This window comes from Streptomyces diacarni, assembly GCF_003323715.1.
GTDB classification, from domain to species: Bacteria; Actinomycetota; Actinomycetes; order Streptomycetales; family Streptomycetaceae; genus Streptomyces; species Streptomyces diacarni.
On sequence record NZ_QOIN01000071.1, the window covers coordinates 1 to 115343 of the forward strand.

Here is a 115343-nt window from a genome sequence, read left to right on the forward strand (position 1 = left end):
AAGCCCTCCTCTGCCTCGCCCGCCGCAGAGCCGACGTGCTCTACGCCATGCTCCGCGACGGCACCTTCTACCAGCCCCAACCCGCCCCAGCCCCTTGACCAAACAGATAGGGGCACCCCCCCCGGCGGCGGGGGGCGTCCTCGTGTGCGGGGGCGTCCTCGCATGGGTGGTGCGGGGAGGGCGTCAGCGGGGGGAGGCGGCGAGGTAGTGCAGTACGGCCTGGACGCGGCGGTGGACGGCGGTGGTGCGGGGGATGTCGAGCTTCTCGAAGAGCGCGGCGGTGTGCTTCTCCACCGCGCGCTGCGAGATGCCCAGGCGCGCGGCGATGGCCGCGTTGGTCAGGCCCGCGGCCATGTGTCCGAGCACCTCGTCCTCGCGGGGCGTGAGCGCGTCGCGTCCGGGCCCGGCCCGCAGGAGGCGGGAGATGACGTCGGGGTCCAGGGCGGTGCCGCCGGCGACGACGCGGTGCAGCGCGTCGACGAACTCGTCGACATCGAGCACCCGGTCCTTGAGCAGGTAGCCGATGCCGGCGGGCCCGTCGGCGAGGAGGCTGTGGGCGTAGCTGGTCTCGATGTACTGGGAGAACAGCAGGATCCCGAGCCCGGGGTGGCGCCCGCGCAGCGCGACGGCGGCGCGCAGCCCCTCGTCGCGGTGTGTGGGCGGCATCCGGATGTCGGCCACGACGGCGTCGGGCCGGGTCCGCTCGACGGCCTCGTACAGCGCCTCCGGGTCGCCGACGGCGGCGCTCACCTCCAGGCCGCGGTCGGTGAGGAGTCCGACCAGCCCTTCCCGCAGGACGGCGGCGTCCTCGGCGACGACCAGGCGCAGTGGCGGTCCTTCCGTCCTTCCGGTCACGTCGTCTCCCCCTGGGGTGCGAGCGGCAGGCGGACCGTCGCCGTGGTCGGTCCGCCTGCCGGGCTGTCGAGGGACAGTGTGCCGTCCACGGTGCGTACCCGCTCGGCGAGGCCGCGCAGCCCCGAGGAGGTGCCGGTTCCCGCGGGGCGCACGGCGGCTCCGCCGCGTCCGTCGTCCTCGACGACGAGGACGAGCATCCGGCCGTCCTCCTCGGTGCGGGCGCTGACGGCGATGTGTCCCGCGCCGGCGTGGCGGGCGGCGTTGGCCAGGAGTTCGGCCGCGCAGAAGTAGGCGATGGTCTCGACGGCCTCGGGCGGGCGCGGCGTCTTGGGCAGCGCGGTGCGCAGGTCGACGCGGAGGGCGGGGGTCTCGATGTCGGAGCTGAGAGAGGCCAGGGCGGGGGCGAGCCCGTTGTCGAGGACGGGCGGATGGATGCCGCGCACGAGGTCGCGCAGTTCGGCCAGCGCCGTGCGGGCGTTGCCGAGTGACTGGTCGAGGAGGTGACGGGCCTTGTCGGCCTCGGCAGGGGAGGGTTCGGGCGCGCTCAGCGCCGCGCGGGCGCGGGTGAGCGCCATGGCGAGGGCGACGATGCGCACCTGGGCACCGTCGTGCAGGTCGCGTTCGATGCGGCGCAGGGTGGCGGCGGCGTCGCGTACGGCAAGGGCGCGCGTCTCCTCCAGGTCGTGGACGCGTTCGGCGAGGCGGAGCGGGGCCAGCAGGGTGCGGGCCAGCAGCCGGACGGCAGCGGTCAGCCTGCGCGCGGCCCACTCGGCGAGCACCAGCACGAGGAGCCCGGCGGCGGCGACAGCCCAGACGCGCGGCCAGGTGTCGAGGGGTGTGGCGCCGGTGAGTTCGAGCCCGTCGTGCCCGTTCTGGTGCACGGCGCGGAACCACAGCGGGTAGGACAGCAGCGCCAGCCCGTAGAGCCGCACGGGTAGGTGCACGGCGAACAGCAGCGCGCCGAGCGGCGCGTTGAGGACGGCGAACGCCGCGCACCGCCACGTCGCGCCGTCGTGTGCGGCGCGCAGCGGCCCGGGGCGCGGGGGTGACGGGACGTCCTCACCGAGCAGGCCGCGCACGAGCAGGCGTTGCAGGTCGGTGAGGGCGCGGACCGCCGTCAGGGCGAGGGAGAGGACGGGGATCCCCGCCCTGGTCACACAGAGCACGGCGCCGAGCGCGACCAGCGCGAGCGCGGGCAGACCCAGCAGCGCGGGCACGAGCCCCGCCGCCGCGTACGCGGCGGCGCGCAGCGCCTTCCGCGTCGCGGGGGCGGGGGGCGTGTCGTCAGAGGCGGTCGCAGTCACGGGACTCGTCTTCGTGGGTGGGGTAGTCGCGAGCCATCCTGGTGCACGGCTCGTTGGTGCACCGCCGGGGCACCCGGCCGCGCGGGCCCTCGTGCACCGTACGGTCAACGCGCACGCCCGCCTGCACCGTACGGTCAACGCGCACGCCCGCCTGCACCGTACGGTCAACGGGGCAGCGCTCGCCGCAGATGCCCCGGTACCGGTGCCAGGGTCGCCAGGAGTGCGAGGGCCAGCACGCCGCCACCGAGGCCCGCCCACGCGGTGGCCGGCAGGGCGGCGAGGGAGGCGTCCGCGGCCTCGCCCAGGGGCAGGGTCACCGCGAGGGCCACGGCGGTGCCCGCGCCGAAGCCCGCGCAGGCGATCGTCACCGCCTCCACGGCCCGCACCCGCACGACCTGCCAGGACGCGGCTCCCACCGAGCGCAGCAGGGCGACCTCGCGGCGGCGTTCGGCGCTGAGCATCACCAGCGTGTTGACGGCGGCGAGGGCGGCGAAAGCGGCGTAGAGGACGGTCGCGAACAGGTCGACCCACGACGGTTCCGCCGCGTGCGCGAGCGCCGCCAGCTTGACCAGCGTGAAGGCGACGACCAGCGCCACGGGGGTGACGGCGGAGGACAATCGCCTCGCCTGCGCTGCGAGTTGCGCGAAGGCCAGCTGTGTCGCGGCTCCCCCGCCCAGCGCGCGCGGCGCCGTGACCACGCGCAGGGGCCAGGACAGCAGCAGCGCCGCCGCCCGCGTCAGGACCGGGCCCGCGCACCCGACGGCGACCAGGTGGGCGAGCAGGACGAGCGGCAGGTGCTCGCCGACGTCCTCGCGCGGGCCCGCCGCGGTGACCGCCGTCAACAGCGCGGCACCGCACAGCGCGACGAGCGCCAAGGCGCCCCGCACCACGCCCGTCACCGTCAGCCCGCGCCGCGCCCCCGCCGTCTCGGACAGGGCGTCGGAGGGGCGGGCGCGTGCGGCCCGGTGCGCGGCGAGCAGTCCGCCGAGCTGCGAGGTGACGACCAGCACGCCGCAGGCCGCCAGCGCGGGCGGCCAGCCGACGAGGAGCGGCACGCCGTCCGGTACCAGCCCGTGCGCGGCCATCCCCGTCAGCCAGCCGCGCGCCAGCAGCCCGCCCAGTGCGTAGCCGAGGGGCAGCGCGGGCAGGGCGGTGCACAGCGCCTCGACGGCGACCGCGCGCCGGATCTGCCACGGCACCGCGCCCACCGCCCGCAGCAGGGCGTGCTCGCGGGCCCGCTGGGCCACCGCGAGCGCCATCACCAGCGCGATGACGAAGAGCGAGAGGTAGACGGTCACCACCGTGAACCCCGCCCCCATGGCGGTCAGCTGCTCGCGGACGGCGGCCCGGCGCACCCCGGAGGCCGTCCGCAGCATCGCCACGGAGGCGGTCACGACGGTGGCGGACAGCACCAGCACGGAGAACACCCCGGCGAACGCGACGGGCCGCGCCCGCACCGAGGCCCGCGCGAGTCCGTTCGTCATACGGCCACCTCCGACGCGTACGCCCCGGCCGCGCCCGCCGGCGCCCCCGGCCCCACACCGGCGGGGCCCGCAGCGACCGGGCCCGCACCCCGCCCGGCACCCGCCCCCGCCCGTCCCGCCAGTGACCGCATACGTGCGGCGATCCGCGCGGCGGCGGCCGCACCGGGCTCCCACCCCCCGGTCTCGGCCAGCTCCTCCACCACCCGGCCCTCGGCCAGGAACAGCACGCGGTCGGCGTAGGTGGCGGCCACCGGGTCGTGGGTGACCATCAGCACCGTCGCGCCCGAGGTGTCCACCGACGTGCGCAGCAGGGCGAGCACGTGCTCGGCGGTGGCCGGGTCGAGGGCGCCCGTCGGCTCGTCGGCGCAGATCAGCTCGGGTTTCGTGATCAGGGCGCGGGCGAGGGCGACGCGCTGCTGCTGGCCTCCGGAGAGTTCGGCGGGGCGGCTGCGGGCGCGGTCGCCGAGGCCGACGCGGGAGAGCGCGTCCACGGCGCGGGCCCGGTCCGCGCGCCCCGCGCCGCCCCCGGCCAGCCGCAGGGGCAGCCGTACGTTCTGCTCGGCCGTGAGGGCGGGGAGCAGGTTGAACGACTGGAAGACGAAGCCGACCCGCTCGCGGCGCAGCCTGGTCAGGGCGCGCCCGCCCATCCTGGTCAGCTCGTCCCCGCCGAGCCGCACACTGCCCCCGCTCGGCCGGTCCAGGCCGACCGCGCACTGGAGCAGGGTGCTCTTGCCGGAGCCCGAGGGGCCCATCACGGCGGTGAAGCTGCCCCGTGGCAGCGTCACGTCCACGCCGTCCAGCGCCCGCACCCGCTGCCGCCGCCGCCCGTAGCTGCGGGTGACCCCCGTCATGACGAGGGCGGGCGCACCGCCGTGGCCGCCGTCGTTGTCTCGCCTGTTCCTCATGGGCACGACGCTACGAACGCGCGGGCCGCGCCACGAGGGAGCCGCCACCCGTATCGGGGGTTCGGAATCACCGAACCCCCGCACCGAACCCCCGCCCCTTACGCCTGGAGCAGTTCCGCCAGCGCGAGCAGGCCCGTGACGCGCAGATCGGGGGCCGGCGTGTCCCACGCGGCCCACAGGTGGCCCCACGGGCCCCTGACGAGGTGGCAGGTGCGCAGTCCCGCGGCGCGGGCCGGGCCCACGTCGCGGGAGGGGTGGTCGCCGACGTAGAGGGTGGCGGCCGGCGCGCTGCCGGTGGTGGAAAGGACGCGGGCGAAGAAGGCGGGGTCCGGCTTGGCGCAGCCCCACTCCTCGGAGGTGGAGACCGTGGCGGCGGGCAGGTCCATCGCGCGCAGCAGGGCGCCCGCGCGGGCCGTCTGGTTGCCCGCGACGTGCACGGCGACGCCGGCCGCCGCCAGCGCGGTGAGGGCCGGGCGCACGTCCTCGTACAGGTCGGACTCGTCCAGGTGTTCGCCGCGCCCGGCAGCCTCCCGCGCGGCGCGCTCGGCGTCCACGTCGATCCCGGGTCTGGCCAGGCGCAGCGCCTCCTGGTTGTCCCGCCCCTGCGCGACGACCGCGCCGACGAGCGCGGACAGCGTGTGCCGGGGCACGCCCAGCCAGTCCGCCCACGACCCCCAGTAGCGGTCGTCGCGCACGAGCGTCTCGCCGACGTCGAGGACGACGGTGGTGATGCCGGTCAGGTCGGGTTTCACAGCCAGCCGTTTCTGCGGAACGCGCGGTGCATGGCCACGCAGGCCACGGCGATGACGACGAGGACCAGCGGATAGCCGAACACCCAGTCGAGTTCCGGCATGTGGTCGAAGTTCATGCCGTAGATCCCGCACACCATCGTCGGCACGGCGACGATGGCGACCCACGCGCTGATCTTGCGCATGCCCTCGTTCTGCGCCGTGGACACCTGCGCCAGGTGCGCCTGGAGGATGGAGTCGAGGAGGGCGTCGAAGGACGCGATCTGATCTGTGACGCGCACCAGGTGGTCGGCGACGTCCCGGAAGTACTTGCGTATCTCCGCGTCGATCAGCCGGTTCGGGCGGGAGGAGAGCAGCTCCAGCGGGCGGGCGAGCGGCTGCGTGGCGCGCTTGAGTTCGAGCAGCTCCCGCTTCAGCTGGTGGATGCGGCCCGTCTCGAAGGCGCCGCCGCCCCGCGCGGAAGGGGCCTGCGGCGCGAACACGGCGCTCTCCAGGTCGTCGATGTCGGTCTGCACCTCGTCGGCGACCAGCAGATAGTCGTCGACGACCTGGTCGGCGACCGCGTGCAGCACCGCGGCGGGGCCCTGCGCCAGCCGCTCCGGATCGGCCTCCAACGCCTCCCGCACCGGGCCGAGCGAACCGTGCCTGCCGTGCCGCACGGTGATCACGAAGTCGGCGCCGGCGAAGACGACGATCTCGCCGGTGTCCACCACCTCGCTGGTCGTCGTCAGCTCCTCGTGCTCCGCGTAGCTGACCGTCTTGAAGACCGCGAACATCATCTCGCCGCCGCTGCCCGACTGCGAGGCGAACCACTCGGCCTTCGGCCGCTGGTGCGGCTCGATCGCGTTCTCCACCGCCAGCGGATGCAGCCCGAACAGTTCGGTGACGCCCTCGAACTCCGCCTCCGACGGCTCGTGCAGCCCGATCCACACGAAACCGCCCCCGCCCGCACCGCCCGTGCCCGCACCTGCGGCGGCGGCGCGGCCCTTGCGGACGCAGGCCAGCGCCTCCTCGACGCCGCACTCGGCCATCAGCCGCGTGCCCTCGCTGTCGTAGGCGACACAGCTGACCACCGAGGTGCCCAGCGGCGAGCGCACCGGGTGGGAGAGGTCCACCGAGGGACGCGGCAGGCGGGGCCGCACCACCCGGCGCAGGCTGCGCACCACCGGGACCGTGGGCATGTGGGGGCTCCTCGGCTTCCTCGTCGTCGTCGGTCTCCCCCAACTGTGCCCGCAAATCGCGCCCGAATGCGCGGGCCTCGCCCGTACTCCCCCGGGGGTACCGGCGGGTAGGGGGCGTGCGCCCGGCGGAGTAACCCGCGCTCGTCCTTCCGCCCGACGCGCGCGAGTGCCGCGGGGTCCACCCTGGGGGACGCGGGCCACGCCTGCGCGCGAGCGCGCACCCACGGGGCAGTCCACGCGCGAAGAAGGGAGGGGTTCGGATGGCCGCGACCACGACACCCACGGTCTCCCGCGACCTGACGACGTTCGGGGCCCGCTGGGCGGACGCCGAACTGCACGGCGACGTCCCCGGCTTGGAGGCCCTGCTGACCGACGACTTCGTGGCCGTCGGGCCGCGCGGCTTCCTGCTGGACAAACGAGGCTGGCTGGCACGGTACGAGACGGGGGCGCTGGTGCACGACCTGTTCACCTGGCGCACCGAACACCTGCGCCGCCACGGCGACGGCGCCGTCCTCCTCGGCGTCCAGAGCCAGCAGTCCGTCTACGAGGGCCGCGACGTCGACGGCCACTTCCGCGCCACCCACCACCTCACCACGGCGGCCTCCGCGGTCCCCTCCGCAGGAACGTCCGCCACCGTGCGCCCCGCCTGGCGCCTGGCCGCGCTCCACCTCTCACCGATCGAGGGAACCCCACCCGAGTCGCTGGCGGGCACACCCGGGCCCGTCACCGGCCGCCGCGACTGAACGCGCGGACGACCTCCCGGATGACGGCGCCGAGCACCGTGCGGAAGAACCACCTCACGCCGTCAGTTCCCGAGCGCGCTCCTGGGTGAGATAGGCGTCGGTGGCCTCCATGTCCTGGAGAGTGGCGGGACGGCGGGAGAGGAACCCGGTGCGCAGGAAGTCGTCACCGGTCAGCGCGTTGAGGTTCCAGTTGGCCACCGTGCGCGCCTTGGCCGTGAAGGTCGGCAGGGCCATCAGGTGGTAGCCGCGCGCGATGACCTGGGCGGGGAAGCCCGAGACCTCGTAACCCAGCGGCCTGGCGACCGCGTCGGTGCCCCCGAGATCGACGACCAGCCCCAGGTCCCTGTGCCGGTAGGGCGTCATCGGCTCCCCGCGCAGGGTGGCGAGCAGATTGCGCGCCATGTGCTTGCCCTGGCGGCTGGCGTGCTGCGCCGTCGGCGGGCAGACCGCGCCGCCGACCTTCGTCAGGTCCGGTACGGCCGCCGCGTCGCCGAGCGCGTACAGCCCCCGGTGCCCCGGCACGGTGAAGTCGGCGTTCACCACCAGGCGGCCCTTCATCGTCTCCGCGTCGAGCATGCCGATGAGCGGGCTCGCGGCGACACCGGCCGTCCAGATGAGCGTCCGCGACGGCAGCACCCGGTTGTCGGTGAGCGTGATCCGCCGCTCCTCCGCCTTGGCGACGGAGACACCCAGCGACACGTCCGTACCCCGCTCCCGCAGGATCTGCTGCGCGCGCCGGCCCAGCCGCGCCCCCAGCTCCGGCATCAGCTTCGGCGCGATGTCGAGCAGATGCCATCTGATCAGGTCGGGGTCGAGCCGTGGATAGCGGCGGGCGGCGGAGTTGGTGAGCCGCTGGAGGCACGCCACCGTCTCCGTGCCCGCGTAACCGCCGCCGACGACCACGAACTGCAGCCGCTCGGCCTTCTCCTGCTCGTTGGTGCTGGCCGCGGCCAGGTCGAGCTGGGCGATGACGTGGTCGCGCACGTACGCGGCCTCGGCGAGCGTCTTCATGCCGCGGGCCTGCTGGGTGAGGCCCGGGATGTCGAAGCTGCGGGTGACGCTGCCGGGGGTGAGGACCAGGTGGTCGTAGCGGTAGTTCTGCGTCTCCCCGCTGATCAGCCGCACGACGCACACCTTGTCGTGGGTGTCGACGCCGATGACCATGCCGGGGATGATCGAGGTGCGGTGCAGCAGCCTGCGCAGCGGCGGTGCGACGGACTGCGGGGTGAGCACCCCGGCGGCCACCTGGGGCAGCAGCGGCAGGTACAGCTGGTAGCTGGCAGGGGTGACGAGGGCGATCTCCGCCTCTTCGGGCCGCAGACCACTCTCCAGCCCGCGTGCGCACTCGACTCCGGCGAAGCCGCCGCCGACGATCAGAATTCTGGTTCGCTCCATGGCTGCACCCGCAACGGTTGGCGTGCGTATGGGCGTACTTGCCCTTTTCGTCCTCCCGGACAGCCTGGCACGGGGCGGCGGGGGTCGCCACCGCTGCCGGCACCGCACAGGGCGCGGGCCGACGCAACCCCGCCCCCACGCCGACCCTCACCCTGTGCGACCGGCCGTCACACGGACGGCCCCGTCACCGTCCGACGTCGGAGCCGTCCTCGGGCCACACCGCGACGACCGAGGGCCGCACGTACTTGCCAGGACCGTCGGGCCAGCTGGAGGCGGGCTTCTCGACGGAAGCGCCGTCCACCTCGCCCGGGTGCTGGACCGCGACGAGGACGCGCCGGTCCTGCACCAGCGGCCCGCACGTCTCCGCGCCCGTCGGTACCGTCAGGAACTGCCGCACCTGGCCGCGCCGCCGACCGGCGGTGGCGACACCGAACAGCCCGTCGTGTGAACCCAGCTCGTTGCCGTCCGTGGACAGCCACAGGTTGCCGTAGCCGTCGAAGGTGACGTTGTCCGGGCAGGAGATCGGGCTCACCTCGTCCTTGGGGAAGCCACCGAAGTACGTGCCCGGGTCCTCGGGGTCGCCGCACACCAGGAAGAGGCGCCACGAGAAGCGCAGCGACTGGGGATCGTCCCCGCGCTCGGCGAACTCCAGCACCTGCCCGTGCTTGTTGGCCCGGCGCGGGTTCGCCTCGTCGGGGCCCGCCTTGCCCGCCGCGCCCCGGTCGGTGTTGTTGGTCAGCGCCACGTACACCCGCCCCGTACGCGGGGAGGGCTCGATGTCCTCGGGGCGGTCCATCTTGGTGGCGCCCGCCTTGTCGGCCGCCAGCCGCGTGAAGACGTACACCTCCTCCGCGCTCATGCCCTCCACGAACGACCTGTCGCCCGCTGCCAGCGGAATCCACCGGCCGGTGCCGTCGAACTCGCCGTCCTCGGGCAGGGTGCCCCTCCCGTCGATCTCGTCGGCGGGGCTGTTCCCCGAGAGCCTGGCCACGTAGAGGGTGCCCTCGTCCAGCAGGGACAGGTTGTGGCGGCGGTCCTCGGCGCTCCGGCCGCGGCGCATCGTCTTCTTCGAGACGAACTTGTAGAAGTAGTCGAAGCGCTCGTCGTCGCCCATGTAGACGACCGCGTGCCCGTCCCGGGTCAGCCGCGGCTGCGCCGCCTCGTGCTTGAAGCGGCCGAGCGCGGTGTGCTTGCGGGGCGTGGAGTCGGGGTCGTACGGGTCGACCTCGACGACCCAGCCGAAACGGTGGACCTCGTTGGGCTCCTTCGTCAGGTCGAACCGGTCGTCGAACCGCTCCCAGCGCCGCTGGCTCGCCCCGCCGACGACGCCGTACCGCTTGAGCGCGGCCGCCCGCTGAGGGTTCGTGACCTGCTCGGCGTGGGCGAAGTACTGGTTGAAGTTCTCCTCACCTGAGAGCACCGTGCCCCACGGGGTGGTGCCGCCCGAACAGTTGTTGAGGGTGCCCAGCACCCGGCGCCCGCGCGGGTCAGCGGAGGTGCGCAGCAGCCGGCTGCCCGCCGCGGGGCCCGTCACCTCGAACGGCGTGGTGGCGGTGATCCGCCGGTTGAGCGGGTGGCGCGGCACGGCCCGCAGCGCGCCGGTACGGTGCTGTCCCGCGACGGCGACCACGGACAGGCCGTGCGCCGCCCAGGCGATCTCCACCTGCTCCCTGGTGGGCTTCTCCGGGTCGTACCCCGCGAACATCAACTCCTCGTTCGTGTACTCGTGGTTGGCCACCAGCAGCTGGTCGGCGCCGCCCCTGTGCCCGGCGCCACCACGGGTGCCGCCCCGGGAGTGCAGGGGCAGCAGCGTGAGGAAGTCGTTGTTGTAGCCGAACTGGCCGGCTTGCGCCTCGGCGCTCTGCCGCGTCGGATCGAAGGCGGGGGCCCCGCGCAGAATCGGTTCTCCCCACCGGATCACCACGTTCTGCCCGTACCCCTCGGGAACGGTCACCGCGTCGGCCGTGTTCGGCGCCACGGGTGTGAAGCGCAGCCCCTTGGCGGCCTTGCCGTGGTGGGGTTCGCCGTGCCGCGGGGCCTCACCGTGCCTGCCGCCCTCGCCCGTCGGGGCAGCCGCGGAGGCCGGTGCCGCGCCGGGGCCCGCCAGCGCGCCGGCGCCCACCGCTGTCGCGGTCCCCACCACGGCACCGGCGCGCAGCACCGAACGGCGCGAGAGGGCGCGGGCGATGACATCCCCCGCGTACTCGTTCGCACTGGTGTTGGGCACCTCGTGGAAGCAGGCGTCACCGCAGCGGTAGCGGCAGGTCATCGCTGATCTGCCACCCGGGTGCGAGGTGAGCAGCGGCAACGGCTTTCGCATCGTCATCCTCCGGTCTGTGCGTCGTACGCCGCCGCGACGCTAGGCCCGCGGGCACTCCCGCGTATGACGCCGGAGTGAACCCCGGCTGAACAGGCCACCGGCTGCGCCCCGAAGCAGCGCGGGGAACCGCGCGACCAGCCACGATCCACCCGCCGACCGCCCACCGCGGACAGTCGCGTCCCGTGCCGGAAGACGATCCGCGGGCGGCGATCAGCAGGCACTGATCAGCAGGCACTGATCAGCAGACAGTGATCAGCAGGCAGATGTCTTCCCGGCACGGTGGAGGACAGGGAGCGGAGGTCTACAGCGGCGGCGCGGCGTCGCCGTCGCCCTCCTCGTCCCAGGCCAGCCGCACGGCCTCCGTGTGGGCGATCGTCTCGCCGATCCAGTCGGGTGCGAGCGCGGTCTTCGCATAATCGCGGGCGCACGGCAGACACGCGTACGCGCTGCCGCCGGGCCCCGAGCCCGTCTCGATGATCGCGATCAGCGCCCGGTGCCGCACCGGCAGATCGCAGCGGCAACACGTGCCCGGGTTGGGCCCTTCGGCCTGCATCCCGCCACCTCCTTCACCGTCACTGGCGTCGCTTCGTCGCCACATTGCACACGACGCACCCGGCGTTTCACCGTGCGTCACGTCGCGGCGCGGCGGCCTCCGCGGCGGCCAGCCTCCCCCTTACGGGGCCAACGCTCCCCGCAGGCCACATCGTGCCCGCGTCGCACCGGTTTTTGTGCGTTGTCGTCGTCTTCGTGCCGACGCGTAGCCGTTTGATGACCGTTGTTCTTCCTCCGCGACGCCCCCCGTCGCGGGTGACACCCGCCGCCCCGCCTTGACGCGGGCCGCGGGGTGCGGGGCGGGAAAAGGGGTGGCGGGCGGCCGATAGGATTCGGGTATGGCGGCCACTGGATCAGAGCAGGCGGGGCCGAAGGCGTACTACGTCTCGACCCCCATTTACTACGTGAACGACGCTCCCCACCTGGGCCACGCCTATACGACCGTCGCGGGCGACGTGCTCACCCGCTGGCACCGCCAGCGCGGCGAGAAGGTGTGGTACCTCACCGGCACGGACGAGCACGGTCAGAAGATCATGCGCACCGCGGAGGCCAACGGGGTCAGCCCGCAGGAGTGGTGCGACAGGCTCGTCGAGGAGTCCTGGAAACCCCTGTGGGAGCACCTCAGGATCGCGAACGACGACTTCATCCGCACGACGGAGAAACGCCACACCGACCGCGTCCGGGAGTTCGTCCAGGACCTCTACGACCGGGGTGAGATCTACCAGGGCGGCTACGAGGGCCCGTACTGCGTGCCCTGCGAGGAGTACAAGACCTACGGGGAACTCCTCGACGGTGAGGGCGAGTACGAGGGGCTCCAGCTGTGCCCCATCCACAAGAAGCCCGTGGAGATGCTGAAGGAGGAGAACTACTTCTTCAAGCTCTCCGCCTACGGCGAGCGGCTGCTGGCCCACTACGAGGCGCACCCGGAGTTCATCCAGCCCGAGTCGGCACGCAACGAGGTCGTGCAGTTCGTGCGCCAGGGCCTGGAGGACCTGTCGATCTCGCGCTCCACGTTCGACTGGGGCGTCAAGATCCCCTGGGACGACAAGCACGTCATCTACGTGTGGATCGACGCGCTCCTCAACTACGCCACCGCCGTCGGCTACGGAAGCGACCAGAAGAAGTTCGAGGAGACCTTCCCCGCCGACGTGCACCTGGTCGGCAAGGACATCCTCCGCTTCCACGCCGTGATCTGGCCCGCCATGCTGATGGCGAACGGCCTGCCGCTGCCCAAGCGCATCGCCGCCAACGGCTGGCTGATGGTCGGCGGCGAGAAGATGTCCAAGTCGAACCTGACGGGCATCTCCCCGCACGAGCTGACCGACCACTTCGGCGTCGACGCCTACCGCTGGTACTTCCTGCGGGCCATCGTCTTCGGCCAGGACGGCTCCTTCTCCTGGGAGGACTTCTCCGCGCGCTACACCAGCGAGCTGGCCAACGACTACGGCAACCTCGCCTCGCGCGTGGCCGCCATGGTCGGCAAGTACTTCGACGGAACGCTGCCGGAGCCGGCCGCGCACGGCGAGGCCGAGCAGGCCATCGCCGACGGCCTGACCACGGCCGTACGGGACGCGGACGAGAAGCTCGGGGAGCACCTCGACTTCGCGGGCGGCATCGCCGCGGTCTTCGACTTCATCAAGCAGGTCAACGGCTACCTGACCGAGCAGGCGCCGTGGAAGGTCGCCAAGGACACCTCCGCGGAGGCGCAGGAGCGGCTGGCCACCATCCTCTACACCGCCGCCGAGTCGCTGCGCGCCTGCACGGTGCTGCTCAACGCGGTGATGCCGGAGTCCAGCGCCAAGCTGTGGGAGTCCCTCGGCGCCGAGCCCGCCCTGGGCGCCCTCGCCGACCAGCCCCTCGCCGACGCGGGCCGCTGGGGCCAGCTCCCCGCCGGCACGAAGGTCACCAAGGGCGCGGCCCTCTTCCCGCGGTTGGAAGAGACGAAGTAGAGCTCGCAGGCCGCGCGGGAAGAACCGGGGGTCTGGGGGCCGCCCCCAGAAAACGCAGCCCGCGGCTGGAGGAGACGAAGCAGCGGCGCCGCGTCGTGAGCCGAAGCCGTCGCGTCCCCGCGGACGCGACGGCTTCGCTCGTCCAGGGTCGAAGCGCGGGACTCTCAGCCAGGCACCCGGCCAAGGCTCGTGACGACGATCCTGATGACCGTCTCCTCGATCACGTAGAGGACGCGGTAGTCACCACTGTGCAGGCGGCGGACGTCCGTCGAGCCGAAGGCGAAGGAGCCCCGGGGGCGCGGGTTCTCGCCGAGTGCGTCAACCGCCTCGTAGACCGCGGCCAGACCCTGGGGGTCCTCCTTGAGGAACCGCACGGCCGCGTTGGTGGCCCGCGGCTCCCAGATGATCTCGTACGCCACTACCGGAGCCCCAGCATCCTTCCCACTTCCTCGTGTGGGGTGCCGCTCTCCGGCGTCCCCTCGGCCTTCCGACGCTCGTATTCGGCCAGCGCCAGCGCGTCTTCGAAGTCCTCTATCACCTGCGGTGACACGAGCAGCGCGGCCACGTGTCCGTGATCGGTGAGGGCGATGGTCTCCCGCGCGTGCGCCGCGCGGCGCACGAGGTCACCGAGTTGGGACCGGGCGGCGCTGATGGCGATCTCCGTCATGAGTCACATGATTCCCCAACATTCATCTTGTGGTCAATCGGGAAAGCGATGAGCCCCGTCCGAACCGGTGCCTCTTCCGCCGATCGGACAGCACGTCGTGGACCCGGACGCGCGTCAGTCCCCGTAGACCGGCAGGCACGCCGTGTCGACGGGTTGCGTGAAGGGAGCGGGAAGCAGCAGTTCGTCGCCGTACTTGCCGCGCAACCGGCCCTGGTACTCGCCGTCCCGCGGGTGGGTGAAGAGCGCCCAGTCGCCGCCGCGCGGGTCGAGGACCAGCAGGGTGCGCACGCCCGCCGCCGCGTACCAGCCGTTCTTGGCGCTGACGTCTTTCGCCTTCTCCGACTTGGAGATCACCTCGACGGCCAGTTCGACGTCACCGGGGTCGACGAGCCATTCGTCGTCCTCCTTGCACTCGATGGGCAGGACGACGAGGTCGGGGGTGCAGTAGTCCTCCGGGTCGCCGGGCAGGGCGATGGAGGACATCTCATAGGCGTCGAGTCCTTCCGGGAGCTGTGATGAGAGCTGCCGGATAAGCCTCTTGACCGTTCCCGCGTGCTTGCCGCGCGAGGTCGGGGACATCACGAGTTTCCCTCCCAGGATCTCCACGCGCAGACCGGTCGCCCTCTCGATCTCCTCCGCGACCTCGCGCAGATTGCCGGGACGGGGGCTCAGGGCGGGCACCGTCATGGCTGTTCGCCTCCACGTGGTGGCAGGACGGGCTGCGTACGGGCCCACAGTAGCGGGCACACCACCAGCCCGGGTCCCTCTTCGGTCGAGGGGCCCGGGCCCGTGGGGCGTCCGCGGCGGCGGAAGGCCGCGCGCTACTGCGCGGGCTTCGCCTGCGGGGGCTTGCGCACCGACAGGTGCAGCTCGCGCAGCCGCTTGTCGTCGACCTCGCTGGGGGCGCCCATCATCAGGTCGAGGGCGTTGTTGTTGAGGGGGAAGGCGATGGTCTCGCGGATGTTGGGCTCGTCGGCGAGCAGCATCACGATGCGGTCGACGCCGGGGGCGATGCCGCCGTGCGGCGGGGCGCCGAACTGGAAGGCGCGGAGCATGCCGCCGAAGTCGCGCTCGACGTCCTCCTTGGAGTAGCCGGCGATCCCGAACGCCTCGAACATGATCTCCGGCTCGTGGTTCCTGATCGCGCCGGACGACAGCTCGACGCCGTTGCAGACGATGTCGTACTGCCAGGCGAGGATGTCCAGCGGGTCCTTGGTGCGCAGCGCCTCCAGGCCGCCCTGCGGCATGGAGAACGGGTTGTGCGAGAACTCGATCTCGCCGGTCTCCTCGTCCTTCTCGAACATCGGGAAGTCGACGATCCAGCAGAAGCGGAAGACGTTCTCCTCGAAGTGTCCGGCGCGCCGGGCGGCCTCGACGCGGACCGCGCCCATGATCGTGGAGACCTCGTCGAACTCCCCGGCCCCGAAGAAGACCGCGTGCCCCGGTGCCAGGCCGAGCGCCTCCGTCAGCGCCTTGACGTCGTCCTCGGTGAGGAACTTCGCGATCGGGCCAGACAGCGAGCCGTCCTCGGCGACCCGCACCCAGGCCAGGCCCTTGGCGCCCTGCTCGACGGCGAAGTCGCCGAGGGAGTCGAAGAACTTGCGCGGCTGGGACGCCGTGTCCGGCACCGGGAGCGCACGCACGTGCTTGTCGGCGAACGCCTTGAAGCCGGATCCCGCGAACAGGTCGGAGACGTCGGCCAGCTCCAGCCGGGCGCGCAGGTCCGGCTTGTCGGAGCCGTACTTGACCATGGCCTCGCGGAACGGGATCCGCGGGAAGGGGGAGGTGACCTCGCGGCCCTCGCCCAGCTCCTGGAACAGCTCGGTCATCAGCGTCTCGATGACGGCGAAGACGTCCTCCTGCTCGACGAAGCTCATCTCCATGTCGAGCTGGTAGAACTCGCCGGGCGAGCGGTCGGCGCGGGCGTCCTCGTCGCGGAAGCAGGGCGCGATCTGGAAGTAGCGGTCGAACCCGGCGATCATCAGCAGCTGCTTGAACTGCTGCGGCGCCTGCGGCAGCGCGTAGAACCTGCCCGGGTGGATGCGGGAGGGCACCAGGAAGTCGCGGGCGCCCTCGGGCGAGGTGGCCGACAGGATCGGGGTGGCCAGCTCGTTGAATCCCTGGGCCACCATCTTCTCGCGGATCTTCGCGATGACCTGCGAGCGCAGCATGATGTTGCGGTGCATGCGCTCGCGGCGCAGGTCGAGGAAGCGGTACTCCAGACGCCGCTCCTCGTTGACGCCGTCCTCGGCGTTGATGGTGAAGGGGATCTGCTCGGCGCCGCCCAGCACCTCCACCTGGGAGACCTCGACCTCGATCTCGCCGGTGGGCAGCTCGGGGTTGACGTTCTCGGCGCCGCGCGCGGTGACCGTGCCGTCCACCCGCACGACGGTCTCCTTGGACAGCGAGCTGAGCTTGGCGTCCACCTCACTGGACTCGTCACGGACGACGAGCTGCACGATGCCGTAGTGGTCGCGCAGATCGATGAAGAGGATGCCGCCCAGGTTCCGACGATTGTGCAGCCAGCCGCTGAGGCGGACGTCAGTGCCGACGTCCGTGGCGCGAAGCTGGCCGCAGGTGTGGGACCGGTACCGATGCATCATTCATCCAAGTCGTTCGGCGCAGGGGTCACAGTGGAATACCCCTCAGAGTACCGCCCTGGGCTACCCTGCCTCGCCCCCGTTTCCGCAACCAGACGGACTCTGCATAAAGTGGTGCAATGCGCACCGACGACGCCCTGGCAGCCCTGGGCGCGGGCCTGTGGACCTGGGACGAAGCCACAGGTCTGGTGACGCTCGACAACCGCGCGGCGCGGCTGCTGGGAGTCGACGACTCCGCGGTCGCGGGACCGGGGGGCCCGGCGGTACCTTCCGGCCCGGCCGGACCCGCCGATCCGTCGGGCCCCGCCGACTCGGCGGGACCGACCGTAGCGCCCTCGCCGCCCGGGACTCCGCCCGGGGACGGGCGCCCTGCGGCGGGTCCCGCGCCCCGCACCGAGACCCACCTCACGCTCCCGGGCAGCGCCGTCCGCTCCCACCTGCACGCCGTCGACTACGTGGGCTTCCAGGGCATCGTCACGCTCGCGCTCGCCGAGGAGACCACCGCCGAGGCGCTGCTGCGGGTGGTGGACGCGGACGGTGCGGTCGTCGGCACCGTGCGCACCGTCGTACGCCCCGCGCCGCGCGCGCCCGCCGGCACCGGGCAGCGGGAAGAGGGCGCGCCAGGGCTCGTCGGCCTCGTGTACGCGGTGCCGGAACCGGAGGAGCGCCCCGAACAGCAGGCGGCGGGTCCGCTGACCCGCGCGGCCCCCAGCGGCGACCCGGGCGGCTACAGCGGCCATGGCGGCCACGGGCGGGACGTGGACGGGCCGCAGGGGCGCGGCACCGCGGCCGCGTGGGACTGGCGCCGCAACCGCGAGGCGTTCCTGCTGGACGCGGGGCGGGCGCTGGCCGAGGCGTACACCACAGCGGACGTGCTGCGGGTCGCCGCGTCGCTGGCCATGCCCGGCTTCTCGCCCGACGCGCTCGCCGTCTTCTGCGTCAGCGGCGACCAGCTCACCGTCTACGGCGCCTCACCCGGCGCCCCGGCGCGGCCCGGCTACCCCTACGGACCAGGGCACCCGTACGGGCCCGGGGGCGGCCTCGGCCCGCCCGGCAGCGGGGCCCGCCTGCGGCTGACGGACGACGACCCGGCCGCCGAGGCCGTGCGCACCGGCCGCGCCCTCTACCTGCTCGACCCGCGGGAGTACGCGGACCGGTTCCCCGCCGCGCGCCCCGCCGAGACCCAGCCAGGGCGCACCGCCTGGGCCTTCCTGCCGCTGACCGTCGCGGGCCGCACCATCGGCGCCTGGATGGCGGCCTTCGCCCAGCCCGTCGCCTTCACCCCGGACGAGCGCGCCGTGCTGACCACCGTCGCCCGGATGCTCGCCCAGTCGCTGTCGCGAGCGCTGCTGAACGAATCGGAGCGCGAGCTGTCCGCCCGGCTCCAGCGGGCGATGCGGCCCGCCCACAGCCCGGCCGTCCCCGGCATGGACCTTGCGGCTCGCTACGTGCCCACCGGCGGCGGCCTCCAGATCGGCGGCGACTGGTACGACGTGATCCCCCTGCCCTCGGGCAGAACCGCCCTGGTCATCGGCGACGTGCAGGGCCACGACGTGCGGGCCGCGGGCATCATGGGCCAGCTGCGGGTGGCCGTGCGGGCCTACGCCTCGGAGGGCCACCACCCCGACGCGGTACTCTCCCGCGCCTCCCGCTTCCTGCACGGCATGGGCGCCGGCGAACGCGTCAACGCGCCCCCGCCCTCGGCCCCCGCCGAAGAGGCGGCCGGATTCCCGCCCGAGGCCGGAACGGGCCAGGAGGAACCGGAGACCGCAGACCCGCGCTTCGCCACCTGCCTCTACGTGGAGGTCGACCCCGCCACCGGCACCCTGGACGTCGCCCGCGCGGGACACCCCGACCCGGCCGTCCAGCTCCCCGACGGGCCGATGATGGTGCGCCCCACCGCGGGCGGCCTCCCGCTCGGCATCGAACCCGACACCGACTATCCGGTCACCCGGCTCGTCCTGGAGCCCGGTGAACGGCTGCTGATGTGCACCGACGGGCTGCTGGAGGCCGGCGGGCACGACCAGGAGGCCGGCTGGGAGCGGATCAACGAGGTCGTCGAGGGGCTGCGCACGCGGCCGGACGACGGCGAGGCGGAGACCGGCCCCGAACCCGGCCTCGAACAGGTGGCCGACGCGCTGCTCCGCGCGGCGCACGGCGACGAGTGCGGCACACCGGCGCGTACGGCGGCTCCCCCGCTCACCCCCCGGCGCGAGGACGACATCGCGCTGCTGCTCCTGGCGCGCGGCGCCCGCGCCGGAAGCCTGACGGGCGGCGGGACGCCCGTCTCGGCGCGGCGCACCGTGATGCAGGTCGCGCAGGCCCAGCCCGACCGGATCGCCACCGCCCGGCACCAGCTGCGCGACCTGCTGCACGACTGGGCCGACCCGGAGCAGGTGGACGGCGCGGTGCTGATGCTGTCCGAGATGCTGACCAACGTGCTCGTGCACACGGACGGGGACGCGACGCTGGTCGCCCAGATCACCGCACCGCGCGCCAGGACCACGACCGGCACCGGGACCACGGCCGGCACCGGGGGCACGGCCGGCACCGGGGGCACGGAGAGTGGCGCGGAGCGCGGTGAGGGGGGCGGTACCCAGGAGCGCACGCTGCGGGTCAACGTCTCCGATGCCAGCGACGAGCTGCCGCACCGCCGCAGCCCCGGCGAGCTGGCGTCCTCGGGGCGGGGTCTGATGCTGCTGGGCATGCTCGCCGACCGGTGGGGCGTGGACCCGCGGGGCGAGGGCAAGTGCATCTGGTTCGAGATGCAGGAGGCCGACCCGGCGGCGAAGGACGTCGAGGAGGCGGCGGAGCCGTCCCTGGACCAGTGGGAGGCCTGGGACCTCTCGGCCCTCGACGAGGACTGACCCGGGGTCGGGTCGGGTCGGGTCGGGTCGGGTCGGGGGCGCTCTAGCCGTACATGCGCCGCATCGCGAAGTCCACCATCTCCTCCACCGCCTTGGCGTCGAAGACCACGCGGTGCTCCCCCTCCATGTCGAGCACGAAGCCGTACCCCGACGGCAGCAGGTCGAGGACCTCGGCGCCGGTGATGACGAAGTACTTCGACTCCTTGCCCGCGTAGGCGCGCAGCTCCTTGAGGGTGGTGAACATCGGGATGACCGGCTGCTGGGTGTTGTGCAGGGCGAGGAAGCCGGGGGTGTCGCCGCGCGGGCAGTACACCTTGGAGGAGGAGAAGACGCCCTGGAAGTCCTCCGCGCTCAGCGACCCGGTGGTGAAACCGCGGACCGCCTCCTGGAGGGAGGGCGGGGAGGGCTCGGGGTAGAACGGCTGCTGCTGCTGCGGTCCCGGCTGGCCGTAGGGAGGAGGCGCCCCCTGCTGCGCGCCGTAGGGGGGCGGGGCCTGCTGGTATCCGTGCCCGCTGTGTCCGCCGTGCCCACTGTGCCCACCATGGCCGCCGTGCCCTTGCCCGGGCGGGGCACCGGTCTGGTCGTAGCCGTACATACCGAAAGAGTATCCAGTCACAGATGGACGGCGAGGGGTTGCTTCTTATTACCGACGGGTAGCATCATCGAAGGAGCTACCGACAAGTACGAGCGAGTCATTACGGAGCCGTCGCCATGGGGCATTACAAGTCGAATCTCCGCGACATCGAGTTCAACCTCTTCGAGGTGCTCGGGCGCGATGCGGTGTACGGCACCGGACCGTTCGCGGAGATGGACGTCGAGACCGCCAAGAGTGTCCTCGCCGAGATCGCCCGCCTCGCCGAGAACGAGCTGGCCGCGTCCTACGAGGAGGGCGACCGCACGCCGCCCGTCTTCGACCCGGAGACCAACACCGCGCCGGTCCCGGCCGCCTTCAAGAAGAGCTACCAGGCCTACATGGACGCCGAGTGGTGGCGCCTGGGCATCCCCGAGGAGATCGGCGGCACCACCGCGCCCCGCTCCCTGCTGTGGGGCTTCGCCGAGACCATCCTGGGCGCCAACCCGGCCGTGTGGATGTACGCCTCCGGCCCGGCGTTCGCCGGCGTGCTCCACGAGGAGGGCACCGAGGAGCAGCACAAGGTCGCCGCGCTGATGGCCGAGAGGCAGTGGGGCTCCACCATGGTGCTCACCGAGCCGGACGCCGGCTCGGACGTGGGCGCGGGCCGCACCAAGGCCGTCCAGCAGGACGACGGCACCTGGCACATCGAGGGCGTCAAGCGCTTCATCACCTCCGGTGAGCACGACATGTCCGAGAACATCGTGCACTTCGTCCTCGCCCGCCCCGAGGGCCACGGCCCCGGCACCAAGGGCCTGTCGCTGTTCATCGTGCCCAAGTACGACTTCGACTGGGAGACCGGCGAGCTGGGCGAGCGCAACGGCGTCCACGCCACCAACGTCGAGCACAAGATGGGCCTGAAGGTCTCCAACACCTGCGAGATGACCTTCGGCGCCAACGCTCCGGCCAAGGGCTGGCTGCTGGGCGAGAAGCACGACGGCATCCGCCAGATGTTCAAGATCATCGAGTTCGCGCGGATGATGGTCGGCACCAAGGCGATCGCCACCCTGTCCACCGGCTACCTCAACGCCCTGGAGTACGCCAAGGAGCGCGTCCAGGGCGCCGACCTGGCGCAGTTCACCGACAAGACCGCCCCCCGGGTCACCATCACCCACCACCCGGACGTGCGGCGCTCGCTGCTGACGCAGAAGGCGTACGCGGAGGGCATGCGCGCTCTCGTCCTCTACACCGCCACCGTGCAGGACGAGATCATCGTCAAGGAGGCCGCCGGCGAGGACGCCTCCGCCGCGCACCGCCTCAACGACCTGCTGCTGCCCATCGTCAAGGGCTACGGCTCGGAGAAGTCCTACGAGCAGCTCGCGCAGTCCCTGCAGACGCTCGGCGGCTCCGGGTACCTGCAGGAGTACCCGATCGAGCAGTACATCCGCGACGCCAAGATCGACACCCTCTACGAGGGCACCACCGCGATCCAGGGCCAGGACTTCTTCTTCCGCAAGGTCGTCCGCGACCAGGGCCAGGCCCTCACCGCGCTCTCCGAGGAGATCAAGAAGTTCCTCGCCGAGGCCGAGGGCGGCGAGGAGCTCGCCGGGGCCCGCGACCAGCTCGCCAAGGCCGCCGGTGACCTGGAGGCCATCGTCGGCACCATGCTGACCGACCTGGCCGCCACCGAGAAGGACGTCAAGTCGATCTACAAGGTCGGCCTGAACACCACCCGCTTCCTGCTGGCCGCCGGCGACGTCGTCATCGGCTACCTGCTGCTGCGCGGCGCGGCCGTCGCCGCCGGGAAGTTGTCCGGCGGCGACGCCAAGACCCTGCCCTCCAAGGACGTGCCCTTCTACCAGGGCAAGATCGCCGCGGCGAAGTTCTTCGCGGCGAACGTGCTGCCGCAGATCGCCGTCCAGCGCGAGCTGGCCGACGCGGTGGACCTGTCGGTCATGGAGCTGGACGAGAACGCCTTCTGAGCCGTCCGGCACCCGTCGAAGCCGTACGCCCCGCTCCCACCCCCACGGGAGCGGGGCGTCCGCATCGTGAAAGGCGCCGTTAAGGTGGGGGTATGAGCGATGCCATGCCGTTCGACCGTGCCCACACCGACGGTCTGCTGTCCTTCCTCGCCGCGAGCCCCTCGCCCTACCACGCGGTGGCGAACGCGGCCGCCGAACTGGAGAAGGCCGGCTTCCGACAGGTACGGGAGACCGAGGCGTGGGACGCGAGCACCGGCGGCAAGTACGTGCTGCGCGGCGGCGCGCTGATCGCCTGGTACGTGCCCGAGGGGGCGACACCCGCCACCCCGTTCCGCATCGTCGGCGCCCACACCGACTCGCCCAACCTGCGGGTCAAGCCCGTGCCCGACACCGGGGCGGCCGGCTGGCGCCAGGTCGCCGTCGAGGTCTACGGCGGTGCCCTCCTCAACACCTGGCTCGACCGCGACCTCGGCCTCAGCGGCCGGATCACCCTGCGCGACGGCGCCAGCCACCTGGTGAACGTCGACCGTCCCCTGCTGCGCGTGCCGCAGCTGGCCATCCACCTCGACCGCCAGGTCAACGAGGGCCTCAAGCTGGAACGCCAGCGCCACATGACGCCGATCTGGGGCCTCGGGCAGGCCCGTGAAGGCGACCTGGTGCGCTTCGTCGCCCAGGAGAGCGGCCTCGACGCGGACGCCGTCGCCGGCTGGGACCTGATGGCCCACAGCGTCGAGGCCCCCGCCTACCTGGGCCGCGAGGGGGAACTCGCCGCGGGCCCCCGGATGGACAACCTGCTGTCCGTGCACGCCGGCGTCGCCGCGCTCACCGCCGCCGCCACGGGCGAAGGGCCGCAGCCCACCGCCATCCCCGTACTAGCCGCCTTCGACCACGAGGAGAACGGCAGCCAGTCCGACACCGGCGCCCAAGGGCCCCTGCTGGGCTCGGTGCTGGAGCGCTCCGTCTTCGCCCGCGGCGGCGTCTACGAGGACCGGGCCCGCGCCTGGGCCGGCACCGTGTGCCTGTCCTCCGACACCGGGCACGCCGTACACCCCAACTATGCCGAGCGGCACGAGCCCGGCCACCACCCGATGCCCAACGGCGGCCCGATCCTCAAGATCAACGTCAACCAGCGCTACTCCACCGACGGCAGCGGCCGCGCCCTGTTCGCCGCCGCCTGCGAACGCGCGGGGGTGCCGTGGCAGAGCTTCGTCTCCCACAACGACATGCCGTGCGGCACCACCATCGGGCCCATCACCGCGGCCCGGCACGGCATCACCACCGTCGACATCGGCGTCGCCATCCTGTCCATGCACTCGGCCCGCGAACTGTGCGGCACCCAGGACCCCTACCTGCTGGCCAACTGCCTGACGGCGTTCTTGGCCGAGTGAGGCGCCCAAGTCGGTCTTTTGTCAGGGCAGTTCGGTGTAGGGGCGTATGGAGCGCGTCTCGTTCTGCAGCCGTATGCGGTTGTCTCCCGGCGAGGCGGGCAGCTCCAGCGCTCGGTCCAGCAGCGGGCCCAGGCGCCCGCAGTGTGAGGTGCGGGGCGCCGCGAACCTACGGTCCTCCATAGCGGGGAGACGTCCCGGCTCGGGAGCACTCACCCCTGTGAGCGTCAGCTGAACCGGTGCGTCCGCACTGCCTATGGCACAGCCGCGTGGCAGCCGAACGGGGGCGTGCCCACTGTCCAGGCCCAAAATCAGGGCCAGTTCACCGACACGTTCGTCATCCGAGTGGAAGTCGAACGACCCTCCGTAGCGCAGGTCGACGCGGAGTGGCGTGCCCGGGGCCCGCGCCGGAGCGGCCGCCAGGCCGCCGAAGACCTGGTGGAACTCGCCGTCGATGCGCCCTTCCGCATGGGTGATGGTGAGCGGGGCGTCCAGCGGGACCTTCAGGCGCCCGACCTTCAGGCTTCCCGTCGCGGTCGCCACCTCGCACCTCCACTGCGCCGGATCGGCCCCCTCGGGCAAGTGCGCGCGGGTAGGGCATGCGGCAAACGTCCCCTCGTCCTGCACCCGTTCCGGTGCTGCCCGGCCCGGCACAGCGGTCGCGGGGGCGGTGGCGAGTCCCGCGACGGCCAGGCCCGCCAGCGCCACACCGACCACGGCTCTCGCTACTCGACGTGCGCTACACACACTGGACACCGCATCCCCCTCGACTTCGACCGCACACCCTTCGCGCCGGTCTTGTTCCACCAGGATGGCAGACCTTTCTCTGCAGAGGAAGGTCTGCAGAGGAAATTCTGCAGAAATGCCCGTGCGCGACTAGCCTGGGTGCCATGACGGGGCACGACGAGGACCACCGAACCGAGAACGAACGGACCCGGAGCGACCGGGCTGAGAACGAGGAGCGGGGCGATGTGGAGCGGCGCGTGCACACCCAGGAGCAGACCGCTGAGGGCCGGCAGGCAGCCCCGGACGAGGGAGGGCAGAGCACCGGAGGCGGCGGACCACGCCGCACCGTCGGGACCCCCGCGTCTCTCAAGGCGCTCGCCCACCCGCTGCGTCTGAGAATCCTGCGCCGACTGAGCGTTTCGGGCCCGGCGACAGCAACCACGCTCGCCGCCGCGCTCGGCGAGAACACGGGAACCCTCAGCTACCACCTCCGTCAGCTGGAGCGGGCCGGCTTCATCGAGGACGACCCCGACCACTCGCCCGGTGGGCGCGAACGCTGGTGGCGCGGGGTGCGCGGGCTGGACATACGCCGTCCCGAGAAGACGGATCTGACCGCGGCCGAGGCGGCCGTCATCGGCGAGCTCGACCGGCTGCGGATGGCCGAGGACATCGAGCTGGCCCGGCGCTACACCGAAGAGGCCGTCGACGCCGAGGGGTGGATGCGCGGCTCACGCGGTCTCCTGCACCTCAACAGGGAGGAGTTGGACCAGTTCCACGACGCCTACCTCGACCTGGTGCAGCGGTTCGCACCCGGCCGGGATGTGGCCACCCACGGCACCCGGCCCATCGCGCTGCGCTGGTTCGGGGTCCCGGTCGACGACGCCGCCGTCGACGACACCACACGCAGCGCCGACGGCCAGACGTGACCGGAAACCCGAAGGTGCGTCAACTACCGTCGCGCGTCCCGCGTATGCCTCCCGCCAACCCGGGTACTCGGCGCCGGTAAGCGCGGAGCCGCGGCAAGCGTGGCTCGTCGACCGAGCTGGGAGGCATGACTCATGGGCATCGTCGTCTGCATCGGCATGATGGCGGTGGGGGCGATCCTGGCCCTGGCCGTCGACCTGGACGTCAGCGGCGTCAACGTCCAACTGGTGGGCGTCGTCCTGCTGATCGTCGGCGTCATCGGACTGTGCACCTACATCAGCATCCTCAAGCGGCGCCGCGTCGAACCGCCGTCCCCCGGGGCGCCGGTGATCGAGGAAGTCAACAAGCACCACTGGGAATGACGACGGGGCGGACAGGCCCCGGAGGGGCCCCCGCGGGGCCCCTCTCGTGGTTCAGACCCCGTCGCCCTCGGCGCTCTCGGCGTCCTCGGCACCTTCGTCCAGACCGGCCAGCACCAGCGGCAGCCGGTCGGCGCCGCCCGCGGTGAGGCGGACCGGCACACCCCAGTCCTGCTGGTGCATGTGGCAGGCCGGGTACTCCCCCTCCTCGTCGCAGGAGGCGGCCATCGCCGAGACGTGCAGCACCCCTTCCGTGCCCTCGGCGCCGGCCAGCCGGACCTCCCGCAGCAGTGCGGTGTCCGCTCCCTCGCCCTCCGCGAGCAGCTCGGGCGGGGTGGCGCTCACCAGCAGCCGCGTCGAGGGCCCGTAACGGGTGTCGAGCTTCTGTCCGGGCGGCGCCTGGAAGACGACGTCCAGCCGGAGCGTCCCGGGCGCCACCTCGGTGGCGGCGCGCCGCGTGCGGTGCGCCGCGCCCTCGACCCGTACGGCGTCCTCGGGCAGCCGCAGCCGCGTCAGCCGGTGCCGGGCCGACTCGACGACCACGACCTCGCCACCGGTCGCCAGTACGGCGTCCGACGGCTCGCGCAGGTCGGTCGCCAGCGTGCCGACCTCGCCGGTGGCCGGATCGTAGTGGCGCAGCGCGTGGTTGTAGGTGTCGCAGACCGCGACCGAACCTCCCCCTGGGACTCCGTCCCGGGAGGTGCCCCCAGGCAGCGCGGTGACCCCCAGCGGGTGCTGGAGCAGGGCCTGGCCGGCCGGGCCGTCGCGGTGACCGAAGTCGAAGAGTCCGGTGCCGACGGCCGTACGGACGGCGAAGGCGCCGGCGCCGTCCGCCTCCACCCAGCGCAGCGCGCTGGTCTCGGAGTCGGCCACCCACAGCCGCGTCCCGTCGGGGGAGACGGCCAGCCCGGACGGCTGGGCGAACCACGCCTGGTCCGCGGGCCCGTCCACCAGCCCCTCGTTCGTCGTCCCCGCCGCGACACCCACGGCGCCGCTTTCCGGGTCGTACGTCCACAGCTGGTGCACCCCGGCCATGGCGATCCACACGCGGTCGGCGAAGTACGCCAGGTCCCAGGGGGAGGAGAGCGCGATCTCGCGGGCCGCGCCCTCGGTGGGTGCGCCCTGCCACCACTGCTCACCGGTGCCGGCGACGGTCTCGACAGCCCCCGAGGCCAGGTCCAGGCGGCGCAGCGCGTGGTTGACGGTGTCGGCCACGAGGACGGCGCCGTCGGGCAGCAGCGCCATGCCCTGCGGCTCGTTGAACCGCGCCGTCCCGGGCCCGCCGTCGCTCAGTCCCCGCTCGCCGTCCCCGATGCGCCGCACGACGCTCTCCCCGTCGGCCGCCAGCTCCACCAGCTGGTGCCGCGTGGTGTCCGAGACGAGGAAGCCGCCGTCGGGCAGCGCCAGGATCTTCCCCGGAAAACGCAGATCCGTGGCGACCGGCTCAGGCGGCACTCCCCCAGCTACCGCCGGGGGTGCCCCCAGGCCCTCACCGCGCCGCAGCGTCCCCTTCGCCCCGTGTTCGGCCTCCAGCTGCTCCACCAGGCGTTCGATCGCGTGCACGTGCCCCTCGCCGGCGTGCTGCGCGACGACGTATCCCTCCGGGTCGACGACCACGAGCGTCGGCCACGCCCGCACGGCGTACTGCTTCCATGTGGCCAGCTCCGGGTCGTCCAGCACCGGGTGCTCCACCCCGTACCGCTCCACGGCGTCCACCACGGCCGCGTGCTCCGCCTCGTGGACGAACTTCGGCGAGTGCACCCCCACCACGACGACCGTCTCGGCGTGCCGCTCCTCCAGCTCCCGCAGCTCGTCGAGCACGTGCAGGCAGTTGATGCAGCAGAACGTCCAGAAATCGACGATCACGATTTTCCCGCGCAGCTCCGTCAGGCTCAGCTGCTCACCGCCGGTGTTCAGCCAGCCGCCCTTGCCGGTCAGCTCCGGCGCCCGGACCCGGGGGCGGCGGGCGGCGGGAGCGGGCGTCGAGCCGGGTTCGGCGGCGGCCGACGTGCCTGCGGGGGCGGGAGTGGCGGGTGTGGCGGGTGTGGCGGCCTGGTCGTTCATCCCTCCAGCGTGCCACCTCGCGACACGGGCGCGCAGCGCGCGGCTCCGGGCGCGGGCCTCTCGGAGTTCTTTGGGGTTCCGTGAAGTCCTTGCGGCTCCTGTCGGCTACAGCACCCGGTCCTTGAGGACGGGGAAGGACTCGCGGACCTTGCCGATCTGGGTGAGGTCGAGATCGGCGGTCAGCACCGTCTCCGCTGTGCTGTCCGTCTCGGCGACGACCTCGCCCCACGGGTCGATGACGGCGCTGCGTCCCGCCTGGGCGACGCCCGCGTGGGTGCCCGCGGTGCCGCAGGCCAGGACGAAGCACTGGTTCTCGACGGCACGGGTGCGGGCGAAGAGGCTCCAGTGGTCGGCGCGCTTGGCGGGCCAGCCCGCGGGGACGACCAGCACCTGGGCGCCGGCGTCGACCAGGGCACGGAACAACTCGGGGAAGCGGAGGTCGTAGCAGGTGGCCAGGCCGAGCGTGGCCTGCGGGTGGGCGACGGTGACGGGCGTGCTGCCCGCCGTCATCAGCGCCGCCTCGCCCTGGTCGAACCCGAAGCGGTGGATCTTGCGGTAGGTGGCCGCGAGCTCGCCGGAGGGGGAGAAGACCAGGGAGGTGTTGTACAGGGCGCCCGCCTCCTCGCCCTTCTCCACGATCGAGCCCGCGTGCAGCCACACCCCCGCGTCCCGCGCCGCCGCGGACATGGCCAGCGCGGTCGGGCCCTTGGCCGGGTCCGCCTCCTCCGCCTCGGCGGCGAAACGGTCGTGGGCGAAGGCGCCGACGGGCCACAGCTCCGGCAGCACCACCACGTCGGCGCCCGCTTGGGCGCGGACGAGGGAAGCGACCCGTTCCCGCCGGGATTCGACCGACTCGTCCGGGTCCACCTGAATCTGCAGAATCGAAGCGCGCACCGTACCACCGTCCATGCGATCGAGGGGGGCGATTGGGCCTAGCATCGTCCCAAAAGCCCTGCCGGGGCTCTCGTCCGCAGCGTAACTTGAGAGCACCCAGCACGAGCACCTGCCCTGTCCAGTGCCAGCCCAGTGTCCAGCCCAGTGTCCAGTCCAGTGCGCGGACTTGTTCGTATGCCGAACGAGCCGCAAGCTCGAACGAGCCAGCCAGCGAACCGCAAGCCGAGGGGTCCCGTGACCGACCACCCAAGCCTTCAGCCCTACGTTGACGCGTGGACGCAGTCCATGGAAGCGATATCCGAGCTGGTCACTCCGCTCGTGGAAGGGGAGTGGAACGGGCGGACCGACTGTCCGGGCTGGTCGGTACGCGATGTGGTCTCCCACATCATCGGCGTCGAGTGCGAACTCCTGGGCGATCCGCGACCGATCCACGCCCTGCCCCGCGACATCCGCCACGTCGTCGACGAGACGAGCCGTCACATGGAGGTCCAGGTCGATGTGCGGCGGCACCACACGGGCCCGGAGATGACCAGCGAGTTCGAGTACACGCTCATCCGCCGCTCGCGGCAGCTGCGGAACGAGAAGCGCGGGCCGGAGGCGGAGATCAACAGCGTCGTGCCGTTCGGGCCCCGCAAACTGCCGCTGGAGCGCCAGCTGATGCTGCGCGCCTTCGACGTGTGGGTGCACGAACAGGATCTGCGCCGCGCCCTGGACAAGCCCGGCAACCTGGACTCGCCCGGCGCCCACGTGACCAGGGACGTGATGCTCGCCGGGCTGCCCAAGGTCGTCGCCAAGGACGCCGGAGCCCCGCTGAACTCCGCGGTCGTCTTCGATGTGAGCGGCCCCGTCGAGTTCATGCGGACGGTACGCGTGGACAAGGAGGGCCGGGGCACCGTCGACGGCAGCGTCTCGCTGGGCCCCGCCGCCACCCTCGCCATGGACTGGGAGACCTACTCCCGGCTGGCCGCGGGCCGGGTACGGCCGGACGCCGTCGCGGACCGCGTCAAGATCGACGGCGACGCGGAGCTGGCCGCCGCGATCCTGCGCCACTTCTCGGTGACGCCGTGACGCCGTGACGCTGCGACGTGTGACGGTGTGATGCCGTGAACCGGTGACGCCGTGCCGGTGTGGCGTTGCGCAGTCGTCACCCCCTCAGGGGGTGACGGTCGGACGCAGGCCCCCGGAGAGGCCGCGGCGAAGTGGCGCGTGGTGGGTGCGGGGCACGTGGCGCGTAGTGGGTGCGGGGCACGTGGCGCGTGGCCGCGACGCGTGAGCTCCGCCGCGCCGCCGTCACACCGGGACGTGCACCGCCTCCACGCGGCTGGCCACCACGCGCTCGCGCTCACGCCGCACCGCGCGCCCCCGCAGCCGGGCGAACTGCACCAGGCCCAGCACCTGGAGGACGAAGACGCTCGCGAAGGCGATCCGGTAGTTGTCCCCCGTCAGGTCGAGCAGGACCCCGACGGCGAACAACGTCGTCATCGAGGCGGTGAACCCGCCCATGTTGACGATGCCGGACGCGGTGCCGTGCCGCTCGGGCGGGTTGGCGGGGCGGGAGAAGTCGAAGCCGATCATCGAGCCCGGACCGCACGCGCCGAGCACCACGCACAGCACCACCAGCAGCCACATGGGGTCCTTGCCCGGCCAGGCGATGGCCGCGGCCCACACGAGGGCGGTCGCGCCGACGGTGCCCAGCACCAGCGGGGTGCGCGCGGCGTGGTGTCGGGAGATGACCTGCCCGTAGACCAGTCCGCAGCACATGTTGGAGACCACCACGAGAGTCAGCAGCTCACCAGCCGTGCCCTTGTCGAGCCCCTGCGCCTCGACCAGGAACGGCATGCCCCACAGCAGCAGGAAGACCATGCCGGGAAACTGGCAGGTGAAGTGCACCCACATCCCGGCGCGGGTGCCCGGCTCCCGCCAGGCCGCACCGATCTGCCGGCGGATGAAGCCCGAACCCGTGGCCTCGGCCTGGGGGACGGCCGGCGGCTCGTGGCCCTCCGGATGGTCCCGCAGGAAGAAGACGACGAGCGCCAGGATGACCAGGCCGCCCGCCGCGCTGCCCGCGAACGTCGCCGTCCAGCCGAGACTTGCCAGGACGCGGGCGAGGACCAGTGTCGTCACCAGGTTGCCCGCCATCCCTATCAGCGCCGCCACCTGGGCGATCACCGGCCCGCGACGGGCCGGGAACCAGCGCGCCCCCAGGCGCAGGACGGCGATGAACGTCATCGCGTCCCCGCAGCCCAGCAGCGCCCGGGAGGCCAGCGCGGTGCCGTACGAGGCCGACAGCGCGAAGCCGAACTGGCCCGCGGTGAACAGCAGGATGCCCAGCAGCAGGATGCGGCGGGTGCCCCAGCGGTCCACCAGCAGGCCCACGGGTATCTGCATCCCCGCGTAGACGAGGAGCTGCAGGATCGAGAAGCTGGAGAGCGCGGAGGCGTTGATGTCGAAGCGGTGCGCCGCGTCGAGACCCGCCACGCCGAGGCTGGTGCGGAAGGTGACGGCGACGAAGTAGACGGCGACGCCGATACCCCACACCCACCAGGCGCGGGGGCCGCCAGGCGGGTCGCCGGGCAGCCGGACGGCGTGGGGAGAGGCGGTGGTGCTCATCGGCCGTCCCCCCGGTCGTCACCCTGGCCGCTCCCCCGGAGGTCGCTCTGGCCACCGGTGCGCTCGTCGCCGCGCACCAGGTGGCGGACCCGGCTGACGTGCTGGTGGACGGCGCGCGCCGCGGCGTCCGTGTCGCCCTCGCGCAGCGTGCGCAGGATGTCGGCGTGCTCGGCGATGTTCTTCGCGACCCGGTCGGGGTGCGCGTGCATCACGGCGACGCCCATCCGCAGCTGGCGGTCGCGCAGCTGGTCGTAGAGGCGGGTGAGGATCTGGTTGCCCGTCGCCTGGACGAGGGTGGCGTGGAAGCCGCGGTCGGCGGCGGAGAAGGCGGGAAGGTCACCGGAGGCCGCATGCGTCCGCTGCTCCTGAAGCAGCTCTTCGAGCCGGGCCACCAGCGCGTCCGAGACGGGCACGGCACGGCGGACCGCGTGCTGCTCGACCAGCAGGCGGGTCTCGACGACGTCCTCGACCTCCTGCACCGAGACGGGCAGCACCAGCGCGCCCTTCTTCGGATACAGCCGGATCAGGCCCTCCACCTCCAGGCGGAGCAGGCCCTCGCGGACGGGGGTGCGCGAGACGCCGACAGCCTCGGCGAGCTCGCCCTCCGTCAGAAGCATGCCCCCCTCGTAGCGCCGCTCCAGCACCGCCTGCTTCACGTGCGCGTACACGCGCTGTGCGGCGGGCGGTTGCTTCTCCTGACCGAGCTGCTGTTTCGGGGTGCCGGTGTGGGTGGTGGCGCGGTGGGTGGGGGGCGCGGCGGAAGGCATGCACGCATCATAGATACAAGACGGATGCGACGGTTTCCGCTTCCGCGATGTGGGACGGGGCCCCGCGTACCGCCCTGGGCGACGAAGAGGGGGCGAGGGCTGCTGCGCCCCCGCCCCCTCTTCCCGTGTCCTGTGTCCTGTGTCCGCGCGCCCCTCGGCCGGGGGGGCGGCTCAGGCCAGGCGCCGCCTGGTTACTGCCACAGCATCAGCCGCTTGGGCTGCTCCAGGACGGCGGCGATGTCGGCGAGGACCTTGGAGCCGAGTTCGCCGTCGACGAGGCGGTGGTCGAAGGAGAGCGCCAGCGTGGTGACGTGCCGCGGCTTCACCTTGCCCTTGTGCACCCAGGGCTGTTCGCGCACCTGGCCGAAGGCCAGGATGGCGGACTCGCCGGGGTTGAGGATCGGCGTGCCGGTGTCCACACCGAAGACCCCGACGTTGGTGATCGTCACCGTGCCGCCGCTCATCGCGGCGGGACTGGTCCTGCCCTCGCGGGCGGTGGCGACCAGCTCACCGAGCGCGGACGCCAGTTCGGGCAGGGTCTTGTCGTGCGCGTCCTTGATGTTGGGGACGATCAGCCCGCGCGGGGTGGCCGCCGCGATGCCGAGGTTGACGTAGTGCTTGCGGACGATCTCCTGGCGCTCCTCGTCCCAGGAGGCGTTGACCTCCGGGTGGCGGCGGATGGCCACCAGGAACGCCTTGGCGACCAGCAGCAGCGGGTTGATCCGCACGCCCGCCATGTCGGGGTCCTGCTTGAGATCGGCGACGAGCTTCATCGTTCTGGTGACGTCCACGGTCACGAACTCGGTCACGTGCGGCGCCGTGAACGCGCTGTCGACCATGGCTTGCGCGGTGGCCTTGCGCACGCCCTTGACCGGAACGCGCGTCTCGCGTGCGGCGCCCGCCGAGGCGGACGGCTCCGCGGCAAAGGCGGCGGGCTCGGCGGGCTCCCGCGCCGCCGCGGGTGCCGCGGGCGCGGCGGCCCGGGCGGCAGCGGCGTGCACGTCGTCGCGGGTGACGATCCCGTCGGGGCCGCTCGGGACGACCGTCGCCAGGTCGATGCCGAGATCCTTGGCCAGCTTGCGGACGGGCGGCTTGGCCAGCGGCCGCGAGCTGGCGACCGCGGAGGGCTCCCCCTGACCGTTCACGCCCGAGGCGCCGTTCACCTCCCCAGCGCCGTCGTCACCCGGAGCGGGCTCGGCCGCCGCCGCGGGCTCGGCAACCGGCGCCGGAGAGGCGGCCGGTGCCGCGGAAGCGACTGGTGCCGGAGAGGCGGCCGGTGCCGTCCCGGCTCCGCCCGCCACCGCGTCCCGCGCGGCCGCGGGCTTGCGCGGACGGCGCTTGGTGGAACCGGTGGCCACGCCGTAGCCGACCAGCACGGGCTGCCGGCCCTCCGGCTCGGCCTCCTCCCCGGTGGCGGCCTCCTCCGTACCGGCGGCCTCCTCGGCCACCTCGGCCGCGGCACCGGCACCCGTCTCCAGCGCGGCCTGCGCCGCTGACGAGTCGCCGCCGCCCGAACCGGCCGCGGGGCCGCCCGTGTCGACGGTGATGATGGGGGTGCCGACGTCCACCGTGGTGCCCTCGTCGAAGCGCAGGTCGTGCACCACGCCGTCGAAGGGGATGGGCAGTTCGACGGCGGCCTTGGCCGTCTCCACCTCGCAGACGACCTGGCCGTCGGTGACGGTGTCCCCGGGCTGGACGTACCACTTGAGGATCTCCGCCTCCGTCAGCCCCTCGCCCACGTCGGGCATCTTGAACTCACGGACGCCGGCGGCCGGCTGCGCGGCCTGTGCGCTGTTGGTCATCGTCACGGCTCTCCTCAGTACGCCAGCGCGCGGTCGACGGCATCGAGCACCCGGTCCAGGTTCGGCAGGTACTCGTCCTCCAGCCGCGCCGGTGGGTACGGCGCGTGGAACCCGCCGACGCGCAGCACCGGTGCTTCAAGATGGTAGAAGCACCGCTCGGTGATGCGGGCGGCGATCTCGGCACCGGTGCCCAGGAAGACCGGCGCCTCGTGGACGAGCACGAGGCGGCCCGTCCGCTCGACGGAACGCTGCACGGTGTCGAAGTCGATCGGCGACATGGAGCGCAGGTCCACGACCTCCAGCGAGTTGCCCTCCTCCTCGGCGGCGGCCGCCGCCTCCATGCAGACCTTCACCATCGGGCCGTAGGCGGCCAGGGTGAGCGCGGTGCCCTGGCGGGCGATCTTCGCGGAGTGCAGCGGGGCCGGGATGGCGGAGGGGTCGACCTCGCCCTTGTCCCAGTAGCGCCGCTTGGGCTCGAAGAAGATGACCGGGTCGTCGCTCTCGATGGCCTGCTGCAGCATCCAGTAGGCGTCGGAGGAGTTGGAGGGCGAGACGCACTTGAGGCCCGCGACGTGCGCGAACAGCGTCTCCGGCGACTCGCTGTGGTGCTCGACGGCGCCGATGCCGCCACCGTAGGGAATCCGGATGACGACGGGCAGCTTGATCTTGCCCAGGGCCCGCGCGTGCATCTTGGCGAGCTGGGTGACGATCTGGTCGTAGGCGGGGAAGACGAAGCCGTCGAACTGGATCTCGACGACGGGCCGGTAGCCGCGCAAGGCCAGGCCGATCGCGGTGCCGACGATGCCGGACTCGGCCAGCGGCGTGTCCACGACCCGGTCCTCGCCGAAGTCCTTCTGCAGCCCGTCGGTGACGCGGAAGACGCCACCGAGCTTGCCGACGTCCTCGCCCATGACGAGGACCTTCGGATCGTTCTCCAGCGCGGTGCGCAGCGAGGCGTTGATCGCCTTGGCGAGGGGGAGCTTCTGAACGGCCATGGTCACTTACCTTCCCCCACGCCGGAGACACTCTCGGGCTCGAACGACGCCTGGTAGGCGGCGAACTGTGCGCGCTCCTCGTCCACGAGCGCGTGCCCGTCCGCGTAGACGTTCTCGAACATCGCCATGGTGTCGGGATCGGGCATCGTACGGATGGCGTCACGCACGTGCCGGCCCATCTCCTCGCTCTCCTCGTCGATCGAGGCGAAGAAGGCGGAGTCGGCCAGCTCCTCGCGCTCCAGGTAGCCTCGCAGCCGCTGGATCGGGTCCTTCGCCTCCCAGGCGGCGCGCTCGTCGTCCGCCCGGTAGCGGGTCGGGTCGTCGGAGGTGGTGTGGGCGCCCATGCGGTAGGTGAACGCCTCGATGAGCATCGGACCCTCACCCCTGCGCGCACGCTCCACGGCCGCCTTGGTCACCGCCAGGCAGGCCAGCACGTCGTTGCCGTCGACGCGGACGCCGGGGAAACCGAAGCCCTGGGCGCGCTGGTAGATCGGCACCCGGGACTGGCGCTCGGTGGGCTCGGAGATCGCCCACTGGTTGTTCTGGCAGAAGAAGACGACCGGGGCGTTGTAGACCGCGGCGAACGTGAACGCCTCGGCCACGTCTCCCTGGCTGGAGGCACCGTCACCGAAGTAGGCGACGACGGCCGAGTCCGCGCCGTCCTTGGCCACACCCATCGCGTACCCGGCCGCGTGCAGGACCTGGGAGCCGATCACGATCGTGTAGAGGTGGAAGTTGTTGCTGTTCGGATCCCAGCCGCCGTTGTTCACACCGCGGAACATGCCCAGCAGCATCGTCGGATCCACGTCGCGGCACCAGGCGACGCCGTGCTCGCGGTAGGTGGGAAAGACGTAGTCGTCCGGGCGCAGAGCCCTGCCGGAGCCGATCTGCGCAGCCTCCTGGCCGAGCAGGGACGCCCACAGGCCGAGCTCGCCCTGCCGCTGGAGCGCGGTGGCCTCCGCGTCGAAACGGCGCGTGAGCACCATGTCACGGTAGAGGCCCTGGAGCTCCTCCGCACTCAGATCGACGTCGTACTCCGAATGGGTGACGCGCTCGCCCTCCGGGGTGAGCAGCTGCACCAGCTCGGGCTCGACGGGCGCGGCGCCGATGCCGGTGCCGCGCGCGGAGCCGCCGCTGCGGGCCGGGCGGGCGGCGGCGGTGCGCGAGGAGGTGGCCTGCGCCTTCGTGGAGCGCTTCGCCGGGGCCTTCGACCCGTTCTTCGCCGTGCTACTCGCCGTGCTCCTGGACGCGGCCTTCGACCCGTTCTTCGCGGCGGCGTTCGAGGCCGTCTTGGAAGACGCCTTCGGAGCGGGCTTCGAGGGGGCCTTCGAAGACGTCTTCGAGGCGGTCTTCGGCGTGCTCCCCGACGAGGTCTTCGCGGCGCTTCCGGCCGCCTTCTTCGCCGGCGCCTTGGCAGAAGCCTTCGCCGAGGCCTTCGCAGAAGCGTTCGAAGCCTTCGCTGCGGGCTTGCGGGACTTGCGGGGCTCGCCGGTGGCGGTGGCCTCGCCGGCCTCCGCCCTGCCGTTCGCGGCGTCGCCGCCGGGAGCGGCCTGGGTGGCGCCCTTTCCTCCGGTGCCGCTGCGGCGCGCGGTGCTCCGCGCGGCAGTGCTCTCCACGGTCACGTGTGCTCCTCCGTCTGTCCGGCCCCCGGGATTGCCGGTGACCTGGGGCTCCCCCACCCACTGGCGGGGGGAGGCTCGCCCGGTCCCGTGCGGCGCACGGGGTGGGAGCGTCGCGGTCGGCACCGGGTGGTGACTGCATGTCCCGGTCGCGGCCCGCTGTACCGACCCCGTCGGGGCGCCCCAGCCATGGCTGGCATCTCCATAGACGCACGAGGCGGCCCTGACCTGCAACTTTGCTCGGATATCCAAGTAAGAACCCGGAAGTCCAAGTATGTGTGCGATGAGTCGGGACATCACTGGTCACGGCCTCGCGAGCCGCGGACACCCGCACGGTAACCCGGGGTGCGGGGACCCGGGAAGAGTGAAGAGCCGATCAGTATGTGAGACTGAGAATGTGCCCGAAAACGGACGAACCCGGGTATTCCTGGTAGACGACCATGAGGTCGTCCGCAGAGGCGTACGCGACATGCTCGCCGCCGACCCCGCCCTCGAAATCGCCGGAGAGGCCGGCACGGCGGCCGACGCGCTCGACGGCATCGCCGCCACCCGCCCCGACGTGGCCATCCTGGACGTGCGGCTGCCCGACGGCAGCGGCATCGAGGTCTGCCGCGAGGTCCGCTCCCGCGACGAGTCCGTCCACTGCCTGATGCTCACCTCCTACACCGACGACGAGGCACTCCTGGCCTCCGTGATGGCCGGCGCCTCCGGATACGTCCTCAAGGAACTCAGCCGCGGCGAACTCCTCCGCTCGGTGCACGAGGTCGCGACGGGCGCCTCACTGCTCGACCCCGCCGACACCCGGCGCCTGCTGGACCGGCTGCACGGCTCAGCCACGGGCGCCACCACCGATTCCGGGGCGGAGGCCAATCCCGATGCCGGCACCGATTCCGGTGCGGGCTCCGACTCCGGCGGCGGCCACGCCGCGCGACGGGACGAGAGGCTGGCCACCCTCACCCCCCAGGAGCGCACCATCCTCGGACTGATCGGCGAGGGGCTGACCAACCGGGTGATCGGCGAACGGCTGCACCTGGCCGAGAAGACGGTCAAGAACTACGTGTCCGGGCTCCTGGCCAAGCTCGGCATGGAACGGCGCACCCAGGCCGCCGCCTACATCGCCAGACTCCGCGCCTCCGACGGCCACGACGACCCGCACCACGGGTGACACCGTCCCCACCGCGCCTGGCCGGGGCCACTTCTAGTCGCAGAAGGCGGCGCGCACCGCCTCGTAGTGCGCCGTCCACCACACCACGAGCGCCGCCGCGGCCGGGAACTGCACATCCACCCGGCCGTCGCGGCGCTCGTAGCGCCAGCGCAGCATCCAGAAATCGTTCAACCGCTCCCACCACACCCGGTGCACGGCGGCCGCCAGCTCCTCGCGGGGAGCGCGCGCGCCGCCCCGGTAGGCCCGCGCGAAGGCCCGCACCCTGCGCAGGTCCAAGGTGCCGCCAGGCCGCAGGAAGAAGATCGCCGCGCCCCGCACGGCCTCCTCGGCACGCGGCTGCACACTCAGCCGGTCCCAGTCGAGGATCGCCACCACACGCGCCGTGGCGCCGCCCGGCGCGTACAGCAGGTTCAGCGGATGGAAGTCCCCGTGCACCCAGCCGTAGAACCGGTCCTGCACGGCGTCGGGCCGCTGGCGCGCGTGGCGCCGCAGCAGCGCCCTGCGCTCGGTCAGCCGGTGCTCGGCCAGCTCATCGAAACTGTCCCGACACCGCCGCGCCCGCACCCGCTCCAACAGCGCACCGATCGTCTCGTACGTCGCCGCCGGATCGGCGCTCCCCTGCGCACCGCGCGGAGCCTTCGGCACGCCGGCCCCCGCCAGCCGGGTGTGCACCCGCCCCAGCAGGGTGCCCAGCCCGGCGCACTGTGCCAGAGACAGCTCGCTGCCGTGCCGGTGCCCGCCCTCGATCCAGGGGTGCAGCGCGAAGCAGCGGCCGTCCGCCGCCACCACCACCGACCTGCCCTCCGCGTCCGGCACCACGGGCACCACGGGCAGCCCCAGCTCACCGAGGCGCGCCGCCGCCCGGTGCCGGCGCTCGATACGGGAGCGCGCGGACTGGCCGTCCAGATGGTGTTTGAGGAAGTAGCGCCCCCGGGTCGTCGTCACCCGGTACCCCCTGTTGAGCAGCCCGTGCGAGACGGGCTCGCACGCCACGGGATCCCCCACGTCCGCGTACCGCCCCAACAGGACGTCGAGCGTGCCCTGAGTCAGGGTCCGGGAAAGGGAAGACGGCTGCACGGCGGCATCGTAGGGCCGCACACCGGACCACACCCCGCAGCCGTCAACAGCCCGCACCCCACCCACTACGGACGTGTGTGCTCACTGCCTGTCTACGGGTGCGGGCAGGCCCTGCCGACGGGTCGGCCCTTCCGACGGGTCGGCGCCGCCGCCGGATCACTCGTCGCCGGCACCCTGATTGCTGCCGATGAGACCGCCGTCGCCGCTGTCCCCGTTGTCGCCGCCGTTCTCGTTGCCGCCCCCGGGAGGAGGCGAGTCCGGGTTGGACGGCTTATCACCGCTGTCGCCACCGTCACTCGGACCGCCGCCCTCGTTGCCGCCGTTGTGCGTCTGCGAGGGGTCACCGGTCTCCGACGGCTGCGTCGGGCTCGGGTCGGTATCGCTCGGCCCCGTCTCCGAAGGCCGGTCGCTGGGCGTCCAGTCGCCCGTGCCGCCGTCGCTGGTGCCCGGCTGGTCCTGCTCCGTCTCCGACGGGGTGGGGTCCGGATCGTCGCTGGACTTCTTGTCCTTCGGCTCCGTCTTGGTGGTATCCGGCTTGTCCGGCTTGTTGTCCTTGCCGTCGTTGTCCTGCCCGAGCGCGAAGAAGATGCCACCCGCGATCGCGATGACCGCCAAGAACGCCACCAGCGCGTACCTGAACCCCTTGCCGCCACCACCGCCGCGGCCCCCACGGCCGCCACCACGGGCCCCACCGTCGAAGCCACCGTCGTCGTCCCGCGGGCCCGCCAGCAGCGGAGCACCCATCTGCGACGTGTCGGAATGCGAGGGGTGGGCGCGCGCACCGGCGCCGGGCACGCCCATGGCCGGGGTCGAGCCGCCGTAGTGCGCGGTCGGACCCGTGTCCCACAGGCCGCCGGTGTGGCCGCCCTGCTCGTGCAGCATCTGCAGCGCGTACTGGGTGAGCCCGCGCATCTCCTCAGCCGTCTGGAACCGGTCGTCCGGCTCCTTGGCCAGCGCGCGCATCGTCAGACCGTCCAGCTCCGGCGGAACCGCGTCCGACACCTCGGACGGGAGCACCGGATCATCCTGCACGTGCTGGTAGACCACCGACAGCGGGGTCTCACCCGTGAACGGAGGGCGCCGCGTCAGCAGCTCGTAGAGCAGACACCCCGTGGCGTACAGGTCCGAGCGCGCGTCCACCGTCTTACCGAGCGCCTGCTCGGGGGAGAGGTACTGCGGAGTACCCATCACCATGCCGGTCTGCGTCATGGTGTTCGACGCACCGTGCAGGGCGCGGGCGATGCCGAAGTCCATCACCTTCACCGCGCCGCCCCGCGTGATGATCACGTTCGCGGGCTTGATGTCACGGTGCACGATGCCGTGCTGATGGCTGTAGGCCAGCGCCTCCAGCACCCCGGACGCGATGATCAGCGCCTGGTCCGGCGGCGGCGCGTCAGCGGTCAGCAGCAGATCACGGATCGTGCTGCCCTCGACGAGCTCCATCACGATGTACGGCGTGATGTTGCCGCCGATCACCTCCTCGCCGGAGTCGTAGACCGCGACGACGGAGTGGTGGTTGAGTCCCGCGACGGACTGGGCCTCACGCGTGAAGCGCGCCTTGGAGACGGGGTCCTCGGCCAGGTCGGCGCGGAGCAGCTTGACCGCGACCGTACGTCCGAGACGCAGGTCCTCGGCACCGAAGACCTCTGCCATGCCACCGCGCCCGAGGCGGTGCGTCAGGCGGTACCTGCCGTCACCGACCAGGCCGTTGTTGCCCCACAACTCCGGCGAATCGGGCAGGGAGCCGCCGCCCGTCGCGTCGGGGTCCGAAGGGCCCCCGGCGGCTTGCGTCTGTGCCATCAGTCCTCGCCGTCGATTCGAATCCGCGGACTTCGCGCGGTGGATACTCCCCCCAAGGAGGCTACAGGCACGCGGGGGGGTGGATGGATGGGACGGAATACCGAGCTACGCCAGTCGCATCCAACAAGCTGACGTACCGGCCCCGCAAGTTGGCTTCGGCACCCCGCGCCCGCGCCCCTCCCCCCGGGGGCGGCGACCCAGCGCACGGCCTGTGAACCGCACCCTCTAGGCTCGGTGAACCGCTCGGAGCCGCGTCCTTGTGAGCGTGTGACGCCGCCCGGCCGGCGTGTGACACATCGCTCGCGAAGGGCGTATGCGCATTCGGTCACGGAACGGGCAACGAGCTTGACGTGACCGAGGCCCCGGGCAAACTTGGGCCAGTATCACGGTCAAAAGGATCACTCAACGTACCTGCACGGGGGCAGCGCCGCCGAGGGGGAAGCAGTCAGATGAGCGACGACGGCGCACAGGCGGCCGGCAACTACTTGGGCCGCATGGTCGGCGGAGGAAGATTCCAGCTTCGCTCACTGCTGGGCGCCGGTGGGATGGCCTCCGTCTACCTCGCCTACGACTCCGTGCTCGACCGGCAGGTCGCGGTCAAGACCCTCCACACCGAACTGGGCCGCGAACAGTCCTTCCGCGAGCGGTTCCGCCGCGAGGCCCAGTCCGTGGCCAAGCTGACCCACACCAACATCGTCTCCGTCTTCGACTCCGGCGAGGACGAGATCGACGGCGCGCTGGTGCCGTACATCGTCATGGAGTACGTCGAGGGCAAGCCGCTGCGCACCGTCCTCGACGAGGACATCGCCCAGCATGGCGCGATGCCCGCCGAAAAGGCGCTGAAGATCACCGGCGACGTGCTCGCCGCCCTCGAGGTCAGCCACGAGATGGGCCTCGTCCACCGGGACATCAAGCCCGGCAACGTGATGCTCACCAAGCGTGGCGTGGTCAAGGTCATGGACTTCGGCATCGCGCGCGCCATGCAGTCCGGCGTGACCTCCATGACCCAGACCGGCATGGTCGTCGGCACCCCCCAGTACCTCTCCCCCGAGCAGGCGCTGGGCCGCGGCGTGGACGCCCGCTCCGACCTGTACTCCGTCGGCATCATGCTCTTCGAGCTGCTGACCGGACGGCTCCCCTTCGACGCCGACTCCCCGCTCGCCATCGCCTACGCGCACGTGCAGGAAGAGCCGGTCTCGCCGTCCTCCATCAACCAGTCCATCCCGGCGGCCGTGGACGCGCTCGTCGCCCGGACGCTGAAGAAGAACCCCAACGAGCGCTTCCCCTCCGCCGACTCGATGCACGACGAGGTCACCCGCATCGGCGGCTCAGGACTCGCCTCGGGCGCCTCGCCGCTCATCATCAGCGGCGGCCCACCCGCCAGCGGCGCCGGCGTCGGACAGGCCGTCTTCCCGCCCGTGGACGCCAACTCCCAGCCGCAACAGGGTGGCGCGGGCGTCCAGATGCCGTACCAGCCGCCGCAGGGGCACGGCCAAATGCCGGGCCCGGGGCAGGTGCCAGGGCAGGGGCAGCCGGGGCCGTACAACAGCGGGGGCTTCGGGCCCTCCACCCCGCCGCCGCACGCCCAGAACACCGCACCCGCCGGTTACGGCTACCCTCAGTCCTCGTACGGCACCGGCGGCCCCTCCACGCCGCCGCCCTACACCATCAACGCCGCCGGCGGCTCCGGCCAGGGCAACGGTGGCGGGCCCGGCAAGAAGATGTCCTCCGGCGCCATGGCCGCGTACGGTCTCGCCGCCGTCGCCGTCATCGTCGCCCTCGTCTTCGTGATCATCAACCTGACCGGGGACAGCGGCGACGACCCCGAAGCCAAGCCCACCGCCAAGGACAAGCCCACCGCCTCCGCCGACCCCGGTGGCAGCGAGGGCGGGGACAGCGGCGACAGCGGCTCCAACTCGGGCGGCTTCAAGGGACCGGACAAGAGCCGGACCATCGACAAGGAGAAGTGCACCGGCGCCACCGAGACGTACGAGCACAACGGCAACGTCATGATGCCCGACATGACCTACAAGGACCTCACCTCCGTGAAGGCCTGCCTGCGCGCCGCGGGCTGGAAGCTCGGCGACGTGACGATGGAGGACGAGAACGTCTTCGGCAAGAACCAGGTCCTCGACCAGAACCCGGGCTCCCTCGACGACTTCAACCCGAAGAAGGACGAGGTCGACCTGACGGTTTCCACGGGGCAGCCGGGGAGCTGAGGGACAGCCGGATAGCCGGGTGGCTGAGGGCAGCCGGGTAGCCGGGTAGCCGGGTAGCCGAGCGGACCACTTCCGCGGTGGGGGCCGCCCCTTGGGGGAGGCCCCCTTTCCGCTCCCCGGGGCGTGTTCCGCCTGGGTACAGGGACTCTCTGTTGAGTTTTGTGGCAGGGGAGAGAGGCGTAGGGCTCGCCGCGATGGGGCGCTGGGTGCACCGCAGTGGGCCGCCGGGTGCACCGCGGTAAGGGCGGTAAGGGCGGGGCCCTACGGGATCGTCACTGCGCCATCCGCCTCACCTCCACCACGCGGAAGCGGCCGGATACGAAGTCGCCGTCGCACAGGGTGCAGTTGGCCGCCGGGTTGCCGCCTGAGCCGTGGAAGTCGCTGAAGCCGGCCGTCTGGTTGACATAGACACCGCCCGTGAGGTTGAGCGAGAGCTGGGCGGGCTCGGAGAAGCAGACCTCTTCCACCTGGCGGGCCACCTCGGGCGAGGTGGTGTACGCCGAGACCGTCATGGCGCCCCTGGCCAACAGGGTGTGCCCGAGCAGCTCCAACGCCTCCTCGGTGGAGCCGACAGCCACCGCGAAGGAGACAGGCCCGAAGCACTCCTCCAGATAGGGCGCGTCCTCTTCCTGCTTGGTGCCGTCGAGCTTGACGATCACCGGGGTGCGCACCGTGGCTCCGGGGAACTCCGGGTGCTCCACCACGCGGGAGGGCAGGGCGACCTCACCGAGTGCGGAGGCCGTCTCCACGCGTCCGCGCACCTGCTCGTTGACCAGCGCGCCCAGCAGAGCGTTGGCCCGTGCGTCGTCGCCCAGCAGCTTCCCGACGGCCGCGCCGAGATCCGCCACCACCTCGTCGTAGCCCTTGTGCCCCGACTCGGTGCTGATGCCGGCGGCGGGGATCAACAGGTTCTGCGGGGTGGTGCACATCTGGCCGCTGTAGAGGGACAGGGAGAAGGCCAGGTTGGCGAGCATGCCGGCGTAGTCGTCCGTGGAATCGATGACGACGGTGTTGACGCCCGCCTTCTCCGTGTGGACCCGGGCCTGGCGGGCGTTGGTCTCCAGCCACTCGCCGAAGGCGGAGCTTCCGGTGTAGTCGATCACCCGGACCTCGGGCCGGGTCGCCAGGTCCTTGGCGATGCCGTCGCCCTCCGCCTCGGCGGCCAGCGCCACCAGGTCGGCGGCGAACCCCGCCTCGATCAGGACCTCGCGGGCGATCCGCACCGTCAGGGCGAGGGGCAGGACCGCCCGAGGGTGCGGCTTGACCAGCACGGCGTTGCCGGTCGCGAGGGAGGCGAAGAAACCTGGGAAGCCGTTCCAGGTGGGGAAGGTGTTGCACCCGATCAGCAGCGCGATGCCACGGCCGACGGCGGTGAATTCCTTCACGACACGGAGCGGTTCGCGCTTGCCCTGCGGTTTTTCCCAGTCGGCCCGCTCGGGTGTGCGCACCTGCTCGGCGTAGGCGTACGCCACCGCTTCCATGCCCCGGTCCTGCGCATGCGGCCCACCTGCCTGGAACGCCATCATGGACGCCTGACCGCTGGTGTGCATCACGGCCTGGGCGAACTCATGGGTACGGGCGCTGATCCGCGCCAGGATCTCCAGGCAGACCGCCGCGCGCCCCTCCGGCCCCGCTTTCCGCCAGGCCGGCAGACCGCCCCGCATGACGGGCAGCAGGGCATCGATGGCGCCCTCGTCAGTGCGTGGGTAGGAGATGTCCATCTCCAGCCCGTACGGCGACACTTCGGTGGCCACCCAAGCGCCGGACACCGGCTGGCCCGGGAGCTCGAACCGGCCGCCCCTCAGCGCGTCGAACGCCGCCTTGCCCTCCTCGGCCGCGCCTTCGCCGTACGCCTTGGGATGCTCGGGGTGCGGAGTCCAGAACTCGCGGGTGCGAATCGCCTCCAGCGCGCGGTCCAGGGTGGGGCGGTGCTTGTCGATGAGCTGGGCAGTGGTCGTTCCGGTACCGGTGGTCACGCGGACCAACTCCTCGCTGAGCTGGGACGGGATGCGGGTGGCGACGGTGGTGCAGGCTTGCTCGGGCACGCGGCGTTGCCGGTGCCGTTCACGTGAGAGATACTGCTACCGAACGATCGGTCGGTGCAAGGGGGTCCCCGAACCTGTGGATAACTTCCCCCGACCCCCTGAACAGGACGCTGACCAGACCGTCCGCACCTCCAGCGAGCGGGCGGCCCCCGGCAGGGCACCCGGTCAGGCCCCTCTCGACGCCCCGGCCGGCGTCGGCGACGCCCCGGCTAGCATCGGCCGCATGCCCACGGTCAAGCGCGACACCTACACGCCCGACTCACTGCTCTCCGTCGCCGTGCGGGTGTTCAACGAGCGGGGCTACGACGGCACCTCGATGGAGCACCTGTCCAAGGCGGCCGGCATCTCCAAGTCCTCGATCTACCACCACGTACGGGGCAAGGAAGAGCTGCTGCACCGGGCGATAAGCCGCGCGCTCGACAGCCTGTTCGCGGTGCTGGACGAGCCCGCGGCGGGCGAGGGGCGCGCGCTGGCACGGCTGGAGCACGTCACGCGCCGCACGGTCGAGGTCCTGATGTCCGAGTTGCCGTACGTGACGCTGCTGCTGCGGGTCCGGGGCAACACGGACACCGAGGTGTGGGCGATGGGCCGGCGCCGCGAGTTCGACCAGCGGGTGGCCGAGCTGGTCAAGCGGGCCGCAGCCGACGGCGATCTGCGTGCGGACGTGGACGCGCGGCTGGCGACCCGGCTGCTGTTCGGAATGATCAACTCCATCGCCGAGTGGTACCGCCCCGATCGCGCCGCCTCCGGCCACGGCACGGGTGGCGGCGACACCAGCGCCGAGGTCGCCGAGGCCGTGGTCCGCACCGCCTTCGCGGGCCTGCGCACCCACTGACACCCTTGCCGGGCATCGCCCGGCCCTGCCTCGCGGCGTCCGCCCTGCCTCGCGGCGCCCGCCTTACCTGACGGGTCCGGCCCCGCCGGGCAACGTCCGCGCCGCTAGGGTCCCGGCTCCAGATCGGTCTCCTCGAACACCAGCAGGGTGCGGGTGCTCAGCACCTCGGGGAAGGACTGGATGCGGGTGAGTACCAGGTCACGCAACGCCCTGGTGTCCGGGGTGTGCACCAGCAGCAGCACGTCGAAATCACCGCTGACCAGCGCCATGTGCGCGGCACCCGGCAGTTCTTGGAGTTTCTCGCGGACGCTGCGCCAGGAGTTCTGAACGATCTTGAGCGTGATGTAGGCGGAGGCACCGTGTCCGGCTCGCTCCTGGTCGATGCGCGCGCTGAAACCGCGGATGACACCGTCGTCGAGCAGCCGGTTGATGCGCGCGTAGGCGTTGGCACGGGACACGTGCACGCGTTCGGCGACCGACCGTATGGAAGCTCTGCCGTCCGCCCGGAGCAGCCGCAGCAGGTCCCGGTCGATCGCGTCGAGCGGCCTGGCCGGAGGACGGGCGTCCGCGCGTGGTTCGGGACGGACTTCCGCTCGGGGCTCGGGACGGGCGTCGGGGCGCGCTTCCGCTCGGGGCTCGGGACGGGCTTCCGGACGGGACTCGGGGCGGTCGCCCGTCTGGCGGGGCTGCCCGGTCCCCTCGTCCGGCGGTCCGTGGACCGCTGCCCGCGGCCCCCGAGCCGCTTCCTCCGGCCCGTGTGCCATCTGTTCATCCGGCACGGTCCCCCACCTCCCCTGTGTGGACACCCTGCGGTCATCGAACGGCTCTGCGAGCCGTTTGTCCACAGGCTGGGGCCACCCGTAGCCAAAATGTGCCGACGACCGAACAATCGGTAGGGGTGGCCCACGCGGTCACCGTCCCGGCCTGTCGATGGTTCGGCCATCGGCAGGCCGGCGCGCCAGGCGTGCGGAGGGTGGTGTACCGGCCCGCGGCACGCGATAGCCCGCCGCACGAGGAGGTGCTCGTCATGACGGTCCTAGAGCAGCCAGGTACCCACGCCCCCGCGCATGCCCCCTCCTGGCGGCCCCGCGCCGACGCGGCCCCTCTCCTGCCGGATGCCGAGCCCTACCGGGTACTGGGAGCCCGACCGGATGCGCCGACGGGGACGAAAACGAAGGCGACGCGCGCCCGGTCCACCCGGACGGGGACGACGCGCGCCGGGTCCGCGCGGACAGGCGCGACACGGACAGGGACACCGCGGGCAGGGACGGCGGGAAGGGACACGGGAACGTCCGGACTGGCGGGCGAGCAGGTGGCCGCGGCCCCCGATGCCGAACTGCTGCGCCGGCTGTACGCCGCGGTCGTCCACGGACGCCGGTTCAACGAGCAGGCCACCGCGCTGACCCGCCAGGGCCGGCTGGCCGTCTACCCCTCGTCCCGGGGACAGGAGGCGTGCCAGGTGGCCGCCGCACTTTCCCTGGCGGAGCACGACTGGCTCTTCCCCAGCTACCGCGACACCCTGGCGGCCGTTGCCCGCGGCCTCGACCCGATGGAGGTGCTGTCGCTGCTGCGCGGTGACTGGCACCACGGGTACGACACGCGGCGCACGCGGGTCGCTCCCCTGTGCACCCCGCTGGCCACCCAGCTGCCGCACGCGGTGGGGCTGGCGCACGCCGCGCGGCTGAAGGGGGATGAGGTGGCGGCCCTCGCCCTGGTGGGGGACGGGGGTACGAGTGAGGGCGATTTCCACGAGGCCTTGAACTTCGCCGCCGTCTGGCAGGCCCCGGTCGTCTTCCTCGTGCAGAACAACGGCTTCGCGATCTCCGTTCCGCTGGCCAAGCAGACGGCCGCGCCCTCCCTGGCGCACAAGGCGGTGGGATACGGCGTGCCGGGCCGTCTGGTGGACGGCAACGACGCGGTGGCGGTGCACGAGGTGCTCACGGAGGCGCTGGAGCGCGCCCGTGCCGGGGGTGGTCCCACGCTGGTGGAGGCGGTCACCTACCGCCTGGAGGCGCACACGAACGCCGATGACGCGACGCGGTACCGCGCCGACGCCGAGGTCGAGGCCTGGCGCGCGCACGACCCGGTGGCGCTGCTGGAGCGTGAACTGCGGCAGCGGGATCTGTGGGACGAGGAGGCAGCCCGTCAGGTCGAGGAGGCGGCCGAGGAACAGGCGGCCGCCCTGCGGTCGCGGATGAACCAGGACCCGGCTCTCGACCCCCTGGAGTTGTTCGCCCACGTGTACGCCGAACCGACTCCGCAGCTGCGCGAGCAGGCCGGACGGCTGCGAGCCGAACTGGCAGCCGAGGCGACGGCCGGACAGACGAACGAGTACGAGGCCGGACAGACCGACGCCCACGGGGCCGGACAGACGGACGAAAACGCGGCGGGACAGACGAACGAAAACGCGGACGGGCAGACGGACGACGCCGCGCGCCGGCAGTCGGTGACGGGCGAGCCCGCCGCCGGTGGCGCCGGTGGGAGGACGGGGGAGGAGACCCGATGAGCACAGCAGTGCGGCAGCCCCCCAAGGCAGGCGGCGCCGACGGACGCAAGCCCGCCACCCTGGGTCAGGCACTGGGCCGTGCCCTGCGTGACGCCATGGCCGACGATCCGGACGTGCACGTCCTCGGTGAGGACGTCGGCACGCTGGGCGGCGTCTTCCGGGTGACGGACGGGCTGGCGGCCGAGTTCGGCCCTCAGCGGTGCGCCGACACCCCGCTGGCGGAGGCGGGCATCCTGGGCACGGCGGTCGGGATGGCGATGTACGGGCTGCGTCCTGTCGTGGAGATGCAGTTCGACGCGTTCGCCTTCCCCGGTTTCGAACAGCTGGTCTCGCATGTCTCCCGGATGCGCAACCGCACCCGGGGCCGGATGCCCATGCCGCTGACCGTACGCATCCCGTACGGCGGAGGCATCGGTGGTGTCGAGCACCACAGCGACTCCTCCGAGGCGTACTACATGGCCACTCCGGGCCTGCATGTGGTCACACCGGCCACGGTCGCGGACGCGTACGGGCTGCTGCGCGCGGCCATCGCGTCCGACGATCCGGTGGTCTTCCTCGAACCCAAGCGGCTGTACTGGTCCAAGGCCGACTGGAGCCCCGAGGAGCCCGAACAGGTGCCCGGCCTCGGCAGGGCCGCCGTCCGCCGCCGGGGCACCTCCGCCACTTTGATCACCTACGGGCCCTCTGTTCCGCTGTGCCTGGAGGCCGCCGAGGCCGCACGGGAGGAGGGCGCCGAGGGCTGGGATCTGGAAGTGGTCGATCTGCGTTCCCTCGTGCCGTTCGACGAGGAGACGGTGGTCGCCTCCGTACGGCGCACGGGACGGGCCGTCGTCGTCCACGAGTCGCCCGGGTTCGCGGGACCCGGCGGGGAGATCGCCGCTCGTGTCACGGAGCGTTGTTTCCACTACCTGGAGGCGCCGGTGCTGCGCGTCGCCGGTTTCGACATTCCCTACCCGCCGCCGATGCTGGAGCGGCACCACCTGCCCGGTGTGGACCGCATCCTGGACGCCGTCGCACGTCTCCAGTGGGAGAGCGGCTGGACCCGTCAGCAGGGTGAAGCGGAACGGGGCGGGGGTGCGGGCTGATGGGCGAGGTGCGCGAGTTCCGCCTCCCGGACCTCGGCGAGGGGCTGACCGAGGCGACGGTCGTCAGGTGGCTGGTCGCGGTCGGCGAGACGGTACGGGTGGACCAGCCCGTCGTCGAGGTGGAGACGGCCAAGGCGCTCGTCGAGGTCCCCTGCCCCTACGCCGGCATGGTCACCTCGCACGCCGCCGAGGAGGGCGGCGAGGTGGAGGTCGGCGCGCCGCTGGTCACCGTCGCGGTGAGCCCGTCGGACAGTGCCCCGCGCGGGGACGCCCGCGGGGACGCCGCCGGGTCAGCGCGCGGAAGGGGCGACAGGCGCGAAGAGGAGGAACGGACGGGGACAGGAAACGGACGCGGCGGAGGAGAGGGGACGGGTGACGGCCCGAAGCCGGAGCACGTCGGCGGTTCGGGCAACGTCCTGGTGGGCTACGGGACGGCTCCCGCGCCCGGTCGGCGCCCCCGGGTCACCTCGCACGCTCCCGAGCCCGCCGCGGTGCGGGCCCCGGATCCGGATGCGGGGGTGAACGGCGCGGGACGGCCCCTCGGCGCGAACGGCACCGGACAGCACCACGGCACGAAAGGTACCGCCCGCACGCCCGTGCCCGTCATCTCCCCTCTCGTACGTCGCCTGGCCCGCGAACACGCCGTGGACCTGCGAGAGATGCGCGGAAGCGGTCCCGACGGGCTCATCCTGCGCGCGGACGTGGAACGCGCCGTACGGGCATCCGAGACGCACGTCGCGCGCACGGCGCGGGGCCGCGACGAGCAGGAGGGGTACGGGGGGCAACGAGACGGCTACGAGCGTGGTGGTCACGAGCGCCACACGGCCGAGCGGGCCGGTGGGGCAGAGCGGGCTGAGCGCCGGATCCCGCTGCGCGGAATGCGCGGCACGGCCGCCGACCGGCTCTCCCGAAGCCGCAGCGAAATCCCCGACGCCTCCTGCTGGGTGGACGCCGACGCGACGGAACTCCTCGCGGCGCGTCGGCAGATGAACGCCGCCTCCTCCGCGCTCGGCGAGCCTGCCGCGCCGGTCTCCCTGCTGGCGCTGCTGGGCCGCATCTGCACGGCGGCGCTGACCCGCTTCCCGGAGTTGAACGCGAGAGTGGACACCGTGGCGCGCGAGATCGTCGTGCTTCCCGAGGTGCACCTCGGGTTCGCCGCGCAGACGGACAGAGGACTCGTCGTTCCGGTCGTACGGGACGCGCACACGCTGTCCGCCGAGCGGCTCACCGACCGGATGTCCCGGCTGACGGAGACGGCACGCGCGGGCACGCTCTCCCCGACGGAGCTGACGGGCGGCACGTTCACGCTGAACAACTACGGCGTCTTCGGGGTGGACGGCTCGACTCCGATCATCAACTATCCGGAGGCGGCGATGCTCGGTGTGGGCCGGATCGCGCGCAAGCCGTGGGTGGTCGGTGAGGAACTGGCGGTACGCAGCGTGGTGCAGCTCTCCCTCACGTTCGACCACCGAGTGTGCGACGGCGGCACGGCGGGCGGTTTTCTGCGCTTGGTCGCGGACTGCGTGGAGCAACCCGCACGGCTCCTCCGTACGCTCTGATGCGTGACGCACGTTCCAGGACGACCCCCCGCAGCAGGACCGCCCGACCGCCCCGGCGCCCCGCCCGGACTCCCGAGCGATCCGTCCGGGCGCACGGGCGATCCGTCCGGGCGCACGGGCGGGGGCGACGACGGCCGCCCGTACGCCGCGCTCGTCCTCGCGGGCGGCGGGGCGAGCCGGCTGGGGGGTGCGGACAAACCCGCTGTCACGGTGGGCGGCAGGACGCTCCTCGACCGGGTTCTGGCGGCGTGCGCCGACGCGGCGGCCACGGTCGTGGTGGGGCCGCGGCGCGCCACCTACCGCCCGGTCGACTGGGTGCGCGAGGACCCGCCGGGCGGCGGGCCGCTCGCCGCCCTGGACGCGGGTGTGCGCGCGCTGCACGCGAAGCCCGGTGTCCCCGTGCTCGTCGTCTCGGCCGACCTGCCCTTCCTGACCCGCGAGACGGTGCACACGCTGGTGGCGCTGGACGGCGGAGCCGAGGCCGCCGTCGCGCACGACGGGCGGGACCAACCGCTTACCGCGGCGTACCGTTTGGAGCCGCTGCGGCGTGAACTGGCGCTCCTGCGCACCGAGTACGGTCATCTGTCGGGCCTGCCGTTGCGTCTCGTACTGGAGGGGCTGAGGCTGCGCCGTGTGAGCACCTCGTCCGCGCCCTGGGTCGCCGCCGCCGCGCTGGACTGCGACACCTGGGACGACATCGCCACAGCACGGGCCCGGATCAGGGAGCATGACACCGTGCTGGATGAATGGATGGGTGCAGTCAAGGCGGAACTGGGCATCGACATCGACGTGGACACCTCCGCGCTGCTCGACCTCGCCCGGGACGCCGCGCACGGTGTCGCGCGTCCGGCCGCGCCGCTCACCACTTTCCTGGTGGGCTACGCGTCGGCGCGCGCCGACGGTTCGCCCGAGGACGTCGCCCGGGCGGCGGCCCGCGCGGCGCAACTGGCCAGGCGCTGGGCCGACGAGGCCGTCGACTCACCGACAGGTGCCTCGACAGGCGCCTCGACAGGCGCACCGACAAGCGCACCGACAAGCGCACCGACAAGCGGTGACGCGACAGACGCCGACGCGGCGAGCGACCGCACGGCGACCGACGACACAGCGGCCGGCAACGCGGAAAACGCAGACGAACGATGAGCGGAGCCGACGAACTCGACGAGGCCATCGCGCTGGCCAACAGCGGTCGGACCCGTCCGGACCCGCCCCCCGCGCCGCGCCTCAAGCGCATCCGGCGTATCCAGTGGAGCGAGCACGGCGAGGACGCCATGGAGCCCGTGGGCCCGGCAGGGCAGGCCGAGGACGGTCAGGGCCGCTCCGCACAGGAGGGCCACACCGGCCGCGGTGAGCACGCGGACGGTGCCTCACGCCCGGCTCCGCAGCACCCGGTGGACGCTTCCGGAGCCTCCGGGGAGACCGAGCGGCCGGGCGACGGAGAGGGGCGCAAGGGACACGCAGCGCACGAGACGGCACCCTCCTGGTCCGATGCGGTCGGTCTGGCGGCCTCCGCGGCCGCACCGCCACCGCCGACCTCGCTCGGCCTGAATCGGGCGCTGGGCCACACCCTGGCCGCACCGGTGCGGGCCCTCACGGACCTGCCGCCGTTCGACACCTCGGCGATGGACGGCTGGGCCGTCTCAGGCCCTGGGCCGTGGGAGCTCGCCCGTACGGACGACGGCGAGGAGCGCCCCGGGATCCTGGCGGGCGACCGTTTCGACCCGCCGCGCTTGGCCGACGGGGAGGCTGTTCGCATCGCGACCGGTGCGCGTGTCCCGGCAGGTACGAGCGCCGTGCTGCGCTGGGAGGCGGCCGAGCGGACCGGCGCGGCGCGGCTGCGTACCGCGACACCACCGCAGCCCGGAGCCGACATCCGCCCGCGCGGTCAGGAGTGCCGTACGGGGGACGCGCTGCTGGGCGCCGGTTCGCCCGTCACCCCCGCCGTGCTCGGGCTGGCGGCGGCCGCCGGGTACGACGAGTTGGAGGTCGTCGCGCGCCCGCGCGCCGAGGTGCTGGTACTGGGCGACGAACTGCTGCACAGAGGCCTGCCGCACGACGGCCGGATCCGGGACGCGCTCGGTCCGATGGTCGAGCCGTGGCTGACGGCGCTGGGTGCCGACGTGACGGCCACCCGGCTGCTGGGGGACGACGCCGAGGCCCTCTACGAGGCGGTGTCGGGGACGACGGCCGACGTGCTGGTCACGACCGGCGGTACGGCCGCTGGGCCCGTCGACCACCTGCAGCCGACGCTGCGCCGGGTGGGCGCCCGGCTGCTCGTGCACGGGGTGCGCGTGCGGCCGGGGCATCCGATGCTGCTGGCCGTGCTCGATCCCGACGACCCCGACGACGGGGCGGGGGCGACGCCGGGCGCACGGACGCGGGCCGGTGCCGCCGGAGCGGAGACGGGAGCGCGAGCGGGAGCGCGCCCCCGGTATCTGGTCGGTCTGCCGGGCAACCCGCTGGCCGCGCTGTCCGGCCTTGTGACGCTGGCCGGGCCACTGCTGCGGGCCCTCGCGGGACGGGCGGAACCGAAGCCGCGCACCGCGACGCTGGGCGCCGAGGTGCCGGGCCATCCGCGCGACACCCGTCTCGTGCCGGTACGGCGCGAGGGTTCCGGTGTCCGCTCGCGCGTGCGCCCGCTGCGCTACGCGGGCCCCGCGATGCTGCGCGGGGTCGCCTCCTGTGACGCGCTGGCCGTCGTGCCGCCCGGTGGCGCGGCGCCGGGGGAGGACGTGACGGTATTGGAGCTCCCGTGGTGAGACGGCTGAGCAGCTCACGCGAGGACGGCGACACCGAGCGGCAGGGTTCGGTGCTGCTGCCGCGCCTTTCCGTCTCACCCTTGCGGCAGGTCATGCGGCGGCTGCTGGCGGCGCTCCTGGTCCTGTGGGTGACGGTGCTGCTGGTGTACGTGGACCGGGACGGCTACGTGGACGACGTCGACGACCACATGACGTTCCTGGACTGCCTGTACTACACGACCGTCACGCTCTCGACGACCGGTTACGGTGACATCGCCCCGGGCTCGGACAGTGCGCGCCTGGTCAACACTCTCGTCATCACGCCGTTGCGCGTGATCTTCCTGATCATTCTCATCGGCACCACGCTCGAGGCGCTGACGGACCGCACCCGTCAGCAGTGGCGCCTGAACCGCTGGAGGTCCGCGTTGCGCGACCACACCGTCGTCGTCGGGTTCGGCACCAAGGGCCGCTCGGCCATCCAGACCCTGCTGTCCACGGGGCTGGGGCGCGACCAGGTCGTCGTCATCGACGCCTACCCGCAGTCGGTCAAGGCGGCCAACGCGGAGGGCTTCGCGGGTGTGGAGGGTGACGCCACCCGCAGCCAGGTGCTCGTCCGTGCCGAGGTGCAGCGGGCGCGGCAGATCGTGATCGCACCGCAGCGGGACGACACCTCGGTGCTGGTCACACTGACGGCGCGGCAGCTCAACCCGCGCATCAAGATCGTCGCGGCGGTGCGGGAGGAGGAGAACGCGCCGCTGCTGCGGCAGTCGGGCGCCGACCAGGTCATCACGAGCGCCAGCGCGGCGGGCCGGCTCCTCGGTCTGGCCATGCTCAGCCCGAACGCCAGCTCGGTCCTGGAGGACCTCATCCAGCGGGGCACCGGACTCGACCTCAAGGAGCGCCCCGTCACCAAGGCGGAGGCGGGCCGCTCCCCGCGCGAGTGCGACGACCTGGTCGTCTCCGTCGTCCGCGGCCACCGGATACTCGCCTACGACGATCCGGAGGCCGCCAGCCTGGCGCTGACCGACCGGCTGGTCGTCATCCACCGGGCGTCACGAGCCCTCCCCCAACCGGACGAGCGCAGGGGCGAGCCGAGGTGACCGGCACGGCGGTGAGCCCCCGTCGCCGCCCTCACCCCTTCAGGTGACTGTGGTGCGCCCGGCGGTCCGCGCCGTGGCGTCAGGCGTGACGATGACGCGATGGATCCGCCGCCCACCTGCCCCAACTGCCCCGAACGCCTGCTGTGGAAGGACACCCGCGAGACGGGGCCCGGCAAGGAGGACTCCTGGTTCTGGTTCTGCGCCGGATGCCGGCAGGCGTACGTACCGACCCCCGACCAGAAGCTGCGCTTCACCTACGCGGGAGGCTGCCACCGGAAGCCCGGAGGGGCGGCCCGCGCGTGCGCCGGGGGCCGGCCCGCACGCCCGTGGGACTGACTCGACCGGCCACGGGCCTGACCCGCGCGGGCTCGTGCGCCGCCCGGTAGCGTCGGCGTATGCATGCGATCACGATTCCCGAACCCGGCGGCCCCGAGGCGCTGGTCTGGGCCGAGGTCCCGGACCCGGAACCCGGCGAGGGCGAGGTCCTCGTCGACGTGGTGGCCGGCGCCGTCAACCGCGCCGACGTCCTCCAGCGGCAGGGCTTCTACGATCCGCCGCCCGGCGCGAGCCCGTACCCGGGCCTGGAGTGCGCCGGCCGGATCTCCGCTCTCGGACCCGGCGTGTCCGGCTGGTCGGTCGGCGACGAGGTGTGCGCGCTGCTCGGCGGCGGCGGTTACGCGGAGAAGGTCGCGGTGCCCAGCGGTCAGCTGCTGCCCGTCCCCGCGGGCGTGGAGGTGGCGACGACGGCCGGGCTGCCGGAGGTGGCCTGCACCGTCTGGTCGAACGTGTTCATGGTGGCTCACCTGCGTCCCGGCGAGACCCTGCTGGTGCACGGCGGATCCAGCGGCATCGGCACCATGGCCATCCAGCTCGCCAAGGCGGTGGGGGCCCGGGTGGCGGTGACAGCGGGCACGGCCGCCAAGCTGGAACGATGTGCCGAGCTGGGCGCCGACATCCTGATCAACTACCGCGAGCAGGACTTCGTGGAGGAGCTGCGCGCCGCGACCGACGGGACGGGCGCCGACGTCATCCTCGACAACATGGGCGCCAAGTACCTGGAACGGAACGTCAAGGCGCTCGCGGTCAACGGCCGACTGGCCGTCATCGGTATGCAGGGCGGTGCGAAGGGAGAGCTGAACCTGGGCGCCCTACTGGCCAAGCGCGGCGCCGTGACGGCTACCTCGCTGCGCGCCCGGCCCCCGGAGGAGAAGGCCGCCATCGTCGCCGCCGTGCGCGAGCACGTGTGGCCGCTGATCGAGGACGGCCGCGTACGTCCCGTCGTCGACAGCAGCTTCCCGATGTCCGACGCGGCCGGCGCGCACCGGACCCTGGACGAGAGCACCCACATCGGCAAGCTCCTGCTGACGACGGAGTGACCCCGCATACGGAGTGACCCGGCGTGCCGGGAGGGGGGCCTGCCGCGCGGACGGCGGGCCCCCTTCCGGCCGTCCGGACCGCATCGTCTCCACCGTCCGGACCGCGACATCTCGGCCGTCCGGGCCTGATCCTCACTGACATCGGCTTGCCCGAAATGCCGTATTAGTCCCTTTATGTGACGCTGGACTGGTCTGCGGACCATCCAGGTCGGAAGGGTCACGGTCGTGGGGCACTCTCAGCGGAACAGGGCACTCACCCTGTTGACCTGCTTTTTTCTTGCCCTGCCCGCGCCTGCCGCCCTCGCGGAGGACAGCGCGGGACCCGGTGTCTCCGGTCCGCCCGGCACCACGTCGCCCGGCGGATCTCCGCGAAACGTCACCCTCAGCGCGTCCCCTGGCGTGCTGACCACAAGCCCGACGTCCGACAGCGCGCCTCCCGCCGTCGGAGCAGAGCTCGCCCCCTTCGTCACCGCCCGCCCCACACAGCCGGCACTGCCGTCCCGCGCGCAGGCCCAAGCGGCGGGCTTGCACGCCAGGCAGCTGAGCGCGACGGCGCAAGGGACAGCAGAAACGGAGGCGGCGGCCGAGATCGCGAAGGCGGTGGCCGACGTCAGGGCCGCAGTGGAAGCGGCAACGGAGGCGAGGGAAACGACTCACCTCTCGGGCGCCCCTTCTCACGACCGCGATGGCGCGGAGGGCACCCGTGAATCCGGTCCGGGAGGAGGCCCGGAATCCCCTCGACCGAGGGACTTCGGACAGCCCCTGGAGCAACCCGGCGAAGACGGCCACGGTGACAGCGGCCGACCGCTTCCGCACCGCTCCCACGGAGCCCCGCACGACGACGACGCTCAGCACGGAAAACCACAGCGGCAGCCGGTGCAGCCTCCCGGCCCCCCGGACGAGGAGCAGCGGCCACAGCCCCACCAGGACAACAAGAAGCAGCAGGAACGACAGGATCAGCGCCGACAGCACCAGCGCGACGAACGGCACGAGGCCAAGGAACGCGAACAGCAGCGCAAACGTGAACAGGACCGGGAGCGCGAACAGGACGAGAAGCGGGACCGGGAGCGGGGACAGCAGCACAAACCCAAGCGGGAACAGAAGCGTGAGCACGAACGGCGGCAGGAGCCGCACGGGCGCAAGGGCAACGGCGAGGCTCCCGACCGGCCCGGCCGCCCGGAGGACCGGCCGTCCTCGTCCGGCAATCGCACCGCACCGCACCGCTCCGACGAGGCGATCGGGAAGCACGACCTGTACGCCTCCGAGGGGCCCGTCCCCGAGCGGACCGACGCGCGCGGCAACCGCGTCGCCGCTCAACCGTCCGGGCAGGTGCTGCCCGTCCTGCCGCTCGGCGCGGGGATGGCACTGATGGGGCTGGGGCTCGCCTTTCTGGCCCTGCGGTTGCGGCGCGGGTGACCCCTCCCTCGCTCGGCGCCGGACCCAGGGCACATGCAGAATGGGGGCATGACGCAGCCGAGCAACGAACAGTCGCAGGAGAGCCCCCAGGTCCTGGTCGTGGGCCCGGACGGAATGGCTCTGGCGGGTACCGGCGCCAAGGGCGACGGTGAGGGCGATGAGCAGGCTGAGGTCCCCGTGACGGAAATGGTCGAGCAGCCGGCGAAGGTCATGCGGATCGGCAGCATGATCAAGCAGCTGCTGGAGGAGGTGAAGGCGGCGCCGCTGGACGAGGCCAGCCGGGCCCGCCTCAAGGAGATCCACACCAGCTCGATCAAGGAGCTGGAGGACGGGCTCGCGCCCGAGCTGATCGAGGAGCTGGAGCGGCTCTCGCTGCCCTTCGCCGACGACTCCACTCCGACCGACGCCGAACTGCGCATCGCGCAGGCCCAGCTCGTCGGCTGGCTCGAGGGGCTCTTCCACGGCATCCAGACCGCACTGTTCGCCCAGCAGATGGCGGCGCGCTCCCAGCTGGAGCAGATGCGCAGGGCTCTGCCGGCGGGTGCCGTACCGCCGGAGGACGCCGCGCAGGCCAACGAGGAGAACCGCCGCACCGGCGGCCCCTACCTGTAGGCACCCGCGCCGGTACGCGCCCCGTACCGGCAGGGAAGACATCGGGCGACGACATCGGCCCGGCCTTCCCGACCGACCGAGCTGATCGAAGCGGTCGGGCCGGAGGGCCGGGCCGGTGTCATCCAGTGGTCCGGTCGGTGTCGCCGGCGTTCCGGGCCGGTGTCATCCAGTGGTACAGCGCCATCGCGACGCTCGTGGCGAGGTTGTAGCTGGAGACCTGCGGTCGCATGGGGAGCGCGACCAGGTGGTCGGCGCGTGAGCGCAGCGCGTCGGACAGACCGTGCCGCTCCGAGCCGAAGGCGAGCATCGCGCCGACCGGCAGCGTCACGGACCGCAGATCGGTGCCCTCCGGGTCGAAGGCGAACAGCGGCAGGTCCGGCAGCTGGTTGACCTGCCGCCGTGCGACGGGCACGGCGAAGTGCAGTCCCGCGCCGGCGCGGACGGCCGCGGGATGCCAGGGGTCGGCATCTCCTGTGGTGAGCACACCTGCGGCGCCCGCACCCGCTGCCAGCCGCACGACGGCTCCGACGTTGCCCAGGTTGCGCGGGTTGTCGAGCACGACGAGCGGCGCCCCACCACCTGGGCCCGCGCTCGCTGCCCCGTCTCCCTCCCTGCCGTTCTTCTCATTGCTCTTCTCGCCGCACCCGTCGAACGCATCGGCAGCGCTCTCCCGCAGGGCGAGCGCCGCCACACCTGTGGGGTGCGGGCGGGGCACGAGGCCGCGCAGCGTTTCAACGGACACCTCGCGCAGCAGCGCTTCCAGCGTGCCGGTCAGGTCGGGGGCGAGCTGCTCGGCCAGCGCGAGGGCGGCGCGGCGGTCCGTGGCCAGCGCGAGGGGCACCCGCGCGCCGAAGCGCAGCGCGTGCTTCAGCGCGTGGAACCCGTCCAGCAGCACGCCGTCTTCGGCGTACCGCGCCCACTGGGTCTCAGCCGGTCCTGTCACCCGGCCACCCTACGGGCGCCGATGCCGGGACCGCCGGGTCCTCGGAGCCGGCCGTCCGCGGTGAAGGGGGCGCCACCGGTTGCCGGCGGACGTCCCCTCCCGGCAGCCGTCCCCGCACGCGGGTTCTGAGGACGGTGACGCGTCGGCCGAGCCAGACGAGGAAGACGGTCGGCAGGAAGACCGCGTCCGCCGCGATCATCGCCATCGAGAAGAACGGCAGTCCCAGCAGGACGGCGATGCCGACATGCTCCATGATCATCATGGCGAGGAGCACGTTTTTCACCCGCCTGTTGAACAGGGTGAAGGGGAAAGCGACCTGGGTGATGACCGTCCCGTAGGTGACCAGGAAAACCATGAGGCCGTTTCCGGCCAGCAGGTGGCTCAGCTCGGGCCACGGCGTGAAGTAGTCCAGATTCATCGGGTAGTAGACGGCTGTGCCGTCCTGCCACCGGCTGCCCTGGATCTTGTACCAGCCTGCCGTCGAGTAGATCAGGCAGACCTCGACCATGATGATGAGCAGCACACCGTTGTGTGCCAGATTGGCGAGGATGTCGCAGACGGTGCGCAACTCGCGCAGTCCGCTGCCGCCCCTGACGGCGACCGCCTTGTTCACACACCACCACGCCGCGTTGGCCACCCACAGCGCCCAGAAGAAGAGCGTCCAGCCGGTGGTCATCGCCCCGGCGATCGTGCCGCCCACCAGGATCGCGCCGAGCACCGCCCACAGCACGACGCCGCCGGTGCCCGCCACCGGATCGCCGACCCCGGAAGCGGTGCTCCTTCCGGCGCTTGCCGGAGCGCTGTTCCCTCCGGCGTGTGGCGGAGCGCTGTTCCCTCCGGCGTGTGGCGGAGCGTTTCCTCCTCTTCCGTGCGCGCCTGCGGACGCGTCTGTGCGGGCGGCTTCCGTGCGGGTTTCGGCACGGGAGCGTGAACGGTGGGCCCGCCGTGCGTCCAGTGACCACACCTGCGAACAACGGGTCAGGATCAGGTACAGCGACATCAGGTGGATGACGTTGTCCCCGCCGTCGCCCATGAAGACGCTGCGGTTCTGCAGCGAGAGAACCCCCACCATGAACAGCACGGTGGCGGCACGCGTGTGCCACCCCAGCAGCATCGCCGCCGCGGCCGCCATGGCGACCAGGTAGACGAGTTCGAACCAGCTGCCGCTGCTCGCCCACATCAGCACGGTGAAGGCGTGGTTGCTGTCGATCAGCTGCTTGCCGAGCCCGAAGCTCCAGGGGCCGTCGGGACCGTAGAGCTCGTGCCGGTGCGGCCACTCCCGCAACAGGAAGAACAGCCAGGCCGCGCCGAACCCGATGCGCACGATCGCCGTCTGATACGGACCCAGCGCGTACCCGGTCACCTTGCCCAGCCCGCGCGAAACACAACGCTCGACCCGCACCCGGGGCCCCTGGAACCGCGTCCCCGGGCCCCGTCTCGAGCCCGAACCCGGGTCCGCTCGCGAGCCCGATCCCGGGCTCGCGCCCGGCTCCGTACCGGAGACGGACGACGGCACGTCTGCGCCGGAGGCCGCGTACCGCCCCTCTCCCGTGACGTCCTCCGTCACTTGGCACCTCCCGGCAGGTCGGCGCTGGTGACCTGCCACCAGGGCTGCACCGAGTACTCGGTCTTGCTGTCGGTCTTCTCGTCGCCCCACTCGGGCGGTGCGACGGGAGTGACCACGGCGCGCACCTGGATGCGCTCGACGCTGCCGCCGTTCAGTTCCGTACCGAAACGCAGCATCACGATCCGCTTGATGTACTGCTCGGAGAGCCGGCCGCGCAGCCCGTAGGACTTGCCCTTCTCGTCATGGTTGTCGGCGTAGAACTCCCAGGCGCGGCGCAACTCGTTCTGCTGGGTGTGGCTGGGCGCCGGGTTTCCGTTGATGGCCGCACCGTCCATGGCGCTGAGGTCGACCCAGCCCGTGGTCTTCGTGCTGCCGCCGGGCGCAGCGATGCGCGCCCGCGCGTGCACGGCGACGTTCTGCTGGAGGGGGTTGGGTGCGAAGAGTTTCCAGTTGCGTTCGAACTCCGGATAGACGTAGGAGTCCACGACCTCCGCGTGCCGCTTGCTGACCGTGTTGTCCGGTGCCGTCTGCAAAAAGACCATCGCCACGTGGAACGCGACTCCGACGGTGACGACGGCCACGGCTATCGAGACGAAGATCCGCGCGGGCAACGAGAGCGCGGCGATGCCCCGCATGCCGCCTCTTTCCCCCGCGTCCCCCGTTTCCCCCGCGCTGTCCGCCCCGGGCACCTGGTGCGCTGCTGGCTCCATGCCCTCCCTGCTCCCCATTCCTTCAATGCCATGCCCATGCCTGGACCGGTCCGCCTCGAAGACTCTCAGAGACTACTGGTGCGGGGGAGCCCCGCCCGAGGGTCCGTGCCATTCGCTGTCCACAGGCGTCCCGGGCTGCTCTTGACAGCTTGGTGAGCCGCGCTCATTCTTGAACCGAACGATCGGTCGGTCGGTAGCCTGCGGCCGCCTGATCAGCGGGCTCGCCGGCTGGTCAGGCGGTCGGCCTGCTGACCAGCCGGCCGACCGACCGGGATCGTGCCGGGAAACACCGACGCCGAGATATCAGGGGGCTCGCATGTCATCGGTGACAACGCCGCCGCTCAGCCGGCGGGCCGGGGAGGGGAAGGGCCCTGCGGGGTCAGCGCCGGGTGGCGCCTCGCCCGAGGAGGAGGCCGCGCTCCAAGCCGCCTTCGACGCGGCCGTCGCCGCCGAGGAACGCATCGAGCCGCGCGATTGGATGCCGGACGCCTACCGCGCCACGCTCGTCCGGCAGATCGCCCAGCACGCCCACTCCGAGATCATCGGGATGCAGCCGGAGGCCAACTGGATCACGCGCGCGCCGTCACTGCGCCGCAAGGCGATCCTGATGGCCAAGGTGCAGGACGAGGCGGGCCACGGCCTCTACCTCTACGGCGCGGCCGAGACGCTGGGCACGGGACGCGAGCAGCTGCTCGACAAGCTGCACGCCGGCCGCCAGAAATACTCCTCCATCTTCAACTACCCCACCCTCACCTGGGCCGACGTCGGCGCGATCGGCTGGCTGGTGGACGGCGCGGCGATCACCAACCAGGTGCCGCTGTGCCGCTGTTCCTACGGCCCCTACGCCCGCGCCATGGTGCGTATCTGCAAGGAGGAGTCCTTCCATCAGCGTCAGGGGTACGAGCTGTTGCTGGCCCTCTCCCGCGGCACCGAGGCACAGCACGCGATGGCGCAGGACGCGGTGGATCGCTGGTGGTGGCCCTCGCTGATGATGTTCGGCCCGCCCGACGAGGAGTCCGCACACAGCGCCCGGTCCATGGAGTGGAAGATCAAGCGGCACTCCAACGACGAGCTGCGGCAGCGTTTCGTCGACATCTGCGTCCCCCAGGCCGAGGCTCTCGGCCTCACCCTCCCCGACCCCGAGCTGCGCTGGAACGAGCAGCGCGAGCACTGGGACTTCGGCGCGATCGACTGGCAGGAGTTCCGCGACGTCCTCGCGGGCAACGGACCGTGCAACGACCAGCGGCTGCACCGGCGCCGCGCGGCGCACGAGGACGGCGCCTGGGTCCGCGAGGCGGCGGCCGCCCACGCCGCCAAGCAGGCGGCCCGAAGGGCGGCCCCTCATCCCGCGCCCCCGACCGCCGGCACCGAGCCACCGACCCGCCCGGCCGAGCAGAGCCGGCAGCCCCACACGCCCGAGCACGCTCCGCAGCCCCACCCGGACGAACCCGCCCCGCAGGCCCGGGCAGACGAACCCGCACAGCGAGGAGTTGAGCACAGCTCATGAGCGCCGACTGGCCTCTGTGGGAGGTCTTCGTACGCAGCAGGCGCGGCCTCTCGCACACCCACGCGGGAAGCCTGCACGCCCCGGACGCCCAGATGGCTCTCCGCAACGCGCGGGACCTGTTCACCCGCCGCTCCGAAGGTGTCTCCCTGTGGGTGGTCCCCTCCGGCGAGATCACCGCTTCCTCGCCCGACGAGAAGGACCCCTTCTTCGCCCCCGCGGCCGACAAGCCCTACCGCCACCCGACGTTCTACGAGGTCCCGGAAGGAGTGCGGAACCTGTGAGTGCCACCACGCCCCCTGCCACCCTCGCCGCTCTCCCCCTCGGGGACGACGCGCTGATCCTCTCCCACCGCCTCGGCGAATGGGCGGGCCACGCCCCCGTGTTGGAGGAGGAGGTGGCGCTGGCCAACATCGCGCTGGACCTGCTGGGCCAGGCCCGTGCGCTGTACACCGAACTGGCCGACGTGCTCGGCAGTGAGGACGAGATCGCCTACCTACGGGAGGAACGGGCCTTCCTCAACTGCCAGCTGGTGGAGCAGCCCAACGGGGATTTCGCGCACACCCTCGTCCGCCAGCTGTTCTTCTCCACCTACCAGCAGCCGCTCTACGCCCAGCTGGCCACCTCACTCCCGCTGGCCGCCAAGGCGGTGCGGGAGGTCGCCTACCACCGTGACCACGCCGAGCAGTGGACGCTGCGCCTGGGTGACGGCACGGAGGAGAGCCACGCCCGCACCCAACGCTCCGTCGACGCGCTGTGGAGGTACACGGGTGAGCTGTTCCAGCCGGTCGAGGGGCTGGACGTCCGCTGGGCGGATCTGGAGGAGGAGTGGGACGCCGGCATCCGCGAGGTGCTCGGGCAGGCGGGGCTGGCGGTGCCCGACAGTCCGCGCCACGGCGCCTGGTCGGCCGGGGCGGGCCGCCAAGGAGTGCACACCGAGCCGTTCGGCCGGATGCTCGCCGAGATGCAGCACCTGCACCGCAGCCACCCGGGGGCGACATGGTGACGGCACACCCCACCCACGACCCGACCGCCGGCTCCCCCTGGCCCTCGCCCTCACCCTCCCACTCTCGCGCCCTCTCCTTCGCCGAGCTGGCGGGTGCGGTGCCCGATCCCGAGCTGCCGGTGGTCACGCTCGCCGAACTGGGCGTGCTGCGGCGGGTGACCGAGCCTGAGCCCGGTCACGTCCTCGTCGAGCTGACTCCGACCTACACCGGGTGCCCCGCGATCGAGGCGATGAGCGCCGATATCGAGGGGACGCTCCGGGAGGCCGGGGCCGAGCGGGTCGAGGTCCGCACCGTGCTCACCCCGCCCTGGTCGAGCGACGACCTCACCGAGGAGGGCCGCCGCAAGCTCGCCGCGTACGGCGTCGCGCCGCCCCGGGAGGGCGCCCGCACCCGCGGCCCCGTCCTGGTGGGTCTCTCCCCCACCCACCGCATCCGGCCCGGCGCCCCGGAAGAGCGGGGGCACGCGTCCGCCCCAGGCCCCGACCCCGGCCCCGTCCACTGCCCGCACTGCGGCTCTGCCGAGACGACGGAACTGAGCCGGTTCTCCTCCACCGCCTGCAAGGCCCTGCGCCGCTGCGAGAGCTGCCGGGAGCCGTTCGACCACTTCAAGGAGGTGTGAGGGGTGCCGGTCTTCCACCCGCTGCGCGTCCAGTCGATCGAACGTCTCACCGACGACGCGGCAGCCCTCACCCTCGCCGTCCCACCCGAGCTGCGCGAGACCTACGGCTACGCCGCGGGCCAGCACATCGCGCTGCGGCGGGTGAACGAGTACGGAGAGGAGATCCGCCGCACCTACTCGCTGTGCGCCCCCGCCCGCTCCCGGCCCGACACGCTGCGCGTCGGTATCCGGCTGGTGGAAGGCGGCGAGTTCTCCACCTACGCCCTCAAGGAGTTGGCCGAGGGCGGCACGGTCGAGGCACTGCCGCCGACGGGACGTTTCGTCCTCGCGCCCCGACCGGGACGGTTCGCCGCTGTCGTCGGCGGCAGCGGTATCACACCCGTTCTCTCCATCGCGGCCACGGTGCTGGAGAGCGAGAGAGAGGCCCGGTTCTGCCTGATACGCAGCGACCGGACAGCGGACTCGACGATGTTCCTGGAAGAGGTGGCCGACCTCAAGGACCGCTATCCCGACCGCTTCCACCTGGTCACGGCCCTCTCCCGCGAGGAGCAGCACAGCGGGCTGCCCTCCGGTCGCCTCGACCGCGACCGACTGACCGCGCTGCTGCCCGCGCTCCTGTCACCTCCCGGCGTGCGCGACATGGACGGCTGGTACCTGTGCGGTCCCCTGGGCCTGGTCGATGGCGCGGCCAAGGCGCTGCGCACACTGGGGGTCCCGCGCACGCGCGTCCACCAGGAGATCTTCCACGCGGACGAAGCGAATGAAGCGGACGCAGCGGGCGACACGGTCGGCGCGAACGGCGTGGTCGCCGGCTCCGCGCCCCGATCCACGGGGGGCACGGCCGCGGCGGTCGCCGGCTCCGCCACCGTGAACGCCACTCTCGGCGGCCGGGGTGGCAGGTGGTCCGCCCGCGAGGGGGAGACCCTGCTGGAGACGGTCCTGCGCAACCGCACCGACGCGCCCTACGCCTGCAAGGGCGGCGTGTGCGGCACCTGCCGGGCCCGGCTCGTCGACGGCCAGGTCACGATGGACCGCAACTTTGCCCTGGAAGAGGAGGAGATAGAGGCGGGCTACGTCCTGGCCTGCCAGTCCCACCCGACCACTCTGGAGGTGGCCCTCGACTTCGACGGGTGACGGCCAAGGGCAGCAACCTCTTGCCGCCGGCCTGGCCCCCCTTGGTTCTCCCTGGCCGCAGTTCTCCTGGTTCCACTCGGTCCACTCGGTCCACTCGGTCCACTCGGTCCACTCGATCCGCCCTGTTTCCGCCTTGGTCCCGCCTTGGTCCCTCTGGCTTACGGCGCGCGTCCGACGTAACCTGACGACCCATCAGCTACGGGCGTCGGCCCAGAGGGCGGTGCGGCATGGACTTCGGGTTCAGTGAGGAGCAGGAGGCGGCTCGCGAGGCAGCGAAGGGAGCGTTCGCGCACGTGGCGGTCGACGCCGTGCCGAGTCCGGCGCTGTCGCCCGGAAAGGTCGCCGATGACTTCGACCGCGACCTGTGGGGCCGGCTCACCCAGGCCGACCTCCTCGGTCTCACCGTGCCGGCGCGGCACGGCGGCGCGGGGCTGGACGCGGTGGCGCTGTGCCTGGTGCTGCGCGAGGCGGGCCGGGTGCTGGCCCGGGTTCCCCTGGTGGAGACCGGCGCGGCGGCACTCACCCTGGCCGAGTACGGCAGCGACGAGCTGTGCGCCAGGCTGCTCCCCCGCATCGCACGCGGCGAACTGGCCCTGACCGTCGCCGGGCAGGGGGCGAGCGGACACGAACGACCGGAACTCGCCGTCTCGGCGCGGCCCTCCTCCGAGGGGAACGGAGACGGGAACGGAAACGGAGGCGGCGACTGGGTGCTGGAAGGCGTGCAGACGGCCGTGCCCTGGGGACGGACGGCTGACCTGATCGTCGTCCCCGCGCACACGGCGGACGGCCGACCGCTGCTGGCCGTCCTCGCCCCGGGCGCCACCTCGGGCGGCGTCACCCTGGACGAGCAGGCGTCCACCAACGGCGAGCCCTACGCCAGGTTGCGGCTGGACGCCGTACGGGTACCGGCCGGTGACGTGATCGAGGACGCCGCAGCACCGGCCCACCTCCAGCGCCTGCTGACCACGGGCACCTGCGCGCTGGCGCTCGGGCTGGGCAGCAAGGTGCTGGAGATGACCAGCGCGTACGTCAGCGGACGCGAGCAGTTCGGGTTCCCCGTCGCCACGTTCCAGGCGGTGGCCGTACAGTCCGCCGACCGCTACATCGACCTGCGCGCGATGGAAGCGACGCTGTGGCAGGCGGCGTGGCGGCTCGATCCGGCGGAGGTGGCGGTCGCCAAGATGTGGGCGTCGGACGGGGTACGTCGCGTCGTGCAGACGGCACAGCACCTGCACGGCGGGATGGGCGCCGACACCGACTATCCGCTGCACCGCTTCCACGCCTGGGCCAAGCAGTGGGAGCTGTCCTACGGTTCGGCGGCGGCCCACGAGGGGGCACTGGGCGAGCTGTTGGCCGCCCGGGAGCCGGCCTGAACCACCCCGGTCCGCCCCCGGTCCGCCCCTGAGCCGCCCCTGAGCCGTCCGAAGCCGACCCTGACCGACGAGGGGTCGTCAGGCGACGAAGGCGGGGTCGTTGTCACCCACCAGGGGGCGTCCGGCGCTTTCCCAGGCGAGCATGCCGCCGTCCACGTTGACGGCGGTCACACCCTGCTGGGCGAGGTAGGCGGCGACCTGGGCCGAGCGTCCGCCGACCCGGCAGACGACGTACACGTGCTCGCTCTCCCCCAGCCGTTCGGTCAGCTCGCCCTGGCGGGCGACGAATTCGCTCATCGGAATGTGCAACGCGCCCTCGGCGCGTCCGGCTGCCCACTCGTCGTCCTCACGGACGTCGAGCAGCAGCGCCTCGGACGGCACGGAGGCGGCGTCGATCTGCGGTACCTGTCCGGGAAGGGCGTTCATCCCTGGTCTCCCTGTTCTCCCTGGCCCGGGTCTTCGGGCGTTCCTTGTGGTTCGTCAGCGTTCACGGGGGCCGGTGGGCGCGCTGATCAGCGTTTTGCCGCACGGGCCGAGCCGACCGAGCCGACCGAGTCGGCAGACCCGGTGGACCCGACAGACCTGGTGCACGCGGCAGACCCGGCAGACCTGGTGGACGCGGCAGAACCGGCCGGGAGAGCGCGCTCGCTGCCGGGCGTGGACGGCACGTTCACGCCTCCCGCAGCCGGGCGAGTTCGCTCTCGCGTTCCGCCACCTGTCCGAGCAGTTGCTCGGCGATCTCTTCCAGCAGCGTGTCGGGGTCGTCGGGGGCCAGCTTCAGCATGGCGCCGATCGCGCTCTCCTCCAGTTCGGCGGCCATCTGCGCGAGCACCTCCTTGCGCTGGGCCAGCCACTCCAGGCGGGCGTACAGCTCTTCGCTGCGCAGCAGTTCGGCCAGCGGCTCAGGGAGCGGACCCGCCTCCCATTCCTCGGCGAGCGCGGCGAGCGCGGTCGCGTCACCGTCCGCGTACGCCTTGTTCACCCGTACGAGGAAGGCTTCGCGGCGCTCGCGTTCGGCGTCGTCCTGGGTGAGGTCGGGGTGCGCCTTGCGGACGAGGTCGCGGTAGGCCTTGCGGGCCTCCTCGCTGGGCCGCACCCGGCTGGGCGGGCTGACGGGCTGCTCGTTGAGCATCGCCTGGGCCTCGGGGAGCATGCCGCTGGAGTCGATCCAGCCGAAGAAGAGCTCCTCGACCTGGGGCATGGGCAGCACGGCGCCGCGCTTCTCGTCGGCCTTGCGGATGTCGTCCGGGTCGCCGGTGCGGGCGGCGATCGCCTCGGCGATCTGCGCGTCCAGTTCGTCGAGGCGGGCGTAGACGGGGCCCAGCCGCTGGTGGTGCAGCCGGGAGAAGTTCTCGACCTCCACCCGGAAGGTCTCGACGGCGATCTCGTACTCGATCAGCGCGTGCTCCGCGGCGCGGACGGCTTTCTCGAGCCGCTCGGTTCCCGGCTCCTCACGAGCGGGTTCTTCACGAGCGGGGCCCTCACCCGCGGGTTCTTCATGAGCTTCACCTGCGGGTTCTTCACGTGCGTGTGCGGGTTCTCCGCTCACCTCGTCGGTCGTCGCACCGGCACGCGCGGATCCCTCGCCCGCATAGTCGCTCACCGCCGTCGCGCGCGAGGACTCCTCACCCGCCTGCTCGGTGCCGGCGTCCGCACGCATCGGGTCTGCGCCCGTACGCGGCGCATCCGCACCCGTACGGGGCGCGTCCCCGCCCGTACGCGACGCATCCGCTCCGGTACGCGACGCATCCGCGTCCATACGCACCGGGTCCGGGTTCACCTGTGAGGTGTCCTCGCTCGAGTGCGGAGGGTCCTCGTTCGCCTGCGCGGGGGAGTTGGCGTTCATCGCCTCCACCCTACGACCGCCGCACGCGGCCTCACTCGCGGAACGCCTCCGGGCAGCGGTTCCCCGTTCCCGTCAGGTGGGAGTCGGCCCAGCGGGTGAGCTCGACCATGGCGGGCCGCAGGGCGTGGCCGGAGTCGGTGAGGCTGTAGCTGACCCGCAGCGGCGGACCCTCCTGGACGGCGCGGGAGACGAGACCGAGCGCCGCGAGTTCGGTCAGCCGGTCGGAGAGCATGCGCTCACTGATGCCGGGCACGGCGCGGCGCAGTTCGGCGAAGTGTCCCGGGCCGCTCATCAGCGCGGCCAGGATCAGCCCTGTCCAGCGCTTGCCGAGCAGGTGGAAGACGCGCGTGATGGCGCTCTCCGGCTCGGTGCAGGCGGACGCGGCCGAGCGGTCCAGGGGCGGGTCCGGGTCCGGAGGCGGGGGCGGGGGCGGAAGATCGAGCTTTCCAGGCTCTGACATGGCTCCATCGTACTGCGTCCACACAAGGTGATGCAGAAAAGTAAGTAACTGTGCTATACATAGTTACGTCGGAAACTTACCTCAGCTTACGAAGCACTAGGAGCTCTCCATGGTCACCCTCCTCCACATCGACTCGTCCGTGCACCCGCACGAAGCCTCGGTCTCCCGTGACGTCGCCGCCTCCTTCCGCAAGGCCTGGGAGGCCGAGCACCCGGACGGGAAGGTGATCTACCGCGACCTGGGCACCGACCCGGTTCCGCACCTGGAGGGTCCGGCCGCCGTGGCGGGCTTCATAGCCCCCGCGGAGCACACCCCCGAGCAGGCCGAGGCCTTCAAGCTCCGTGACGAGCTGACGAGCGAGTTCGAGCAGGCGGACGCGGTGCTGATCGGCGCCCCGATGTACAACTACACGATCCCCTCCACGCTGAAGGCGTGGCTGGACCACGTGATCGTCATGGGCCGCACCACCGGTTCGCCCACCAGGACCGCGGCGGGCAAGCCGGCGACCGTCGTGGCCAGCCGCGGCGGCGGCTACGGTCCGGGCACCCCCCGCGAGAGCTTCGAGTTCGTGCTGACCTACCTGGACAAGGTTCTGGGGGAGTCGGGCTTCGGCCTGGACGCGGAGTACATCGTCCCGGAGCTCACGCTGGCCGAGGGCAACCCGGCCATGGCGGACCTGGTGGACATGGCGAAGGCCTCCCGCGCCCAGGCCCACGAGGCGGCGGAGCTGCGCGGCAAGGCGCTGGCGGCCCGGTTCGCCAACTGAGCGGTCGGCCGGCCCGCATTCACCCCACCGAACGGTCGGCTGCCCCTCCGCCCCCAGGTCCCTGGGGGCGGGCCCCTGGCCCCAGGCGAGCAGCCGGCCGACCGGCACCCCGGCCCGTCAGCACGGAGCGCGCAACCGCACACGCGGACCGCGCGCTCCGTTCGCGCACGCCCACCCCGCCCCGCCCCACCCTGCAAAGCATGTGACCGACCCGACGCGGGCCGACTCCGACAGGCATGGCCCGCTCGTCAGGCGCGACCCACTCGAGGGGCATGACCCGCTCGACGGAAACGACCGGTTCGACGGAAACGACCGCCTCGGTCGGGCACGGGGCCCATACGACGAAGGCCCCATCGGGATCCGATGGGGCCTTCGTCTCTGTGTGCGCGAGGGGGGAGTTGAACCCCCACGTCCTTTCGGACACTGGAACCTGAATCCAGCGCGTCTGCCTATTCCGCCACTCGCGCATTGGGTGTTGTCGGCTCGTCCGGAGCGGGCGCCTTCCGACATCCAGAAGATTAGCACGTCGAGCGGGGTGGATTCACATCCGTATTCGGGCCCCCTCCCGACCCGTCCCCCGCCTCTCCCCGCACGCTCCCTGCCCTGACGGGGCACGCTCCCAGCCGTGGTGCGGCACGCTCCCAGCCCTGGACGACGCCGCCAGGCCCAACCAGGCCCGCGCCCTGGCGCGGGCCTGGCGCGGGCCTGGCGCGGGCCTGGCGCGGCGGTGCGGGACTCAGTACGAGAACCCCGCGATCCATGCGACGCTGTAGGGCGGTACGGACGACTGTGGGCGGGGGCCGCGCGCGAACCACTGTGAGGGGCAACACTTGAGCAGCGTGCCCCACTGGGGAACCAGTCGATTTCCCCGCGCGTGGATACGATCAGTAAGCAGTACCGCAGGAGCACTGTGCCCGTACTCGGGGGGACACTGGGAAGCGGACTGGAGGCCGACCCGGTCGGCTAGGTCCGAGAGCATCTGGGAAGGAGGTGCGTCGTGGGAGTTCTGAAGCGGTTCGAGCAGCGGCTCGAAGGCCTCGTCAACGGCACCTTCGCGAAGGTGTTCAAGTCCGAAGTGCAACCCGTCGAGATCGCGGGCGCCCTCCAGCGCGAGTGCGACAACAACGCCACGATCTGGAACCGAGAGCGCACGGTCGTCCCCAACGACTTCATCGTCGAGCTGAGCCCGCCCGACTACGAGCGGCTCAGCCCCTACTCGGGCCAGCTCGGGGACGAACTCGCCAGCATGGTGCGGGACTACGCCAAACAGCAGCGCTACACGTTCATGGGGCCGATCAAGGTCCATCTGGAGAAGGCCGACGATCTGGACACCGGCCTGTACCGGGTGCGCAGCCGCACCCTGGCCTCCAGCACCTCCCAGCCGCAGGCCGCGCAGGCCCAGCGGGCTCCGGACCGGCCCGGTGCCGCGGGGAACGGCGGCTACGGCTACCCGCCCCGCCCCTCCTCGGCACCGCCGTCCGCGCCGTCAGCGCCCCCCGCGCCCTCTTCCCCGCCGCCGTACGCGCCGGGTCCCGCCGGTGCGGCCGGACCGCTGCCGGGCACCGAGACGCGGCGCTGGGTCGAGATCAACGGCAACCGCCACCAGATCTCGGGTCCGACGCTGGTGCTGGGCCGCAGCACGGAGGCCGACGTGCGGATCGACGACCCCGGGGTCTCGCGCCGGCACTGCGAGATCCGCGCGGGAAGCCCCTCCTCCATCCAGGATCTGGGCTCCACGAACGGCATCGTGGTGGACGGACAGCACACACAGCGCGCTACGCTCCGCGACGGCTCACGCATCGTGGTGGGCAGTACGACGATCATTTACCGGCAAGCCGAAGGGTGAAGCGGGGGCAATGTCAGAGCTGACCCTCACGGTCATGCGGTTGGGGTTTCTCGCCGTACTGTGGCTGTTCGTCATCGTGTCCATCCAGGTCATCAGGAGTGACCTGTTCGGCACCAGGGTGACGCAGCGCACCACCCGTCGCGCCGACCAGCGTCCCGCTCAGCGGGCACAGCCGCAGCAGCCACCGCAGCAGGGTGGCGGCCGGCGCGGGCGCGGCGCGGGCCGCAACGCCCCCAGCAAGCTCGTGGTGTCCGAGGGGTCGCTGACGGGTACGACGGTGGCGCTCCAGGGGCAGACGATCACCCTGGGCCGCGCGCACGACTCCACGATCGTGCTGGACGACGACTACGCGTCCTCGCGGCATGCCAGGATCTACCCGGACCGTGACGGCAGGTGGATCGTCGAGGATCTCGGGTCGACCAACGGCACGTATCTCGACCGCACCCGGCTCACCACACCGACGCCGATCCCGCTCGAAGCGCCGATCCGCATCGGCAAGACGGTCATCGAGCTGCGGAAGTAGTACCGACATGACGACCGGAGGGTGGGCACCGTGCGGATGTACCCGGAGCCGACGGGCGAGGTGCGCATGAGCCTGTCACTGCGCTTTGCCGCCGGATCACACGACGGCATGATCCGTGAGCACAACGAGGACTCCGGCTATGCCGGTCCCCGGCTGCTCGCGGTCGCCGACGGCATGGGCGGCCAGGCCGCCGGCGAGGTCGCCTCCTCCGAGGTGATCTCCGCCATGGTCCAGCTCGACGAGGACATTCCCGGCTCGGACATCCTCACCTCGCTCGGGACCACGGTGCAGCGTGCCAACGATCAGCTGCGGCTGATGGTCGAGGAGGACCCGCAGCTGGAGGGCATGGGCACGACGCTCACGGCCCTGCTGTGGACGGGGCAGCGCCTCGGGCTGGTCCACGTCGGCGACTCGCGGGCCTATCTGCTGCGCGAGGGGCAGCTCACCCAGATCACGCAGGACCACACCTGGGTGCAGCGGCTGGTGGACGAGGGCCGCATCACCGAGGAGGAGGCCACCACGCACCCGCAGCGCTCGCTGCTGATGCGCGCGCTGGGCAGCGGTGACCACGTCGAGCCCGATCTGTCGATCCGCGAGGTGCGCGCGGGGGACCGCTACCTGCTGTGCTCCGACGGGCTGTCGGCCGTCGTCTCGCACCAGACGATCGAGGAGACGCTGGCCGGCTACCACGGCGCGCAGGACACCGTGCAGGAGCTGATCCAGCTCGCGCTGCGCGGCGGTGGCCCCGACAACATCACGTGCATCGTCGCCGATGTCCTGGACGTCGACCACGAGGACACGCTGCACACCCAGCTCAACGACACCCCCGTCATCGTCGGCGCCGTCGCCGAGACGCAGCAGCAGTTGACGGGCGGCGCGCTGGGCAGCACTCCGGCGGCCCGCGCCGCCGAGCTGGGCCGCGGCCAGGGCGTGCCTCCGCAGGGGCAGCCGGGCACCCCGGAGGGGTTCGGGCCGCCGAGCGGCGATCCGGCGGCGCCCGCGGGCGCGTTCGGTCCGTTCGCCGACGAGGACTTCACCAAGCCGGGCAAGGGCGGCAAGGGCAGGTGGATCAAGCGTTCGCTGTGGATCGCCCTGGCGCTGGCCGTGGTGGGCGGCGGTCTGTACGGCGGCTACCGCTGGACGCAGACGCAGTACTACGTGGGCGCCAACGGTGACCACGTCGCGCTCTACCGCGGCATCAATCAGGAGCTGGCCGGCGTCTCGCTGCACAAGGTCGACGAGGACCGCCCCGACGTCGAACTCAAGTACCTGGCGGGCTTCCAGCGCAACCAGGTCAAGGAGACCATCGCGCTGAACGACCGGGGCGAGGCCAAGGACAAGCTCACCGAGCTGAGCGAGCAGGCCGAGGTCTGCCGGATCGTCGCCGAGCAGAAGAAGCAGCCCAAGAACTCCGACAAGGGGGACAAGGAGGACAAGGGCGGCAAGGGTTCCGAGAAGTCCGAGAAGCAGCGCAAGGACGAGCAGAACCGGCCCGGTGACGCCACCACAGGCGGCGGGGTCGGCAACGGGACCGGCACCGCCGGCGCGGACGCGGGGAACGCCGGCGTCGGCGCGGCCACCCGCACCGCCTTCACCTCCGGCTCCACCCACGACACCACTGGCGCCGCCTCCGACACTCCGTCGCCGAGCCCCAAGCTCACGAAGGAGCAGCAGGATCTGGCCAAGCAGTGCACCGCGCCGTAGGGGGCGGCACAGGCATGAGCAACCTCACCACCACCACGGGCAGCAACACCACCGTGTCCTCCGGCGGACTGCCGAGCCGCCGCAACACGGAGCTGGCGATGCTCGTCTTCGCCGTGCTGATCCCGGTCTTCGCGTACGCCAACGTGGGTCTGGCGATCAACGACAAGCTGCCCTCGGGCATGCTCGGCTACGGCTTCGGGATGGTGCTGCTGGCCGGTGTGGGGCACCTCGTGGTACGCCGCTACGCGCCCTACGCCGATCCGCTGCTGCTGCCGCTGGCCACGCTGCTCAACGGCCTGGGTCTGGTGCTGATCTGGCGTCTCGACCAGTCCGAGCGGCTGCACCAGCGCGCCGAGAACCTCTTCGGCTCGTTCACCCCCGACGCCCCCAAGCAGCTGCTGTACTCGGCTATCGGGCTGGCGCTGTTCGTGGCGATCCTGCTGTTCCTCAAGGATCACCGGGTGCTGCAGCGCTACACGTACATCTCCATGGCCGTCGGCCTGGTGCTGCTGGTGCTGCCGGTGTTCTTCAAGCCGGTCAACGGCGCGCGGATCTGGGTCAGTATCGGCCCGATCAATCTCCAGCCGGGTGAGTTCGTCAAGATCATCATCGCGATCTTCTTCGCGGGCTATCTGATGGTGAAACGGGACGCCCTGGCGCTGGCCTCCCGCCGCTTCATGGGTCTGTACCTGCCGCGCGGGCGCGACCTGGGGCCGATCCTGGTGATCTGGGGCCTCAGCCTGATGATCCTGGTCTTCGAGACCGACCTGGGCACCTCGCTGCTGTTCTTCGGCCTCTTCGTGATCATGCTGTACGTCGCCACCGAGCGGACCAGTTGGATCGTCTTCGGCCTGCTCCTGTCAGCCGGCGGCGCCTCCCTCGTGGCCACGTTCGAACCGCACGTGCAAGACCGCGTCCAGGCCTGGCTGCACCCCTTCTCGCAGGAGGTCATCCAGGCCACCGGCAGCGACCAGATCGCCCAGGCGCTGTGGGCGTTCGGCTCGGGCGGAGTGCTCGGCACCGGCTGGGGCCAGGGCAACTCCGACCTGATCGGCTTCGCCGCGAACTCCGACTTCATCCTCGCCACGGTCGGCGAGGAGCTCGGCCTCACCGGCATGATGGCCGTCCTGCTGCTGTACGGACTGATCGTCGAGCGCGGCGTCCGTACGGCGCTCGCCGCCCGCGACCCGTTCGGCAAGCTGCTGGCCGTCGGCCTGTCCGGCGCCTTCGGGCTCCAGGTCTTCGTCGTCGCCGGCGGCGTCATGGGCCTGATCCCGCTGACCGGTATGACCATGCCGTTCCTGGCCTCCGGCGGCTCCTCCGTGATCGCCAACTGGGCCCTGATCGGCATTCTGCTGCGCATCAGCGACACCGCCCGCCGCCCCGCGCCGGCCCCCGCGCCCTCACCCGACGCCGAGATGACTCAGGTGGTCCGCCCGTGAACAAGCCCCTGCGCCGGATCGCGATCTTCTGCGGTCTGCTCGTGATGGCCCTGCTCGTGCGGACGAACTGGCTGCAGTTCGTCCAGGCCGACGAGCTGAAGACCGACCCGGACAACAGACGCGTCTCCATCGCCCGGTACGCGCAGCCGCGCGGCAACATCATCGTGGACGGCAAGTCGGTCACCGGGTCCGCGGCCACCGACGGCACCGACTTCAAGTACAAGCGCACCTACAAGGACGGCAAGATGTGGGCGCCGGTCACCGGTTACGCCTCGCAGGCGTTCGGTGCCAACCAGCTGGAGAAGCTGTACGACCCCATCCTCACCGGCGACGACGACCGGCTGTTCTTCAACCGCACCATCGACATGGTCACCGGCAAGCCGCAGAAGGGCGGCAACGTCGTCACGACGCTGAGCGCCAAGGCGCAGAAGGCGGCCTACGACGGACTGGGTGACAAGAAGGGCGCGGTCGCCGCGATCGACCCGTCGACGGGTGCCATCCTGGCGCTGGCCAACAAGCCCTCCTACGACGCGTCCGCCTTCGCCGGCAACGGCGACAAGGACAGCAAGGCGTGGACCGCCCTGCAGAAGAAGAACAACCCCGACGACCCGATGCTGAACCGGGCGCTGCGCCAGACCTACCCGCCGGGCTCGACCTTCAAGGTCGTCACCGCGGCGGCGGGGCTGGAGAGCGGCGACTACGACATCGACTCCAAGACGGACTCGCCCGACCCCTACAGGCTGCCGAACACCAGCAAGGACCTGGGCAACGAGGGCAACATCCCGCAGTGCGAGGACGCCAGCATCCGCGTGGCTCTGCAGTGGTCCTGCAACACCGTCTTCGCCAAGATGTCCGACGAGCTCGGCAACGACGAGATGATCGAGACGGCCGAGAAGTTCGGCTTCGAGAAGGACGTCGAGGGCGGCACGCTCGACCCGGACCTGGACACCCCGGTGCGGCCCGCCAAGAGCATCTACCCCAAGGACACCCGCCCGCAGAACGCCCAGGCGGGTATCGGCCAGGCCTCCAACCGCGCCACCCCGCTCCAGATGGCCATGGTCGCCTCGGCGGTCGCCAACGACGGCAAGCTGATGAAGCCGTACATGGTCGACAAGCTCGTCGCGCCCAACCTCAACACCGTCGAGCAGACCAAGCCGGAGGAGCTGAGCCAGCCGGTCTCCGCTCAGAACGCCCAGAAGCTCCAGTCGGCCATGGAGACGGTCGTGGAGAAGGGCACGGGAACCGCGGGCAAGATCCCGAACGTCACTGTCGGCGGCAAGACCGGTACCGCGCAGCACGGCGAGAACAACAAGGACAATCCGTACGCCTGGTTCATTTCGTACGCGAAGACGAGTGACGGATCTCCTGTGGCCGTCGCTGTAGTGGTGGAGAGTTCCGACACACTCCGCGACGACATCGCGGGTGGCAAGCTGGCGGCGCCGATCGCGAAGGACGTGATGGAGGCCGTCCTCGACGAGAAGCGGTGACATCGACCGGCGGCCTCGGGTGATGCCGGTCACCACGACCACACCAGGCACGCAACCAGTGGCGGGTACCGTATGCCGAGCAGCACACCGCCGTGTCGCAAGCCTGGGGGTGTCACCCGGCCGGAAGCCGGGGGAGACCCACGCGCAGCGGCACGGAAGACCGGAGAGGGCTGGAGACTATGGAAGAGCCGCGTCGCCTAGGCGGCCGGTACGAGCTGGGCTCGGTGCTCGGCCGCGGAGGCATGGCCGAGGTCTACCTCGCCCAGGACACCCGGCTGGGCCGCACGGTCGCGGTCAAGACGCTCCGCGTCGATCTCGCCCGCGATCCGTCGTTCCAGGCCCGCTTCCGCCGTGAGGCCCAGTCGGCCGCCTCGCTCAACCACCCGGCGATCGTCGCCGTCTACGACACCGGCGAGGACTACGTCGACGGGGTCTCCATCCCCTACATCGTCATGGAGTACGTCGACGGCTCCACCCTGCGGGAGCTCCTGCACTCCGGGCGCAAGCTGCTGCCCGAACGCTCCATGGAGATGACCACCGGCATCCTCCAGGCGCTGGAGTACAGCCACCGCAACGGCATCGTCCACCGCGACATCAAGCCCGCCAACGTCATGCTGACCCGCACCGGGCAGGTGAAGGTCATGGACTTCGGCATCGCCCGCGCCATGGGCGACTCCGGCATGACGATGACGCAGACGGCCGCCGTCATCGGCACCGCCCAGTACCTCTCCCCCGAGCAGGCCAAGGGCGAGTCCGTCGACGCCCGCTCCGACCTGTACTCCACCGGCTGCCTGCTCTACGAGCTGCTGACCGTGCGGCCCCCGTTCGTCGGCGACTCGCCCGTCGCCGTCGCCTACCAGCACGTTCGGGAAGAGCCGCAGCCGCCCAGCGCCTTCGACCCCGAGATCTCGCCCGCCACGGACGCGATCGTCATGAAGGCCCTGGTCAAGGACCCGGACTACCGCTATCAGAGCGCCGATGAGATGCGCGCCGACATCGAGGCCTGCCTCGACGGGCAGCCCGTCGCCGCCACCGCCATGGGCGCCGGCTACCCCGGCTACCCCGAGGACCAGCCGACCACGGCGCTCCACGCCCAGGAGCAGCAGACCTCCATGCTGCCGCCGATGCGCGCGGACGACGGCGGCTACTACGACGAGCAGCGCGGCCGCCGCAAGGGCAAGAACCCGCTCTCGACGATCCTGCTGGCGCTCGCCGTCATCCTGGTCCTCGTCGGAGCCATCTTCATCGGACGGGCGCTGTTCGCCTCCCCCGACAACCAGGCCGAGGTACCCAATGTCGCGGGCCTCTCCCAGTCCGAGGCCACCCAGCAGCTGGAGAACACCGGTCTGAAGGCCACCAAAGGCCAGAGCGAGTTCTGCGACGAGAAGAAGGGCACCGTCTGCAAGACGGACCCGGGCATGGGCGAGAGCGTCGACGCCGACTCCACCGTCAGCCTCATCATGTCCAAGGGCCCCCGCGACCAGGCGCCCCGCGAGGTGCCCGACGTCAAGGGCGAGGTCTTCGCCGACGCCAAGCAGAAGCTCAACGAAGCCGGCTTCAAGGTCGGCAAGAAGCAGCAGGAGTCCGAGCAGCAGGCCGGCACCGTCCTCTCCCAGGACCCGTCCGGGGGTGAACAGCGCAAGAAGGGCACCAAGGTGACCCTGACCGTCGCCACCGAGTCCCGGCCGACCGTGCCCAACGTCGTCGACCAGCCCTTCGACAAGGCCAAGCAGCAGCTCGAGTCGCTCGGCTTCAAGGTCTCCAAGTCCGAGGAGGAGAACGAGACCAAGGCCGCCGGCACCGTCATCCGCCAGGACCCCGGCCAGGGCAAGCAGCCCGAGGGCACGACGATCACCCTGACCGTCGCCAAGGCCCCCGACGACCAGCCCGCCACGGTGCCCGACGTCACCAACCAGAAGCTCGGTGACGCGAAGTCCGCCCTCCAGGACGCCGGCTTCTCCGTCGACAAGGTGGCAGGGCCCCAGGACGACAACGCGATCGTGATGGGCACCAACCCGCCGGCCAACACGCAGGGCAAGAAGGGCGACAAGATCACCATCATGACGCGCCCGGGCGGGCCCGACGAGGGTGACGACGGCGGCGGCATCTTCGGCGACTTCGGCCGCCGCCACCACTGACCCGGTGCTCTGGGCTGGTGCCCTTGGCTGGTGCCCTGGGCTGATGCCGAACGCGTCGGTGCCGGCCGTCGGCTGATCCGCCGGGCCCTCGCCGCTGTGGTGACCCGCCGTCGCGGCGGTCAAGGGTGTGGGGGCTCGCGCCCCCACACCCCCCGCGACTGCCACTCCACCGCGGCGAGGGCCCGGCGGAAGAGCGGGCAGCCGCAGCCCCCACCCACGGTCAGCGGAGCTCGGCGGGGGCCGTGCGGTCCTCGTCGACGTCCTGGGTGCGCACGAGCTCGCCCCAGACGATGTAGCGGTACTTCGAGGTGTAGACGGGCGTGCAGGTCGTCAGGGTGATGTAGCGGCCGCGCGCCTTCTTGCCCGAGCCCTTCGGGACGGCGTCGAGCACGTCGACGTTGTACTTCGAGGTCTGCGGCAGCGTCTCGAACACCTTGTAGACGTACCAGGTGTTCTTCGTCTCGAAGACGATCGCGTCGCCCTTGTCTATCTTGTCGATGTCGTGGAACTTCGCCCCGTGCCCGTCGCGGTGCGCGGCGAGGGAGAAGTTGCCCGACTGGTCCTGGGGGAGGGCCGACTTGACGGGCTTGGTGTAGTAGCCCGCGATGCCCTGGTTGAGCTCCTTGGGGTCGGTGCCCTTCTTGACCAGGATGTCCTTCTCCGACATCGACGGTACGTGCAGGAAACCGATACCGTCCCTGGTGTCGAGGTCACCGGGCCCGCGGTCGGCGGCCCAGTGCTCCCGCACCCGGTCGCTCTCCTTCTTGGCCTGCCGGTCGGCGAGGACGTTGGTCCACCACAGCGAGTAGACGACGAACAGGGCGAGCACGAGCCCCGCGGTGATGAGGAGTTCACCGAAGACACCGACGGCGACGGCCACCCGCCCCCGCCGGACCGACCCACCGTCCGCCCCCTCACCCGACGCCGCTGGGTCCTTCTGCTCGTCCGGCCCCGCGGAATCCCTGAGCTCACCCGGCCCCTCGGAAGTTTCGAGCTCATCCGGCGTCTCGGGGTCCTCCTGAGGCGCCTCAGCGGGCTCCCCCCGGTCCACGGCCTTGTCCGCGGACTCCCGCTCGCGCTCGCTCACTGTGCCGCCTCCACCGCTCCGCCGCCTCGTTGCCCATCGTTCCGCCGGGCCCCACCCGCCGGTGTCAGTCGACGAGCGCGTCCGGCTTGCCCTTGCTGCGCGGACGCTCGTCCACCATTTTGCCCCAGACGATCAGACGGTACTTCGAGGTGAACTCCGGGGTGCAGGTGGTCAGCGTGACGTACCGACCGGGCTCCGCGAAGCCCGACTTGGGCGGAACCGGGTCGATCACGCCCGTGTCGGACGGGGACGTGGAGGGGAGTTGCCGCGTGACCTTGTAGGTGTAGTACTTCGACTGCGTCTCGACCACGACCACGTCGCCGGGCTCCAGCCGGTTGATGTAACGGAACGGCTCGCCATGGGTGTTGCGGTGCCCGGCGAGCGCGAAGTTGCCCTTGCGGTCCCACGGCATGGCCGTCTTCAGCGGCTCGGTGGCGTAGTGGCCGACCATGCCCTTGTCGAGCACCTTCGTCTTGGAGACGCCCTGCGCGATGGGGGCGGTGACGTCGATCCGCGGGATGTGGATGACGGCGAAGCCCTCACCGGGTTCGAAGGCGCCCGGCTTCCGCTCGGGATCGACGCCCTTGCCCGGCTGGTGCCTGTCCCACTGCTCGTGCAGCTTGTCGGTCGCGCCGCCCGCCTGCTGGTTGGCGCGGATGTTGCTCCACCACACCTGGTACACCACGAAGAGCATCATCAGCACGCCGCAGGTGATGAAGGCCTCGCCGATGGCGCGGCTGGCGATGATCCCGGGCCCCGGCTTGAGCGCCCGCGCCGCCCTGCGGGCCTCCAACCGCGAGGGCCCCGGCGGGCGTTCGGTACGGGATGGACCGCCGGCCTCGCGCCGGGGCGCCCGCAGCCCGAGCGTGCTGGGCCCCTCCTCCCGTGCCTCCACCCGTCTCTCCCCCGGCACACCCGACCTGCGCGGCACGGACCGCTCGCGGTCCGCAGGCGCAACCGGCGCCGCAGGGGCGGAAGGCGGGGCGGAAGCCGCGTCCGGCGCGGGTGCGCCGTGGAGGGCGCCGCCGTGGGGCGCGTGGGCGTACGTGCCGGGCGGCGGCGCGGGCGGCCCGCCGTGCCCCGCGGGGCCGTAGGCATCCGGCTGCGGCGGCGCGGGCCGCGGCTGCCGGGAGGGCGGCCCGGGCTGGGAGGGCGGCTGCGGCCGCAGCGGCGGCTGTCCGCCGCCGAGATACGGGTCAGCGCCGGGCTCGCCCGGCTCCGGGGCGAACCACCACGACGCCTCGTCCCGGCCCCTCTCCGCGCCGTACGGCCCCCCCTCGGCCCCCGCCACGGGCTCGGGCGCGGGCTGTTCCGCCACCGGCTCCGGGGCGGGCTCGGGCGCGTGGCCCTCCGCCGGGGGTCTCGGGGCAGGCAGCGGGTCGTTGAGCGGGTCGGCGAGGGCGTCGATGGCCGCACGGTACGGGTCGTACGACGCACCGTGCCCTCCCCCGGCGTCCTGGGTGCCCTCGGCGCTCCCCGCGCCTCGCGCACCCTCGCCGTGGCCGGTCGTCACCCGGTGACCGTCCCCAGGCCGACGGCACGGGACCCCCGGTCGCCCGGACTTCGGCCGGGAGGTGCCCCCAGCCGCTCCGAGCGCTCCACGGCGTCGGTGTCGCCGCACCGCACCAGCCAGTTGGCGAGCATGCGGTGGCCCCATTCGGTGAGGACCGACTCGGGGTGGAACTGGACGCCTTCGACGGGCAGTTCGCGGTGGCGCAGCCCCATCACCAGTCCGGCTCCGTCGACGGCTTCGCCGCCGGGGGCCGTCCACGCGGTGACGTCGAGCGCGTCGGGCACCGTGCCGGGGCGTACGGCCAGCGAGTGGTAGCGGGTGGCGGTGAAGGGGGAGGGGAGGCCGGTGAAGACGCCCGTGTCCGCGTGGGAGACCGCGGAGGTCTTGCCGTGCAGGAGTTCGGGGGCCCTCTCGACGACGCCGCCGTAGGCGACGGCCATCGCCTGCATGCCCAGGCAGACGCCGAAGACGGGCAGGCCGCGTTCGGCGCAGTGCCGGACCATGCCGATGCAGACGCCGGCGTCCTCGGGCGCGCCGGGGCCGGGGGAGAGGAGGACGCCGTCGAAGCCGCCCTCCTCGCCGCCCCGGGCGGCGGAGGGGCCCACGGCGTGCCGGGGCTCGATCTCGTCGTTGCGGACGACCTCGCAGGTGGCTCCGAGTTGGTAGAGGTACTGCACGAGGTTGAAGACGAAGCTGTCGTAGTTGTCGACGACGAGGATGCGGGCGCTCACGCGGCACCTCCGGCGCGCGGGGTTCCCAGCGGCTCGGCGGCGCCGTCGACGGTCACGTCGTTGAACGGCAGCATCGGTTCCGCCCACGGGAAGACGTACTGGAAGAGCAGGAAGACGACGCCGACCACCAGCACGGTCGAAATGAGTATGCGCACGTACACGTTGCCGGGCAGATGCCGCCAGATCCAGCCGTACATCCCGCGATGCCGTCCTCTCTCCTCCCGCGCCGCCTCGGGCACGCGTGCCTTCCGGCCCACCCCAGAGTAACGGCGCCAGGGTACGGCTTCAGCGGCCTTCGCGGGTGAGCGCGTCCGGCTTCCCCTCGGCGGTGGGCCGGGTGGCGTCCAGCCGTCCCCAGGCGATCAGCCGGTGGCTGCTGCCCCATTCCGGGTCGCAGGTGGTGAGGGTGAGGTAGCGGCCGGACCGCCGGAAGGGGGTGGCGGCCTCGTCGACGGGTTCCGGCACGGCCTTCAGGACGCCGGTGTCGCCGGGCAGCGTGCGGTAGGGCCGCGCGGTGATCGTGTACGTGTACCAGGTGTCGCCGTCGTTGACGACGACGGGATCGCCGGGGCGCAGCCGGGGGAAGTCCTTGAAGGGGTCGCCGTAGGTGCGGCGGTGTCCGGCGACGGCGAAGTTGCCCTTGTCTCCGGGGTCGGCGGTGCCGGTGTAGTGGCCCAGGCCCCTGCGCAGGGTGGCCGTTGCGGTGTTCTCCAGCACGGGCTTGGACCAGTCGCCGCCGAAGCGGGGGATGTACATGACGGCGAAGGACTCGCCGGCGCGGTGGCCCGGGGCCGTGGAGTCGGCGTCGCCGGCGCCGCCGTCGCCCGCCAGTTCGTCGGCGCCGCCCGTGGTGCCGCCGTCGTGGCCGCTGTCCCGGGTGCCGCCCGCGGTGCCCTCGTGCGCCGGGGCGCTGCCGGTGGGGCCCTGGGCCCACTGCTTGTGGAGCCGGGCGATCTCGTCGTCGGAGGCGTGTGCGGCGCGCAGCCCCGTCCAGTAGAGGAGGTAGACGACGAAGAGCACGATCACGAGGCCGATGGTGATGCATGTCTCACTCAGGGTCCGTACGAGGGCTCGTAACGCCATCCCGCCTCACTCCCCACCGGTCGGCGTGGTCAGTCCACGGGCCGGGCCTGCTGGAGATCCACTGTGCCGGAGTAGCCCGGAAGAGTCATCGCCTTGTGCTCGTCGACTTTCCAGCCGAGGCCGTAGGCGTCGACGTATTCGAGGTAGTTCTGGATGGCGGGCGCGGAGCGGAGGGCCTGCTGCAGCGCGTCGCGGTCGCCGACGGCGCTGATGGTGTAGGGCGGGGAGTAGACGCGCCCCTGGAGGATGAGGGTGTTGCCGACGCAGCGCACGGCGCTGGTGGAGATCAGCCGCTGGTCCATCACCTTGATGCCCTTGGCGCCGCCCTTCCACAGGGCGTTGACGACGGCCTGGAGGTCCTGCTGGTGGATGACGAGGTCGTTGGGCTCGGGGTCCGGAAGCCCCGGGACCTTGGCGGTGGCGTTGGTGGGGGCGTCGTCGAGGGTGACGGTCAGCCCTTCGCCCTTCTGCTTCGTCAGGCCCGCGCCCTTCTCCAGGTCCGACAGCTCGCGGTCCTGACCCGCGGTGCTGCCGTCGTCACGGCGGGCGAGGTTGTCGACCTGGCGGCGCAGCGAGGCGGCCTGGCTGTCGAGTTCGGTGTTCTGCCTGCTGCGTTCCTGGATGAGGTCGCTGAGACGTAGCATCGAGGAGTCGCTGCGCAGGTTGGTGCCTTGCGCGGTGTTGAAACTGACCCAGAAGATGAGGCCTGCGAGGGCGAAGACGCCTATGGCGGCCAGCCGGGCAGGTCGGAGATGCATTCTGGTCACCGTACCCTTGTCTCCCTCCGCCCTGGGAAAGCACTACGCTAACGGACCACCGTCCCCGTGGGCCGTGCGGCGGTCAGCAGCGCATCGACAGGAGAGTCTCTCGTGCCGAAGTCACGTATCCGAAAGAAAGCGGACTTCACGCCCCCGCCGGAGAAGAAGGCCACCAGCATCGATTTGCGCGGTGGTGGGCGCCGTTGGGTGGCTCCGCTGATGCTGGCGATGTTCGGGATCGGACTCGCCTGGATCGTCGTGTTCTATGTCACGAGCAGTTCGCTGCCCATCGAGGCGCTCGGGAACTGGAACATCGTGGTCGGCTTCGGCTTCATCGCGACGGGCTTCGTCGTCTCCACCCAGTGGAAATGAAAGTTATCCACAAGCTGATCCACAGCCTTGGATAACTCACAAGATCTGTGGATAACTTTCAGGACGTTGACGCCGATGTGACCGGACGCGTGACGCCCGAAGGCCCGTTCGGCCAGTAACCCCAAGGGAAACGTACGCCTGAGCGAATCTCGGGCGCGCGCACCACACCGTGCACAAGATCCCGTACACGCTGTGGAAAACCCGGGCTCAGCTGAGCTGGAGCGTACGCACCACGAGCAGCACCACGATCGCCGCGAGCACCAGCGCCGCCGTCCCGTACTGCACCAGTGCCCGCTTCTCGCGCGGTGCGTGCACCATCGCGTAGGCCAGCACCAGGCCCGTCACCAGGCCGCCGACGTGCGCCTCCCAGGCGATGTTGTGCCACGTGAAGGTGAAGACCAGGTTGATCGCCAGCAGGATCAGGATGGGCCGCATGTCGTAGCGCAGCCGCCGCATCAGCACGGCCGTCGCCCCGAACAGGCCGAAGATCGCACCGGAGGCGCCCAGCGACGCCTGCTGCGGTGACGCGAGCAGGAAGGTGACCGCGCCGCCGCCGAGCCCGGAGAGCACGTACAGACCCGCGAGCCGCACCCGGCCCAGCGCCGCCTCCAGCGGCGGGCCCAGGAACCACAGGCCCAGCATGTTCATGAGGATGTGCCAGATCTCCTGGTGCAGGAACATCGAGGTCAGCAGCCGCCACCACTGGCCCTCGGCCACGCCCTCCAGCGGCCCGTACGGCTCCGTGACCGCCTGCCCGAACAGCAGCAGCCGGTCCAGCAGCCGGTTGCCGACCGCCTGCACGGCGATGAAGACCGCCACGTTGAGGCCGAGGAGGACCTTGGTGACCAGCCGGGGATCCGCCGTCACCCGGCCGCCCGCCACCGTCCGCGGCCGGTTCGCGCCCGGCGCGTGCCCGGTGCCCGAACCCGATCTGACGCACTCGGGGCACTGGAACCCCACGGAGGCCGGCACCATGCACTCGGGGCAGATCGGCCGCTCGCAGCGCGTGCACGAGATACCGGTCTCCCGATCGGTGTGCCGGTAACAGTGCCTGGGGCCCTGCTGCCCGCCCTGACCGCCGGAATCTCCGTCCCGCTCGGCCCCGCCCCCGGGCTGTCCTTCCTGCGCCACGCTCACCCCTCCAAGTCTCCCCCACGCACGACCCCACCCGCCCTGAATACGGACGGGTGGGGCGTACGGTTCCTGCGCTCGCGTCTGCTCGCGTCCGCCGGCGCGCCTACTGGCGCTCGATCACGACCGACTCGATCACCATGTCGTTGACGGGGCGGTCGGTGCGCGGGTTGGTCTGGGCGCCGCCGATGGCGTCGACGACCTTCTTGCTCGCCTCGTCGCTGACCTCACCGAAGATGGTGTGCTTGCCCGTCAGCCACGTGGTGGGCGCGAGGGTGACGAAGAACTGCGAGCCGTTGGTGCCGGGGCCCGCGTTGGCCATCGCCAGCAGGTAGGGCTTGGTGAAGGCCAGGTCCGGGTGGATCTCGTCCCCGAACTCGTAGCCAGGCCCGCCGGTGCCGTTGCCCAGCGGGTCACCGCCCTGGATCATGAAGCCGCTGATGACACGGTGGAAGACCGTGCCGTCGTACAGCCGGTCGGTGCTCTTGGCACCCGTCGCGGGGTGCGTCCACTCGCGGGAGCCCTCGGCGAGCTCGACGAAGTTCTTGACCGTCTTGGGGGCGTGGTCCGGGAAGAGCTGGATCCGGATGTCGCCTTGGTTGGTCTTCAGGGTGGCGTGGAGCTGCTCGGCCACGATCTACCTTCCATCTGTCTGCGTTGACTCCCCCGATCCTCCCACGGACGCTGGAGAAGGTCGGCTGACCCGGATGCCCGCTCGGGGGTACCCGGTAGCGGTCTGCCAGGCATGATCTTCGAAAGGGGTGGAAAAACGACTTCCTGTCCTCCGTTTTCGGAGAGACTGCCCCACGTCATGAGCCACCGAAGAGGAGGAACCGTGACCACCAAGGAAAGCGTGCGCGCCGCGACCGGCACCGCCAAGGAGAACGTGCGCCACGCAGCGGAGGTGGTGAAGCCCCACGCCGACCAGGCCAAGGACACCGCCGCACGTTACGCACAGGAGGCGAGCGCGCGGCTGGGGCCCAAGGTCGCCAAGGCCGCCGAACAGGCACGCCACACCGCACGCGAAGGCTACGAGAGCTACGTGGGACCCCGGGTCGCGCAGGCGTGGGACGCCCTCCCCGCCGACGTCGACAAGGCCGCGGGCCGGGCCGCCAAGCGCACCAGGAAGGCGGCCCGCCAGGCGGCCGACTACGCGGGCCCGCGCATCGAGAGCGCCGTGGCGGACGTGCGCACCGCCACCGCGCCGGCCCGCGAGGAGGCGGCGGCGCGCGGCGCCGCCGCGGTGGCCGCGCTGCGCGGCCAGGTGACGGCCGAGGAGATCGAGAAGCTCTCGCGCCGGCGCCGCCGCAGGTCCCGCACCGGCCGCTTCGTCTGGCGCGCGGGGCTGGTCGGCCTGGTGGCGGGCGGCGCGTACGCGGCCTGGCGCTGGTGGGACCGGCAGGCGAACCCGGACTGGCTGGTCGAGCCGCCGGCCGCCACCGAGGTCAGCGACCGGGCGCCGCTCACCAGCGTGAACGGCTCGGGGCCCGCCGGCGGTGACGCCGACCTGGACCCCGAGGTGCGCGCCAAGCAGGACGACGCCGAGGCCGAGGAGCGCAAGGAGAAGTAGCCGCGATGCCGGCCCGCGAGGGTGGCTGCCCAGCGGAAGGGGCGGGAGACCTGGTCAGGTCTCCCGCCCCTGGGCGTGTGGGGCGCTGTCCGCCCCCTCGTCGGCCAGGGCGCCGCGCTCCTCCTGGCGCGGGGATCGGGCGCGGTCGGCCGCCGCCTGTGGGGGTACGCCGTCGGCCCCCGCGGCCCCGGGTACGCCGTCGGCCGTCTCGTCCGGGAGCGTGGGCAGGGGTGCCAGGACGTCGGCCAGCCCGGTGATGCGCAGCAGCCGCAGCACGCGGGTGTCCGCGCACACGAGGGTGAAGGTGCCGCCGCCCGCGAGCACCCGGGAGCGGATGTCCACCAGAAGGGCGAGCCCGCTGCAGTCGATGAACGTCACGGGCCGCAGGTCGGCGACGAGGCGGCGTGCGGGCGCCGCGGTGAGCGCGTAGAGCTGCGGCGTGGTGGCCAGGACGACGGCCAGGTCGATCTCCCCGCTCAGCTCCACCACGGTCCGGTCCGCGCCGGCACGGGAGCGCACGGTGCCGCCGGGGGGCTCTTCCCCCGCCGCGGATGTCAGCGTGCGGGCGCTCTCGTCCCTGTGCGGTGCCATCGGTGCCCTCGCGTATGACCTTGTGACCGTAGGAGTCCGGGAAATCTGACCGTAGGAGTCCGGGAAATCGGCCCGTAAGCATAGGCAGCGTCCCTGGGGGTGGCGCTGCGCCACCCCCACACCATCACCCGATCGAGTGGAATAAGCGTAAACCGCTTGCAAGTTGGCCGCAGAGCACTTCAGCAAGTCCGTGCGGTGCGGTGGTTCACCCCCGGAAAACCGCGAAGTGGCCGCCAGGACCGCGCATCGGGGGAACACTTGAAGCTGTGCGGAAGAACATCCCTGAGGAGACAACGTCGTTCGTCGGCAGGGTGGACGAACTGGCGCGGGTGCGCGACGCGCTCGGGCGGCGGCGGCTGGTGACCCTGGTGGGCGGCGCCGGGGTCGGCAAGTCCCGGCTGGCCCTGCGGGCGGCCTCGGCACGCACCCCCGAGGCGGACGGCGGCACCTACTGGGCCGACCTGTGGCCGCTGCCCGGGGACGAACTGCTCGCCGCCACCGTCGCCGACGCGCTCGGCCTCTCGGACCACACCTCGCGGATGCCGCTGGACGCGCTGTGCGCCTGGGTGGCGGAGCGGCCCGTGCTGCTGGTCCTCGACTCGTGTGAACACCTCGTCCCCCAGTGCCGTCACCTGATCGAGCGGTTGCTGGCGGACTGCCCCCGGATGCGGGTGCTGGCCACCAGCAGGGAGACGCTGGGTGCGGCCGGCGAGACGGTCCTCACCGTGCCGCCGCTGGAGACCGCGACCGACGCGGTGACGCTGTTCGCCCAGCGCGCCGAAGCGGTCGGCGCCCCCGTACGGGACGGCGCCCAACAGCGGCTCGCGGCACGCCTGTGCGCCCGCCTGGAGGGCGTTCCGCTGGCCCTGGAGCTGGCCGCGGCCCAACTGCGCCACCACGGCCTCGCCGAAACCACCGCCCGGGTCCGCTCCGGCCTCGACCTCCCCCACACCCCGCACACCGCCGCCGAACCCCGCACCCCGCCCCCTGGCGACGTCCCCGCGCCGGGCCGACCCGCGCGGCACGGCGCCGTGCGCACCGCCGTCGGCTGGAGCCACGAGCTGTGCCGCCCCACCGAACGCCTGCTGTGGGCCCGGCTGGCCGCCTTCCCCGGCGGCTTCGACGCGGCCTTCGCCGAGCAGGTGTGCGCCGGCGGGCCGCTGCACCCCGGGGAGCTGCGCTCCTGCCTGGCGGGGCTGGTCAACAAGTCCGTCGTCACCCGGAGCAGTGACGGCCGCTACCGGCTGCTGGACACCATCCGCGAGTACGGCCGCATGTGGCTGCGGGAGCTGGGCGAGGAGGAACACGTCACCGCCCGGCACGCCCGGGTGGTGCTGGAGCTGTCCCGGCTGGCCCGCGACGAGTGGCTCGGCCCCCGCCAGCAGAGCTGGTACGCGCGGCTGGAGAGCCTCTACCACGACGTCCGCGAGGCTCTGCGGTACCTGCTGGGCGCCGACCCGGACGCGGCCCTGGAGCTGGCCGGGAACGTGGCGTTCTTCTGGGTGTGCTGCGGCCACCTGTACGAGACCGACCACTTCCTGCAGCTCGCGCTCGCCGCCACCGGCCGCCCGGGGCACCGGCGGACACGGGGCCTGTGGTCGCTCGGGCTGGCGCACGTCCTCCAGGGCGATCACGCGACGGGACGGAAGTACGCCGCCCTCAGCAGGGAGTCGGCCCGCGCGGGCGACGACGCCGAGGGCGTACGTCAGGCCGCCTACCTGAACGGACTCGCCGCCCTGCTGACCGGACACCCCCTGGCCGCCCTCGCGGGGGCCGACGAGGCGCTGCGCGGCGCCCCGGGACGCGAAGCGTCCGGTTTCGGCACCACCCTCTGCCGCCTGGTGCGGGTCTTCGCGCTCACCGGCGCGGGACAGCTGAAGGAGGCGCGCGAGACGGCCGAGACGCTGCGCCGCGCGTGCGTGCGCACGGGGGAGTACTGGACCCGCTCCTACACCGACTACCAACTGGCACTGGTCGCCCTGTTCGAGGGCAGGGCGGACGAGGCGACGACGCACGCACGGGACATGCTGGACTCCAAGCGCCGCCTCGGCGACCGCTTCGGCATCGCGCTCGGCCTGGAGCTGCTGGCCGCCTCCTGGGCGCAACGCGGCGCCCCGCGGCACGCGGCCCTCGCCTACGGCGCCAGCGCACAGCACTGGGAGATCGTCGGCCACCACCAGCGCGGCACCCCCGAGGTCGCGCCGCTGCGGGAGCGGGGGCAGGAGGCGGCCCGCACCCGCCTGGGCCCGACGGAGTACGCCGCGCTGTTCGAGCACGCACTGCGGGCCGACCGCGACCACGTGGTGACCTGGGCGACCACGCCGGATCCCGCACCGCACCTGTGACGGGCCGCACCGCCCGTCCCCCGCGTCGGAAGGCACCGGGGCGCAACCCCGGAAAAAAGCTCCCCCGACCGCGTTGCCGCAGGTCGGGGGAGCTTGTCGACGTGGAGCCAAGGGGAGTCGAACCCCTGACATCTGCCATGCAAAGACAGCGCTCTACCAACTGAGCTATGGCCCCGTCCGCACCAGGATACGCGCTCCCGCGCACTCCTTCCGACCGGGTATCGCCCGCACCCGTCGCCGTCCGTAGGATGCACGGCAAGTTCGCGCGAGCGAAGTGACACAGGGGAGCCCAGGGGAGACCTCATGGACGCAGCAGCACAAGACGCGACGGCCAAGGCGCGCGAGCTCCAGAGTCAGTGGTACGGCGAGCCGTTGGGGACTCTCTTCCGCCGGCTGATCGACGACCTCGGCCTCAACCAGGCACGCCTCGCGACGGTGCTCGGACTGTCCGCGCCTATGCTTTCGCAGCTCATGAGCGGGCAGCGCGCAAAGATCGGCAACCCGGCCGTCGTCCAGCGCGTGCAGGCCCTCCAGGAACTGGCCGCCGAGGTCGCGCGCGGCGACGTGAGCGCCGCCGATGCGACGGGGCGGATGGACGAGATCCGGCGTACGGCGGGCGGCAGCGTGCTGCACAACGCCTCACAGGCGGCCCCCTCCGGCGGCTCGCAGACCCCCGTCAAGCGCGTCGTGCGGGAGATCCAGGCCCTGCTGCGCTCGGTCTCCGACGCCGCCGACATCATCGACGCCTCGAACGCGCTGGCCCCCTCGCATCCGGAACTGGCCGAGTTCCTGCGCGTGTACGGCGCGGGCCGCACCTCGGACGCGGTCAAGCACTACGAGGCGCACCAGAACTGAGCGGCTCCGCGCGCCTCCCCGCCTCCCCTGGGCTCGCCTCGCGGGGCGGCCACGACGAAGGCCCTGACCGCTCGGGGCGGTCAGGGCCTACTGAAACTCGTCTGGCGTTCGCTGTCGGCCGGGCTCACACACCCGAACCCGCGGGCACGGAGTCGGTCGCCTCCGTCCACAGGTCCTGCTCGGCGCGGTCCGCCTGGATCTGGCGGTACACGAGGAGACCGCCGACTGCGGCCAGTGCGACCAGGATCAGCTTCTTCACCGCGCTACCTCGTCCTTCATAGACATTCGACTTCCTGGCGGCCGATGATACCCAACGGTCCCGACGGACAAAGGGGTCGGCCCGGCCGGGTCCCGGCGCGCCTTCAGGCCGTGCGCGAACGCTTCTTCCGTTTGGTGCGGGAACGCTCCTGGAGCTGGAGCTCCCGCTCGGCGCCCGGCACGCCCTCGGCGAGCTGCCTGCCACGTTCCCGCTCCGCGTTGAACTCCGCTCCCAGCAGGATGGCCAGGTTGGTCAGCCACAGCCACACCAGGAAGACGACGATCCCGCCGAGCGCCCCGTAGGTCTTGTTGTAGGACCCGAAGTTGGCCACGTAGAAGGCGAAGCCCACGGACGCGACCAGCCAGACGACCAGCGCCAGCACGGCGCCGGGCAGCACCGAGGTGAAGCCGCGCAGCTTGGCGTTGGGCGAGGCGTAGTGCAGCACGGCGATGATCAGGATGACGACCAGCACCATCACTGGCCATTTGGCCCAGTTCCACGCCGTGACCGCCGTGTCCCCGACCCCCAGCGCGTCCCCGGCCTTCTTCGCCAGCGGCCCGCTGACCACCAGGGCGACCAGGACGGCCGCCTGGAGCAGCACCGCGATCAGCGTCACCACCAGTTGGACGGGGCGCAGCGTGAAGAAGGAGCGCCCCTCCTCGACCTCGTAGATGACGTTGGAGGCGCGGATGAAGGCCCCCACGTATCCGGAGGCCGTCCACAGTGCGCCCAGGGCGCCGACGATCAGCAGGATGGTCGGGGTTCCCGAGCCGGACGCCATGGACTCGATCGGCTTCTTGAAGGTGTCCACGGCCGAGGCCGGGCCGATCGAGCTGACCAGGTCGGTCAGCGCGCTGACGATCTTCTTCGGGCTCATCACGAGGCTGACCAGCGAGATCAGCGCGATCAGCGCGGGGAAGATCGACAGGACCGCGTAGTAGGTGAGGGCGGCGGCCGAGTCGGAGAGGTTGTCCTCCTTGAACTCGGCCAGCGTCCGCTTCAGCGTCGGTCCCAGCCCGCCGCGCCGCTGGTGGGCGGGGCCCTCGGGGCGCCGCCCCAAGGTCTTCTCCCGCCGCGCCTCCTCCCCGGGGCGGGACCCGGCCCCGGGCCCGGTCTGGGGCCCGGTCTCAGGCTCGGCCCCTGACGCGCGCCTGGGCTCGTCCACGGGCTCACGTCCGCCCTCAGGCACGCGTTCCGCGCCACCCCCAGCGGCCGGACCGGTCTCCGGCCGGCCTCTCGAGCCGTTCACCGGCCCGTTCACCGGCCCGTTCACCGGCCCGTTCACCGGCCCACCCTCCGGCCCGTTCTTCGGTGGGTTGTGCGGCTCGGGCTCCGGCTCGGGTCCGGGACTGGTCATCACAGCACTCCGCTCGCCGAGGAGACGTCGGTGCCCCGACGTCCAGGACGGGCTACCGGTACCAGGCCGGGCGGCGGGGCAAACGTCACCGCGCGGCGCGCTGCCCGCCCGGCGAGGAATCCGTCCAGGGCCCGCTGTGGCGGGAGACCGCGTCGGCTGCCAGGGCACCCAGGGGCCCGCCGAAGGAGCCTTCGGTGACGGACGTGGTGTCGTTGTCGGACACGCTCCCAGCCGAGGCTCCGCCCGGGTGCGCGCCCGGCACGTCGGCGACGACGGCGCCGGCCGTCCCGAGGGCGAGGGCGAGGGCGGCGGCCGCTCCCGCGGCGCTCACAACGGTCGGCATGCGCATGGCTTCTCCTGGTCGGGCGGGACGGCTACGTGGAGGAAGGCTGACCGAAGCGGGCGCCGCATACTCCGCCGCCCGCGCCTTCCACCCGATGAGCGCACGGCAGGGGCGGCGCCCACGCGGCGGAGGAGACGCACACACGCCGAAGGCCCGGCCCCCGCGGAGGGGACCGGGCCTTCGGCTGCGTCGGTGCGGCTACCAGGACTTGAACCTGGGGCCTCTTCCTTATCAGGGAAGCGCTCTAACCGTCTGAGCTATAGCCGCTCGCTGCACCGAAAGATTAGCGCACTCGGGGCCGTGGTCCCAAATCGGTTTCCCGGCCGTCCCGACGAGGGACTACTCGTCCTCCGCGAGGGTCAGCTCGACACCGCCGACGAACCCCGCGGAGAGGTTGTAGATGAAGGAACCGAGGGTGGCCAGGGCCGTGGCCAGCACGACGTTGATCAGCGCGATGAGCGAGGTGAAGACCAGGACGCGGGGCAGCGAGAGGAAGGTCTCCAGATCGAAGCCGCTGCTGCCGTCGGCACTGGTGGCCTCGCTGACGGTGCCGCCGAGGGTGGAGAAGACACCCATCGCGTCCATCACCATCCACAGCACGGCCACCGCCACCACGGTGCACAGCCCCAGCGCCACGGCCAGCAGGAAGCTGACCTTCATCACCGACCACGGGTCGGCCTTGGCCACCCGCAGCCGCGCCTTGCGCGTCCGCGGCACCGTGCGGGCCCCCGTACGGGGCTTGCGCACGGTGCCGGACTGCCCGGTTGCCTTGTCCTCCTGCGGGGAGGGGTAGGCCTGGGGCGGCCGGTGCGGCTGCTGCTCGGGCTGCGTCGGGGACGGTGGCTTGGCCTGCGGCTGAGGCTGCGGTTGCGCCTTCGGCTGAGGCTGAGCACCACTCACGCCCTGCTCCTCGTCCTCGTGGTCCTGGTCGTCCTAGTCGGTACTAGTCTTCCTCGGAGCCGGGCGCGTCCTGCGGCTCCCCCTCCTCGGGGTCGCCCACCGCGGCCTCCACTTCCTCGGCCTCACGACCGGCCTCGGCGTTGCGTGCGACGCCGACGACCGCGTCCTTCTTGCCCAGGTTGATCAGTTGGACGCCCATGGTGTCACGGCCCGTCTCCCGCACCTCGCTGACCCGCGTGCGGATCACACCGCCGCCGAGGGTGATGGCGAGGATCTCGTCGCTCTCCTCGACCACCAGCGCCCCCACGAGCTCGCCACGGTCCTCCACGATCTTCGCGGCCTTGATGCCGAGACCGCCGCGGCCCTGGACCCGGTAGTCGTCCACGTTCGTCCGCTTCGCGTACCCCCCATCGGTGGCCGTGAAGACGAACGTACCCGCCCGCACGACATTCATCGAGAGCAGTTCGTCCTCCTCGCGGAAACTCATCCCCTTCACGCCGGAGGTGGCGCGGCCCATCGGGCGCAGCGACTCGTCGGTCGCGGTGAAGCGGATGGACTGCGCCTTCTTGCTGACCAGCAGCAGGTCGTCGTCGGCCGAGACCAGTTCGGCGCCGATCAGCTCGTCGTCCCTGCCGTCGTCCATCTGCCGGAGGTTGATGGCGATGACGCCGCCGGAGCGGGGCGAGTCGTAGTCCTTGAGCGGGGTCTTCTTCACCAGCCCCGACTTGGTGGCCAGCACCAGGTAGGGGACGGCCTCGTAGTCGCGGATGGCCAGGATCTCGGCGATCTGCTCGTCGGGCTGGAAGGCCAGCAGGTTGGCCACGTGCTGGCCGCGCGCCTCGCGTCCCGCGTCCGGCAGCTCGTAGGCCTTGGCCCGGTAGACGCGGCCCTTGTTGGTGAAGAACAGCAGCCAGTGGTGGGTGGTGGAGACGAAGAAGTGGTCGACGATGTCGTCCTCCTTCAGCTTCGTGCCCCGCACGCCCTTGCCGCCGCGCTTCTGGGCGCGGTAGTCGTCGGTCTTGGTGCGCTTGACGTAGCCGCCACGGGTGATCGTGACGACGATGTCCTCCTCGGCGATCAGGTCCTCGATGGACATGTCGCCCTCGAAGGGGATCAGCTGGCTGCGCCGGTCGTCGCCGAACTTGTCGACGATCTGGCGCAGCTCCTCGCCGATGATCTGCCGCTGCCGCTCGGGCGAGGCCAGGATCGCCTTGTACTCGTTGATCTTCGCCTGGAGCTCGTCGTGCTCTGCGGTGATCTTCTGCCGTTCCAGGGCCGCGAGCCGGCGCAGCTGCATCTCCAGGATCGCGTTGGCCTGGATCTCGTCGATCGTCAGCAGGTCCATCAGGCCGCCGCGGGCGTCCTCGACGGTCTGGCTGCGCCGGATCAGCGCGATGACCTCGTCGATGGCGTCCAGCGCCTTGAGCAGGCCGCGCAGGATGTGGGCCCGCTCCTCGGCCTTGCGCAGCCGGAAGCGGGTGCGGCGCACGATGACGTCGATCTGGTGGGCGACCCAGTGCCGGATGAAGGCGTCCAGCGACAGCGTGCGCGGCACGCCCTCGACCAGGGCCAGCATGTTGGCGCCGAAGTTGGTCTGCAGATCGGTGTGCTTGTAGAGGTTGTTGAGGACGACCTTGGCGACCGCGTCCCGCTTGAGGACGATGACGAGGCGCTGCCCGGTGCGCGAGGAGGTCTCGTCGCGCACGTCGGCGATGCCGCCGATCCGGCCGTCCTTGACCAGGTCGGCGATCTTCAGCGCCAGGTTGTCCGGGTTGACCTGGTAGGGCAGCTCGGTGACGACCAGGCACTGGCGGCCCTGGATCTCCTCGACCTCCACCACGGCCCGCATGGTGATCGAGCCGCGCCCGGTGCGGTACGCCTCCTCGATGCCCCTGCGGCCGACCACGAGCGCGCCGCTGGGGAAGTCGGGGCCCTTGATCCGCTCGATGAGGGCTTCCAGCAGCTCCTCGTTGGAGGCTTCCGGGTGGTCCAGATACCACTGGGCGCCGGCGGCGACCTCGCGCAGGTTGTGCGGCGGGATGTTGGTCGCCATGCCGACCGCGATCCCGGCGGAGCCGTTGACCAGCAGGTTGGGGAAGCGCGCCGGCAGGACCGTCGGCTCCTGGTTGCGGCCATCGTAGTTGTCCTGGAAGTCGACGGTCTCCTCGTCGATGTCCCGGAGCATCTCCATGGCCAGCGGCGCCATCTTGCACTCGGTGTACCGCATGGCCGCGGCCGGGTCGTTGCCCGGCGAGCCGAAGTTGCCGTTGGAGTCCACCAGCGGCATCCGCATCGACCACGGCTGCGCGAGGCGCACCAGCGCGTCGTAGATCGAGGTGTCGCCGTGCGGGTGGTAGGTGCCCATGACGTCGCCGACGACGCGGGCGCACTTGTAGAAGCCCTTCTCGGGGCGGTACCCGCCGTCGTACATCGCGTACAGCACCCGGCGGTGCACCGGCTTGAGGCCGTCGCGGATGTCGGGCAGCGCACGGCTCACGATCACGCTCATCGCGTAGTCGAGGTAGGAGCGCTGCATCTCCGTCTCGAGGGCGACGGGCTCGACGCGGGCGCCCGCCTCGGTGTCCACGAGCGCGCTGTCGGGCGCGGGCGCGTTCTCGGGCGTGGGCTCGTCAGGGGTGGTGGGGGTCTCGTCGGCCATGTCTGAAGATCAAGTCCTTCTCTGTGTGCGGCGCGCTTCGGGCACCCCGGCGCGCGTGGGGCCGGGGTGGGCCGACGTCAGATGTCCAGGAAACGGACGTCCTTGGCGTTTCGCTGGATGAACGAGCGGCGGGCCTCGACGTCCTCGCCCATGAGGATGGAGAACAGGTCGTCGGCGGCGGCCGCGTCGTCCAGCGTGACCTGGCGCAGGACGCGGTGCTCGATGTCCATGGTCGTGACGCGGAGCTCGTCCGCGTTCATCTCGCCCAGACCCTTGAAGCGCTGCACCGAGTCGTCCTTGATGCGCTTGCCCTGCTCGCGGCCGAGCTGGATGAGGCTGTCGCGCTCGGGGTCGGAGTAGGCGTACTGGTACTCGTCCCGGCTCCACTTGATCTTGTAGAGCGGCGGCTGGGACAAGAACACGTGCCCGGACTCCACCAGCGGCCGCATGAAGCGGAAGAGCAGGGTCAGCAGCAGGGTGTTGATGTGCTGGCCGTCGACGTCGGCGTCCGCCATCAGAATGATCTTGTGGTAGCGGAGCTTCTCGATGTCGAAGTCCTCGTGCACGCCCGTGCCGAACGCCGAGATCAGCGCCTGCACCTCGGCGTTCTGCAGGACCTTGTCGATCCTGGCCTTCTCCACGTTCAGGATCTTGCCGCGGATCGGCAGGATCGCCTGGTACTCCGGGTCGCGGCCCGACTTGGCCGAGCCGCCCGCCGAATCGCCCTCGACGATGAAGATCTCGCACTTGGCCGGGTCGTTGGACTGGCAGTCCGAGAGCTTGCCCGGCAGCGACGCCGTCTCCAGCAGCCCCTTGCGCCGCGTCAGGTCGCGCGCCTTGCGGGCCGCGACCCGGGCCGTGGCCGCCTGGATGCCCTTGCGGATGATGTCCGCGGCCTCGTTCGGGTTCCGGTCCAGCCAGTCCGTCAGGTACTCGTGGACGATCCGCTGGACGAAGGTCTTGGCCTCCGTGTTGCCCAGCTTCGTCTTCGTCTGGCCCTCGAACTGGGGCTCGCCCAGCTTGACGGAGATGATCGCGGTCAGACCCTCGCGGATGTCCTCACCCGTGAGGTTGTCGTCCTTCTCGCGCAGCAGCTTGCGGTCGCGCGCGTACCGGTTGATCAGGCCCGTCAGCGCGGCGCGGAAACCCTCCTCGTGGGTGCCGCCCTCGTGCGTGTGGATCGTGTTGGCGAAGGAGTAGACCCCCTCGCTGTACTGGTTGTTCCACTGCATGGCGACCTCGACCGACAGCATCCGCTCGCTGTCCTCGGCCTCGAAGTCGATCACCGTGTCGTGGACCAGCTCCCCCTTGCGGGAGTTGAGGTAGCGCACGAAGTCCGCGATGCCGCCCTCGTAGTGGTAGCGGACCGCGTTCGGGCTGCCCTCCTCGTCGACGTGGCCCTCGCGCTCGTCGGTCAGGGTGATGGTCAGGCCCTTGTTGAGGAAGGCCATCTCCTGGAAACGGCGGGCCAGCGTCTCGAACGAGTACTCGGTGGTGTCGAAGATGTCACCGTCCGCCCAGAACGTGACGACCGTGCCGGTCTCGTCCGTGGCCTCGTTCTTCGACAGCGGCGCCGTGGGCGTGCCCAGCTTGTAGTCCTGCGTCCAGCGGAACCCCTCGGTCCGCACCTCGACGGCCACCTTCGTCGACAGCGCGTTGACGACGGAGACACCCACACCGTGCAGACCGCCGGAGACCGCGTACCCGCCGCCGCCGAACTTGCCGCCCGCGTGCAGCACCGTCATCACGACCTCGACGGCCGGCTTCCCCTCCGAGGGGACGATGCCCACCGGGATACCGCGCCCGTTGTCGGTCACCCGGACCCCGCCGTCGGCCAGCAGCACCACGTCGATGGTGTCCGCGTGGCCGGCCAGCGCCTCGTCCACGGAGTTGTCGACCACCTCCTGCACGAGGTGATGAAGACCACGCTCACCCGTCGACCCGATGTACATACCGGGGCGCTTGCGGACCGCGTCCAGGCCCTCCAGGACGGTGATCGCGCTCGCGTCGTACGCCGCCGGGTCAGCCGTGCCGACCGGCGGCGCCGCGGGGTCCGGTGCGGGGTCACCGCCGTGCTCGGGGGATACCTCCGCGGGCTGCGGCGGAGTCGTCTGCTCGTTCTCGTTGAGATCGCCGGAATCGGCCACGAAGCGCCCTTTCTGGCACAGCACAGGCCGTCTCCAGGGCAATGCGGAGCGGCTGCGTCGTTCGACATGTTCCGCAACGGTGCGGTAGTCCCCCAGTGTACCGGTGACTCAGATGTGAGTGGGGGTTTGCCGGTGCCTGAGTTGGCATGTGCCGCCCTGAACTGGCGTCCGTCGACTCCCCATATCTGGAGAGGGGGGCGAAGAGCTTCACAGTGGCGCTGAGCGCTTCGACCCGTCTCCGGCTGTCCCGAAGCGCGCACACACCGCGACGAGCCCGCGGAAAACCCCCACGAACCCACCCGAAACCCCCTCGGTCAGGGGTCCGAAAACCCGCAGGCGTCACCCGGACCCCACCCGCAGTCCCCGCCCGCGGTGCCACCGGCCGACCTCACCCGTAGGTGTCTCCCGGCCCCCTGCTGCCCGGAGCCCGCAGCGGCCCGTACCCCCTGCGCGGCGCCTCCGGACCCCGCACCTTGATCATTCTCACGGTGCCCTGCCCCAGATCCTCGTTCAGCCGCGCCACCAGCCGCGGCGCCAACAGCCGCAGCTGCGTCGCCCACGCCGTCGAATCGCACCGCACCGACAAGGTCCGCTCCTCCTCGTCATACCGCTGCGGCTCACAGTGCTGCGCCACCTGCGGCCCCACCAGCTGCGGCCAGCGCCCCATCACCCCACCGACCGCCGCCGGAGTCTCCCACCCCCGCTCCGCGATCAACCTGCTGACAGCCGCACCCAACGGCAACGGATCACGCCCGTCCCGACGCGCCCCCGACCGCAGACCGCCACCCCGCCTGGCCTGCCGACGCTGCTGCGCCTCCGCCCCCCGCGCCCGCGCCTGCTCCTTGGCGGCCCGCAACGCCACCCGCGCCAGATCCACACCACTGCTCGACTGCGGCTCCCTCCCCTCAGCAGGCCCCTCGGACCCACCCGAAGGACCTGACCCGCCACCCGGCGTCGCCGCACCGAAGCTCACAGCGCGTTCACCTCCCCATCCGCCACCGCGAACCGCGCCCCCCGCAAAACCTCCGGAACGTCCTCGGGCACCGCGGCCGTCACCAGCACCTGCTCGGCCGGGGCCACCAACCGGGCCAACCGCTCACGGCGCCGCGCGTCCAGCTCGGCGAAGACGTCGTCCAAGACCAGCACCGGCTCGTGCCCCTCGCTCTTGAGCAGCTCATAGGCGGCCAGCCGCAGCGCCAACGCGTACGACCACGACTCGCCATGGCTCGCGTACCCCTTCGCCGGCAGCTCACCCAGCCGCAACAGCACCTCATCCCGGTGCGGGCCCACCAGCGTCACCCCGCGCTCGATCTCCTGCTTGCGCGCCTCACCCAGCGCCCCCAGCAGCGCCCCGTACAGCTCCTCGGCCCGCCCACCGGACGCCGCACCGCCACCGTCCGAAAACGCCTCCGCCTCGGACACCCCCTCCGCCGCGGGACCCCGGTACGCGAACGCCACAGGACCGCCCCCGGGAGCCAGCGCCTCGTACGCCTTGTCCGCCAGCGGACCCAGCACCGCCAGCAGATCCAGCCGCTGCGCCAGCAACTGCGCCCCCGCCCGCGCCAAATGCTGATCCCACACATCCAGCGTCGACAGATCCACCCCGCGGCCCCCGTGCCGCCGCGCCATCGCCGCCGACTTCAACAGACTGTTGCGCTGCTTGAGCACCCGCTCGTAGTCCGAACGCACCCCCGCCATCCGCGGCGCCCGCGCCACCACCAACTCGTCCACGAACCGGCGCCGCTCACCCGGATCGCCCTTGACCAGCGCCAGATCCTCCGGCGCGAACAGCACCGTCCGCAAAACCCCCAGCACATCGCGGGGCCGCACCTGCGAGGAGCGGTTGATCCGCGCCCGGTTCGCCCGGCCCGGATTCAGCTCCAGCTCGACCAGCTGCTCCCGCTCGCCCTGCCGCACCTGGGCCCGCACGACCGCACGCTCGGCCCCCTGCCTCACCAGCGGCGCATCCGAGGAGACCCGGTGACTGCCCAGCGTGGCCAGATAGCCGACCGCCTCCACGAGATTCGTCTTCCCCTGGCCGTTCGGCCCGAGGAACGCGGTCACGCCCGGCCCCAGAGAGACCTCGGCCCGGGCGTACGACCGGAAATCGGCCAGCGAGAGATGCCTGACGTGCATCGGTGCGCCGTCAGCCCCCCGTGGGCGGCGTGACGTCGGCACCCGGGGAGTCGGCGCCCATCTCCCCCACCTTGTCGGCCGCGGTCACCGCGTGCCCACCGAACTGGTTGCGCAGCGCGGCGATCATCTTCATCTGCGGGGAGTCGTCCTGGCGGGAGGAGAAACGGGCGAACAGCGACGCGGTGATCGCCGGCAGCGGCACCGCGTTGTCGATCGCCGCCTCCACCGTCCAGCGGCCCTCGCCCGAGTCGGCCGCGTAGCCGCGCAGCGCCTCCAAGTGCTCGTCGCTGTCCAGCGCCTTGACCGCCAGGTCCAGCAGCCAGGAGCGGATGACCGTGCCCTCCTGCCAGGACCGGAAGACCTCACGCACGTCGGTCACCGAATCGGCGGACTCCAGCAGCTCCCAGCCCTCGGCGAAGGACTGCATCATCGCGTACTCGATACCGTTGTGGACCATCTTCGCGAAGTGGCCCGCACCCACCTTGCCCGCGTGGACAGAGCCGAACTCCCCCTCGGGCTTGAGCGCGTCGAAGACCGGCTGCGCCTTCGCCACGTCCTCGGCGGAGCCGCCGTACATCAGCGCGTAGCCGTTCTCCAGGCCCCACACGCCGCCCGAGACGCCGCAGTCGACGAAGCCGATGCCCTTGGCCCTCAGCTCCTCGGCGTGCTTCTCGTCGTCGGTCCAGCGCGAGTTCCCGCCGTCGACCACCAGATCACCGGGGGAGAGCAGCTCGGCCAGCTCGTCGACGGTCGACTGGGTGGCCGCGCCCGACGGCACCATCACCCACACCACACGCGGCCCGCTGAGCGCCCCCACCAGCTCCTTGAGGCTGCCGACGTCCGCGATGTCCGGATTCCGGTCGTACCCGATGACCGTGTGGCCTCCACGGCGGATGCGCTCACGCATGTTCCCGCCCATCTTCCCGAGACCGACCAGACCGAGCTCCATCACTGCCCCTTAGCTGTGTTTCCCGCGTATCTCGCGTTACCGCAGTTTCGTGCGCATTCGACCCTACGCCTCCACAGGCTGCGGACAGGGCGGCGCCGGGGACGGCCCGCCGGACATCCGGCGGAAGCCGGCGGTCCCCGACAACGGCGCCGGTGCCGGGGACCGTACGAGACCGCCGGGCACGTGCCGCGCAGCAGCGGACGGGACCGGCGCCGGGCGCCGGGGCGGAGCACCGGCCCGACAGCGGCGGAGGCGTCAGCCCGACAGCCGCACCGGCATGATCAGGTACTTGTACGCCTCGTCGGCCTCCGCGTCCTTGGCGGGACGGCCGCTCAGCAGCGCCGGCTTGGTCGAGGTGGTGAACGACAGCTGCGCCACCGGCGAGTCGATCGCGCTCAGGCCCTCCAGCAGGAAACCGGGGTTGAAGGCGATCGAGATGTCGTCACCGTCCAGATCGGCGTCGACGCGCTCCACAGCCTGTGCGTCGTCGCTCGACCCCGCCTCCAGCGTCAGCACACCCTGCTCGAAGCTCAGCCGCACCGGAGTGTTGCGCTCCGCGACCAGCGCCACGCGCTTGACGGCCTCCACGAACGGCGCCGTCTCGATCACGGCCACCGAGTTGAACTCGGTCGGGAACAGCGTGCGGTACTTGGGCAGGTCGCCCTCCAGCAGCCGCGTCGTCGTCCGCCGCCCGGCGCCCTCGAAACCGATGAGGCCCTCGCCCGAACCCGAGCCCGAGAGCGCCAGCGTGACGCTGTCACCGCCGCTGAGCGACTTCGCCGTGTCCAGCAGCGTCTTGGCCGGCACCAGCGCCACCGCGGAGGCCTCCGGCGTCTCCGGCTTCCACAGGAACTCGCGGACCGCGAAGCGGTAGCGGTCGGTGGAGGCCAGCGTGACCGTGTCGCCCTCGATCTCGATGCGCACACCGGTGAGCACCGGCAGCGTGTCGTCCCGCCCCGCCGCGATGGCCACCTGCTGGGCAGCGGCGGCGAAGACCTCACCGGGGACGGTGCCGGTGGCCGACGGCATCTCCGGCAGCGCCGGATACTCCTCCACGGGCAGGGTGTGGAGGGTGAACCGGGAGGAGCCGCAGACCACGGTCGCCCGTACACCGTCTGTGGAGATCTCCACCGGGCGGTTGGGCAGCGCGCGGCAGATGTCGGCCAGCAGCCGGCCCGACACCAGGACCGTGCCCTCCTCCTCGACCTCGGCCTCGACGGAGACCCGCGCCGACACCTCGTAGTCGAAGCCGGAGAGGCTCAGCGCGCCGTCGTCCGCCTTCAACAGCAGGCCCGCGAGCACCGGCACCGGCGGTCGGGCGGGGAGGCTCTTGGCCGTCCATGCCACCGCCTCCGCGAGGACATCCCGTTCAACCCGGATCTTCACCTTCAGCCGCCTCCCGCGCTGCCTGCTTACGTGCTGTTGCCGGGGACCAGTCTGACGCACGGGACCGACAGCGGGAGCGGGTGCGGGTCAAGTCGAGCCGAACCGGCCCGAGGCGCGAGGCGCCGAGTTGTGCACAGCCCCCACTTCGAAGCGAATCCGGGGCTCTCTAGGTGTCGTCGTAGTAGTAGGGGCTGTGGAAACCGTGGAAAAGCCCGTCTTCGCAGCTCAGAGCCGGAATTTTGTCCACCGCGCCTGTGGGTGGACCCGTGGATGAAGGGGCCTTCGCTGTGGACGGCGAAAAGTTCCCCACAACCCGCCCACAGGCAGAGGGGGTTTCCCCACAGCGGCGCCCACAGATTTACCCACCTTTCCCACAGCCCAATCCTCGGCCTCGATGTGACCGCTTTCACTCGGACCGGTGAGTGGGCGCGTTGCGTTGCCGAACAGTGGACAGTTCTGTGGAGAAGTGGCTGTTCACTGGGGAAAAGCGGCCTCATCCTGTGGGCGGGCGGTGGACAAGTCGCCGGGCCGCCGACGACCGCTTCGGCCCTCCACAGCTGTGGACAACGGCCGCCCACAAATACACAGGGGGATGACCTCGGCGAACACTCTCCCACGGGTCCGCTTGTGGACGCCCTTGGGACAACGGCGAGGGTCCCCAGGGTGTGGACGCGGTGAACCGGCCACAGCTGTGGACCGAGCCGCTCAACACCCTGCGAATCGAACAGCGAAGGGCCCCCGGGGAGAACTCCCCGGGGGCCCTGGGTGCCCGCAGGCCGCTCGTCGGCTGTTCGTCGGCCGCCGTCAGTCGCTCGTCGGCTGTTCGTCAGCGGGTGGGCGTCGAGCCGCGCGTCGAGCCGCGTCAGCCGTTCTTGATGCGGTTGGTCAGCTCCGTGACCTGGTTGTAGATGGACCGCCGCTCCGCCATCAGCGCGCGGATCTTCCGGTCGGCGTGCATCACCGTGGTGTGGTCGCGGCCGCCGAACTGTCCCCCGATCTTCGGCAGCGACAGATCCGTCAGCTCCCTGCACAGGTACATGGCGATCTGGCGCGCCGTCACCAGCACGCGGCTGCGCGAGGAACCGCACAGGTCGTCCACCGTCAGCCCGAAGTAGTCGGCGGTGGCCGCCATGATGGCCGGCGCGGTGATCTCCGGAGTGGCGTCCTCGCCGCCGGGGATCAGGTCCTTGAGGACGATCTCCGTCAGCCCGAGGTCGACCGGCTGCCGGTTCAGGCTCGCGAAGGCCGTCACCCGGATCAGCGCGCCCTCCAGCTCGCGGATGTTGCGCGAGATGCGGGAGGCGATGAACTCCAGCACCTCGGGCGGTGCGTTGAGCTGCTCCTGTACCGCCTTCTTGCGGAGGATCGCGATGCGCGTCTCCAGCTCGGGCGGCTGGACGTCGGTGATCAGCCCCCACTCGAAGCGGTTGCGCAGCCGGTCCTCCAGCGTCTCCAGCGCCTTGGGCGGCCGGTCGCTGGAGAGCACGATCTGCTTGTTGGCGTTGTGCAGGGTGTTGAAGGTGTGGAAGAACTCCTCCTGCGTCGACTCCTTGTCCGCCAGGAACTGGACGTCGTCGACGAGCAGGATGTCCATGTCGCGGTAGCGCTTGCGGAACGCGTCCGCCTTGCCGTCGCGGATGGAGTTGATGAACTCGTTGGTGAACTCCTCCGAGCTGACGTACCGCACGCGCGTACCCGGGTACAGGCTGCGCGCGTAGTGCCCGATCGCGTGCAGCAGGTGCGTCTTGCCCAGGCCTGACTCGCCGTAGATGAACAGCGGGTTGTAGGCCTTGGCCGGAGCCTCCGCCACGGCGACGGCCGCGGCGTGCGCGAAGCGGTTCGAGGCCCCGATCACGAAGGTGTCGAAGAGGTACTTCGGGTTCAGCCGTGCCGTCGGCTCCCCCGGCCCGGTCGCGGGCGCGGGCTGCGCGGCCAGCGGCCCCGGCGCGCCGCTGGGCGCGGGCAGCTGGGACGGGCTGTCGTAATGCGGGGCGGGCGGCCGCCCCTGCGGCGGCACCTGCGGCCGGGGCCGCTGCTGGTGCTGCGGCTGTTGCGGCGGCTGGTGCTGGTGCTGCGGTTCGTAGGCGTCGTACGACTGCTGGTCATAGCTCGGCTGGTCATAGCTCGGCTGGTCGTAGGACTGCTGCTCGTACGGCTGCGGCTCGTAGCCCTGTTGCTCGTACCCCTGCTGCCGGTGGTCGTAGTGCTGGGGCCGCTGGCGCTGCGGGGGGTAGGGGTCGCGCCGCTGCTGCTGCCACGAGGACGGTCCGGGCGCGTGCCCCGGGCCGTGCGGATACTCGGGGTAGGCGGAGCGGGCCCCCGGGATCTCCCGGCTCTCGTACTGCTCGCGGCCCTCGTACTGCTCGTAGCGCTCCGGCTGGTCGAACCGGTCCTGCTGGTCGTAGCGGTCCTGCGGCTCGAAGCGGTCCTGCGGGGCCTGCGGCTGATCCTGGTGATCGGGGGCGGCCGGCGCGGACGGGGGCCCTGGCTGCGGGCCGCCGTATGGGGGCCCGCCCTGCTGGGGGCCGCGGTCGTCGCGCTGGTCGTAGCCCTCGTACGTCTCGCGCGGTGGGTAGCTCTCGTACGCCGGTTCGTAGGCGGACTCCCGCTGCGCGTGCTGGGGCTGCTGCTCGGGGGCCGGTGTGGGCGACGGGATCGAGGCGGCGGCCGGCGGCGCAGGGGGTGCGGGCGAGGCGGCCTGCGGCATCGGCCCCGTCACGGTGATCGCCAGGCGGATCGGCTGCCGGCACTCACGGCTCAGCGCTTCGGTGATCGCCGGGGCGAGCCGGCCCTCCAGGACCTGCTTCGCGTACTCGTTCGGTACGCCCAGCAGTGCGGTGCCCGAGACCAGCACGAGGGGCTGGCAGTCCTGCAGCCACCGCTGGTCCTTCGCCTCGACGCTGCTCCCCTCGCGCCCCTCGCGCAGAAGCTGTTCCAGCACCCGTGGCCACACTGCGGCAAGATCGGCAGGTAGGTCAGCCACAGGGCACGCTCTCTCACTCGCTGGGTGACGGGTCACTCGCTGGGTGACGGTCGTCGTCCGGTGACCGACCAGGTCCCTCGCATGTGTGGTTCCGGGGACGGTCGGGAAGAAAAGGAAGTTCGGCCACGGTAGTCACGCGGACCTGCCCCGTTCAAGTCGTTGTCCACAGGCTGTGCACGAGTGCTGTACGGGTGCCGTACGGGTGCGGTAGTGGGCGCGGGCGGGGCGCGGTGCGGTGCGGAGGGGGTGCGGCCGGGCCGCAGGACCCGTGGGCGGGTCCCGGGTGCCCCGTCGGCGCGGGTTTGACCGGATGGCGTAGGCGCGCGTACCGTAACCAGGTCGAGTGTCGACGGCTGCTGCCGCCTGCCTCCGATGGGCAAGATCGCAGGGTTCGCCCGACCGATCATGAAGCGGTGCACACTCGGGCGTTGCGAGCTACTCGTGGGCGCACGGTGACAGCCAGTCGACTCCCCACACCCTGTCCTGCGGTGTTCCGTGGGACACGAAGCATCCCTGGAGCCCCCGAGTGAGCAAGCGCACCTTCCAGCCGAACAACCGCCGCCGCGCGAAGACCCACGGCTTCCGGCTGCGCATGCGGACCCGCGCCGGCCGCGCGATCGTCGCGAACCGCCGCAGCAAGGGTCGCGCCCGCCTGTCGGCCTGAGCGGCCTGACCACAGGTCCATGACGTGCTGCCTACCGAGAACCGGCTGAGGCGGCGCGAGGACTTCGCGACCGCGGTACGCCGAGGACGCCGGGCCGGACGCCCGCTCCTCGTCGTGCATCTACGCAGTCAAACGGACCCGCACGTGTCGGAGGGGGAGGTCCCTCCGACACGTGCGGGTTTCGTCGTGAGCAAGGCCGTCGGCAACGCCGTCGTCCGTAACCGTGTGAAGCGGCGTCTGCGCCCTCTGATGCGCGAACGTCTGTGCAAGCTGCCCGCAGGTAGCCTGGTTGTCGTACGGGCGCTGCCCGGCGCGGGAGAGGCGGACCACGCTCAGCTGGTCCGTGATCTGGACGCCGCGCTGCGGAAGCTGCTCAAAGGGTCCCCTCGCTCTGCCGACTCGGGGGACAGCCCCCGCGATCCCGGCCGTGAACCGGGAGGGAGAGCGCCGTGAAGTACCCGCTGCTGTGGTTGATCAAGCTGTACCAGTGGACGATCAGTCCGATGCTCGGCCCCGTGTGCCGGTACTACCCGTCGTGCTCCCACTACGGCTACACGGCCATCCACCGCCATGGCGCCGTGAAGGGGACGGCACTGACGGCCTGGCGCATCCTGCGCTGCAACCCGTGGTCGCCCGGTGGCGTCGACCATGTCCCCGCCCGGAAGCACCCGGTATGGCACCAGCGGATCCGCTCCCGCTGGCAGCAGCACCGGACCCAGTCCAACGCCCAAGGAGCCTGATTCGTGGACACGATCCTGAGTCCTCTCTATACCGCTGTCTCCTGGATCATTGTCCAGTTCCATTCGCTGTTCGGCCTGGTCTTCGACCCGGACGGCGGCTGGGCCTGGGGTCTGTCCATCTTCTTCCTGGTGGTTTTGATCCGGATCTGTCTGATCCCGCTCTTCGTGAAGCAGATCAAGTCGACCCGGAACATGCAGGCGCTCCAGCCGAAGATGAAGGCGATCCAGGAGCGCTACAAGAGCGACAAGCAGCGCCAGAGCGAAGAGATGATGAAGCTCTACAAGGAGACGGGCACCAACCCGCTCTCCAGCTGCCTGCCGATCCTCGCGCAGTCGCCGTTCTTCATCGCCCTCTTCCGGGTGCTCAGCCACATCGCGGACAACAAGCCGGTGGGCGTGCTCAACGCCGAGCAGGTCGACAGCGCCCGTAGCGCGAAGATCTTCGGTGCCCCGCTCGCCGCGAAGTTCATGGACGGTGCCGAGCAGGTCAGGGACCTGTCCGCGTCCCTCGTCGACGTCCGCGTCGTCACGGTCATCATGATCGTCCTGATGTCGGCGTCGCAGTTCTACACGCAGCGCCAGCTGATGACCAAGAACGTCGACCTGACGGTGAAGACGCCGTTCATGCAGCAGCAGAAGATGCTGATGTACGTCTTCCCCGTGATGTTCGCCGTCTTCGGTATCAACTTCCCCGTCGGTGTCCTCATCTACTGGCTGACCACCAACGTGTGGACGATGTGCCAGCAGCTCTTCGTGATCAAGCGCAACCCCACGCCCGGCTCCCGCGCCTACACGGAGCGCCAGGAGCGGCTGCGGGCCGCCGGCAAGCTGAAGGAGGACCCGAAGGAGGTCGAGGCCCGCGAGGCCGCAGAGGCCGCCAGGTCCCGCCGTCAGCAGCCCAAGCGCCAGACGAAGGCACAGCGGCAGGGCGGCCCCCTCGCCGCGGGTTCCAAGCAGGGTGGCGCCTCCTCGGCCACCGCGTCGCTGGAGAAGGACGAGTCCGACTCCGCCGAGAAGGCCGACTCCGCCCAGAAGTCCGGCACCACCGGCGGCTCGGCCACCGGCAAGGGCGGCCAGAAGAGCGCGGGCCAGAAGAGCTCGGGGCAGAAGGCGTCGGGTAAGCAGCAGGGCGGCGCCAAGCAGAGCGGTCAGAAGCAGGGCGGTGGCCAGGCCAAGTCGGGTCAGAAGAAGACCGGGCAGCAGCGCAAGGGCCCCCAGCGTCCCAAGCACCCCTCCAAGAAGTGAGCACCGAAGGAGTCCCCGCCGTGACGGACACGACCGCCCCCGAGAGCACGGAAGCTCCCGAGAGCACGGACGCGACCGGCCTTGAGAACACCGAGGCCGAGACCGACAGCCTGACCCGTCTGGAACAGGAGGGTGAGATCGCGGCCGACTACCTCGAGGGCGTCCTCGACATCGCCGATCTGGACGGCGACATCGACATGGACGTCGAGGCCGACCGCGCCGTCGTCTCGATCGTCGGCGAGGGCTCCTCGCGCGACCTGCAGAAGCTGGTCGGCAAGGACGGTGAGGTGCTGGAGGCTCTGCAGGAGCTGACGCGCCTGGCCGTGCACCGTGAGACGGGCAACCGCAGCAGGCTGATGCTGGATGTCGCCGGTTTCCGCGCCCGCAAGCGCGAGGAGCTGGCCGAGCTGGGCGAGCAGGCGGCCAAGGAGGCCAAGGGCTCGGGCGAGCCGGTGAAGCTGCGTCCGATGACCCCGTTCGAGCGCAAGGTCGTCCATGACGCGGTGAAGGCCGCCGGGCTGCGCAGCGAGTCCGAGGGCGAGGAGCCGCAGCGCTGCGTGGTCGTCCTCCCGTGACCGGGTACGCGGGGGAGCCGCAGGAGCACACGGCGGAATTGCCGCCCGCTCCCCAGGCGGCACACAAGGCGTTCGGGGACAGCCTGCCCGCCGTGCGGCGGTACGCCGAACTGCTGGCGGACGCCGGGGTGCGGCGGGGCCTGCTCGGTCCGCGCGAGGTGCCGCGGCTGTGGGAACGGCACCTGCTGAACTGCGTGGTGCTCTCCGAGGCGGTGCCCGAGGGCGTCTCCGTGTGCGATGTCGGCTCGGGCGCCGGGCTGCCGGGGATTCCGCTGGCGCTCGTGCGCCCGGACCTGGAGATCACGCTGCTGGAGCCGCTGCTGCGGCGGACGACCTTCCTGCAGGAGGTCGTCGAACTGCTGGGGCTCGACCACGTGACGGTGCGGCGTGGACGGGCCGAGGAGATGCTGGGCACGCTGACGCCGGTGCACGTGGTGACCGCCCGCGCGGTCGCACCGCTGGACCGGCTGGCCGGCTGGGGCGTGCCGCTGCTGCGCCCCTACGGCGAGATGGTGGCCCTCAAGGGCGACACCGCCGAGGATGAGGTCCGCACGGCGCGCGACGCGCTGCACAAGCTGGGGGTCGTGGAGACCACGGTGGAGCAGATCGGCCGCGGTGTGGTGGACCCCCTCTCCACGGTGGTGCGGGCCCGGGTCGGCGAGAGCCCGGGCGGTGTCCGCTTCGCCGCCAGGCGGGCCAAGGCCGAGAAGGCGGCCCGCCGCGCGGCGCGCGGCGGACGCCGCGGCCGCTGAGCCCCCGGCCGGGCCGCACGACGGCCCGGCCGCACATCGGCCGCGCCGTCGTGGTCCGGCCACTGCGGCCCGACCACTACGGTCCGGTTACCGCAGTCCGCCCGTCGTGACGGGCTCTGAGTCGCCACAGCCGTGTGCATCCCGCTGCGGCCCCGAGCACGCACTGCGGTCCCCTGAACTCCCTGCGGTCCGGGGAGTCCTGCGGGGCCACGGGAGCCACCGCGGTCGCGGTCGGCGCTGAAACGCTGATTCGGTTACGCGGTTACTCCATAAAAACGCTTACGGCACCGTGGCGCGGAGTGTCGCGGCGGCACCCGTCACGGCCGCGTGCATCGTGTTTCACGTGAAACGCCGCTCTCTGTTGCACGGAATCATCAACCGAGGCCGCGCCGCCGCCGGTGCGCGCGGCCGGACCGCACCCACTCCTCAGCTCCGCTCCGACGTGGATTCGTCCACAACTGAGTGGGGCTCGCTGGTTCGCGACACCGAAAGCATGGGAGGCTCTGTCCATAGCGAGCCTGATGGTGAGGAGAGTGAACCGTTGCGGTCCGACGCCAACATCGCGGGACCGATGGCCGACCCGGTCCCCGGTCCCCGGACAGAGTCAGGGGATACCAGCGCGGGCGGGGGCGCTCCCCGCGGTGACGCGGCACGTGAAACGCCACCGCCCATGGACGACACCCCCATTGGCCGTGCCGCCCAGCAGGCGGTCGAGGCGATGAACAGAGCCGGGGAGGGTCTGCCGCGGCCGGCTCAGACCCGGGTCATGGTGGTCGCCAACCAGAAGGGCGGGGTCGGCAAGACCACGACGACCGTGAACCTCGCCGCCTCGCTGGCCCTGCACGGGGCCCGCGTTCTGGTGGTCGATCTCGACCCGCAGGGCAATGCGTCGACAGCGCTGGGTGTGGATCACCACGCCGAAGTGCCCTCGATCTACGACGTGTTGGTGGAGAGCAAGCCGCTCTCCGAGGTCGTCCAGCCGGTACCGGACGTGGAGGGGCTCTTCTGCGCGCCGGCGACCATCGATCTCGCCGGTGCGGAGATCGAGCTCGTGTCGCTGGTCGCGCGGGAGAGCCGCCTTCAGCGGGCCATCGAGGCGTACGAGCAGCCGCTCGACTACGTCCTCATCGACTGCCCGCCCTCCCTCGGTCTGCTGACGGTCAACGCCCTCGTGGCCGGTGCGGAGGTGCTGATCCCCATCCAGTGCGAGTACTACGCGCTGGAGGGGCTGGGCCAACTGCTGCGCAACGTGGAGTTGGTGAGGGGGCATCTGAACCCGCGGCTGCACATCTCCACGATCATTCTGACGATGTACGACGGCCGTACCCGGCTGGCGTCCCAGGTGGCGGAGGAGGTGCGCGGGCACTTCGGTAAGGAGGTGCTGCGTACCAACATTCCGCGCTCGGTGCGTATTTCGGAGGCCCCGAGCTACGGCCAGACGGTACTGACCTACGATCCGGGCTCCAGCGGTTCGCTCTCCTACCTGGAGGCGGCGCGGGAGATCGCGCTGCGGGACCCGCACGTCGAGCAGGCCCAGCAGGCGCAGGAAGCGCAGCAGGCGCAGGAAGCCCAGCAGGCCTACCAGGGTCCACCGGCGCAGCCTGCGGTGCCGTTCCAGACGCCACAGCAGCAACCACTCGGGCAGCCACCAGCACAACCACACCAGGCACAGCAGCACGGCAGCATGGCGGAGGGGCAGTGAGCGAGCGACGTAGGGGCCTGGGGCGGGGGCTCGGTGCGCTGATTCCGGCGGCTCCGACGAGCACGGAGACCGCCGAGTCGTCGGAACCCGGTTCCGAGCGGCAGTCGCCGAGCGTCACGGGGGGCTCCACCTCTCCGACCGCGGTTCCGCTGCTCTCTGCGGAGCAGGGATCGCGCGGGGTGGCGGCCGCGAAGGTCGCCGCGCTCTCCCAGCGGGAGAGCGACGAGTGGGTTTCACGTGAAACGCCGCCCGCTGGTTTCGCCGAGGACGGCGCCGCCACCGAGGAGGAAGCCTCCGCGGAGGCGCAGGCGGCGGCCGGAGCGGTGGACGGCGCGTTCTTCGCCGAGGTGCCGCTCGACGCGATCACCCCCAACCCGCGGCAGCCCCGTGAGGTCTTCGACGAGGACGCCCTCGCCGAACTCGTCACCTCCATCAAGGAGGTGGGTCTCCTCCAGCCGGTGGTGGTGCGTGAGCTGGAGGCCGGCAGCTTCGAGCTCATCATGGGTGAGCGCCGCTGGCGGGCCTGCCGTGAGGCGGGGCTGGAGCAGATTCCGGCCATCGTCCGTGCCACTGAGGACGAGAAGCTCCTCCTGGACGCGCTGCTGGAGAATCTGCACAGGGCGCAGCTGAATCCGCTGGAAGAGGCGGCCGCCTACGACCAGCTCCTCAAGGACTTCGAGTGCACCCATGACGAGCTCGCCGGGCGGATCGGCCGCTCCCGCTCGCAGGTGACCAACACGCTGCGGCTGTTGCGGCTCTCCCCGGCGGTGCAGCGCCGAGTGGCGGCGGGCGTGCTGTCCGCCGGGCACGCGCGCGCACTGCTGTCGGTGGAGGACGGTGAGGATCAGGACAAGCTCGCTCACCGCATCGTGGCCGAGGGCCTGTCGGTGCGAGCCGTCGAGGAGATCGTCACGCTGATGAGTGGCGCGCCCAAGGGGCGGGCCAAGCCGAAGGGGCCCCGGGCCGGTGCCCGGGTGTCCCCCGCGCTGAACCAGCTGGCGGGCCGCCTCTCCGACCGCTTCGAGACCAGGGTGAAGGTCGATCTGGGGCAGAAGAAGGGCAAGATCGTCGTGGAGTTCGCCTCCATGGAGGACCTGGACCGCATCCTGGGGCAGTTCGCTCCCGGGGAGGGCGGGGTACTCCAGCAGAAGCTCGCGGAGGGCGACGGCGGCCAGGGCGACGAGGAGCCCGAGGACGGCGAGCAGGCCGACGGGGATTCCGTGTAGGCACCGCACCGGTCAGCGCCGGTCGGTTTCGGGCCGACCATCGCACCAGTCACAACAGCAGAAACCTGCCGACGAGCTGTCGCCCCATGGCTACGATGTCTGCCATGGGGCGACAGCTCGTTCCGCTCACGCTGGACAATCTCGCGGACCTGCCGGAGCGCTGCCGTGCCTGCGCCTTCTGGGAGCTGGGCCCGGTCAGTGACGAGGAGACGGTCGGCTCTGGCCGCCCGGACCGGGAGAAGGAGGCCTGGATCTCGGCGGTGCTGCTGGAGTGGGGCTCCTGCGGCCGGGTCGTCTACGTCGACGACGCGCCGGTCGGCTACGTGCTCTACGCGCCGCCCGCTTACGTGCCGCGCTCCTTCGCCTTCCCCACGAGTCCGGTCTCCCCCGACGCCGTGCAGCTGATGACGGCATATCTGCGTCCCGGGTTCCAGGGGCAGGGCATCGGCCGGGTGATCGTGCAGACGGTGGCGAAGGATCTGCTGCGGCGCGGCTTCAAGGCGATAGAGGCGTTCGGGGACACGCAGTGGAGGGAGCCGGCCTGTCTGCTACCTGCCGACCATCTGCTGGCCGTCGGCTTCAAGACCGTCCGGACGCATCCGCGCTTTCCCCGGCTGCGGCTGGAGCTTCGCTCGACGGTCTCCTGGCGGCAGGACATGGAAAGGGCGCTGGACCAGCTGTTGGGCAAGGTGCACAGCAAGGAGCCGGCGCTCCGGCCGCTGTAGGGAGTGAGCCGGAAACGAGCAGGGGCGCGGTTTCACGTGAAACCGCGCCCCTGCTGCGTCGCGTCCGGAGGCGAGTGGGCTCGGCCGACGAAGCGCGTCGCTCTCAGCCGAGGGAGTCGGACTCTCAGCCGATGAAGTCGGAGAGGTCCTTCTCGATGGCGGCCTTCGGCTTGGCACCGACGATGGTCTTGACGACCTCGCCGCCCTTGTAGACGTTCATGGTCGGGATCGACATGATGCCGTACTTCGCGGCGACGCCCGGGTTCTCGTCGATGTTCAGCTTGACGACGGTGAGCTTGTCGGCGTGCTCGGAGGCGATGGCCTCCAGCGACGGGGCGATCTGACGGCACGGACCGCACCAAGCCGCCCAGAAGTCGACCAGCACGGGCTTGTCGCTCTTGAGGACGACATCGTCGAAGTCTGCGTCGGTCGCGGTCACGGTGGCACCGGCCATGGTGCTTCTCCTCGGGGTGTGGGGACTGCTGGTGGGGTTGGGGCTGACGGAAGGGGGCGGCTGGGAGCCGACACGGTCAGACGGCGGCGGCTGTCTTCTCCGGCTCGGCGGTCTCCTCGGCGTCCACGTCGGTGAGCGCCGCCAGGAAGCGCTCGGCGTCCAGGGCGGCCGAGCAGCCGGTGCCCGCCGCGGTGATGGCCTGCCGGTAGGTGTGGTCCACCACGTCGCCCGCCGCGAAGACGCCGGGCACGTTCGTGCGGGTGGAGGGGGCGTCCACCTTGAGGTAGCCGTCCTCGTCCAGGATGAGTACGTCCGTGAACAGCTCCACACGCGGGTCGTGGCCGATGGCGACGAACAGGCCCGTCACGCCCAGCTCGCGGGTCTCGCCGTTCTCGGTGTCGCGCAGGGTCAGCCCGGACAGCTTGCCGTCCTTGCTGTGGATCTCGGCCACCTCGCTGTTCCAGGCGAAGGAGATCTTCGGGTCGGCGAAGGCGCGCTCCTGCATCGCCTTCGAGGCCCGGAGGGTGTCCCGGCGGTGGACGATGGTGACGGACGCCGCGAAGCGGGAAAGGAAGGTCGCCTCCTCCATGGCCGTGTCGCCGCCGCCGACCACGACGATGTGCTGCTCACGGAAGAAGAAGCCGTCGCAGGTGGCGCAGTAGGAGACGCCGCGGCCTGACAGCTCCTCCTCCAGCGGGAGACCCAGCGTGCGGTGCTGCGAACCGGTGGAGACGATCACCGTACGGGCGCGGTGGACGGTGCCGGTGGAGTCCGTGACGGTCTTGACCGGCCCCGACAGGTCGACGGCCGTGACATCGTCCGGGACCAGCTCGGCGCCGAAACGCTCCGCCTGTGCCCGCATGTTGTCCATGAGCTCCGGGCCCACGATGCCTTCCTGGAAGCCGGGAAAGTTCTCGACCTCGGTGGTGTTCATCAGGGCGCCGCCAGCCGTGACGGAGCCCTCGAACACCAGCGGCTTCAGCGACGCGCGGGCGGTGTAGAGCGCTGCCGTGTATCCGGCCGGGCCCGAGCCGATGATGATGACGTTACGGACGTCGCTCACGGGAGTCTTCCTTGTCTGCCGACTGCTATCCGGGATCTTGCGCCGAGGCTTTCACCCCGTCCAACGGATCCTACGGGGCAGACATTCCCGGGCTCGCGACCCCGTGTCACCCGCGCGGGTAGGTCCCCTTGAACAGCACCTCGCCGGGCTGCGGCGGATCGGCGCTGATGCAGG

Annotated in this window: 102 protein-coding genes and 3 tRNA genes (1 of these 105 running past the window's edge); 47 read left to right on the forward strand and 58 right to left on the reverse strand. The window is 71.7% G+C overall.

The features are described 5' to 3' along the window. Positions 1-183: 183 nt before the first annotated feature. The 6 genes from DTL70_RS31780 to DTL70_RS31805 all read right to left on the reverse strand — a co-directional run bounded on the left by DTL70_RS31780 (position 184) and on the right by DTL70_RS31805 (position 6478). Positions 184-828: a response regulator transcription factor gene (locus DTL70_RS31780; RefSeq protein ID WP_114025594.1), complete on the reverse strand. Its 645-nt coding sequence runs from the start codon at positions 826-828 to the stop codon at positions 184-186. 23 nt (positions 829-851) lie between these two features. Further along, a complete protein-coding gene (locus DTL70_RS31785; RefSeq protein WP_181861157.1) occupies positions 852-2159 on the reverse strand; it encodes a sensor histidine kinase in 1308 nt (435 codons plus the stop codon). Positions 2160-2323: 164 nt separating this feature from the next. Next, the gene (locus tag DTL70_RS31790; RefSeq protein WP_114025497.1) at positions 2324-3643 is read right to left on the reverse strand and encodes an FtsX-like permease family protein; all 1320 of its coding nucleotides are present in this window, start codon (positions 3641-3643) and stop codon (positions 2324-2326) included. Next, positions 3640-4548: an ABC transporter ATP-binding protein gene (locus DTL70_RS31795; protein WP_114025498.1), complete on the reverse strand. Its 909-nt coding sequence runs from the start codon at positions 4546-4548 to the stop codon at positions 3640-3642. The genes DTL70_RS31790 and DTL70_RS31795 overlap by 4 nt, the downstream gene beginning before the upstream one ends. A gap of 98 nt (positions 4549-4646) precedes the next feature. After that, the gene (locus tag DTL70_RS31800) at positions 4647-5279 is read right to left on the reverse strand and encodes an HAD family hydrolase (protein ID WP_114025595.1); all 633 of its coding nucleotides are present in this window, start codon (positions 5277-5279) and stop codon (positions 4647-4649) included. Positions 5280-5296: 17 nt separating this feature from the next. Beyond that, positions 5297-6478 carry a magnesium and cobalt transport protein CorA gene (locus DTL70_RS31805; RefSeq protein ID WP_114025499.1) on the reverse strand — a complete coding sequence of 394 codons (1182 nt, stop codon included), beginning with the start codon at positions 6476-6478 and terminating at the stop codon, positions 5297-5299. Between the two features lie 260 nt (positions 6479-6738). On the opposite strand from DTL70_RS31805, the gene DTL70_RS31810 reads away from it, so the two are divergent. Then, a complete protein-coding gene (locus DTL70_RS31810; protein WP_114025500.1) occupies positions 6739-7221 on the forward strand; it encodes a nuclear transport factor 2 family protein in 483 nt (160 codons plus the stop codon). A gap of 54 nt (positions 7222-7275) precedes the next feature. Here the strand turns inward: DTL70_RS31810 and DTL70_RS31815 are convergent, their stop codons facing one another. The 3 genes from DTL70_RS31815 to DTL70_RS31825 all read right to left on the reverse strand — a co-directional run bounded on the left by DTL70_RS31815 (position 7276) and on the right by DTL70_RS31825 (position 11489). Then, entirely contained in the window at positions 7276-8616 is a 1341-nt protein-coding gene (locus DTL70_RS31815; protein ID WP_114025501.1) for an NAD(P)/FAD-dependent oxidoreductase, read from the reverse strand. Between the two features lie 184 nt (positions 8617-8800). Continuing rightward, positions 8801-10936 (reverse strand): PhoX family protein, encoded by a 2136-nt coding sequence (locus tag DTL70_RS31820; protein WP_114025502.1) that lies wholly within the window; start codon positions 10934-10936, stop codon positions 8801-8803. 301 nt (positions 10937-11237) lie between these two features. Continuing rightward, positions 11238-11489: a hypothetical protein gene (locus DTL70_RS31825; protein ID WP_114025503.1), complete on the reverse strand. Its 252-nt coding sequence runs from the start codon at positions 11487-11489 to the stop codon at positions 11238-11240. 337 nt (positions 11490-11826) lie between these two features. On the opposite strand from DTL70_RS31825, the gene metG reads away from it, so the two are divergent. Further along, positions 11827-13437, forward strand: coding sequence for a methionine--tRNA ligase (gene metG / locus DTL70_RS31830; RefSeq protein ID WP_114025504.1), 1611 nt, complete (start codon positions 11827-11829; stop codon positions 13435-13437). A 164-nt stretch (positions 13438-13601) separates the two neighbouring features. Here the strand turns inward: metG and DTL70_RS31835 are convergent, their stop codons facing one another. The 4 genes from DTL70_RS31835 to aspS form a co-directional block, all read right to left on the reverse strand. After that, positions 13602-13856, reverse strand: coding sequence for a type II toxin-antitoxin system RelE family toxin (locus DTL70_RS31835; protein WP_114025505.1), 255 nt, complete (start codon positions 13854-13856; stop codon positions 13602-13604). Then, positions 13856-14104: a type II toxin-antitoxin system Phd/YefM family antitoxin gene (locus tag DTL70_RS31840; RefSeq protein ID WP_114025506.1), complete on the reverse strand. Its 249-nt coding sequence runs from the start codon at positions 14102-14104 to the stop codon at positions 13856-13858. The genes DTL70_RS31835 and DTL70_RS31840 overlap by 1 nt, the downstream gene beginning before the upstream one ends. Positions 14105-14218: 114 nt before the next feature. Then, positions 14219-14791, reverse strand: a complete 573-nt coding sequence (locus tag DTL70_RS31845; RefSeq protein ID WP_114025507.1) for a Uma2 family endonuclease — start codon at positions 14789-14791, stop codon at positions 14219-14221. 134 nt (positions 14792-14925) lie between these two features. After that, complete coding sequence (gene aspS / locus DTL70_RS31850; protein ID WP_181861161.1) at positions 14926-16704, reverse strand: aspartate--tRNA ligase; 1779 nt, start codon at positions 16702-16704, stop codon at positions 14926-14928. A gap of 119 nt (positions 16705-16823) precedes the next feature. Between aspS and DTL70_RS31855 the strand changes: the two genes are divergently transcribed. Next, entirely contained in the window at positions 16824-19571 is a 2748-nt protein-coding gene (locus DTL70_RS31855) for a SpoIIE family protein phosphatase (protein ID WP_114025509.1), read from the forward strand. Between the two features lie 43 nt (positions 19572-19614). On the opposite strand, the gene DTL70_RS31860 is transcribed toward DTL70_RS31855, so the two are convergent. Beyond that, positions 19615-20166: an SseB family protein gene (locus DTL70_RS31860; RefSeq protein ID WP_114025510.1), complete on the reverse strand. Its 552-nt coding sequence runs from the start codon at positions 20164-20166 to the stop codon at positions 19615-19617. A gap of 116 nt (positions 20167-20282) precedes the next feature. On the opposite strand from DTL70_RS31860, the gene DTL70_RS31865 reads away from it, so the two are divergent. Both DTL70_RS31865 and DTL70_RS31870 read left to right on the forward strand, forming a co-directional pair. Beyond that, the gene (locus tag DTL70_RS31865; RefSeq protein ID WP_114025511.1) at positions 20283-22124 is read left to right on the forward strand and encodes an acyl-CoA dehydrogenase; all 1842 of its coding nucleotides are present in this window, start codon (positions 20283-20285) and stop codon (positions 22122-22124) included. Positions 22125-22216: 92 nt separating this feature from the next. Then, positions 22217-23512: a M18 family aminopeptidase gene (locus tag DTL70_RS31870; protein ID WP_114025512.1), complete on the forward strand. Its 1296-nt coding sequence runs from the start codon at positions 22217-22219 to the stop codon at positions 23510-23512. Between the two features lie 21 nt (positions 23513-23533). Here the strand turns inward: DTL70_RS31870 and DTL70_RS31875 are convergent, their stop codons facing one another. Then, a complete protein-coding gene (locus DTL70_RS31875; RefSeq protein WP_114025513.1) occupies positions 23534-24052 on the reverse strand; it encodes a hypothetical protein in 519 nt (172 codons plus the stop codon). Between the two features lie 347 nt (positions 24053-24399). On the opposite strand from DTL70_RS31875, the gene DTL70_RS31880 reads away from it, so the two are divergent. Both DTL70_RS31880 and DTL70_RS31885 read left to right on the forward strand, forming a co-directional pair. After that, positions 24400-25161 carry a helix-turn-helix domain-containing protein gene (locus DTL70_RS31880; RefSeq protein WP_114025514.1) on the forward strand — a complete coding sequence of 254 codons (762 nt, stop codon included), beginning with the start codon at positions 24400-24402 and terminating at the stop codon, positions 25159-25161. 132 nt (positions 25162-25293) lie between these two features. Next, a complete protein-coding gene (locus tag DTL70_RS31885) occupies positions 25294-25521 on the forward strand; it encodes a DUF6458 family protein (protein WP_114025515.1) in 228 nt (75 codons plus the stop codon). Positions 25522-25572: 51 nt separating this feature from the next. Here DTL70_RS31885 and DTL70_RS31890 read toward each other — a convergent pair whose 3' ends face one another. Continuing rightward, complete coding sequence (locus DTL70_RS31890) at positions 25573-27582, reverse strand: NHL domain-containing thioredoxin family protein (RefSeq protein WP_114025516.1); 2010 nt, start codon at positions 27580-27582, stop codon at positions 25573-25575. 105 nt (positions 27583-27687) lie between these two features. Then, positions 27688-28476 carry a carbon-nitrogen family hydrolase gene (locus DTL70_RS31895; protein ID WP_181861158.1) on the reverse strand — a complete coding sequence of 263 codons (789 nt, stop codon included), beginning with the start codon at positions 28474-28476 and terminating at the stop codon, positions 27688-27690. Between the two features lie 234 nt (positions 28477-28710). On the opposite strand from DTL70_RS31895, the gene DTL70_RS31900 reads away from it, so the two are divergent. Beyond that, positions 28711-29544: a maleylpyruvate isomerase family mycothiol-dependent enzyme gene (locus DTL70_RS31900; RefSeq protein ID WP_114025518.1), complete on the forward strand. Its 834-nt coding sequence runs from the start codon at positions 28711-28713 to the stop codon at positions 29542-29544. Between the two features lie 222 nt (positions 29545-29766). Here the strand turns inward: DTL70_RS31900 and DTL70_RS31905 are convergent, their stop codons facing one another. From DTL70_RS31905 to pdhA (DTL70_RS31925), 5 genes are all read right to left on the reverse strand, one after another. Then, a complete protein-coding gene (locus DTL70_RS31905; RefSeq protein WP_114025519.1) occupies positions 29767-31086 on the reverse strand; it encodes an MFS transporter in 1320 nt (439 codons plus the stop codon). After that, complete coding sequence (locus tag DTL70_RS31910) at positions 31083-31853, reverse strand: GntR family transcriptional regulator (RefSeq protein ID WP_245980224.1); 771 nt, start codon at positions 31851-31853, stop codon at positions 31083-31085. The genes DTL70_RS31905 and DTL70_RS31910 overlap by 4 nt, the downstream gene beginning before the upstream one ends. Positions 31854-32044: 191 nt before the next feature. Further along, positions 32045-33655 (reverse strand): dihydrolipoamide acetyltransferase family protein, encoded by a 1611-nt coding sequence (locus DTL70_RS31915; RefSeq protein ID WP_114025520.1) that lies wholly within the window; start codon positions 33653-33655, stop codon positions 32045-32047. 14 nt (positions 33656-33669) lie between these two features. Next, the gene (locus DTL70_RS31920) at positions 33670-34650 is read right to left on the reverse strand and encodes an alpha-ketoacid dehydrogenase subunit beta (protein WP_114025521.1); all 981 of its coding nucleotides are present in this window, start codon (positions 34648-34650) and stop codon (positions 33670-33672) included. Between the two features lie 2 nt (positions 34651-34652). Then, on the reverse strand, positions 34653-36272 hold the full coding sequence (pdhA, locus tag DTL70_RS31925) for a pyruvate dehydrogenase (acetyl-transferring) E1 component subunit alpha (RefSeq protein WP_114025596.1): 1620 nt from the start codon (positions 36270-36272) through the stop codon (positions 34653-34655). 394 nt (positions 36273-36666) lie between these two features. On the opposite strand from pdhA (DTL70_RS31925), the gene DTL70_RS31930 reads away from it, so the two are divergent. Continuing rightward, positions 36667-37434, forward strand: a complete 768-nt coding sequence (locus DTL70_RS31930) for a response regulator (RefSeq protein ID WP_114025522.1) — start codon at positions 36667-36669, stop codon at positions 37432-37434. Positions 37435-37467: 33 nt separating this feature from the next. Here DTL70_RS31930 and DTL70_RS31935 read toward each other — a convergent pair whose 3' ends face one another. Both DTL70_RS31935 and DTL70_RS31940 read right to left on the reverse strand, forming a co-directional pair. Continuing rightward, positions 37468-38511 (reverse strand): phosphotransferase, encoded by a 1044-nt coding sequence (locus DTL70_RS31935; protein WP_114025597.1) that lies wholly within the window; start codon positions 38509-38511, stop codon positions 37468-37470. Positions 38512-38667: 156 nt separating this feature from the next. Then, entirely contained in the window at positions 38668-40311 is a 1644-nt protein-coding gene (locus DTL70_RS31940; protein WP_114025523.1) for a protein kinase domain-containing protein, read from the reverse strand. Between the two features lie 449 nt (positions 40312-40760). On the opposite strand from DTL70_RS31940, the gene DTL70_RS31945 reads away from it, so the two are divergent. After that, positions 40761-42530, forward strand: coding sequence for a protein kinase domain-containing protein (locus DTL70_RS31945; RefSeq protein ID WP_114025524.1), 1770 nt, complete (start codon positions 40761-40763; stop codon positions 42528-42530). A 272-nt stretch (positions 42531-42802) separates the two neighbouring features. On the opposite strand, the gene paaN is transcribed toward DTL70_RS31945, so the two are convergent. Next, positions 42803-44506 (reverse strand): phenylacetic acid degradation protein PaaN, encoded by a 1704-nt coding sequence (gene paaN, locus DTL70_RS31950; RefSeq protein WP_114025598.1) that lies wholly within the window; start codon positions 44504-44506, stop codon positions 42803-42805. A 292-nt stretch (positions 44507-44798) separates the two neighbouring features. Here paaN and DTL70_RS31955 point away from each other — a divergent pair, with 292 nt between their 5' ends. Further along, a complete protein-coding gene (locus DTL70_RS31955; protein ID WP_114025525.1) occupies positions 44799-45410 on the forward strand; it encodes a TetR/AcrR family transcriptional regulator in 612 nt (203 codons plus the stop codon). A gap of 104 nt (positions 45411-45514) precedes the next feature. Here the strand turns inward: DTL70_RS31955 and DTL70_RS31960 are convergent, their stop codons facing one another. Next, positions 45515-46189, reverse strand: coding sequence for an Lrp/AsnC family transcriptional regulator (locus DTL70_RS31960; protein WP_245980225.1), 675 nt, complete (start codon positions 46187-46189; stop codon positions 45515-45517). Between the two features lie 533 nt (positions 46190-46722). On the opposite strand from DTL70_RS31960, the gene pdhA (DTL70_RS31970) reads away from it, so the two are divergent. The 10 genes from pdhA (DTL70_RS31970) to DTL70_RS32015 all read left to right on the forward strand — a co-directional run bounded on the left by pdhA (DTL70_RS31970) (position 46723) and on the right by DTL70_RS32015 (position 57799). After that, positions 46723-47916: a pyruvate dehydrogenase (acetyl-transferring) E1 component subunit alpha gene (gene pdhA, locus DTL70_RS31970; protein WP_245980227.1), complete on the forward strand. Its 1194-nt coding sequence runs from the start codon at positions 46723-46725 to the stop codon at positions 47914-47916. Beyond that, positions 47913-49001, forward strand: coding sequence for an alpha-ketoacid dehydrogenase subunit beta (locus tag DTL70_RS31975; protein WP_114025526.1), 1089 nt, complete (start codon positions 47913-47915; stop codon positions 48999-49001). Before pdhA (DTL70_RS31970) ends, DTL70_RS31975 begins: the two co-directional genes overlap by 4 nt. Beyond that, on the forward strand, positions 49001-50560 hold the full coding sequence (locus DTL70_RS31980; protein WP_114025527.1) for a dihydrolipoamide acetyltransferase family protein: 1560 nt from the start codon (positions 49001-49003) through the stop codon (positions 50558-50560). The genes DTL70_RS31975 and DTL70_RS31980 overlap by 1 nt, the downstream gene beginning before the upstream one ends. 3 nt (positions 50561-50563) lie before the next feature. Next, on the forward strand, positions 50564-51700 hold the full coding sequence (locus DTL70_RS31985; RefSeq protein WP_114025528.1) for a DUF6457 domain-containing protein: 1137 nt from the start codon (positions 50564-50566) through the stop codon (positions 51698-51700). Then, on the forward strand, positions 51697-53316 hold the full coding sequence (locus DTL70_RS31990) for a molybdopterin molybdotransferase MoeA (protein WP_114025529.1): 1620 nt from the start codon (positions 51697-51699) through the stop codon (positions 53314-53316). The genes DTL70_RS31985 and DTL70_RS31990 overlap by 4 nt, the downstream gene beginning before the upstream one ends. Beyond that, positions 53313-54395 (forward strand): potassium channel family protein, encoded by a 1083-nt coding sequence (locus DTL70_RS31995; RefSeq protein WP_425470429.1) that lies wholly within the window; start codon positions 53313-53315, stop codon positions 54393-54395. Before DTL70_RS31990 ends, DTL70_RS31995 begins: the two co-directional genes overlap by 4 nt. 99 nt (positions 54396-54494) lie before the next feature. Then, positions 54495-54731, forward strand: a complete 237-nt coding sequence (locus DTL70_RS32000; protein ID WP_114025530.1) for a hypothetical protein — start codon at positions 54495-54497, stop codon at positions 54729-54731. A gap of 59 nt (positions 54732-54790) precedes the next feature. Continuing rightward, entirely contained in the window at positions 54791-55771 is a 981-nt protein-coding gene (locus DTL70_RS32005; protein WP_114025531.1) for an NAD(P)H-quinone oxidoreductase, read from the forward strand. An 876-nt stretch (positions 55772-56647) separates the two neighbouring features. Next, positions 56648-57187 (forward strand): hypothetical protein, encoded by a 540-nt coding sequence (locus DTL70_RS32010; protein WP_114025532.1) that lies wholly within the window; start codon positions 56648-56650, stop codon positions 57185-57187. Between the two features lie 48 nt (positions 57188-57235). Then, positions 57236-57799 carry a bacterial proteasome activator family protein gene (locus DTL70_RS32015; protein ID WP_114016834.1) on the forward strand — a complete coding sequence of 188 codons (564 nt, stop codon included), beginning with the start codon at positions 57236-57238 and terminating at the stop codon, positions 57797-57799. Positions 57800-57917: 118 nt separating this feature from the next. Here the strand turns inward: DTL70_RS32015 and DTL70_RS32020 are convergent, their stop codons facing one another. From DTL70_RS32020 to DTL70_RS32035, 3 genes are all read right to left on the reverse strand, one after another. Continuing rightward, positions 57918-58742 carry a TrmH family RNA methyltransferase gene (locus tag DTL70_RS32020; RefSeq protein WP_114025533.1) on the reverse strand — a complete coding sequence of 275 codons (825 nt, stop codon included), beginning with the start codon at positions 58740-58742 and terminating at the stop codon, positions 57918-57920. Continuing rightward, positions 58726-60144: an HTTM domain-containing protein gene (locus tag DTL70_RS34680; RefSeq protein ID WP_245980230.1), complete on the reverse strand. Its 1419-nt coding sequence runs from the start codon at positions 60142-60144 to the stop codon at positions 58726-58728. Before DTL70_RS34680 ends, DTL70_RS32020 begins: the two co-directional genes overlap by 17 nt. 161 nt (positions 60145-60305) lie before the next feature. Continuing rightward, on the reverse strand, positions 60306-61019 hold the full coding sequence (locus tag DTL70_RS32035) for a DUF5819 family protein (protein ID WP_220183687.1): 714 nt from the start codon (positions 61017-61019) through the stop codon (positions 60306-60308). A gap of 316 nt (positions 61020-61335) precedes the next feature. On the opposite strand from DTL70_RS32035, the gene paaA reads away from it, so the two are divergent. From paaA to DTL70_RS32065, 6 genes are all read left to right on the forward strand, one after another. After that, positions 61336-62526 carry a 1,2-phenylacetyl-CoA epoxidase subunit PaaA gene (gene paaA, locus DTL70_RS32040; protein WP_245980232.1) on the forward strand — a complete coding sequence of 397 codons (1191 nt, stop codon included), beginning with the start codon at positions 61336-61338 and terminating at the stop codon, positions 62524-62526. After that, positions 62523-62807 carry a 1,2-phenylacetyl-CoA epoxidase subunit PaaB gene (gene paaB / locus DTL70_RS32045; protein ID WP_114025535.1) on the forward strand — a complete coding sequence of 95 codons (285 nt, stop codon included), beginning with the start codon at positions 62523-62525 and terminating at the stop codon, positions 62805-62807. Before paaA ends, paaB begins: the two co-directional genes overlap by 4 nt. After that, the gene (gene paaC, locus DTL70_RS32050) at positions 62804-63529 is read left to right on the forward strand and encodes a 1,2-phenylacetyl-CoA epoxidase subunit PaaC (RefSeq protein ID WP_114025536.1); all 726 of its coding nucleotides are present in this window, start codon (positions 62804-62806) and stop codon (positions 63527-63529) included. The genes paaB and paaC overlap by 4 nt, the downstream gene beginning before the upstream one ends. Beyond that, positions 63523-64149, forward strand: a complete 627-nt coding sequence (paaD, locus tag DTL70_RS32055) for a 1,2-phenylacetyl-CoA epoxidase subunit PaaD (protein ID WP_114025537.1) — start codon at positions 63523-63525, stop codon at positions 64147-64149. Before paaC ends, paaD begins: the two co-directional genes overlap by 7 nt. 3 nt (positions 64150-64152) lie before the next feature. Continuing rightward, the gene (locus DTL70_RS32060) at positions 64153-65283 is read left to right on the forward strand and encodes a 2Fe-2S iron-sulfur cluster-binding protein (protein WP_114025538.1); all 1131 of its coding nucleotides are present in this window, start codon (positions 64153-64155) and stop codon (positions 65281-65283) included. A 227-nt stretch (positions 65284-65510) separates the two neighbouring features. After that, a complete protein-coding gene (locus DTL70_RS32065) occupies positions 65511-66656 on the forward strand; it encodes an acyl-CoA dehydrogenase family protein (protein ID WP_114025539.1) in 1146 nt (381 codons plus the stop codon). Positions 66657-66734: 78 nt separating this feature from the next. On the opposite strand, the gene DTL70_RS32070 is transcribed toward DTL70_RS32065, so the two are convergent. From DTL70_RS32070 to DTL70_RS32080, 3 genes are all read right to left on the reverse strand, one after another. Continuing rightward, entirely contained in the window at positions 66735-67082 is a 348-nt protein-coding gene (locus tag DTL70_RS32070) for a rhodanese-like domain-containing protein (RefSeq protein ID WP_114025540.1), read from the reverse strand. A gap of 244 nt (positions 67083-67326) precedes the next feature. Continuing rightward, positions 67327-68316, reverse strand: coding sequence for a J domain-containing protein (locus DTL70_RS32075; protein ID WP_245980267.1), 990 nt, complete (start codon positions 68314-68316; stop codon positions 67327-67329). 217 nt (positions 68317-68533) lie between these two features. Then, positions 68534-68962: a winged helix-turn-helix transcriptional regulator gene (locus DTL70_RS32080; protein WP_114025541.1), complete on the reverse strand. Its 429-nt coding sequence runs from the start codon at positions 68960-68962 to the stop codon at positions 68534-68536. 109 nt (positions 68963-69071) lie between these two features. Between DTL70_RS32080 and DTL70_RS32085 the strand changes: the two genes are divergently transcribed. Then, positions 69072-69728: an FMN-dependent NADH-azoreductase gene (locus DTL70_RS32085; protein ID WP_114025542.1), complete on the forward strand. Its 657-nt coding sequence runs from the start codon at positions 69072-69074 to the stop codon at positions 69726-69728. Positions 69729-70111: 383 nt separating this feature from the next. Here DTL70_RS32085 and DTL70_RS32090 read toward each other — a convergent pair. Continuing rightward, a tRNA-Leu gene (locus tag DTL70_RS32090) sits at positions 70112-70195 on the reverse strand. Positions 70196-70725: 530 nt separating this feature from the next. Here DTL70_RS32090 and DTL70_RS32095 point away from each other — a divergent pair. The 6 genes from DTL70_RS32095 (at position 70726) to pknB (ending at position 78868) form a co-directional block, all read left to right on the forward strand. Next, complete coding sequence (locus DTL70_RS32095) at positions 70726-71574, forward strand: FHA domain-containing protein (protein ID WP_114025543.1); 849 nt, start codon at positions 70726-70728, stop codon at positions 71572-71574. 10 nt (positions 71575-71584) lie between these two features. Further along, a complete protein-coding gene (locus tag DTL70_RS32100) occupies positions 71585-72097 on the forward strand; it encodes an FHA domain-containing protein FhaB/FipA (protein WP_114025544.1) in 513 nt (170 codons plus the stop codon). Between the two features lie 36 nt (positions 72098-72133). After that, entirely contained in the window at positions 72134-73801 is a 1668-nt protein-coding gene (locus tag DTL70_RS32105; protein ID WP_245980273.1) for a Stp1/IreP family PP2C-type Ser/Thr phosphatase, read from the forward strand. A 14-nt stretch (positions 73802-73815) separates the two neighbouring features. Beyond that, positions 73816-75243, forward strand: a complete 1428-nt coding sequence (locus DTL70_RS32110) for an FtsW/RodA/SpoVE family cell cycle protein (RefSeq protein ID WP_114025601.1) — start codon at positions 73816-73818, stop codon at positions 75241-75243. Next, on the forward strand, positions 75240-76730 hold the full coding sequence (locus DTL70_RS32115) for a peptidoglycan D,D-transpeptidase FtsI family protein (protein WP_114025546.1): 1491 nt from the start codon (positions 75240-75242) through the stop codon (positions 76728-76730). Before DTL70_RS32110 ends, DTL70_RS32115 begins: the two co-directional genes overlap by 4 nt. A gap of 179 nt (positions 76731-76909) precedes the next feature. After that, positions 76910-78868 (forward strand): Stk1 family PASTA domain-containing Ser/Thr kinase, encoded by a 1959-nt coding sequence (pknB, locus tag DTL70_RS32120; protein ID WP_114025547.1) that lies wholly within the window; start codon positions 76910-76912, stop codon positions 78866-78868. A 220-nt stretch (positions 78869-79088) separates the two neighbouring features. Here pknB and DTL70_RS32125 read toward each other — a convergent pair whose 3' ends face one another. The 6 genes from DTL70_RS32125 to DTL70_RS32150 form a co-directional block, all read right to left on the reverse strand. After that, complete coding sequence (locus tag DTL70_RS32125) at positions 79089-79955, reverse strand: class E sortase (protein WP_114025548.1); 867 nt, start codon at positions 79953-79955, stop codon at positions 79089-79091. 64 nt (positions 79956-80019) lie between these two features. Then, positions 80020-81468, reverse strand: coding sequence for a class E sortase (locus tag DTL70_RS34885; protein WP_281278746.1), 1449 nt, complete (start codon positions 81466-81468; stop codon positions 80020-80022). Next, positions 81465-82199, reverse strand: coding sequence for an aminodeoxychorismate/anthranilate synthase component II (locus DTL70_RS32135; protein WP_245980235.1), 735 nt, complete (start codon positions 82197-82199; stop codon positions 81465-81467). Before DTL70_RS32135 ends, DTL70_RS34885 begins: the two co-directional genes overlap by 4 nt. Further along, on the reverse strand, positions 82196-82396 hold the full coding sequence (locus DTL70_RS32140) for a hypothetical protein (protein WP_114025550.1): 201 nt from the start codon (positions 82394-82396) through the stop codon (positions 82196-82198). The genes DTL70_RS32135 and DTL70_RS32140 overlap by 4 nt, the downstream gene beginning before the upstream one ends. 88 nt (positions 82397-82484) lie before the next feature. Continuing rightward, a complete protein-coding gene (locus DTL70_RS32145) occupies positions 82485-83282 on the reverse strand; it encodes a class E sortase (protein ID WP_114025551.1) in 798 nt (265 codons plus the stop codon). A 29-nt stretch (positions 83283-83311) separates the two neighbouring features. Further along, on the reverse strand, positions 83312-84040 hold the full coding sequence (locus tag DTL70_RS32150) for a DUF881 domain-containing protein (protein ID WP_114025552.1): 729 nt from the start codon (positions 84038-84040) through the stop codon (positions 83312-83314). A gap of 111 nt (positions 84041-84151) precedes the next feature. Here DTL70_RS32150 and crgA point away from each other — a divergent pair, with 111 nt between their 5' ends. Continuing rightward, positions 84152-84412, forward strand: a complete 261-nt coding sequence (gene crgA / locus DTL70_RS32155; RefSeq protein WP_114016811.1) for a cell division protein CrgA — start codon at positions 84152-84154, stop codon at positions 84410-84412. 207 nt (positions 84413-84619) lie between these two features. Here crgA and DTL70_RS32160 read toward each other — a convergent pair whose 3' ends face one another. Beyond that, positions 84620-85543: a rhomboid family intramembrane serine protease gene (locus DTL70_RS32160; protein WP_114025602.1), complete on the reverse strand. Its 924-nt coding sequence runs from the start codon at positions 85541-85543 to the stop codon at positions 84620-84622. 106 nt (positions 85544-85649) lie between these two features. Continuing rightward, complete coding sequence (locus DTL70_RS32165; RefSeq protein WP_114025553.1) at positions 85650-86177, reverse strand: peptidylprolyl isomerase; 528 nt, start codon at positions 86175-86177, stop codon at positions 85650-85652. A gap of 201 nt (positions 86178-86378) precedes the next feature. Between DTL70_RS32165 and DTL70_RS32170 the strand changes: the two genes are divergently transcribed. Continuing rightward, positions 86379-87113: a DUF5324 family protein gene (locus tag DTL70_RS32170; protein ID WP_114025554.1), complete on the forward strand. Its 735-nt coding sequence runs from the start codon at positions 86379-86381 to the stop codon at positions 87111-87113. A gap of 54 nt (positions 87114-87167) precedes the next feature. On the opposite strand, the gene DTL70_RS32175 is transcribed toward DTL70_RS32170, so the two are convergent. Beyond that, entirely contained in the window at positions 87168-87704 is a 537-nt protein-coding gene (locus DTL70_RS32175) for an STAS domain-containing protein (protein ID WP_114025555.1), read from the reverse strand. Positions 87705-87970: 266 nt separating this feature from the next. Here DTL70_RS32175 and DTL70_RS32180 point away from each other — a divergent pair, with 266 nt between their 5' ends. Then, positions 87971-90049 carry an ATP-binding protein gene (locus DTL70_RS32180; RefSeq protein ID WP_114025556.1) on the forward strand — a complete coding sequence of 693 codons (2079 nt, stop codon included), beginning with the start codon at positions 87971-87973 and terminating at the stop codon, positions 90047-90049. A gap of 102 nt (positions 90050-90151) precedes the next feature. On the opposite strand, the gene DTL70_RS32185 is transcribed toward DTL70_RS32180, so the two are convergent. Next, a tRNA-Ala gene (locus DTL70_RS32185) sits at positions 90152-90224 on the reverse strand. 128 nt (positions 90225-90352) lie between these two features. Between DTL70_RS32185 and DTL70_RS32190 the strand changes: the two genes are divergently transcribed. After that, complete coding sequence (locus tag DTL70_RS32190) at positions 90353-90904, forward strand: helix-turn-helix domain-containing protein (RefSeq protein ID WP_114025557.1); 552 nt, start codon at positions 90353-90355, stop codon at positions 90902-90904. A 124-nt stretch (positions 90905-91028) separates the two neighbouring features. Here the strand turns inward: DTL70_RS32190 and DTL70_RS33990 are convergent, their stop codons facing one another. The 12 genes from DTL70_RS33990 to dnaA form a co-directional block, all read right to left on the reverse strand. Beyond that, complete coding sequence (locus DTL70_RS33990) at positions 91029-91163, reverse strand: DLW-39 family protein (protein WP_220182642.1); 135 nt, start codon at positions 91161-91163, stop codon at positions 91029-91031. Positions 91164-91266: 103 nt separating this feature from the next. After that, on the reverse strand, positions 91267-92223 hold the full coding sequence (locus DTL70_RS32195; protein WP_245980237.1) for a YihY/virulence factor BrkB family protein: 957 nt from the start codon (positions 92221-92223) through the stop codon (positions 91267-91269). A 382-nt stretch (positions 92224-92605) separates the two neighbouring features. Further along, positions 92606-92863: a hypothetical protein gene (locus DTL70_RS32200; protein ID WP_147266852.1), complete on the reverse strand. Its 258-nt coding sequence runs from the start codon at positions 92861-92863 to the stop codon at positions 92606-92608. 193 nt (positions 92864-93056) lie between these two features. Continuing rightward, a tRNA-Ile gene (locus DTL70_RS32205) sits at positions 93057-93130 on the reverse strand. Between the two features lie 72 nt (positions 93131-93202). Then, positions 93203-93763, reverse strand: coding sequence for a DUF3566 domain-containing protein (locus DTL70_RS32210; RefSeq protein WP_114025560.1), 561 nt, complete (start codon positions 93761-93763; stop codon positions 93203-93205). 43 nt (positions 93764-93806) lie between these two features. Beyond that, on the reverse strand, positions 93807-96422 hold the full coding sequence (gene gyrA, locus DTL70_RS32215) for a DNA gyrase subunit A (protein WP_114025561.1): 2616 nt from the start codon (positions 96420-96422) through the stop codon (positions 93807-93809). A 77-nt stretch (positions 96423-96499) separates the two neighbouring features. Beyond that, positions 96500-98593, reverse strand: a complete 2094-nt coding sequence (gene gyrB / locus DTL70_RS32220; RefSeq protein WP_114025562.1) for a DNA topoisomerase (ATP-hydrolyzing) subunit B — start codon at positions 98591-98593, stop codon at positions 96500-96502. Between the two features lie 364 nt (positions 98594-98957). Beyond that, positions 98958-99542 (reverse strand): DciA family protein, encoded by a 585-nt coding sequence (locus tag DTL70_RS32225; protein ID WP_425470430.1) that lies wholly within the window; start codon positions 99540-99542, stop codon positions 98958-98960. Next, the gene (gene recF, locus DTL70_RS32230; RefSeq protein WP_114025564.1) at positions 99539-100705 is read right to left on the reverse strand and encodes a DNA replication/repair protein RecF; all 1167 of its coding nucleotides are present in this window, start codon (positions 100703-100705) and stop codon (positions 99539-99541) included. Before recF ends, DTL70_RS32225 begins: the two co-directional genes overlap by 4 nt. Before the next feature lie 10 nt (positions 100706-100715). Beyond that, positions 100716-101654 carry a phosphogluconate dehydrogenase (NAD(+)-dependent, decarboxylating) gene (gnd, locus tag DTL70_RS32235; protein ID WP_114025565.1) on the reverse strand — a complete coding sequence of 313 codons (939 nt, stop codon included), beginning with the start codon at positions 101652-101654 and terminating at the stop codon, positions 100716-100718. A gap of 255 nt (positions 101655-101909) precedes the next feature. Further along, a complete protein-coding gene (gene dnaN / locus DTL70_RS32240) occupies positions 101910-103040 on the reverse strand; it encodes a DNA polymerase III subunit beta (protein WP_114016800.1) in 1131 nt (376 codons plus the stop codon). Between the two features lie 862 nt (positions 103041-103902). Beyond that, positions 103903-106023: a chromosomal replication initiator protein DnaA gene (dnaA, locus tag DTL70_RS32245; RefSeq protein WP_114025566.1), complete on the reverse strand. Its 2121-nt coding sequence runs from the start codon at positions 106021-106023 to the stop codon at positions 103903-103905. A gap of 526 nt (positions 106024-106549) precedes the next feature. On the opposite strand from dnaA, the gene rpmH reads away from it, so the two are divergent. The 9 genes from rpmH (at position 106550) to DTL70_RS32290 (ending at position 113652) form a co-directional block, all read left to right on the forward strand. Beyond that, a complete protein-coding gene (gene rpmH, locus DTL70_RS32250; protein WP_016906158.1) occupies positions 106550-106687 on the forward strand; it encodes a 50S ribosomal protein L34 in 138 nt (45 codons plus the stop codon). Between the two features lie 24 nt (positions 106688-106711). Next, positions 106712-107140 carry a ribonuclease P protein component gene (rnpA, locus tag DTL70_RS32255; protein WP_114025567.1) on the forward strand — a complete coding sequence of 143 codons (429 nt, stop codon included), beginning with the start codon at positions 106712-106714 and terminating at the stop codon, positions 107138-107140. Then, positions 107137-107427 (forward strand): membrane protein insertion efficiency factor YidD, encoded by a 291-nt coding sequence (gene yidD / locus DTL70_RS32260; protein ID WP_114016797.1) that lies wholly within the window; start codon positions 107137-107139, stop codon positions 107425-107427. The genes rnpA and yidD overlap by 4 nt, the downstream gene beginning before the upstream one ends. A gap of 3 nt (positions 107428-107430) precedes the next feature. Then, positions 107431-108672, forward strand: a complete 1242-nt coding sequence (yidC, locus tag DTL70_RS32265) for a membrane protein insertase YidC (RefSeq protein WP_114025568.1) — start codon at positions 107431-107433, stop codon at positions 108670-108672. A gap of 110 nt (positions 108673-108782) precedes the next feature. Next, complete coding sequence (locus DTL70_RS32270; protein ID WP_114025603.1) at positions 108783-109247, forward strand: Jag family protein; 465 nt, start codon at positions 108783-108785, stop codon at positions 109245-109247. Further along, the gene (gene rsmG / locus DTL70_RS32275; RefSeq protein ID WP_114025569.1) at positions 109244-109999 is read left to right on the forward strand and encodes a 16S rRNA (guanine(527)-N(7))-methyltransferase RsmG; all 756 of its coding nucleotides are present in this window, start codon (positions 109244-109246) and stop codon (positions 109997-109999) included. Before DTL70_RS32270 ends, rsmG begins: the two co-directional genes overlap by 4 nt. A gap of 493 nt (positions 110000-110492) precedes the next feature. Further along, entirely contained in the window at positions 110493-111701 is a 1209-nt protein-coding gene (locus DTL70_RS32280) for a ParA family protein (protein ID WP_281278748.1), read from the forward strand. Beyond that, entirely contained in the window at positions 111698-112927 is a 1230-nt protein-coding gene (locus tag DTL70_RS32285) for a ParB/RepB/Spo0J family partition protein (protein ID WP_114025571.1), read from the forward strand. Before DTL70_RS32280 ends, DTL70_RS32285 begins: the two co-directional genes overlap by 4 nt. 104 nt (positions 112928-113031) lie before the next feature. Then, positions 113032-113652 (forward strand): GNAT family N-acetyltransferase, encoded by a 621-nt coding sequence (locus DTL70_RS32290; protein ID WP_114025572.1) that lies wholly within the window; start codon positions 113032-113034, stop codon positions 113650-113652. 124 nt (positions 113653-113776) lie between these two features. Here the strand turns inward: DTL70_RS32290 and trxA are convergent, their stop codons facing one another. The 3 genes from trxA to DTL70_RS32305 form a co-directional block, all read right to left on the reverse strand. After that, positions 113777-114106, reverse strand: a complete 330-nt coding sequence (gene trxA / locus DTL70_RS32295) for a thioredoxin (protein WP_114025573.1) — start codon at positions 114104-114106, stop codon at positions 113777-113779. 76 nt (positions 114107-114182) lie between these two features. After that, positions 114183-115169 carry a thioredoxin-disulfide reductase gene (gene trxB / locus DTL70_RS32300; protein WP_114025574.1) on the reverse strand — a complete coding sequence of 329 codons (987 nt, stop codon included), beginning with the start codon at positions 115167-115169 and terminating at the stop codon, positions 114183-114185. 106 nt (positions 115170-115275) lie between these two features. Continuing rightward, a protein-coding gene (locus DTL70_RS32305) for an anti-sigma factor family protein (RefSeq protein ID WP_114025575.1) crosses the window boundary here: on the reverse strand, positions 115276-115343 show its 3' end. It continues 1081 nt past the right edge of the window; 68 of the gene's 1149 nt are visible here — the last part of the coding sequence; the start codon falls outside the window, past its right edge; the stop codon is at positions 115276-115278.

Excerpts from the sequence above, each read along its gene's own strand:
- DTL70_RS31790 (WP_114025497.1), bottom strand. The coding sequence starts at position 3,643 with ATGACGAACGGACTCGCGCGGGCCTCGGTGCGGGCGCGGCCCGTCGCG.
- DTL70_RS31795 (WP_114025498.1), bottom strand. The coding sequence starts at position 4,548 with ATGAGGAACAGGCGAGACAACGACGGCGGCCACGGCGGTGCGCCCGCC.
- DTL70_RS31805 (WP_114025499.1), bottom strand. The coding sequence starts at position 6,478 with ATGCCCACGGTCCCGGTGGTGCGCAGCCTGCGCCGGGTGGTGCGGCCC.
- DTL70_RS31810 (WP_114025500.1), top strand. The coding sequence starts at position 6,739 with ATGGCCGCGACCACGACACCCACGGTCTCCCGCGACCTGACGACGTTC.
- DTL70_RS31815 (WP_114025501.1), bottom strand. The coding sequence starts at position 8,616 with ATGGAGCGAACCAGAATTCTGATCGTCGGCGGCGGCTTCGCCGGAGTC.
- DTL70_RS31820 (WP_114025502.1), bottom strand. The coding sequence starts at position 10,936 with ATGCGAAAGCCGTTGCCGCTGCTCACCTCGCACCCGGGTGGCAGATCA.
- DTL70_RS31825 (WP_114025503.1), bottom strand. The coding sequence starts at position 11,489 with ATGCAGGCCGAAGGGCCCAACCCGGGCACGTGTTGCCGCTGCGATCTG.
- metG (WP_114025504.1), top strand. The coding sequence starts at position 11,827 with ATGGCGGCCACTGGATCAGAGCAGGCGGGGCCGAAGGCGTACTACGTC.
- DTL70_RS31840 (WP_114025506.1), bottom strand. The coding sequence starts at position 14,104 with ATGACGGAGATCGCCATCAGCGCCGCCCGGTCCCAACTCGGTGACCTC.
- DTL70_RS31845 (WP_114025507.1), bottom strand. The coding sequence starts at position 14,791 with ATGACGGTGCCCGCCCTGAGCCCCCGTCCCGGCAATCTGCGCGAGGTC.
- aspS (WP_181861161.1), bottom strand. The coding sequence starts at position 16,704 with ATGCATCGGTACCGGTCCCACACCTGCGGCCAGCTTCGCGCCACGGAC.
- DTL70_RS31855 (WP_114025509.1), top strand. The coding sequence starts at position 16,824 with ATGCGCACCGACGACGCCCTGGCAGCCCTGGGCGCGGGCCTGTGGACC.
- DTL70_RS31860 (WP_114025510.1), bottom strand. The coding sequence starts at position 20,166 with ATGTACGGCTACGACCAGACCGGTGCCCCGCCCGGGCAAGGGCACGGC.
- DTL70_RS31865 (WP_114025511.1), top strand. The coding sequence starts at position 20,283 with ATGGGGCATTACAAGTCGAATCTCCGCGACATCGAGTTCAACCTCTTC.
- DTL70_RS31870 (WP_114025512.1), top strand. The coding sequence starts at position 22,217 with ATGAGCGATGCCATGCCGTTCGACCGTGCCCACACCGACGGTCTGCTG.
- DTL70_RS31880 (WP_114025514.1), top strand. The coding sequence starts at position 24,400 with ATGACGGGGCACGACGAGGACCACCGAACCGAGAACGAACGGACCCGG.
- DTL70_RS31885 (WP_114025515.1), top strand. The coding sequence starts at position 25,294 with ATGGGCATCGTCGTCTGCATCGGCATGATGGCGGTGGGGGCGATCCTG.
- DTL70_RS31890 (WP_114025516.1), bottom strand. The coding sequence starts at position 27,582 with ATGAACGACCAGGCCGCCACACCCGCCACACCCGCCACTCCCGCCCCC.
- DTL70_RS31905 (WP_114025519.1), bottom strand. The coding sequence starts at position 31,086 with ATGAGCACCACCGCCTCTCCCCACGCCGTCCGGCTGCCCGGCGACCCG.
- DTL70_RS31910 (WP_245980224.1), bottom strand. The coding sequence starts at position 31,853 with ATGCCTTCCGCCGCGCCCCCCACCCACCGCGCCACCACCCACACCGGC.
- DTL70_RS31915 (WP_114025520.1), bottom strand. The coding sequence starts at position 33,655 with ATGACCAACAGCGCACAGGCCGCGCAGCCGGCCGCCGGCGTCCGTGAG.
- DTL70_RS31920 (WP_114025521.1), bottom strand. The coding sequence starts at position 34,650 with ATGGCCGTTCAGAAGCTCCCCCTCGCCAAGGCGATCAACGCCTCGCTG.
- DTL70_RS31940 (WP_114025523.1), bottom strand. The coding sequence starts at position 40,311 with ATGGCACAGACGCAAGCCGCCGGGGGCCCTTCGGACCCCGACGCGACG.
- DTL70_RS31945 (WP_114025524.1), top strand. The coding sequence starts at position 40,761 with ATGAGCGACGACGGCGCACAGGCGGCCGGCAACTACTTGGGCCGCATG.
- DTL70_RS31955 (WP_114025525.1), top strand. The coding sequence starts at position 44,799 with ATGCCCACGGTCAAGCGCGACACCTACACGCCCGACTCACTGCTCTCC.
- DTL70_RS31975 (WP_114025526.1), top strand. The coding sequence starts at position 47,913 with ATGAGCACAGCAGTGCGGCAGCCCCCCAAGGCAGGCGGCGCCGACGGA.
- DTL70_RS31980 (WP_114025527.1), top strand. The coding sequence starts at position 49,001 with ATGGGCGAGGTGCGCGAGTTCCGCCTCCCGGACCTCGGCGAGGGGCTG.
- DTL70_RS31990 (WP_114025529.1), top strand. The coding sequence starts at position 51,697 with ATGAGCGGAGCCGACGAACTCGACGAGGCCATCGCGCTGGCCAACAGC.
- DTL70_RS32000 (WP_114025530.1), top strand. The coding sequence starts at position 54,495 with ATGGATCCGCCGCCCACCTGCCCCAACTGCCCCGAACGCCTGCTGTGG.
- DTL70_RS32005 (WP_114025531.1), top strand. The coding sequence starts at position 54,791 with ATGCATGCGATCACGATTCCCGAACCCGGCGGCCCCGAGGCGCTGGTC.
- DTL70_RS32015 (WP_114016834.1), top strand. The coding sequence starts at position 57,236 with ATGACGCAGCCGAGCAACGAACAGTCGCAGGAGAGCCCCCAGGTCCTG.
- DTL70_RS32035 (WP_220183687.1), bottom strand. The coding sequence starts at position 61,019 with ATGGAGCCAGCAGCGCACCAGGTGCCCGGGGCGGACAGCGCGGGGGAA.
- paaA (WP_245980232.1), top strand. The coding sequence starts at position 61,336 with ATGTCATCGGTGACAACGCCGCCGCTCAGCCGGCGGGCCGGGGAGGGG.
- paaB (WP_114025535.1), top strand. The coding sequence starts at position 62,523 with ATGAGCGCCGACTGGCCTCTGTGGGAGGTCTTCGTACGCAGCAGGCGC.
- paaD (WP_114025537.1), top strand. The coding sequence starts at position 63,523 with ATGGTGACGGCACACCCCACCCACGACCCGACCGCCGGCTCCCCCTGG.
- DTL70_RS32065 (WP_114025539.1), top strand. The coding sequence starts at position 65,511 with ATGGACTTCGGGTTCAGTGAGGAGCAGGAGGCGGCTCGCGAGGCAGCG.
- DTL70_RS32070 (WP_114025540.1), bottom strand. The coding sequence starts at position 67,082 with ATGAACGCCCTTCCCGGACAGGTACCGCAGATCGACGCCGCCTCCGTG.
- DTL70_RS32075 (WP_245980267.1), bottom strand. The coding sequence starts at position 68,316 with ATGCGTGCGGACGCCGGCACCGAGCAGGCGGGTGAGGAGTCCTCGCGC.
- DTL70_RS32080 (WP_114025541.1), bottom strand. The coding sequence starts at position 68,962 with ATGTCAGAGCCTGGAAAGCTCGATCTTCCGCCCCCGCCCCCGCCTCCG.
- DTL70_RS32085 (WP_114025542.1), top strand. The coding sequence starts at position 69,072 with ATGGTCACCCTCCTCCACATCGACTCGTCCGTGCACCCGCACGAAGCC.
- DTL70_RS32100 (WP_114025544.1), top strand. The coding sequence starts at position 71,585 with ATGTCAGAGCTGACCCTCACGGTCATGCGGTTGGGGTTTCTCGCCGTA.
- DTL70_RS32105 (WP_245980273.1), top strand. The coding sequence starts at position 72,134 with ATGTACCCGGAGCCGACGGGCGAGGTGCGCATGAGCCTGTCACTGCGC.
- DTL70_RS32110 (WP_114025601.1), top strand. The coding sequence starts at position 73,816 with ATGAGCAACCTCACCACCACCACGGGCAGCAACACCACCGTGTCCTCC.
- pknB (WP_114025547.1), top strand. The coding sequence starts at position 76,910 with ATGGAAGAGCCGCGTCGCCTAGGCGGCCGGTACGAGCTGGGCTCGGTG.
- DTL70_RS32140 (WP_114025550.1), bottom strand. The coding sequence starts at position 82,396 with ATGTACGGCTGGATCTGGCGGCATCTGCCCGGCAACGTGTACGTGCGC.
- DTL70_RS32145 (WP_114025551.1), bottom strand. The coding sequence starts at position 83,282 with ATGGCGTTACGAGCCCTCGTACGGACCCTGAGTGAGACATGCATCACC.
- DTL70_RS32150 (WP_114025552.1), bottom strand. The coding sequence starts at position 84,040 with ATGCATCTCCGACCTGCCCGGCTGGCCGCCATAGGCGTCTTCGCCCTC.
- DTL70_RS32175 (WP_114025555.1), bottom strand. The coding sequence starts at position 87,704 with ATGGCACCGCACAGGGACGAGAGCGCCCGCACGCTGACATCCGCGGCG.
- DTL70_RS32190 (WP_114025557.1), top strand. The coding sequence starts at position 90,353 with ATGGACGCAGCAGCACAAGACGCGACGGCCAAGGCGCGCGAGCTCCAG.
- DTL70_RS32200 (WP_147266852.1), bottom strand. The coding sequence starts at position 92,863 with ATGCCGACCGTTGTGAGCGCCGCGGGAGCGGCCGCCGCCCTCGCCCTC.
- gyrA (WP_114025561.1), bottom strand. The coding sequence starts at position 96,422 with ATGGCCGACGAGACCCCCACCACCCCTGACGAGCCCACGCCCGAGAAC.
- recF (WP_114025564.1), bottom strand. The coding sequence starts at position 100,705 with ATGCACGTCAGGCATCTCTCGCTGGCCGATTTCCGGTCGTACGCCCGG.
- gnd (WP_114025565.1), bottom strand. The coding sequence starts at position 101,654 with ATGGAGCTCGGTCTGGTCGGTCTCGGGAAGATGGGCGGGAACATGCGT.
- DTL70_RS32280 (WP_281278748.1), top strand. The coding sequence starts at position 110,493 with ATGGGAGGCTCTGTCCATAGCGAGCCTGATGGTGAGGAGAGTGAACCG.
- DTL70_RS32290 (WP_114025572.1), top strand. The coding sequence starts at position 113,032 with ATGGGGCGACAGCTCGTTCCGCTCACGCTGGACAATCTCGCGGACCTG.
- trxA (WP_114025573.1), bottom strand. The coding sequence starts at position 114,106 with ATGGCCGGTGCCACCGTGACCGCGACCGACGCAGACTTCGACGATGTC.